General features: G+C 63.0%; 104 protein-coding genes and 1 pseudogene (2 of these 105 running past the window's edge). 39 read left to right on the top strand and 66 right to left on the bottom strand.

Annotation, left to right across the window (positions count from 1 at the left end):
* Together WS68_RS22570 and WS68_RS22565 are read left to right on the top strand one after the other, a co-directional pair.
* Positions 1–126 carry the 3' portion of an SDR family NAD(P)-dependent oxidoreductase gene (locus WS68_RS22570; RefSeq protein WP_059573122.1) on the top strand. The gene continues 624 nt to the left of window position 1, outside the view, so 126 of the gene's 750 nt are visible here — the last part of the coding sequence; the start codon falls outside the window, past its left edge; its stop codon occupies positions 124–126.
* A 242-nt stretch (positions 127–368) separates the two neighbouring features.
* Positions 369–1241 (top strand): MOSC domain-containing protein, encoded by an 873-nt coding sequence (locus WS68_RS22565; protein ID WP_059572848.1) that lies wholly within the window; start codon positions 369–371, stop codon positions 1239–1241.
* Positions 1242–1341: 100 nt separating this feature from the next.
* Here the strand turns inward: WS68_RS22565 and hpaI are convergent, their stop codons facing one another.
* The 7 genes from hpaI to WS68_RS22530 all read right to left on the bottom strand — a co-directional run bounded on the left by hpaI (position 1342) and on the right by WS68_RS22530 (position 7284).
* Positions 1342–2139, bottom strand: a complete 798-nt coding sequence (gene hpaI, locus WS68_RS22560; RefSeq protein ID WP_059572847.1) for a 4-hydroxy-2-oxoheptanedioate aldolase — start codon at positions 2137–2139, stop codon at positions 1342–1344.
* A 9-nt stretch (positions 2140–2148) separates the two neighbouring features.
* Positions 2149–2952, bottom strand: coding sequence for a 2-oxo-hept-4-ene-1,7-dioate hydratase (gene hpaH / locus WS68_RS22555; protein ID WP_059572846.1), 804 nt, complete (start codon positions 2950–2952; stop codon positions 2149–2151).
* Positions 2953–2976: 24 nt separating this feature from the next.
* Positions 2977–3369, bottom strand: coding sequence for a 5-carboxymethyl-2-hydroxymuconate Delta-isomerase (locus WS68_RS22550; protein WP_059572845.1), 393 nt, complete (start codon positions 3367–3369; stop codon positions 2977–2979).
* Positions 3370–3427: 58 nt separating this feature from the next.
* Positions 3428–4276 carry a 3,4-dihydroxyphenylacetate 2,3-dioxygenase gene (gene hpaD, locus WS68_RS22545; protein ID WP_059572844.1) on the bottom strand — a complete coding sequence of 283 codons (849 nt, stop codon included), beginning with the start codon at positions 4274–4276 and terminating at the stop codon, positions 3428–3430.
* A gap of 67 nt (positions 4277–4343) precedes the next feature.
* The gene (hpaE, locus tag WS68_RS22540) at positions 4344–5810 is read right to left on the bottom strand and encodes a 5-carboxymethyl-2-hydroxymuconate semialdehyde dehydrogenase (protein WP_059572843.1); all 1467 of its coding nucleotides are present in this window, start codon (positions 5808–5810) and stop codon (positions 4344–4346) included.
* A gap of 23 nt (positions 5811–5833) precedes the next feature.
* Entirely contained in the window at positions 5834–6598 is a 765-nt protein-coding gene (locus WS68_RS22535; RefSeq protein ID WP_059572842.1) for a fumarylacetoacetate hydrolase family protein, read from the bottom strand.
* The gene (locus tag WS68_RS22530) at positions 6595–7284 is read right to left on the bottom strand and encodes a fumarylacetoacetate hydrolase family protein (RefSeq protein ID WP_059572841.1); all 690 of its coding nucleotides are present in this window, start codon (positions 7282–7284) and stop codon (positions 6595–6597) included. The genes WS68_RS22535 and WS68_RS22530 overlap by 4 nt, the downstream gene beginning before the upstream one ends.
* A 153-nt stretch (positions 7285–7437) precedes the next feature.
* Between WS68_RS22530 and hpaR the strand changes: the two genes are divergently transcribed.
* Positions 7438–7878 carry a homoprotocatechuate degradation operon regulator HpaR gene (hpaR, locus tag WS68_RS22525; RefSeq protein ID WP_059572840.1) on the top strand — a complete coding sequence of 147 codons (441 nt, stop codon included), beginning with the start codon at positions 7438–7440 and terminating at the stop codon, positions 7876–7878.
* Positions 7879–7903: 25 nt separating this feature from the next.
* Here hpaR and WS68_RS22520 read toward each other — a convergent pair whose 3' ends face one another.
* The gene (locus tag WS68_RS22520) at positions 7904–9094 is read right to left on the bottom strand and encodes an SDR family oxidoreductase (protein ID WP_059572839.1); all 1191 of its coding nucleotides are present in this window, start codon (positions 9092–9094) and stop codon (positions 7904–7906) included.
* Between the two features lie 30 nt (positions 9095–9124).
* Positions 9125–9871 (bottom strand): MipA/OmpV family protein, encoded by a 747-nt coding sequence (locus tag WS68_RS22515; protein ID WP_059572838.1) that lies wholly within the window; start codon positions 9869–9871, stop codon positions 9125–9127.
* A 247-nt stretch (positions 9872–10118) separates the two neighbouring features.
* Here WS68_RS22515 and WS68_RS22510 point away from each other — a divergent pair, with 247 nt between their 5' ends.
* Together WS68_RS22510 and WS68_RS22505 are read left to right on the top strand one after the other, a co-directional pair.
* Positions 10119–10841, top strand: a complete 723-nt coding sequence (locus tag WS68_RS22510) for a response regulator (protein ID WP_059573120.1) — start codon at positions 10119–10121, stop codon at positions 10839–10841.
* Positions 10842–12170, top strand: coding sequence for an ATP-binding protein (locus WS68_RS22505; protein ID WP_059572837.1), 1329 nt, complete (start codon positions 10842–10844; stop codon positions 12168–12170). It begins immediately after the preceding gene.
* Between the two features lie 45 nt (positions 12171–12215).
* Here WS68_RS22505 and WS68_RS22500 read toward each other — a convergent pair whose 3' ends face one another.
* The 6 genes from WS68_RS22500 to WS68_RS29090 form a co-directional block, all read right to left on the bottom strand.
* Entirely contained in the window at positions 12216–13271 is a 1056-nt protein-coding gene (locus tag WS68_RS22500; protein WP_059572836.1) for a substrate-binding domain-containing protein, read from the bottom strand.
* Between the two features lie 167 nt (positions 13272–13438).
* Entirely contained in the window at positions 13439–14824 is a 1386-nt protein-coding gene (locus tag WS68_RS22495) for an LLM class flavin-dependent oxidoreductase (RefSeq protein ID WP_059572835.1), read from the bottom strand.
* A gap of 35 nt (positions 14825–14859) precedes the next feature.
* Complete coding sequence (locus WS68_RS22490) at positions 14860–16080, bottom strand: SfnB family sulfur acquisition oxidoreductase (RefSeq protein ID WP_059573118.1); 1221 nt, start codon at positions 16078–16080, stop codon at positions 14860–14862.
* Between the two features lie 4 nt (positions 16081–16084).
* Complete coding sequence (locus WS68_RS22485; protein ID WP_059572834.1) at positions 16085–17329, bottom strand: SfnB family sulfur acquisition oxidoreductase; 1245 nt, start codon at positions 17327–17329, stop codon at positions 16085–16087.
* Positions 17330–17584: 255 nt separating this feature from the next.
* The gene (locus WS68_RS22480; protein WP_059572833.1) at positions 17585–18649 is read right to left on the bottom strand and encodes an ABC transporter permease; all 1065 of its coding nucleotides are present in this window, start codon (positions 18647–18649) and stop codon (positions 17585–17587) included.
* Positions 18646–20433: a sugar ABC transporter ATP-binding protein gene (locus WS68_RS29090; RefSeq protein ID WP_059572832.1), complete on the bottom strand. Its 1788-nt coding sequence runs from the start codon at positions 20431–20433 to the stop codon at positions 18646–18648. Before WS68_RS29090 ends, WS68_RS22480 begins: the two co-directional genes overlap by 4 nt.
* Before the next feature lie 196 nt (positions 20434–20629).
* On the opposite strand from WS68_RS29090, the gene WS68_RS22470 reads away from it, so the two are divergent.
* Positions 20630–20995, top strand: coding sequence for a DUF3564 family protein (locus WS68_RS22470; RefSeq protein ID WP_059572831.1), 366 nt, complete (start codon positions 20630–20632; stop codon positions 20993–20995).
* Positions 20996–21094: 99 nt separating this feature from the next.
* On the opposite strand, the gene WS68_RS27965 is transcribed toward WS68_RS22470, so the two are convergent.
* Positions 21095–21328 (bottom strand): hypothetical protein, encoded by a 234-nt coding sequence (locus WS68_RS27965; protein ID WP_156429617.1) that lies wholly within the window; start codon positions 21326–21328, stop codon positions 21095–21097.
* 81 nt (positions 21329–21409) lie between these two features.
* Between WS68_RS27965 and WS68_RS22465 the strand changes: the two genes are divergently transcribed.
* Positions 21410–21736 carry a hypothetical protein gene (locus WS68_RS22465; RefSeq protein WP_197419659.1) on the top strand — a complete coding sequence of 109 codons (327 nt, stop codon included), beginning with the start codon at positions 21410–21412 and terminating at the stop codon, positions 21734–21736.
* Complete coding sequence (locus WS68_RS22460) at positions 21733–21960, top strand: hypothetical protein (protein ID WP_059572829.1); 228 nt, start codon at positions 21733–21735, stop codon at positions 21958–21960. Before WS68_RS22465 ends, WS68_RS22460 begins: the two co-directional genes overlap by 4 nt.
* Before the next feature lie 33 nt (positions 21961–21993).
* Here WS68_RS22460 and WS68_RS22455 read toward each other — a convergent pair whose 3' ends face one another.
* Entirely contained in the window at positions 21994–22395 is a 402-nt protein-coding gene (locus tag WS68_RS22455) for a nuclear transport factor 2 family protein (RefSeq protein WP_059572828.1), read from the bottom strand.
* A gap of 7 nt (positions 22396–22402) precedes the next feature.
* The gene (locus tag WS68_RS22450) at positions 22403–23398 is read right to left on the bottom strand and encodes an AraC family transcriptional regulator (RefSeq protein WP_059572827.1); all 996 of its coding nucleotides are present in this window, start codon (positions 23396–23398) and stop codon (positions 22403–22405) included.
* 221 nt (positions 23399–23619) lie between these two features.
* Between WS68_RS22450 and WS68_RS22445 the strand changes: the two genes are divergently transcribed.
* The 4 genes from WS68_RS22445 (at position 23620) to WS68_RS27960 (ending at position 29647) form a co-directional block, all read left to right on the top strand.
* Positions 23620–24081 (top strand): (2Fe-2S)-binding protein, encoded by a 462-nt coding sequence (locus WS68_RS22445; RefSeq protein ID WP_059572826.1) that lies wholly within the window; start codon positions 23620–23622, stop codon positions 24079–24081.
* A 3-nt stretch (positions 24082–24084) separates the two neighbouring features.
* Positions 24085–26307 carry a xanthine dehydrogenase family protein molybdopterin-binding subunit gene (locus WS68_RS22440; RefSeq protein WP_059572825.1) on the top strand — a complete coding sequence of 741 codons (2223 nt, stop codon included), beginning with the start codon at positions 24085–24087 and terminating at the stop codon, positions 26305–26307.
* A 721-nt stretch (positions 26308–27028) separates the two neighbouring features.
* Positions 27029–28711 (top strand): M4 family metallopeptidase, encoded by a 1683-nt coding sequence (locus WS68_RS22435; RefSeq protein WP_059572824.1) that lies wholly within the window; start codon positions 27029–27031, stop codon positions 28709–28711.
* A 417-nt stretch (positions 28712–29128) separates the two neighbouring features.
* Complete coding sequence (locus WS68_RS27960) at positions 29129–29647, top strand: winged helix-turn-helix domain-containing protein (protein WP_231753086.1); 519 nt, start codon at positions 29129–29131, stop codon at positions 29645–29647.
* A gap of 190 nt (positions 29648–29837) precedes the next feature.
* Here the strand turns inward: WS68_RS27960 and WS68_RS27955 are convergent, their stop codons facing one another.
* The 4 genes from WS68_RS27955 to WS68_RS27950 form a co-directional block, all read right to left on the bottom strand.
* Positions 29838–30353 carry a hypothetical protein gene (locus WS68_RS27955; RefSeq protein ID WP_156429616.1) on the bottom strand — a complete coding sequence of 172 codons (516 nt, stop codon included), beginning with the start codon at positions 30351–30353 and terminating at the stop codon, positions 29838–29840.
* Positions 30354–30776: 423 nt separating this feature from the next.
* The gene (asnB, locus tag WS68_RS22425; protein ID WP_059573116.1) at positions 30777–32729 is read right to left on the bottom strand and encodes an asparagine synthase (glutamine-hydrolyzing); all 1953 of its coding nucleotides are present in this window, start codon (positions 32727–32729) and stop codon (positions 30777–30779) included.
* A gap of 328 nt (positions 32730–33057) precedes the next feature.
* The gene (gene treA / locus WS68_RS22420) at positions 33058–34743 is read right to left on the bottom strand and encodes an alpha,alpha-trehalase TreA (protein WP_059572823.1); all 1686 of its coding nucleotides are present in this window, start codon (positions 34741–34743) and stop codon (positions 33058–33060) included.
* 236 nt (positions 34744–34979) lie between these two features.
* Positions 34980–35174, bottom strand: coding sequence for a hypothetical protein (locus WS68_RS27950; RefSeq protein WP_197419670.1), 195 nt, complete (start codon positions 35172–35174; stop codon positions 34980–34982).
* Here WS68_RS27950 and WS68_RS22410 point away from each other — a divergent pair.
* A complete protein-coding gene (locus WS68_RS22410; RefSeq protein ID WP_059572821.1) occupies positions 35116–36513 on the top strand; it encodes an MFS transporter in 1398 nt (465 codons plus the stop codon). The two genes, WS68_RS27950 and WS68_RS22410, sit on opposite strands and share 59 nt — an antisense overlap.
* Positions 36514–36973: 460 nt before the next feature.
* The gene (locus tag WS68_RS22405) at positions 36974–38188 is read left to right on the top strand and encodes a winged helix-turn-helix domain-containing protein (RefSeq protein WP_059572820.1); all 1215 of its coding nucleotides are present in this window, start codon (positions 36974–36976) and stop codon (positions 38186–38188) included.
* A gap of 306 nt (positions 38189–38494) precedes the next feature.
* On the opposite strand, the gene WS68_RS22400 is transcribed toward WS68_RS22405, so the two are convergent.
* The 5 genes from WS68_RS22400 to ftrA all read right to left on the bottom strand — a co-directional run bounded on the left by WS68_RS22400 (position 38495) and on the right by ftrA (position 42801).
* Positions 38495–38713 carry a DUF1653 domain-containing protein gene (locus WS68_RS22400; protein ID WP_059573114.1) on the bottom strand — a complete coding sequence of 73 codons (219 nt, stop codon included), beginning with the start codon at positions 38711–38713 and terminating at the stop codon, positions 38495–38497.
* A 431-nt stretch (positions 38714–39144) separates the two neighbouring features.
* A complete protein-coding gene (locus tag WS68_RS22395) occupies positions 39145–39723 on the bottom strand; it encodes an NnrU family protein (RefSeq protein ID WP_059572819.1) in 579 nt (192 codons plus the stop codon).
* Positions 39724–39837: 114 nt separating this feature from the next.
* Positions 39838–40218, bottom strand: coding sequence for a TfoX/Sxy family protein (locus WS68_RS22390; protein WP_059572818.1), 381 nt, complete (start codon positions 40216–40218; stop codon positions 39838–39840).
* Positions 40219–40228: 10 nt separating this feature from the next.
* Positions 40229–41680 (bottom strand): M20 family metallopeptidase, encoded by a 1452-nt coding sequence (locus tag WS68_RS22385; RefSeq protein WP_059572817.1) that lies wholly within the window; start codon positions 41678–41680, stop codon positions 40229–40231.
* 164 nt (positions 41681–41844) lie between these two features.
* Positions 41845–42801 (bottom strand): transcriptional regulator FtrA, encoded by a 957-nt coding sequence (gene ftrA / locus WS68_RS22380; protein ID WP_059572816.1) that lies wholly within the window; start codon positions 42799–42801, stop codon positions 41845–41847.
* A 111-nt stretch (positions 42802–42912) separates the two neighbouring features.
* On the opposite strand from ftrA, the gene WS68_RS22375 reads away from it, so the two are divergent.
* On the top strand, positions 42913–43338 hold the full coding sequence (locus WS68_RS22375) for a rhodanese-like domain-containing protein (protein WP_059573112.1): 426 nt from the start codon (positions 42913–42915) through the stop codon (positions 43336–43338).
* Between the two features lie 122 nt (positions 43339–43460).
* Entirely contained in the window at positions 43461–43763 is a 303-nt protein-coding gene (locus WS68_RS22370; RefSeq protein ID WP_059572815.1) for a superinfection immunity protein, read from the top strand.
* A gap of 78 nt (positions 43764–43841) precedes the next feature.
* Here WS68_RS22370 and WS68_RS22365 read toward each other — a convergent pair whose 3' ends face one another.
* On the bottom strand, positions 43842–44111 hold the full coding sequence (locus WS68_RS22365; RefSeq protein ID WP_082710251.1) for a YodC family protein: 270 nt from the start codon (positions 44109–44111) through the stop codon (positions 43842–43844).
* A gap of 847 nt (positions 44112–44958) precedes the next feature.
* Here WS68_RS22365 and WS68_RS22355 point away from each other — a divergent pair.
* Together WS68_RS22355 and WS68_RS22350 are read left to right on the top strand one after the other, a co-directional pair.
* Complete coding sequence (locus tag WS68_RS22355; protein WP_059572813.1) at positions 44959–45621, top strand: response regulator; 663 nt, start codon at positions 44959–44961, stop codon at positions 45619–45621.
* Positions 45618–47001, top strand: a pseudogene (locus WS68_RS22350) (sensor histidine kinase). Before WS68_RS22355 ends, WS68_RS22350 begins: the two are co-directional and overlap by 4 nt.
* Before the next feature lie 238 nt (positions 47002–47239).
* On the opposite strand, the gene WS68_RS22345 reads toward WS68_RS22350, so the two are convergent.
* From WS68_RS22345 to WS68_RS22325, 7 genes are all read right to left on the bottom strand, one after another.
* Complete coding sequence (locus WS68_RS22345) at positions 47240–47524, bottom strand: hypothetical protein (protein WP_059572812.1); 285 nt, start codon at positions 47522–47524, stop codon at positions 47240–47242.
* 503 nt (positions 47525–48027) lie between these two features.
* Entirely contained in the window at positions 48028–48318 is a 291-nt protein-coding gene (locus WS68_RS27945; protein WP_156429614.1) for a hypothetical protein, read from the bottom strand.
* 156 nt (positions 48319–48474) lie between these two features.
* Positions 48475–48639 carry a hypothetical protein gene (locus tag WS68_RS27940; RefSeq protein ID WP_156429613.1) on the bottom strand — a complete coding sequence of 55 codons (165 nt, stop codon included), beginning with the start codon at positions 48637–48639 and terminating at the stop codon, positions 48475–48477.
* 74 nt (positions 48640–48713) lie between these two features.
* Entirely contained in the window at positions 48714–49193 is a 480-nt protein-coding gene (locus tag WS68_RS22340; RefSeq protein ID WP_059572811.1) for a VOC family protein, read from the bottom strand.
* Between the two features lie 618 nt (positions 49194–49811).
* Positions 49812–50075 (bottom strand): hypothetical protein, encoded by a 264-nt coding sequence (locus WS68_RS22335; RefSeq protein ID WP_059572810.1) that lies wholly within the window; start codon positions 50073–50075, stop codon positions 49812–49814.
* Between the two features lie 278 nt (positions 50076–50353).
* Positions 50354–52609: an amylo-alpha-1,6-glucosidase gene (locus WS68_RS22330; protein ID WP_059573108.1), complete on the bottom strand. Its 2256-nt coding sequence runs from the start codon at positions 52607–52609 to the stop codon at positions 50354–50356.
* 353 nt (positions 52610–52962) lie between these two features.
* A complete protein-coding gene (locus WS68_RS22325; RefSeq protein ID WP_059572809.1) occupies positions 52963–54060 on the bottom strand; it encodes a rod shape-determining protein in 1098 nt (365 codons plus the stop codon).
* A 257-nt stretch (positions 54061–54317) separates the two neighbouring features.
* On the opposite strand from WS68_RS22325, the gene WS68_RS22320 reads away from it, so the two are divergent.
* On the top strand, positions 54318–56813 hold the full coding sequence (locus tag WS68_RS22320) for a patatin-like phospholipase family protein (RefSeq protein WP_059572808.1): 2496 nt from the start codon (positions 54318–54320) through the stop codon (positions 56811–56813).
* 184 nt (positions 56814–56997) lie between these two features.
* Here WS68_RS22320 and WS68_RS22315 read toward each other — a convergent pair whose 3' ends face one another.
* Both WS68_RS22315 and WS68_RS22310 read right to left on the bottom strand, forming a co-directional pair.
* Positions 56998–58119, bottom strand: coding sequence for an ATP-binding protein (locus tag WS68_RS22315; protein WP_059572807.1), 1122 nt, complete (start codon positions 58117–58119; stop codon positions 56998–57000).
* Between the two features lie 20 nt (positions 58120–58139).
* On the bottom strand, positions 58140–58847 hold the full coding sequence (locus tag WS68_RS22310; protein ID WP_059572806.1) for a response regulator: 708 nt from the start codon (positions 58845–58847) through the stop codon (positions 58140–58142).
* An 852-nt stretch (positions 58848–59699) separates the two neighbouring features.
* On the opposite strand from WS68_RS22310, the gene WS68_RS22305 reads away from it, so the two are divergent.
* Both WS68_RS22305 and WS68_RS22300 read left to right on the top strand, forming a co-directional pair.
* The gene (locus WS68_RS22305) at positions 59700–61553 is read left to right on the top strand and encodes a DUF3857 domain-containing transglutaminase family protein (RefSeq protein ID WP_197419658.1); all 1854 of its coding nucleotides are present in this window, start codon (positions 59700–59702) and stop codon (positions 61551–61553) included.
* 476 nt (positions 61554–62029) lie between these two features.
* Entirely contained in the window at positions 62030–62944 is a 915-nt protein-coding gene (locus WS68_RS22300) for a glutaminase (protein WP_059573106.1), read from the top strand.
* Positions 62945–63015: 71 nt separating this feature from the next.
* Here WS68_RS22300 and WS68_RS22295 read toward each other — a convergent pair whose 3' ends face one another.
* From WS68_RS22295 to WS68_RS29085, 3 genes are all read right to left on the bottom strand, one after another.
* Positions 63016–63741 carry a ribonuclease T2 gene (locus WS68_RS22295; RefSeq protein ID WP_059572804.1) on the bottom strand — a complete coding sequence of 242 codons (726 nt, stop codon included), beginning with the start codon at positions 63739–63741 and terminating at the stop codon, positions 63016–63018.
* A 230-nt stretch (positions 63742–63971) separates the two neighbouring features.
* Positions 63972–65066, bottom strand: a complete 1095-nt coding sequence (sfnG, locus tag WS68_RS22290) for a dimethylsulfone monooxygenase SfnG (RefSeq protein WP_059572803.1) — start codon at positions 65064–65066, stop codon at positions 63972–63974.
* A 636-nt stretch (positions 65067–65702) separates the two neighbouring features.
* On the bottom strand, positions 65703–65864 hold the full coding sequence (locus WS68_RS29085; protein WP_156429611.1) for a hypothetical protein: 162 nt from the start codon (positions 65862–65864) through the stop codon (positions 65703–65705).
* Positions 65865–65911: 47 nt separating this feature from the next.
* Here WS68_RS29085 and macA point away from each other — a divergent pair, with 47 nt between their 5' ends.
* From macA to WS68_RS22270, 3 genes are read left to right on the top strand one after another with little or no spacing between them, the layout of a single operon-like run.
* Positions 65912–67111 carry a macrolide transporter subunit MacA gene (gene macA / locus WS68_RS22280; protein ID WP_059572801.1) on the top strand — a complete coding sequence of 400 codons (1200 nt, stop codon included), beginning with the start codon at positions 65912–65914 and terminating at the stop codon, positions 67109–67111.
* Between the two features lie 2 nt (positions 67112–67113).
* Positions 67114–69075, top strand: a complete 1962-nt coding sequence (gene macB, locus WS68_RS22275) for a macrolide ABC transporter ATP-binding protein/permease MacB (protein WP_059572800.1) — start codon at positions 67114–67116, stop codon at positions 69073–69075.
* Between the two features lie 19 nt (positions 69076–69094).
* On the top strand, positions 69095–70717 hold the full coding sequence (locus tag WS68_RS22270; RefSeq protein ID WP_231753085.1) for an efflux transporter outer membrane subunit: 1623 nt from the start codon (positions 69095–69097) through the stop codon (positions 70715–70717).
* 130 nt (positions 70718–70847) lie between these two features.
* On the opposite strand, the gene WS68_RS22265 is transcribed toward WS68_RS22270, so the two are convergent.
* Positions 70848–72419, bottom strand: a complete 1572-nt coding sequence (locus tag WS68_RS22265; protein WP_059573102.1) for an MFS transporter — start codon at positions 72417–72419, stop codon at positions 70848–70850.
* Positions 72420–72612: 193 nt separating this feature from the next.
* On the opposite strand from WS68_RS22265, the gene WS68_RS22260 reads away from it, so the two are divergent.
* The 4 genes from WS68_RS22260 (at position 72613) to WS68_RS22240 (ending at position 77194) form a co-directional block, all read left to right on the top strand.
* Positions 72613–73518 (top strand): LysR substrate-binding domain-containing protein, encoded by a 906-nt coding sequence (locus WS68_RS22260; RefSeq protein WP_059573100.1) that lies wholly within the window; start codon positions 72613–72615, stop codon positions 73516–73518.
* Between the two features lie 280 nt (positions 73519–73798).
* Positions 73799–74356, top strand: a complete 558-nt coding sequence (locus WS68_RS22250) for a TetR/AcrR family transcriptional regulator (protein WP_197419657.1) — start codon at positions 73799–73801, stop codon at positions 74354–74356.
* A gap of 43 nt (positions 74357–74399) precedes the next feature.
* On the top strand, positions 74400–75434 hold the full coding sequence (locus WS68_RS22245) for an oxygenase MpaB family protein (RefSeq protein WP_059572798.1): 1035 nt from the start codon (positions 74400–74402) through the stop codon (positions 75432–75434).
* Positions 75435–75520: 86 nt separating this feature from the next.
* Positions 75521–77194, top strand: coding sequence for a long-chain fatty acid--CoA ligase (locus WS68_RS22240; protein WP_059572797.1), 1674 nt, complete (start codon positions 75521–75523; stop codon positions 77192–77194).
* 84 nt (positions 77195–77278) lie between these two features.
* Here the strand turns inward: WS68_RS22240 and WS68_RS22235 are convergent, their stop codons facing one another.
* From WS68_RS22235 to WS68_RS22210, 6 genes are all read right to left on the bottom strand, one after another.
* Entirely contained in the window at positions 77279–78442 is a 1164-nt protein-coding gene (locus WS68_RS22235; protein ID WP_059573096.1) for an enoyl-CoA hydratase/isomerase family protein, read from the bottom strand.
* Entirely contained in the window at positions 78439–79233 is a 795-nt protein-coding gene (locus tag WS68_RS22230) for an enoyl-CoA hydratase (protein ID WP_059572796.1), read from the bottom strand. The genes WS68_RS22235 and WS68_RS22230 overlap by 4 nt, the downstream gene beginning before the upstream one ends.
* Positions 79233–80132 carry a 3-hydroxyisobutyrate dehydrogenase gene (gene mmsB, locus WS68_RS22225; RefSeq protein ID WP_059572795.1) on the bottom strand — a complete coding sequence of 300 codons (900 nt, stop codon included), beginning with the start codon at positions 80130–80132 and terminating at the stop codon, positions 79233–79235. Before mmsB ends, WS68_RS22230 begins: the two co-directional genes overlap by 1 nt.
* 19 nt (positions 80133–80151) lie before the next feature.
* Complete coding sequence (locus WS68_RS22220) at positions 80152–81681, bottom strand: CoA-acylating methylmalonate-semialdehyde dehydrogenase (RefSeq protein WP_059573095.1); 1530 nt, start codon at positions 81679–81681, stop codon at positions 80152–80154.
* A 102-nt stretch (positions 81682–81783) separates the two neighbouring features.
* Positions 81784–83487, bottom strand: coding sequence for an AMP-binding protein (locus WS68_RS22215; RefSeq protein WP_059572794.1), 1704 nt, complete (start codon positions 83485–83487; stop codon positions 81784–81786).
* A gap of 280 nt (positions 83488–83767) precedes the next feature.
* Positions 83768–84901 carry an acyl-CoA dehydrogenase family protein gene (locus WS68_RS22210; RefSeq protein ID WP_059572793.1) on the bottom strand — a complete coding sequence of 378 codons (1134 nt, stop codon included), beginning with the start codon at positions 84899–84901 and terminating at the stop codon, positions 83768–83770.
* Between the two features lie 159 nt (positions 84902–85060).
* Between WS68_RS22210 and WS68_RS22205 the strand changes: the two genes are divergently transcribed.
* From WS68_RS22205 to WS68_RS22185, 5 genes are all read left to right on the top strand, one after another.
* Positions 85061–86140, top strand: a complete 1080-nt coding sequence (locus WS68_RS22205; protein WP_059572792.1) for an AraC family transcriptional regulator — start codon at positions 85061–85063, stop codon at positions 86138–86140.
* Positions 86141–86214: 74 nt separating this feature from the next.
* Complete coding sequence (locus WS68_RS22200) at positions 86215–86418, top strand: hypothetical protein (protein WP_059572791.1); 204 nt, start codon at positions 86215–86217, stop codon at positions 86416–86418.
* A 317-nt stretch (positions 86419–86735) separates the two neighbouring features.
* Positions 86736–87626, top strand: a complete 891-nt coding sequence (locus WS68_RS22195) for a M24 family metallopeptidase (RefSeq protein WP_059572790.1) — start codon at positions 86736–86738, stop codon at positions 87624–87626.
* A gap of 112 nt (positions 87627–87738) precedes the next feature.
* Positions 87739–89526, top strand: coding sequence for an SDR family oxidoreductase (locus WS68_RS22190; RefSeq protein ID WP_059573093.1), 1788 nt, complete (start codon positions 87739–87741; stop codon positions 89524–89526).
* Positions 89527–89558: 32 nt separating this feature from the next.
* Complete coding sequence (locus tag WS68_RS22185; protein ID WP_059572789.1) at positions 89559–90470, top strand: metal-dependent hydrolase; 912 nt, start codon at positions 89559–89561, stop codon at positions 90468–90470.
* A gap of 363 nt (positions 90471–90833) precedes the next feature.
* Here WS68_RS22185 and WS68_RS22180 read toward each other — a convergent pair whose 3' ends face one another.
* From WS68_RS22180 to WS68_RS22170, 3 genes are all read right to left on the bottom strand, one after another.
* Positions 90834–91130 carry a hypothetical protein gene (locus WS68_RS22180; RefSeq protein ID WP_059572788.1) on the bottom strand — a complete coding sequence of 99 codons (297 nt, stop codon included), beginning with the start codon at positions 91128–91130 and terminating at the stop codon, positions 90834–90836.
* Positions 91131–91284: 154 nt separating this feature from the next.
* The gene (locus tag WS68_RS27930; RefSeq protein ID WP_156429610.1) at positions 91285–91569 is read right to left on the bottom strand and encodes a hypothetical protein; all 285 of its coding nucleotides are present in this window, start codon (positions 91567–91569) and stop codon (positions 91285–91287) included.
* Positions 91566–92099, bottom strand: coding sequence for an NlpC/P60 family protein (locus WS68_RS22170; RefSeq protein ID WP_082710216.1), 534 nt, complete (start codon positions 92097–92099; stop codon positions 91566–91568). The genes WS68_RS27930 and WS68_RS22170 overlap by 4 nt, the downstream gene beginning before the upstream one ends.
* 295 nt (positions 92100–92394) lie before the next feature.
* Between WS68_RS22170 and WS68_RS22165 the strand changes: the two genes are divergently transcribed.
* Positions 92395–93696 carry an NCS2 family permease gene (locus WS68_RS22165; RefSeq protein WP_059572786.1) on the top strand — a complete coding sequence of 434 codons (1302 nt, stop codon included), beginning with the start codon at positions 92395–92397 and terminating at the stop codon, positions 93694–93696.
* A 247-nt stretch (positions 93697–93943) separates the two neighbouring features.
* Here WS68_RS22165 and WS68_RS22155 read toward each other — a convergent pair whose 3' ends face one another.
* Both WS68_RS22155 and WS68_RS22150 read right to left on the bottom strand, forming a co-directional pair.
* Positions 93944–94231 carry a DUF1488 domain-containing protein gene (locus tag WS68_RS22155; RefSeq protein ID WP_059573089.1) on the bottom strand — a complete coding sequence of 96 codons (288 nt, stop codon included), beginning with the start codon at positions 94229–94231 and terminating at the stop codon, positions 93944–93946.
* 310 nt (positions 94232–94541) lie between these two features.
* Positions 94542–94736, bottom strand: a complete 195-nt coding sequence (locus WS68_RS22150) for a DUF2964 domain-containing protein (RefSeq protein ID WP_059572784.1) — start codon at positions 94734–94736, stop codon at positions 94542–94544.
* 319 nt (positions 94737–95055) lie between these two features.
* Here WS68_RS22150 and WS68_RS22145 point away from each other — a divergent pair, with 319 nt between their 5' ends.
* A complete protein-coding gene (locus WS68_RS22145) occupies positions 95056–96966 on the top strand; it encodes a sigma-54-dependent Fis family transcriptional regulator (protein WP_059572783.1) in 1911 nt (636 codons plus the stop codon).
* 105 nt (positions 96967–97071) lie between these two features.
* Positions 97072–97374 (top strand): 2Fe-2S iron-sulfur cluster-binding protein, encoded by a 303-nt coding sequence (locus WS68_RS22140; protein WP_059572782.1) that lies wholly within the window; start codon positions 97072–97074, stop codon positions 97372–97374.
* A gap of 139 nt (positions 97375–97513) precedes the next feature.
* On the opposite strand, the gene WS68_RS22135 is transcribed toward WS68_RS22140, so the two are convergent.
* The 5 genes from WS68_RS22135 to WS68_RS22115 form a co-directional block, all read right to left on the bottom strand.
* Positions 97514–98215: an ABC transporter ATP-binding protein gene (locus WS68_RS22135; RefSeq protein WP_059572781.1), complete on the bottom strand. Its 702-nt coding sequence runs from the start codon at positions 98213–98215 to the stop codon at positions 97514–97516.
* Complete coding sequence (gene livG / locus WS68_RS22130) at positions 98215–98988, bottom strand: high-affinity branched-chain amino acid ABC transporter ATP-binding protein LivG (RefSeq protein WP_059572780.1); 774 nt, start codon at positions 98986–98988, stop codon at positions 98215–98217. The genes WS68_RS22135 and livG overlap by 1 nt, the downstream gene beginning before the upstream one ends.
* Positions 98985–100253, bottom strand: coding sequence for a high-affinity branched-chain amino acid ABC transporter permease LivM (locus WS68_RS22125; protein WP_059572779.1), 1269 nt, complete (start codon positions 100251–100253; stop codon positions 98985–98987). The genes livG and WS68_RS22125 overlap by 4 nt, the downstream gene beginning before the upstream one ends.
* An 8-nt stretch (positions 100254–100261) precedes the next feature.
* On the bottom strand, positions 100262–101188 hold the full coding sequence (gene livH, locus WS68_RS22120) for a high-affinity branched-chain amino acid ABC transporter permease LivH (RefSeq protein WP_059514802.1): 927 nt from the start codon (positions 101186–101188) through the stop codon (positions 100262–100264).
* Positions 101189–101395: 207 nt separating this feature from the next.
* Entirely contained in the window at positions 101396–102511 is a 1116-nt protein-coding gene (locus tag WS68_RS22115; RefSeq protein WP_059572778.1) for a branched-chain amino acid ABC transporter substrate-binding protein, read from the bottom strand.
* A gap of 534 nt (positions 102512–103045) precedes the next feature.
* On the opposite strand from WS68_RS22115, the gene WS68_RS22110 reads away from it, so the two are divergent.
* The 3 genes from WS68_RS22110 to WS68_RS26700 all read left to right on the top strand — a co-directional run bounded on the left by WS68_RS22110 (position 103046) and on the right by WS68_RS26700 (position 105019).
* Positions 103046–103336: a DUF3331 domain-containing protein gene (locus WS68_RS22110; RefSeq protein ID WP_059572777.1), complete on the top strand. Its 291-nt coding sequence runs from the start codon at positions 103046–103048 to the stop codon at positions 103334–103336.
* A gap of 204 nt (positions 103337–103540) precedes the next feature.
* Complete coding sequence (locus WS68_RS22105) at positions 103541–104527, top strand: oxidoreductase (RefSeq protein ID WP_059572776.1); 987 nt, start codon at positions 103541–103543, stop codon at positions 104525–104527.
* A gap of 189 nt (positions 104528–104716) precedes the next feature.
* Positions 104717–105019: a DUF4148 domain-containing protein gene (locus WS68_RS26700; RefSeq protein ID WP_082710215.1), complete on the top strand. Its 303-nt coding sequence runs from the start codon at positions 104717–104719 to the stop codon at positions 105017–105019.
* Between the two features lie 364 nt (positions 105020–105383).
* Here WS68_RS26700 and WS68_RS22100 read toward each other — a convergent pair whose 3' ends face one another.
* The 9 genes from WS68_RS22100 to WS68_RS22070 form a co-directional block, all read right to left on the bottom strand.
* Positions 105384–105932 carry a chorismate--pyruvate lyase family protein gene (locus WS68_RS22100; RefSeq protein ID WP_059572775.1) on the bottom strand — a complete coding sequence of 183 codons (549 nt, stop codon included), beginning with the start codon at positions 105930–105932 and terminating at the stop codon, positions 105384–105386.
* A gap of 63 nt (positions 105933–105995) precedes the next feature.
* Positions 105996–106346 (bottom strand): ArsR/SmtB family transcription factor, encoded by a 351-nt coding sequence (locus WS68_RS26695; RefSeq protein ID WP_082710213.1) that lies wholly within the window; start codon positions 106344–106346, stop codon positions 105996–105998.
* Positions 106347–106524: 178 nt separating this feature from the next.
* Complete coding sequence (locus WS68_RS22095; protein ID WP_059572774.1) at positions 106525–107952, bottom strand: efflux transporter outer membrane subunit; 1428 nt, start codon at positions 107950–107952, stop codon at positions 106525–106527.
* Between the two features lie 17 nt (positions 107953–107969).
* A complete protein-coding gene (locus tag WS68_RS22090) occupies positions 107970–111038 on the bottom strand; it encodes a MexW/MexI family multidrug efflux RND transporter permease subunit (protein WP_059572773.1) in 3069 nt (1022 codons plus the stop codon).
* Positions 111035–112144: an efflux RND transporter periplasmic adaptor subunit gene (locus tag WS68_RS22085; protein WP_082710212.1), complete on the bottom strand. Its 1110-nt coding sequence runs from the start codon at positions 112142–112144 to the stop codon at positions 111035–111037. Before WS68_RS22085 ends, WS68_RS22090 begins: the two co-directional genes overlap by 4 nt.
* Positions 112145–112203: 59 nt before the next feature.
* A complete protein-coding gene (locus WS68_RS22080; protein ID WP_059572771.1) occupies positions 112204–113343 on the bottom strand; it encodes an acyl-CoA dehydrogenase family protein in 1140 nt (379 codons plus the stop codon).
* A gap of 515 nt (positions 113344–113858) precedes the next feature.
* Positions 113859–114155: a helix-turn-helix domain-containing protein gene (locus WS68_RS26690; protein WP_082710211.1), complete on the bottom strand. Its 297-nt coding sequence runs from the start codon at positions 114153–114155 to the stop codon at positions 113859–113861.
* Between the two features lie 535 nt (positions 114156–114690).
* A complete protein-coding gene (locus WS68_RS22075; protein ID WP_059572770.1) occupies positions 114691–115143 on the bottom strand; it encodes a hypothetical protein in 453 nt (150 codons plus the stop codon).
* A 37-nt stretch (positions 115144–115180) separates the two neighbouring features.
* Positions 115181–115343 carry the final stretch of an NAD(P)-dependent oxidoreductase gene (locus WS68_RS22070; RefSeq protein WP_059572769.1) on the bottom strand. It continues 713 nt past the right edge of the window, so the window shows 163 of its 876 coding nt (coding positions 714–876); its start codon lies beyond the right edge, outside the window; its stop codon occupies positions 115181–115183.

The raw sequence follows: 115343 nt of genomic DNA, 5'->3' as shown, positions 1-115343 counted from the left end.
GTGCCAGCGAAGCGCGCCGGCACGACCGACGAGGTCGTCGAAACCATCCTGTTCCTCGCGAGCGACCGCGCGCGTTATCTGACCGGGCAGAGCATCGTCGTCGACGGCGGATATACCGCGCAATAAACCGGCTTCGCCAAACGAAGTTCGGCGCCGCGACGCCCGTGTCGATTGCCGACGCGCTCACACGATGCCCGTCTAAAGCGCGATCGCCGGATTGCTGATCAGCAATCCGGCAGCCGCTCGGGCCGCGAAACAAACCGCGAAAATTCGCAGCGAGTAGGCAGCGCAGCCGTTCAGCCAATACAATATCCGCCATTACTCCAATTACGGCCGAGCCCGCCCACTCCGTTCGTTTTCCCCGCCCCATGCCAGTCATCAGCGATCTTCTCGTCTATCCGATCAAATCCTGCCGCGGCATCGCCGTCAAGCGTGCGCGCCTGCTCGACACCGGCCTCGAATACGATCGGAACTGGATGGTGACGGACCCGGCAGGCGCAATGCTCACGCAGCGCACTCACCCGAAGCTCGCGCTCGTGCACACCGCGATCGCAGAGCACGATCTCGTGCTCTGCGCGCCGGGAATGCCCGAACTGCGTATACCGCTCGCCGCTGCGGCGCTCCAGCCGCACGCCACGGCGATCGCGGCGACGGTTTGGCGCGATACCGTCCATGCGTTCGACACCGGCAAGCATACCGCTCGCTGGTTCTCCGAATTCCTGCAAACTCCAGCGTGCCTCGTGCGCTTCGCGCCCGGCGCGCGCCGCGTGGTCGATTCGAAATGGACGGGGGAACAAGTAGCGCATACGCATTTCGCGGACGGCTTCCCGCTGCTCGTCATTGGCCAGGCATCGCTCGACGAACTGAACAAGCGCCTGCGCGACAAGGGCGCGCCCGAAGTACCGATGGACCGCTTCCGGCCGAACCTCGTGCTGACAGGGCTCGACGCCCATGAAGAAGACTATGTCGATTCGCTCGACGTGGAAACCGAAAGCGCCAGCGTGCGCATCAATCTTGTGAAGCTATGCACGCGCTGCCCGGTGCCGACGATCGATCAGCGCACCGGTATGCCGGCCCCCGAGTGGCCGCACGAACCGCTCGACACAATGAGCGCTTATCGCAGCAATGCCCGGTTCAACGGCGCGCTCACGTTCGGCAAGAACGGCATCGTCGTCAACGGCGCCGGTGCATCGCTCGCGCTTGGGCAAGCAGTCGAAGCAGAGATCGGCTTCGGCGATTGAGCAAGCCGACTTGGTCTCGTTTGGCCTGATTCCGGCCGCTGGGCGCGCAGGCGGCGCTCGTGCGCGGCATTGCGCACGAGCACCTGCTCGAATTCGACAATCAGTACGCCGGCGCGCGCACGTGCGCCCCGCGGCCAAAGTGCGCGGCAAGCTGCTCGGCACCGCGTGCGAGCAGCATCGTATCGACGCCAACCGCCACGAATGTCGCGCCCGCATCGAGATAGCGGCGCGCGGCGGCCGGATCGGCGGAAAGAATGCCGGCCGCCTTGCCCGTCGCGACGATCGCCGCAATCGCGTGATCGATCGCGGCTTGCACGTCCGGATGCCCGGGATTGCCGAGATGCCCGAGGTCAGCGGCCAGATCGGCCGGGCCGATGAACACGCCGTCGACGCCGTCGACACGCGCGATCGCATCGATCTCGTCCACCGCCGCGCGCGTCTCGGCTTGCACGAGCAGCGCGATCCCATCGTTCGCGCGCTGCAAATAGTCGTCGATGCGATTCCAGCGCGACGTGCGCGCTAGCGCGCTGCCGACGCCGCGCACGCCGTGCGGCGGATAACGGATAGCCGCAACGGCAGCGCTCGCTTGCGCGGCGCTCTGCACCATCGGCACGAGCAGCGTCTGCGCGCCGAGATCCAACACCTGCTTGATGACGACCGCGTCGTTCCATGGCACGCGCACGACGGGATGCGACGGATACGGCGCAATCGCCTGCAATTGCGCAAGTATCGTCGGCACCGTGTTCGGCGCGTGCTCACCGTCGATCAGCAGCCAATCGAATCCGGCGCCCGCGACAAGCTCCGCGCTATAGGGATTCGCAAGCCCGAGCCATAGCCCGATCTGCGCGGTGCCTCGCGCGAGCGCCGCCTTGAACGAATTATCAGATGTGCATATCATCGCGTTGCATTATTCGAAATAACAATGAACCGCACCGAGCGGGCCGTAATCGACACTGAATGTATCGCCGCTTTTCGCCGCGCACGGCCGCGTAAACGAACCGCCAAGAATGACCTCGCCTTCATCGAGCGTCACGCCGAAGCGCGCCAGCCGATTCGCGAGCCACACAACGCCATTTGCCGGATGATTCAGCACGCCGGCCGCGACGCCCGTTTCCTCGACCACTCCGTTGCGCGACATGATCGCCGCGACCCAACGCAAATCGACGTCCGTCGGCCGCACCGGCCGGCCGCCGAGCACCACGCCCGCGTTCGCCGCGTTGTCGGCGATCGTGTCGAACACCTTGCGCGGGCGCTTGGTATCCGGGTCGATCGATTGGCTGCGCGCGTCGATGATCTCAAGCGCCGGCACCACGTAATCGACGGCATCGTAGACATCCAGCAGCGTGCAGCCAGGCCCCCTAAGCGGCTTGCCGAGCACGAACGCAAGTTCCACTTCGACACGCGGCACGATGAAGCGCTGCGTTGGAATCATCGCGCCGTCGTCGAAAAACATGTCGTCGAGGAGCGTGCCGAAATCCGGCTCGTCGATCTGCGACGACGCCTGCATTGCCTTCGACGTCAAGCCGATCTTATGCCCTTTCAGAACACGGCCCTCGGCAAGCTTGATGTCGACCCACGTGCGTTGAATCGCATACGCGTCATCGATCGTGATATCCGGATGATCGAGCGAAATCTGGCGAATTTGCTTGCGCTCGCGTTCCGCCGTATGCAGCTTGCGTGCGAGAAGATCGATGGTAGTGAAATCCAGCATGGTCGTCATGATCGCCGATGACCGTCACGCACCGCGCTTATAGCGTGCATGAATGTTGTTGTGCTTGTAGGTGCCCGCTTCGCTGAACTCGTTCGCTTCCATCGACAGTGCCAGCGGGCGGCTTGCGTACAGCTGCGCAAAATGGGCCTTGATTGCGTCGAACAGCGCGTCGCAAGCGCGCTTCTTCGTCGCCTCGTCGCGGCCGGAGCCGAATTTGAACGTCACATGGACGAACGCGTCGTCGGCGGCGCCGTCGGCGATGCAGTAATCCTGCAACTCGATCGCGCGCGAACGGATACCGCCGATCGGGAACACGCCGTCCTGCGCGATCAGCGTATCGTTGATCATCTTGAGCAGCACCGGAATCCGGGCGGCTTCGCGAATGTTCGCGGTATATTCGACGATGATGTGCGGCATGAAAATTCTCCGTATTCCGAACGGTCTTGTCGTTGTAGAGGCGAGAGCGCAGCCCGTGTCATGGCAGCGGGAAAATCGCGTTGATCTGGCCCGTGCCGGAACTTGCGAAATAATCAGTGACGGTTTCGATCGGCTTGTCGTAACGGTCCCAGCCAAGCAAACCGAGCAGCATCGCGGTATCGTGCATGCCGCCTTCGCCGTGGCAGTGCTCGTTGTATTCGGGCAGCATCTTGCAGAACGTGGCGAAATCGCCCCGCTTCCATAGTTCGACCACACGTAGATCGACTTGCCGAAAAAACTCCCGGCTGATTTCGTCAATCGAATCTTCCGGGCTGCCGTTGTCGTTGAACCGGTGCGACAGCGAGCCGCTTGCGAAGAACGCGACATTCGCATCGCTGGCCTCGATCGCCTCCTTCAGCGCCACGCCGAAACGGCGGCTCTCGTCGAGCGAGTGCCACATGCACCAGCCGGCAATCGACACGACCTTGAAATGCTGATCGGCGTTCATGTAACGCATCGGTACGAGCGTGCCGTATTCGAGTTCGAGACTATCGATTTCATGTGCGCGCGCGTGAATCCCATGCGCGTTCGCGACCTCGGCGATCAAATGCCCGAGCGCCGGATTGCCCGGATACGCATAACGCATGTCCCGAATGAAGTGCGGCAGTTCGTTGCTCGTGTAAATGCCCGAGAAATACCGGTTACAGTTGACGTGATAACCGGCATTGACCAGCCAATGCGTGTCGGCGACGACGATCGTATCGACGCCGAGCGCGCGGCAGCGCTCGCCAATCACCTGATGCCCGCGAATCGCCTCCGCACGGCAGCCATGATGCTTACCCGGCAGCTCGGACAAATACATCGACGGCACGTGAGTGATCTTCGCGGCAAGAGACAATTTTCCCATCGTGGGTCTCCAGCCGCACGTCGGCGCTTCCAGCACCGGCGCGCGGCGTAATCTTGATCGCCAGGCGTCATACGCCCCAGCGGGGAATATGATGACCGCCCATCGAAATGCAGACATTCTTGATTTCGGCGAACACTTCGAAGCTGTATTCGCCGCCTTCGCGGCCGATGCCCGACTCCTTCACACCGCCGAACGGCTGGCGCAGATCGCGAACGTTCTGGCTGTTGACGAACACCATTCCCGCCTCGATCCCGCGCGCGAGCCGATGCACGCGGCTGACGTCCTGCGTCCACAGATACGAAGCAAGGCCGTAATTCGTATCGTTCGCCAGACGCAGCCCGTCCTCGTCATTATCGAACGGAATCAGGCAGGCGACCGGCCCGAAGATCTCCTCCTGCGCGATGCGCATCCGGTTGTCGACATCGGCAAACACGGTCGGCCGAACGAAATTTCCGTTCGTCAAATGCTCGGGCAAATGATTGGGCTTGTCCGCACCGCCGGCGACAAGGCGCGCGCCCTCCTCTTCGCCAAGCCGGATGTAGCTCGTCACTTTTTCCCAGTGCGCGCGCGTGATCATCGAGCCGAGCTGCGTGCGCTCGTCGGCGGGATCACCGACGAGCAGGTTACTCGCGCGACGCGCGAATTCGGCAACGAACTTGTCGTAAATCGTTCGCTGTACGAAAATCCGCGATCCCGCCGTGCAACGCTCGCCATTGATCGAAAATATCGTGAACAACGATGCGTCGAGCGCACGCTCGAAATCGGCATCGTCAAAAATCAGCACGGGCGACTTGCCGCCGAGTTCCATCGAATATTTCTTCAATCCCGCGTTCGCCATGATCCGCTTGCCGGTGACGGTTCCGCCGGTAAACGAGATCGCGCGCACGTCCGGGTGCTTGACGAGCGCGCCGCCCGCCGTCGCGCCGTAACCCTGCACGACGTTCAGCACGCCGGGCGGAATACCGGCTTCGAGCGCCAGACGCCCGAGCTGATCCGCGGTCAACGGCGAAAGCTCCGACATCTTCAGCACCGCGGTATTGCCGAGCGCGAGACATGGCGCGGTCTTCCACGTCGCCGTCATGAACGGCACGTTCCAAGGCGAGATCAGCGCGCACACGCCAACTGGCCGATACAGCGTGTAGTTCAGCATCTGGTCGTCGACCGGATAACTGCGGCCGTTCATCTGCGCGCACACTTCGGCGAAAAAATGGAAATTCTCCGATGCACGCGGAATCAACTGCTTCTTCGTCTGCGAGATCGGCAACCCCGTATCTTGCGTTTCCAATTCGGCAAGCGGCGCAACGTTGCGCTCGATCAGCTCGCCGAGCCGGCGCATCAGCTTCGCGCGCTCCTTGACCGGCGTGTTCGCCCACTTTGGAAACGCCTCCTTCGCGGCACGCACGGCCGCGTCGATTTCCTGTGCGCCGCCCGATGCGATATCGGCAATCGGCTCGCCCGTGGCCGGGTTGAACGTTGTAAACGTCTCGCGGCTTTCCACTTCTTTGCCGTCGATCCAATGCTTGATGAGGGTCATGCAGCTCTCCTGGTGCGGCGCCGTCAGCCCGCACGGTAATAATCGTCTTCGCTCACGATCGTATTGACGAGCCGGCCGATGCCTTCGATCTCGGTCACGACCTCGTCGCCCGGCTTCGTATCGGCAAGCCCGTGCGGCGTGCCGGTCAGGATCAGGTCACCGGGCGCGAGCGTCAGAAAGCCGCTCAGGTATTCGATCAATGATGCAACGTCGAAAATCATGTCGCGCGTGTTGCCGCGCTGCGTTTCACGGCCATTGACCGTCGTGCGCAACGTGAGATTCGACGGATCACCGATCTCGTCGCGACTCACGAGCCACGGCCCAAGCGGCGTGCAGGTGTCGCGATTCTTCACGCGCAGGTTCGGCCGATAGTAATTCTCGAGATAGTCGCGAATTGCGTAATCGTTCGCAACCGTATAGCCAAGCACATAATCGAGCGCCTGCGCGCGCTTCACGTTGCGCGCGGCACGGCCGATCACCACCGCAAGCTCGCACTCGTAATGCATGTGCGTCGCATCAGCGGGACGCACGGTCAGCGCGCGATGACCGACAAACGTGTTGGGCCCTTTCAGGAAGACAAGCGGCTCGCTCGGTGCGTTGAACGCGAGTTCCTTCGCGTGATCGGCATAATTCAGCCCAAGCGCGAACGTTGTGCGTGGCACCAGCGGCGGCAACCATGCGACGTCCGTCTCATCAAGCATGCGACCGATATCGAGCGTCACACCCCCTTCGCCTGCCGGCTCGGCTGTATGCAACGCGCCATTGAACACCACTCGCGCGGTTTTCATATCGTATCCTCCGCAATCAGCGAGTGACGCAGCACGCCCAGGCCCGGCGCGGCGATTTCGATCGTGCTGCCGGCCGGTGCGCGCGGCAGTTTCGGCCCGACGCCGACCAGTAGCACATCGCCCGCGTCGAACGACATGAACGACGACACTTCGGCGATCAATTGCGCCACCGGCCGGATCAGGTTCGCGGTGCTCGCGGCATAGCGCGGCACGCCATCGACGCGCACGGTCACCTCGAGCCCGTCCGGATCAGCAATGCTTGCGCGCGCAATGATCGCCGGGCCGAGCGGACAAAATCCGTCGCGGCATTTGAAACGCACTGCAGGCCGGTAGTAATCGGGAGACGGTACCGATATGTCGCTCGCGAGCGTGTAGCCGAGCACATAATCGAGCGCCCGCTCGCGTGTCACCCGGGTAGCTCGGCGCGCGAACACGGCGCCGAGCGTCGCGCCGATTTCGAGCGCATCGACGCCCGCCGGCACCGCAACGGCAGCCCGGTCGGCCGCATGCGTGTTCGCGGGCTTCACATACAGCACGGGCGCGGCCGGCGGCTTGCCGTAAGGCGGCGCATGCACCGCGTCGCCCAACGCGGCGAGCGCGCCGCGATCGTTCAGCAAAGCGCCGTACACGGTGCCCACGCGGACCGTCCCCGCCGCCTCGCCATCGACGACAAAAGGCAACTCCATCCGTTTCTTCCTTTGCCGCGTCGTGCGGCCAAACTTAAGTTGTTAATATATTAAATAAATGACGGCACACACACAACTACAATAACCCTGATTGGTCGCCTCGGCGATTTCGTCCTGTTAAGATTGTCGGATCAATCGCTTTCCGGACACTTCATGAATCGAACGGTCGATCACCGCAACCTGGCCATGCTGCTGCTTGAAGCTCGTGAAACGCTGATGGGACGGTTCCGGCCGATTCTCAAGGAATTCGCGTTGACGGAGCAGCAATGGCGGATCATCCGCTTGCTGGACGGGGCTCCGAACCAGGAACTCGACGCCGGGCAGATCGCGAAGCGCTGCAGCATTTTAAGCCCGAGCCTCACGGGCGTGCTCGAAAGAATGGAGCGCGACGGCCTGATTCGTCGAATGCGCGCGCCCGAAGATCAGCGCCGGCTGATGGTCAGCTTGACCCTGCAAAGCCGCCAGCTCGTCAAACAGATCGGCCCACGCATCGATGAACAATACCGGCTCATCGAAGAACGTTTCGGGGTCGATGCATTAAGCGAAATGTACGCGGCGCTCGACAAATTAATCGAGGTCGGCGGCCTGCAATAACCGGCGGCCGCCGCCACGCACGCCGTCAGCGGCCCGTTTTCGGCATCTGCGCGAACACGTCGATGCCGCGCGACGTGCGCATGCATTCGTGTATGTAATCAACGAACGGCAGCGGCTCGAAGTCGATCTCCGCACGGATGCGTGCGTTGTCGAACACGCAGTCGAGATCGGCAAACGCCGCGTAGGACTGCAAGGCCCGCTCGATCACCCGCTCGCGCGCCGGATCGCGGCGGCCGAGCACGTCACGCGCGATCGTGGAAAGCTCGGCGTTCGAGCACAGTGCGTAACGCGATTGGCCTTCGATGCCGGCCGCTTCGTCCATCGCCCGCACGATCTGCGTGACGCTCGGCGCTTCGCCGCCTGCCGAAACATGATATGCGTCGTAAGCAAGCACCGGTTTCAGCGCAAGCAGCATCAGCGCGCGTGCGCAGTCGTCGACTGCGATCACATCGACGCGCGCCATCGGCCGCGCGGTGAAGCGGCGCACCGCGTGTACGATCCGGAACATCCAGAACGTGCTTGCCGACGGCTGCGTGCCAAGCAGCGTATGGCCGACGATGCAGGACGGCCGCGCGACGACGAGCGGCAGCCCCAGCGCGCGCAGGCCCGTTTCCGCATCGCGCTTGCCACGCGCATACGGCATCGCGTCGATGCCCCGATCGCACGATGCAGACGCGGCGGAGTCCTCACGAATCGCGCCACGCTCGCGCACGCCGGTTGCAAACGCCGCACCCACATGCACGAAGCGCTTCAGCCGCCGGCTGCCGACGAAGCGGCTCGCGAAGCGCAACGTCGCGTCACGGTTCGTCGCATTGACGACGGGTGCCGCGGAGAACGACGCAATCCCCGCGCAATGAATCACGTGCGTAGCCGCCGACAAACGCGCCGCGTCATCATCGTCGAACTCGCCTTCGAGCGCGCCTGCAATCACGTTCGCCTCGATCAGGCGCTCGGCCCAGTACGGCGCGAGGCCGCTTCTGAGCGCCGCCGCGCGCAGCCGCGTCAGCGCATGCGCGCGATTGCAGGCGCGAACCACGCAGACCACCCGGTCGATCAACCCGGCATTGACCAGCGCAACCAGCACCGAGCCGCCAATGAACCCTGTCGCCCCCGTCAGCACGAGACGCTCGATATGCGCGGCCGCGGCAGGCACGCTTGCGGGCGACATGAGGCCGGTCTGCCAAGTAAACGATAAGGCCCGTTTCCAGATCAACACGATAGTCTCCGTTTTTCCGCGAATTCAGCATCAAAAGCGATAGCTCACCGACGACAGCCCGAAGTAATTGCTCTTGGCCTGCACGATCGGGCTGTTGCCGTAGCTGCCCAGCAGACGCGATACGCCAAGCGTCGTCTCCACGGACCAATGGCGGGAGAACGTATAGGTCCAGGCGAGCGCCATCGACGCACTGTCGATACCGCCTTTCGTCGAGTACGGCCGAAAGCGGCTGGCCGCCGACTGCGCCGCGGTCACGCCATAAAACGCCTGCATATAGCGGCCGGATCCCGCATGCACGGACCCGGTCACGACGACTGCGTGACGCCCGGCGCTAAACACTGGCACGGCGAGATCGACATGCCCGGACAAGCCGCGCGCCGTATGAGTGACCGGCGTATCGAGCGTCATGCTCAACACGCTATTGCCATACAATTTCACGCCCGCCTGCACCGCGATGATCACCGAGCCCGGCACGCTTCCCATGCCCTTCAGATAGTCCGATCCCGAACGGCCGAAGCGGTTTTCGTCCGCTCGGCCCTCGTCATAGCTGAGCGCCGCGGCAACAAATGTGTCGCCGGGCAGATTCAGCCTGTAGCCGATGCCGTCGAGCGGGCCGATGAACCAGCCGTTGTCGAACGTCGCGGAAAACGACGGCGCGAACACGCTGCGGTATTGGTTGCTGCCCGCATAGCGCGGCGCAAAACCGCCGCCGAGCGAAACCGTATAGACATTTTCCGCATGAGAAGCCGCAGCGGATGTCAAGCCGATGAACGGCACGCAATACCGGAAAGACCGTAGGGACTGGAAGAACAAGCGCACGATATTGGCACGAGAGTCAAGAAGCCCGCAGTCTAGGGGCATGCGTCTGACGATTCTGTCCCGAATGTTTCGGGAATATGTGCGTATTTGTGTTCGATTGTTGGTAATTGTGATGCCCCCGCTGCGGGGGTATATGCACGGCTAGAATTCGCGTGTCCCGCATATGCCGGCCGGGCGCATGCGGCGCAAATACAACGAGGAGATCATGAAAGACGTGCCGCTCAGATATCGCGTGCTGCTGGTCGAGGATGATGACAGGCTCGCGCAACTGATCCGCGAATACCTTGACAGCTACGAGTTCTCCGTGACAGTCGTCCGGCGCGGCGATCTTGCCGTTGCCACCGCGCGCGAGCATCAGCCCGCGCTCGTGATTCTCGACCTGATGCTACCGCATCTCGACGGCATGGAAGTGTGCCGTCGCATCCGCGCGTTCTCGAACGTGCCGGTGCTGATCCTGACCGCGCGCGCGGATGCATATGACCAGATCGCCGGCCTCGAAACCGGCGCCGACGACTACGTGACGAAACCGATCGAACCGCGCGTGCTCGTCGCACGCGCCCGCGCGCTGCTGCGCCGCGCGCAGCCCGGCTCCGTCGCCGAAGTGCAGACGAGCCAGACGCTATCGTTCGGTCAACTGACCATCTCCCCGCCGAACCGCACTGTCGCGTGGCGCGGCGAGCTCGTCGATCTGAAAACGGCCGAATTCAACCTGCTGCTGATCCTCGCGCGCGCCGCAGGCACCGTGCTCAGCCGCGACGACATCCTGAAGCAATTGCGCGGCATCGAGTTCGACGGCCTCGACCGCTCGGTCGACTCGGGCATCTCGAAGCTACGGCGCCGCTTCGAGGACGATTCGTCAGAACCGCATCGGATCAAGACTATCTGGGGGCGCGGCTACCTGTTCAGCCCTTCGGCATGGGACGATTGAATGCTGCGCTCGCTGATCAAACTGTACCTGTTCGTGATCGCATGCTTCGCCGCATCGGTCGTGTTCATCAACACGTCTTTCGACCGCTTTTTCTACGAACGGCTCGCAACCGCGCAACGCGCGTCGCTGACGACCTACGCGTTCGTGCTCAACGATTATCTCGAACGTCATCCGGGCGCGCAGCGCGAACTCGCGCTGCGCGAGCTTGCGTTGCACGGCAACGAAGGATTCAATTTCATTTCGATGGATGAGGCCCGCCGCGCGCTGTACGGCGCGCCGTTGTACGATCTCGAACGCGGCGACATCGCAATCAGCTACGACGGCCAGGATTACTACATGCCGCTCGCCGACGGCTCCGTATTGCATGCGCGGCCGGTCCAACCGGCAAATCTCGACATCCAAATCTACGCATACCTGACCGTTTCGTTCGCGATGCTGCTCGCGATCGTGCTATGGGTGCACTATCACTGGCGCGACCTGCGCAAGCTGCAAGCGGCCGCGCGCGCATTCGGCAGAGGGCGGCTGGCGACGCGCGTGCGCTTGTCGCGCAAATCGAACATCTACGAGCTGTCGCAGCAGTTCAACGACATGGCGCAACGTATCGAAACGTCGATTCAGCAGCAACGCGAGATGATGCATAGCATCTCGCATGAGCTGAAAACGCCGCTCGCGAGGCTCGAATTCGGCCTTGCGCTGCTCGCCGCACCAGATGCGCCCGCTCGCATGCGTGAGCGACAGGAGGCGCTGCGCCGCGACGTGCGCGAGTTGGACGATCTCGTCACGGAATTACTGACGATCGGCCGGCTGGAACAACACGAAGCGCATCTCGCGCTGATGCGGGTGACGGTGGCCGAGCTGATCGATAGCGTCGCGGCCAACGTCGCGAACGATATCGCCGATCGCCGGCTCACGCTCGATGTCTCGACGCACGGCGCGCGCGCGAGCCATATCTGCGATCCGAAACTCGTCGCGCGTGCACTGCTGAATCTGATCCGCAACGGCATGCGCTATGCAGCAACGACAATCTCGCTAAATGCGTCGCACAATGAAGCAGGAGCACTCGTGCTGGCGGTTGCAGACGACGGCCCCGGCATCGCGCCCGCCGATCGCGACCGTGTGTTCGAGCCGTTCTACCGGCTAGACTCAAGCCGAGACCGGCAGACGGGCGGATTCGGGCTTGGCCTGACGATTGTACGGCACGTCGCGCTAGCCCATGGCGGCGACGCGCGGCTCGACGACGCGCCAGCAGCCGGCGCCCGCTTCGTCATCACGCTGCCGGTGCTCGAATTGGCGGCTCGCGGCCGAGACACGCCAAGCATGGCGGCCTGATGCGCACGAAATTTTCCGCCGCCTGCCGGCGGCGAACAATCGCGCTCAATCCGCTTTTGGGATCCACTTCGCCTTTGCCGCATCGCTGTCACGAAATGCCGGGAATTTCGCGCTCAGTTCGCCGACCGTGCGGATACCATTGCGAATCAAGTCGTCTCGCGTGATCAACGTCGGCTTCACGACAATATGCCGCCCAGGATCTTGTCCCGCGACGAGCAGCGCCGCTGCCCGCACCGACACCGCGCCAACCACGGCCGGATTCGTTGCCGCGGTCGCAACCCATGCACTGCCAGGCGCACGGATCGCCTCGATATCGGCCGTGGAGATGTCCGCGCTGTAGATCTTCACTCGCGAGCCGAGCTTCGCTTCGTTCGCGGCAATCAGTGCGCCACGCGCAAACTCATCATATGGTGCGAATACCACCCGGATATCCGGATGCGCACGATACGCGGCGGCCGCCTGGTTCGCGACCGACTGCGCAATCGGAGCATCGACCGTCCCCCAGCGCGCCTTCTGCTGGATGCCGGGCCGGGTACGCTTGAACTCGCGCCATACCGCATCGCGACGATCGAGCGGAGCAAAGCCCGCAACGTACACATAACCCGCCGCAAATGACGGCCCATTATCCTTTACCGCCTGCTCCAGCACGAGCGTCGCGAGATCGCGGTCGCTCTGCTCGATCTGTGGCACTTTCGGATGATTCAGATCGACGTCGAACGCGACGACCTTTATGCCTTTGTCGAGCGCGCGCTGCACGACGTCCGTCAACGCTTCCGGCAGCCCATGATTGACGATGATCGCCGCGACACCAAGGCTAATCGCCTGTTGAATCTGCTCGCGCTGCTCGGCCGCGTCCTGCCGGCCTTCGTAGATGCGCAGATCCACGCCGAGCGCCCTAGCCTGCTTCTGTGCGCCGGCCTCGTATGCTTGAAAGAAATCGCCAGTCGACAAGTAGTTGACGAGCGCGATCTTCACACCGGCCTTGTCGAACGGCGGCGGCGCGTCCTTAAGCGGCGCGGCACATGCGCTCGAGACCGGCAATATCAAGGATAACGAAACGGCACACGCGATCCGGCACAGCCCTCGCAGCGGCACTCGCATGGCAACTCCTATCGGTATAAGTAGGTGGATGGGTTTCGCGTCGATTCGGCAAACGAGCGATGCGCAATCGGTACACCGGCCGATGAATCGGCCAAATGGTGAGCCAGGCAATCATCGCGCGGCGAGCAGCGTGCATTGCACCGCCCGGCCGGCCGCCCATTTCGCCATCAGCGCGTAGGCGCGTGCTCGGTCGGCACGCGATAGCGTGCCCCGGGATGCGGCACTGCAAGACGCGGCCCCACACCGTGCAATTTTTCGCGTAGCGTGCCCGGCGCGTACTCGGTCTTGTAGACGCCTCGCCGTTGCAGCTCCGGCACGACAAGCTCGACAACGTCAATGAACGTTTCCGGCGTCACCGCATAAGCAAGGTTGAAACCGTCGACGTCGGTCTCATCGACCCAGGACTGCAAATCGTCGGCAATCTCGCGCGGATCGCCGACCGACACTGGACCGAGCCCGCCAATGCCTCCCCACTTCGCAATTTCGCGAACCGTCCATACGCGTGTCGGGTCAGCGCTCGACAGTGCCTCGACGGCCGACTGGATCGCGTTGCTCTCGACGTGCGCGAGCGGCTCATCGAGCCCGTGCTTCGACAGATCGATGCCGGTCCACCCAGACATTAGCGCAAGCGCCCCCTCGTCACTCGCATAGCGCCGGTAATCGGCGTGCTTCGCGTGCGCGTCCGCCGACGTGCGGCCGGTTATCACCGTATGTAGATTGAAAATCAGCACGTCACGCGGATTCCGACCGTACTTGCGCACGCGCTCGCGAATGTCCGCGACGAACGCCTTCAAGATCGTGCGCGACGGCGCCGCGACGAAAATGCATTCCGCATGCTGCGCGGCGAAATCCTTGCCGCGCTTGGACGCACCGGCTTGATACAGTACCGGCGTGCGCTGCGGCGACGGCTCACACAGATGGATGCCCGGCACATCGAAATGCCTGCCGTGATGGCCGATTGCGTGCACTTTCGACGGCTCCGCGAATACATGCCGAGCCGCATCGCGCACCACCGCATCATCCTCCCACGAGCCTTCCCACAGTTTGTAGCAGACTTCGAGATACTCGTCGGCAAGCGCGTAGCGGTCGTCGTGATCGGTCTGGCGTGGCAGGCCCAGATTGCGCGCGGCGCTGTCGAGATACGACGTGACGACATTCCAGCCAACGCGCCCGTTCGTCAGATGATCGAGCGTCGACATCCGACGTGCGAACGGATACGGATGTTCATACGACAGCGAGCACGTGATACCGAAACCGAGGTGCTGCGTGACGGCGGCCATCGCGGACACGAGCAGGATCGGATCATTCACGGGCACCTGCGCGCCTTGCCTGATCGCGGCTTCACCGCTGTGTTGATAAACGTCGTAGATACCGAGCACGTCGGCAATAAACAGGCCGTCGAACTTGCCGCGCTCGAGCAACTGCGCAAGCTCGGTCCAGTAACTGATCTGACGGTAACGCCACGATTCGTCGCGCGGATGCGCCCACAATCCAGGCGATTGGTGTCCGACGCAATTCATGTCGAAGGCATTGAAACGGATTGGACGAGTCATGACGGCTAAGCACTCCGGACAGCAAAATAACAGGCTTACAGCGCGCCGTGCCGCGGCGGCAGTGTGTCGTTGACGAGATAGTCGGCGATCGCGATGTATTTCCAGCGCACCGGATCGTGCAGCGTATGCGTCCGTGCATTGCGCCAATGCCGATCGAGCGCGTGCTCGGCAAGCACGCCCGACGTGCCGGCAAGTTCCAGCAGCCGAGACGACGCCGCAAGCGCAATCCCGGTTGTCGCGGCGCGCGCCTTCGCAACCGCGATCGATGCGGCCGCAACCGTGCGCTCGTTCGGATCGTCAATCGATGCATCCACACGCGGACCGGCGCGCTCGATCAACGCTTCGGCCGCATCGAGTTCGACTGCGAGCTTGCCGAAGATTTCGAGCGTCAGCGGATCATTGCTCGCCCGTTCGACATGCGCATCCACCCATGGCCGCGCATGCTCGCGCACGAAGCGGCGCGCATCGTCAAACGCCGCACGCGCGATACCAAGATCGACAGCCGCGTGAATCAATTGACCAAGCGGACCGACAGCCGTCGGTTTGTCAAACGCCGCGCCGTATGGCACGACTGCCGACGCGTCGACATACACGTTGTCGATCCGCGTCGAGCCGCTGCCCGTCGTGCGCTGACCGAAGCCGCTCCAGTCATCGTCGACCGACAGCCCCGGCGCGTTCGCCGACACAAATGCGACATACAGCACGCCGTTGCGGTCCTTCGCGACGATCGGAATCCAGTGAGCGAACAGTGCCCCCGTCGAATAGAATTTTTGTCCGTTGAGTCTGAAGCCAGGGCCGTCGGGCTCGATCGTCGTCCGATAATCACGCACGGTCTTCGTGCCGCGTTCGGACAGCGCGTTGCCGAAACGCTCGCCTGCCAACGCGCGTTCGAAATAGAAGCGTTGCTGCTCACGCGTGCCGTTCACGCGCAGCACTTCGAGCATGTAGAAGTGATTTTGTGGAATCTGACCGATCGCCGGATCGGCGGCCGACACGATCGCGGTCACTTCTGCGAGCGTGGCCGCGGATACTGCCGCGCCGCCGAATTCGCGCGGCACGGCTATCCCCCAGAGCCCCGTCGCCGAATAGGCATCGAGTTCGTCGTAAGGCAGCCGGCGCGTGCGATCGCGCTCCGCAGCCCCTTCGGCGATTCGCGCCGCATACTCGTGCGCGACGTCGAGCGCCTGCCGGTCGTCGGCAATGCGGCGCGCGGCCGCTGAGGCCAGCCCACCGCTAGGTTGGACAATCGCGTTCATCAAATCAATTCCAGGGATGGCGTGCAGGCTTGACGCCGTTCAAGTAGTAATTGCCGACCAGGTGATATTTCCAGCGCACCGGATCGTGCAGCGTATGGGTGCGCGCATTACGCCAGTGGCGGTCGAGACCATGCTCCGCAAGCGTCGCGGCCGTGCCGGCCAGTTCGAGCAGCTTCTCGCTCGCGAGCAGCGCGATCTCGGTGGTCAGCACCTTCGCCTCGCCAACCGCGACCGACGCGCGCGCAACGTCGTCATCGGTTATCGCGGGCTGCGCCGAAATGGCGTCGAGCGTGCGTGCCGCGCGTTCCAGCAACGCATCGGCCGCATGAAGCTGGATCACGAGCCGCCCGGTTTCCCGCACCGTCAACGGATCGTCGCTCGCGCGCTCGACACCGCTGTCGATCCACGGACGCGAGCGCTCGCGAACGAAGCGCAGCGTATCGTCGAGCGCCGCATGCGCGATACCCGCGTCGATTGCCGCCTGGATGATTTGCGAAACCGGGCCATTCAACGTCGGCAGATCCGATACGCGATGTGCCGGAAATACATGCAACGCGGGCACGCTCACATCGTCGAGCCGAACAGTGCCACTTGCCGTCGTGCGCTGGCCGAATCCGGACCAGTCGTCGATCACGGAAAGCCCCGGCGTGCCCTTCGGAATATAGGCGAGCCAGCCCTTACGGTTCTCGTCGAGTGCGAGCACGGGCACATAGTGAGCGAACAGCGCACCCGTCGAATAGAATTTCGTGCCGCTCACGCGATAGCGGTCGCCGTCGCGCGTGATCCTCGTCTTCAAGTCGAGCACGTGCTTGGTGCCTTTCTCCGAGAAGCCGTTGCCGAAACGTTTTCCCTTCAGGATCTCGCCGAAGAACAAGCGCTTTTGCTCGTCGGTGCCCGTCAGGGCGATCACGTCGACAAGGCCGAAATGGTTCTGCGGCAATTGGCCAAGCGACGGGTCCGCCGCCGAGATGATTTTCACTACTTCGGTGAGCGTCACATACGATGCACCCGCGCCGCCATAGGCTTTCGGCACCGTGATGCCCCATAGGCCCGCTTGCGAGAACCAGTCGATTTCCTCATACGGCAGCCGGCGGTCACGATCGCGCTCGATCGCGCCCTCGGCAAGCCGTTGCGCGAGTTCGCGCGCAACCTCGAGCGCTTGCGCATCGCTCGCGATGACACGTGCAACGCCAAGTTGATCCGATGCGGCGTCCCGCACATCGTCGGGCGTCTCCAATGTTGCTGACATCTGGCTTCTCCATTGTCTGGAACAATGGATCAATCTAACAACGCAGCGCCTCGGCACAAACCGATGGTTTCTGGAAACGATATTCCCGCGTCTGCAAAATGCGCTGCGCATCCGCGCGAACAGATCGACATCACGCCGCCCCGCCGTCGCGAATCGGCCCTGCCTCCGGATTCGGCGTGCCGCACGCGATGTCCGCAGCTGCAATGCATGCCCCCGCGTGCACGCGTCACGCTCGACGAACCCGATACTCCGACACTAACGCGTAGGCGGCATACTGCCGATCCGAAACGTGAACGCGAGCGCGCACACGAGCAGCCCGCCTTTAATAAAGTCCTGCATATAGTATGGCGCGTTCAGCATCGTAAGTCCGTTCAACAGCACGCCGACGAACACCGCGCCGAGCACAGTGCCCGCGACGTTCGGGCGTTTCGCGCCCCACACCGCATAGCCGATCAGCGATGCCGCCACCGCATCGAGCAGCAACGAATGGCCGGCGCTCGCGTCGCCCCGGCCGACCCGTGCGGCAATCAACACGCCGCCGAGCGATGCGATCGCTCCCGACGCCGCATAGGCGGCAATCCGATAACGCGCGGTCGGCGCACCCGCCAGCCGTGCGGCTGTCTCGTTGCCGCCGATCGCATACAGCACGCGGCCAAACCGCGTCGCCTCCATCACGACGCATGCAACGAGCGTGACGACAGCCACCACGATCACCGGCAACGGCACGACGTCGAGCACGCGCAGCCGTCCGAGCGCGACAAACGTCTGCGGAAAGCTGCCCGTCGCCTCGGTGCCGTCAGGCAGGACCGCGCCCGTTGCGAGCGAACGGCCGCCCGTCGGAATCAATTGCAGCCCCGCGAGCAAAAACAGCGTGCCGAGCGTCGCAAGCTGATCCGGTACGCGCAAGCGCGTGATCAGAAGTCCGTTGAACACGCCCGCGCAGACGCCGAGCGCGACGCACGCGGCAACCGCTGCCGCAGCGCCGCCGTGCCAGACGATCAGTACATAGCTCGCCGCCATCTGTGCGCATGCGGCGACACTACCGACCGACAGATCGAAGCCGCCTGCGGCCAGCGTGATCGTCACGCCGATGCCGAGCAACGCGACGATCGATACGGCCTGCAAGATGCTGAACAGATTGTCGATCGCGACAAAAGCTGGCTCGCGCGCCGCGAAGCCGGCCACGAGCGCGACGAGCACGAGCACGATGCCAATGCGCTCGATGTGCCCGCGCGCGACGGCGATCCAGGGTTGGGCACGCTCTGCCGCCGATCGCTGCGCGGGTGCCGCCGCAACCTCGGCGGGCGTCGAGTTTTTCATGCTGACGAAGTCTCCGGCTCAGCGAATCGGGAGTGAATATCGAGCGTGCCGCGATCGAACGGCAGCACACGATCGGCAATGGCATAGGCGTCGTCGAGATCGCTGACGAACACGAGCGTCGCGCGTGCAACCGCTTCATTGCGCAACAGCGCAATCAGCCCGGCGCGCGCGCCGACGTCGATGCCCTGGAACGGTTCGTCGAGCAACAGCAGACGCGCCGGCGCGAGATGCCAGCGCGCGATCACGGCCTTCTGCTGATTGCCGCCCGACAAATGCGTCAAGCGGTCGTCAGGGCCTATGCAACGAATGCCGAAGCGCGCGATCGCATCGCGCGCAGCCTGCCGCTCGCGCGCCGCGCTCACGAAGCCGAATGGAAACCAGCGGGACAGAAACGGCAACGACAATGTGCCCGCGAGCGTCGCGAACGGCACGCTGTCCGGAAACAGTGACGTGCGCCAGCGATCCTCGGCCACGAGAAACACATTCGCACGAATCGCGTGCATGGGCGAACGTGGACGCCACGGCACACCGTCCAACATCATCGAACCGGCCGCGAGCCGCTCGGCACCGAAAACTGCGCGCGCGAAACGCGATTTTCCGCCGCCGACCGGCCCGGTAATCGCAACGATCTCGCCACGCCGTATATCGAGATCGAACGGCTCGCTGTCAGCCGAAAGCCGAATGCCGCGCGCGCTGAAACACTGCTTGGCCGGATTCGAACAGGCGCCGCCTGTCATTGCAGCCGGGAATGAAACGCTACCGGCGTGGCGTGTAAGCAGCGGTGCCGAATCGGAATATGCAGCGGATAACGCGGTAACCGTTACAGCATCAACAGATTCGACACCGGCAAAAAAGACAGCATCTGCCGGATCTATCCGAACAAACGACGCCTCGTTCGAAGCCGCCATCGATCCGGTGGAACGCGCATCGATTGCAGTCGATGCGGATGCAAGCTCAGGGGCGGCGCCTTCGGCCGCAACCACATGCACATGATCCGCACCCGAGGCCACCGCTGCGCTCGCCGCGCGCGAACTGCCCGCCATTGGCCGCCCGATCATTGCTTCGTGTGCCGAATCAAAATCGAATGGCGCAGCCAGCGTCGATACGATACGGCCGTCTCGCAGAATAACGATGCGATCGGCGATACGCCGCAAATCGCCAGTGCGATGTGACACGAGCAGAATTGCAACGCCATCGGCGCGCAGCGCGTCAACGAGCGTAAGCAAACGCTCGGCATCCGCCGCATCGAGGCTTGCAGTCGGTTCGTCGAGAATCAACAGCGCAGGCTGCGCCGCAAGCGCACGGGCGATCACGACAAGTTGCTGGGCGGCTAGCGAAAGCGTACCGAGCGGCGCGCGCAGGTCCATGCGATCGATGTGCAGGCCGACCCGGCGCGCCAGCGGCAGCGCGGCCGCGATACGGGACGCGGGCGTCGCGAGCCAGCGCGACTTGGAATCGCACAACGTATCGAGCAACAAATTGTCGGCAATCGACAGCGACGGCGCGACCGCGTCGGTAACCGATTGATGAACCGTGGCGATGCCCGCGCGCTTGGCCGCATATGGCGAAGCCGGCGCGTAGCGCGCGCCGCGCAGCGTAAGCGTGCCGGCGTCGGGCGCGAACACGCCGCTGGCGATCTTCACGAGCGTCGATTTGCCCGCGCCGTTTGCGCCCATCAGCGCAACCGCCTCGCCCGCGCTCAGCGACAAATCGACGCAATCGAGCGCGGCAGTCGCGCCGAAGCGCTTCGCGACCCCACGTGCGGCGAAAACGGTTTCGGACATTGTTGAGTGTTGTGTGGCAAGCTTTATCGGATCAAGCCGCGATCGTAGCGAGCAAGCGCGCATTCGAGAACCAAGGGTTCGTCATATCGATAGTCGAAGGAACGGACATAAACTGTTGCACGTCACACGCTTGTGTTCCGCCCCGATCCATCTAGACTGGATAGCTGACCGAACAAATTTCGAAAGGAGACGAAATATGCGCCTCACCATTCGAATCAGCGGCAACAGTGCTACTTCTGCGCAACCGTCTTTCGCGGTTCTGTGGCTCGATACCGACGAGCATCTGTGGTCGCGCGAGGCACATCAGGGTATCGATCTGCCGACATGGGGCAAGGTGACGGATGTCGCAGGTGCAGTTGCGCTGTGCTCCGCCGACAGCGGCGAAGCGCTATGCCGGCTGCAAGGGCTGTCGCTCACCGGCCTGCAGTTGTCGACGCAGGAGCAGGAACACGGCGCCGCATTGCTCGACAAACAATCGCTTCACGGCGCATGGCGATTGCAAGCGGTCGATACGGAGCCCATTCATCCGGAAAACCGGGAGTTCACCGTCGTCACCCGCTGAGAGCCTGCGGCAATCTCGACGGCACGGCAATACAGACGGCCTCGAGACAGACGAAATCCGGCTGTAGGACGCCGAAATAATCGAAGCCGGACACAGCCTTCATCGCCAAAGCTGCGCGCCACACATGCCCGTGCGCCCGGCACCACGGCCAATACGCCGCCCTCCCGGCATGAACGGCTGCATAGCGGCAATTCCTGTCGGCGTTACGACATTCACAAATACAACCTGCCGCTCCACGCCTACCTCACCAGATCGGTCGCCCAGAACCCAAGGAAGCCAGAAGATCTGAATGTTTTCCGGCACCACCGATACGTTAATCAAGCAGCCGGTCATGAATGCACTTCAGGTCTACCATCAATCTTCGTCGACGAGAAAAACGTCGAATACATCAGGAGCATGCCCGCCGAACACGCGATGCCGACGAACTCCTACGGCAACGCCCGCGGATTCCTCGGCAGCCCGTACATCAGCAATTGCCAGTTCGATGCGGCCGGAGCATTACTCCAATGGATTTACGGTCCGCTGAACTCGGAGAAAACTCAGCCGCTCGATGAAGGGCGCTTCATCGAATTCGATCAAGCGAGTGCATATCCCATCCGCTTCAACACAGCACGGCGAACACTGGTTGGGTGTACGTGCCAGCTGATTGCGAAAACGTTCACGCATGCCGATTGCACGTCATCTTTCACGGCTGCAAGCAGTATCCCGCTTCCTCTTCGGGAAAAAGCCCTTATGACATGACCTTCGTGAAAAACGCCGGCTACAACCCGTGGGCCGAGGCGAACAACACTATCGTGCTCTATCCGCAACTGTATGGAGGCGCCGAAAATACCGAGGCCCCGAGCAACCTGCTGGGATGCCGGGATTGGTGGGAGTACAACAGCATGAAATATGCAACGCACGCAGGCAATCAAATGAAAGCCGTCAAGGCAATCGTCGACAGAATTTCTGGTGGAGCAAAGTAACGCGGCGACGCGGGCCGGTGCCAGCCGGTACGCTTACGTAATTGGCTTGGCGAGATGCGAGCGGTCGTATGGCGGATCATAAGAATCGGGCCAAAATTCGACGATGCGCGCAATCTTCGCATGCTCGATCGTAAAGAACGAGATTGCCCGGGCACGCTGAACGCCATCGATTACGGACACGTCGGACACCGCTTCACGCGCGTCGCCGATCGCGCGATTAAGCGTGAACTTCCACGGGCCATACGCGGGATATTCGCGATTCAATGTTGCGAAATCCGCCGTACCGCGAATGCGCTCGTTCGATTGCGGCCACTCGAGCACGAAATCGTCGGCCAGCACAGCTGCGACCGAGCCGAAATCGGTCGTCTGCATCAAACGCCAAAATGCGCACACGAGACTCACCGCCAACCGTTCGGCGTCCCGATCAGTGCTCATCTGCGAGTCACCCAGTGATTCCAACGCCATTGCGCCGTCGCAATTGACCGACATCGCGCAGTGGCGGCGCGCCAAACAGCCTGCTGTATTCCCGGCTGAACTGCGACGGGCTCTCGTACCCGACCCGCAACGCGATCGAGCCGACATCGCCGCCCTGCGCGAGCAACAACCGCCGCGCTTCATGCAGCCGCAGTTGCTTCTGATATTGCAACGGGCTGAGCGTCGTCACATGCTTGAAATGATGGTGCAGCGACGACACGCTCATGTTCACCTGCTGCGCCAGTGCCTCGATCCGAAGCGGCTGCGCATAATGGGTTCGAATCCATTCGATCGCGCGCGCGATCCGATACGTCTGGCTACCGGCGATCGCGATATGCCGCAGTCGTACGCCCAATTCGCTGGTCAGCAGCCGGTAAAGCAATTCCTTTTCGATCAGCGGCGCGAGAATCGGGATATCGCCCGGAGTATCGAGCAATCGGACGAGCCTGAGGGCCGCGTCGAAAAGAGGCTCGGATAATGCGCCGACGACGATCCCCTCACCGGCCGGCAACGCATCCGGCGCGGGCATCCGCATCTCGGCCGCCAACTCGGCGATGCGCTGCAAATCGAGTGCGACCGACACGCACAGATATGGCGCGTCGACAGATGCGCGCGTAACCTGCGACAGCATAGGCAAATCGACTGACGTAACGAGGCAATGCTGCGGATCATATTCGTACACATGTCCGGCGACCGTCACCCGCTTTGCCCCCTGCGCGGCGAACACGAACGAAGCACGCGGCACGCTGCAGCCGAGATCGACGGGCGACGAGAAGCGATGGAACGACAGTGCGGAAATCGCCGTCTGATGCCCGCCGTCCACTGGCGCGAAGCGCGCGACGCGCGCTGCCAACTCGCGGCGCGCGTCGTGCGACGCCGACCGTCGCGCTAACGCGGGGTCGCCATGCGGCGCACCAGAGGCGATGCGTGAAGGCGCTTCAACCGTATCGAGCCGCGAATTCATCGTCAATACACCTTCACAATGAGACAGCACAGGAAGCATTCAGGCCTCCGATCGTAACAGGCGAAGACTCAAACCGCGCAGCGCCTTCGCGCCGAGCCGGCAATTTGCAGGATTGTTCAATATTTTTGCAGAATCGTATATACACGCGCCAGCAGCCCATCCGTCACACTGCCGGTTATTACCCGGCGCCAAGTCCGGGGATGCCCCCACGGAGAAAGTTCATGTCTACGACGTTTGTGCTGAACGGCAAGAATCTAACGCTGGACGCCGATCCCGCGATGCCGCTGCTCTGGGCGATACGCGAGCGCGCCGGCCTCACCGGCACGAAATTCGGCTGCGGCGCCGCACAATGCGGCGCCTGCACGGTTCACCTCGAAGGCCAAGCGGCACGCTCGTGTGTGCTGCCGCTTGCCGCTGTCGCCGGCAAACGGGTGACGACGATCGAAGGGCTGTCGGGCAAACCCGCGCAAGCCGTCCAGGCAGCGTGGATCAAGTTGCAAGTGCCGCAGTGCGGCTACTGCCAGTCGGGGCAAATCATGTCGGCGACGGCGCTCCTCGAGCAGAATGCCGCGCCGACCGATGCCGACATCGACGCCGCGATGAACGGCAACCTCTGCCGCTGCGCAACCTATACGCGCATTCGCGCCGCCATTCACGAAGCCGCGTCCGCGCTGAAGGCCTGAACGATGACGAACCATCTCGACCTACCCGAACCGGACGCGGTGCGCGCGTCCCGCCGCACGTTTCTGAAAGCCGCTGGCGCGATAGCGGCCGCTGGCCTTACGATCGGCTTCGAATGGCACGACGCGAGCCGCGCGGCACAAGCCGCCCCACCGTCCGGCGCCGGCGCATTCACGCCAAATGCATTTCTGCGCATCGCACCGGACAACAGCGTCACCGTGATCGCCAAGCACGTCGAAATGGGCCAAGGCGCGTACACCGGCATCGCGACGATCGTCGCCGAGGAACTCGATGCGAACTGGCGCGACGTGCGCGTCGAAAGCGCGCCAGCCGATGCCGAGCGTTACGCGAACTTGCAGTGGGGCAAGTTGCAAGGCACGGGCGGCAGTTCCGCGATGGCGAATTCGTGGATGCAACTGCGCGAAGCAGGCGCCAAGGCACGCGCGATGCTCATGACGGCGGCTGCCGCGCAGTGGCGTGTACCGGTTGCCGAGCTGAGCACGCGCGACGGCGTGGTCAGCCACACCGTAAGCGGACGCAGCGCGACTTACGGCGCACTCGCGAACGCCGCAGCCGAGCTGCCGGTACCGGACAAGGTCACACTGAAATCACCGGCCGATTTCCGCTTGATCGGCAAACCGGTGCCCCGCGTCGATGCCGCCGCGAAATCCAACGGCACTGCACAATTCACGATCGACGTCGCGCAGCCGGGCATGTTGGTCGCACTACTGCAGCGCCCGCCGCTATTCGGCGCGACCGTGAAGTCATTCGATGCGTCGGCGGCAAAGGCCGTGCCGGGCGTCATGTCGGTCGTTCAGGTGCCGCGCGGCGTCGCCGTCGTCGCGACAGGCTTCTGGGCCGCCAAACAAGGCCGCGACGCGCTGAAAATCGAATGGGACGACGTACACGCCGAAAAACGCAGTTCCGACGCAATCATGCGTGAATACCGGCAACTGGCGGAGCACGCAGGCGCCTCCGCGCGCCGTGACGGTGACGTGGACGCGGCGCTTGCAGGGGCGGCAAAGCGAATTTCGGCATCCTACGAATTCCCGTTTCTCGCCCATGCACCGATGGAGCCGCTCGACGCGGTCGTCAAGCTGACAGCCGATCGCTGCGAAATCTGGGCGGGCGATCAGTTCCAGACGATCGATCAGGAAAACGCCGCACGCGCGGCAGGGCTCGCCCCGAAGCAGGTGTTCATCCACACGCTGTACGCCGGCGGCAGCTTTGGACGGCGCGCGAACCCGGCGTCCGACTACATTGTCGAGGCGGTGTCGATTGCAAAAGCACTTGGTGCGAACGGCACGCCCATCAAGCTGCAATGGACCCGCGAGGACGACCTCCATGGCGGACGCTACCGGCCGATGTACTTTCACAAGCTCGACGCGGGTTTGAGCGCGCACGGCAAACTCGTCGGCTGGCGGCATCGGATCGTCGGTCAATCGATCCTCGCCAGCACGCCTTTCGCCGCGGGCTTGGTGAAAAACGGCATCGATACGACCTCGGTGGAGGGCGCGTCGAACCTGCCATATGCCATTCCAAACATATCAGTGGAACTGACAACCACGCAAACGGGCGTGCCGGTGCTATGGTGGCGCGTCGTCGGCAGCTCGCACACCGCATACGCGGTCGAAGCGTTCATTGATGAGGCCGCGCAGGCGGCGGGCAAGGATCCATACCAGTTCCGGCGCGATATGCTCGCGCACGAGCCGCGAATGCGCGCGGTGCTCGATCTCGCCGCGGAAAAAGCCGGCTGGGATTCGACCACGCCACTGCCAAAGGGACGCGGGCGTGGAATCGCGGTCGCCGAGGCGTTTCAGAGCTACGTCGCACAGATCGCCGAGGTGTCGGTCGACGAGCAAGGCGCGGTGAAGGTCGAGCGGATCGTTTGCGCAGTCGATTGCGGAACCGCGATCAATCCGGACGTGATCGCGGCACAGATGGAAGGCGGCATCGGCTTCGGGCTCGGCGCGGTGTTGAAAGGCGCGATCACGCTAAAGGACGGCAAGGTCGAACAGAATAACTTCGACGGCTATCAGGTGCTGAGGATCGCCGAGATGCCGAAAGTCGAAGTGCATATCGTGCCGTCGGGCGAAGCACCGACCGGCGTCGGCGAACCTGGCGTCGCGCCGGTCGGGCCAGCCGTCGCGAATGCGATCTTCGCGGCGACCGGCAAGCGAACGTACACGCTGCCGCTGTCGGCTGCGGACCCGCACGGCAGCGTATAAACCGCAAACGCGCTCCCGCATCGCGGGCCTGACCGCTCCCTCGCCGCCGCGCTCACCCCCGGGCACGGCGGACATCCGCGCGTTTTCGTCCTCCAAGCCGGCCCCATTTGAGCTCCAGTGGCTGCCTCGCCATACGGTTGCCCCGAGAAAAACCGCACATTGCAACCGTTCTTCTATCCGATCCGAGCCGCCTGCCCTGCTGCGGCCTGAGGATTTCGCCTCAAATCCAACTTTTTTAAGTGCCATAAAAAAAAGTTTGACGCGCGCTTTTTGCAGAACTAACGTACCGAAAGGAAGACGCAATGAACCTTGGACTCATGCGTCATGTTCATTACACCCAAGAAACGACCGAGGGCCGATCGAGCGTTTCAAATAAAGGAGCAAAAACAAACTCCCGATTTCACGACGTGTCTTCGCGATTACCCGCACGGATTCCCCAAGTAGATTGACGCCAGCCCGACAGGCCAGGTTCGATCTTTTCTTCTATTAATTAGTAAGCCTAATTAATAGAAGACGTGGAACTATCTGTCGCCAGCTTGACGTTCACTCGACGGTCCGGCACGCGCCAATGCCGGGACGACGTGCAGGCCATTACGCGCGCCGAATCAATATGCCGGCCGAGCACATAAATTCCGAAGTGCCGACTGACATATCCAGTTGCATCACATCGCAGGTGAAGCCCGAATCGCTCATGCGATTCGCTCTTTTCTCAGGAGGCAATATGAAGAAGCTGTATCGCATTGCTTGTGCATCAATCATTGCAACAGCCTGTGCCAGCGCATTTGCCCAAGCTGCCGACAAACAGGCCGCCGTCGACCGCGCGCTTGCGCTGATTCAAGCCAATCCATCGATTTTCCAATTGGCGCCAAGCCGAGTGGCACGGACGGCAAAAGCGCTCGATATCAACGCCGCAAGCAGCGCTGACACGATTCCCGGTGCAGCCGCGGATCAATTCAAAGTCCGTAACGTCATCGTGGATCAAAACGGAACGGAGCACGTTCGATTCGACCGGTTTTACGGTGGATTGCCTGTGATCGGCGCAGACGTCGTCGTGCATTCGAAGCAAGGTCAATTGCAGCAGCCGAGCACGACGCTAAACGCCCCAATAAACCTGGCTAATCTAGCTCCCAATCAAAAAACGTTTTCGAGCACATCGGACATCGGTGCCGCCAGCGCGGAAAAAATTGCGGCAGCCCAGTTCGCGACGCACGTCGATCATACCGGCAACCCCGTCAAAATTATCTATGCCCGCAATACCTCACCCGTTCTTGCCTATCAGGTAGACGTGTATGGCCCTTCCACGCGCGAGCATTCGTCGGTGATGCGTTATTCGATAGATGCGCGCACCGGTCGCGTGCTGGAATCCGAAAGCCTGATACAGCAAAGCGCCGCAACAGGTATCGGGCGGTCGTATTATTACGGTGACGTCACGTTGACGACCGATCAGACCTCCGCTAATGGCTATCGGATGCTGGACCCCAAGCGCGGCAACGGGTCCGTGCATGACGGCGCCGATCTTCAGGATTATGTCGTCGTGTCCCAGGCAGACAGTCTTCCAATCTACACCAACACCACCAATACATGGGGAACCTACAGTACGAGCAATCGCCAAACGGTGGCCGCCGATATCGATTATGGTTTGGCAATTACTTGGGACTACTATAAAAATACTCATGGCCGCTCCGGAGTTGCGAATGATGGAAATGGTGTGAGAAGCTATGCTCACGTGCTGTTCGGCGACGATGGAGCCAATGCATCATGGTATTCAGGCGTCATGCTGTACGGAGACGGCGGCCCGTCACTCGGCAACCAGCCGGTGGTGACGCTCGACGTGGCGGGACATGAAATGACCCACGGCGTCACCCAAAACACCGCAAGGCTTTCATACAACTACCGCGATTCCGGCGGACTCAATGAATCGACTTCCGATATCTTCGGAACGTTGGTTAAGTTCTATGCAAACAATCCGAACGATCCGGGAAATTACGTCATAGGCGCGTCTTTAATGCCGGGCGGCTTGCGTAAGATGTACAAGCAGGATTTGGATAATCGCTCGTCCAGTTGTTATCCGAGCGGCGGGTTCTCCAACACGAATCCGCACCTGTCTTCGGGAGTCGGCAATCGATTCTTCTATCTGCTTGCCGAAGGAGCGACGGTTCCGGCCACCGATCCGTCGCTATCCAAGAGTCAGCTCGTATGCAACGGCGATACATCACTTACCGGAATTGGACGCGATAAGGCGGGGAAAATCTGGTATCGAACACTGTCGGTTTATCTGACATCCGGTTCGACCTATCCCAACGCCCGGACCGCATCGATTCGAGCGGCGAGCGATTTGTACGGGGCTGCTTCCATTGAAGCGCAGACCGTGGCGAGAGCATGGGATGCAGTCAACGTCCGGTAATTCGGGCGGCAGGTTTTGACGCCTTATGCGCCGGGCTGCGTCGAGCGGCCCGGTTCGCGTCACACGGCCTTTCCGATGAACGCTGCCCTACATGGCGCCCAAACTGCGCCACACCTCGTCGATCAACGCCCCCCATTGTTCCGAACCGATCGCGGCCCATGTTACGGCGACACCCGAGCAAACGTAACACCAACGTTCCCGTGCTACGTAACACACCTTCAACCCACTTCAAATTGTGACGCCGCCCGTGCCATCGCACACGGCTTATCCGCACAAAAAACACTTTATATTCAATCAACTACATCGTCACACCATTTCTTTCAAAGAGTTTGCTTGATGCGTTGAGCAAGCTGGCCCGCCAATTGCAGTAATCCCCTCAGCCATTCGCCTACTCAACCGCGAATTACGAGGACCATCATGGACTGCAAGCACCTGCACATCGACAACATCAAGATCAACTTTGTCCGGCGCAACATCGAGATCGGCGGTGAGCCGATCAACATGACCCCGCGCGAATTCGACGTCGTCGAATTTCTACTCGACAATATGAACAAGGTCGTGTCACGCCAGGCGATTCAGGAAGCTGTGTGGGGGCGGGAACTCGCCGTATCGTCGCGCACGCTAGACACGCACATCTCACGCATCCGCTCGAAGCTCGGTCTCGATCATGATAAGAACATGCGCATCATCCCGATTTATTCGATCGGCTACCGGCTCGTACTGTTCGGGGCGGCGACGACTTACGTCGAACCGCACGACGAACCGCCCGTATCCGAGTTGTCCGCTTTGCCGCCGGCATCGAGTGTGCAGGACTTGTCCGGCACGTCGGGCGTGGCCGGTTTGGCATCGCTATCTCGCCTGCCTGCGCCCCCGAGCCCACCGGCAGTGCGAAGCAGCACGATAGACTCCCGCGATTACACCGTCGAGTTACGCTGACGCATTATCGCGTCACACACACGCGCGCAAGCGGCGCGGCTAGAAGCCGCGCTGCGGGATTTCCCGCAAAATGCTTCATCGAATGAGCAATACCGCGTGATGTGGCATCACCTATTCCGCAACCGGTGAACTTGCATCACCCCCTGCGCTCTCACCGACGAGTCTTTCATGGATTTATGGCGCCCATAATTCAATCTCTAGGAATGATCTGCAAAGGATATGCGCCGCCAGCACCGGCAAGGAGTGCAATCACGCCATATCCTTCGGGAACAGCATCATATAATTGCCAAGTCAATATATCGCCATAATAAAAGATGTTCCCTGGATAATTAGGATGAGGACCAATTTTAAACGTTGAATCGACTGTCGGCACCGTATCTAATGGTTTGAGGCCCCATGGAGTGTTGCTGTCACGGTTAAACACGGTCAAATATGTTCCATATTTCACCGACCTCACTGACTTCATTAGGGACGACCCTTCCTGAGTCTCTACCTCCCACCAGTAGGCGGAATTGTCGAGACCGGTCAATTTACCAATCATTTCCGGCGACGTCGCCATCAGCACTCCAGGGTCGCTATTGCTAACGCCGGTGCCGAGATACCATCCGTTAACCGATCCGGCCAAATACACCACGCCATGCGGCTCGCTAGCAGCGGTTGTCGTTCTAACCGGCGCTATATTTTGATCATTACCGCCTGTGCTCATGGAAACCTCGCGAAGGCAAAAGAGTGGGTTCGCCTGCGTTATGCCGGAATATTCGACATGCATCCAGAGCATACACGCCACAAATTCACCAGCGTACCTCCTACTGTTTCGGGGTAACGAACAAAATATCCGGCAGCACGATATTACTGCGACACGTTGCGATATTCGCCCTATGGCGCCTGCTTGCAAGCAACAAGCCGAATCGGGCGCCAGATGCCAGTAACCCACACCACGAGATTCTGCCAACTACGCAGCAACGTTGCTCAGCAAATCCAGGACACGCCGAACCTGATAAACCGTTTGCATATCGAATTATGCTCAGCAAACACTTTTCAATACATCACAGGAATCACGGCTCGCCACAATCCGAACTTAATGTGCCGCGCCGGACATTTCTTCAGATTCCCGGCAAGCGCTCCACTGTCAACGCCCCTGCGCATCGAGCCAAGCCTGAAACATCAGCACCGCCCACAGTGGATGCTGGCAATTCATCCGCCCAGCGAGATGCTGCTGCCACTGGCGCTCGATGTGCGCCGCATCAAAGAAACCTTCCGCACGCAGCCGCACCGGTTCAAGAAGCGCTGCGGCCCAATCGCGCAACTCGCCGCGCAGCCAGTCGCCGACCGGTGCACAAAAGCCCTGCTTGGGCCGGTCGATCAGCTGGCGCGGCACGTACCGGTACAACAAACGGCGCAATAACCACTTCTGTTGCCCGTCCGGCACCTTCAGCACGGCCGGCACACGCCACGCGAACTCCACCACGCGATGGTCAAGATACGGCATGCGCGTCTCGAGGCTCATCGCCATCGCGGCACGGTCGACTTTTGCGAGAATATCGGTCGGCAAATATGTAAGCGCATCGACCATCATCGCCTGCTCGGCAAACGTGAGGCCGGCAGGCCATGCGTCAGGCGCATCAAGCAGCGTGTGCGGCTCACGGCCCGTCAGCACGAGCCGCTCGGGGTGATGCACAACCGACATCAGTAGCCGGTAGAGCCCCGCTCGGCTATTCGCCGTCATCACGTTGGCAAGCTTGTGCAACCGATCTCCGACGCGCGGCGTGGCAGAACACCAGGCACACAGCACGAACGCGGCGATTTGGTCCGCGTGATTGGGCCGCAGCGCATGCAGCGCGGCTGCGATTTGCGCGCGCATCGCCGTCGGTACACGCCTTAGCCTTTTCCAAAGGCACGGCGTCAGGAAATAGCGGGGATAGCCGCCGAACAGTTCGTCGCCACCGTCGCCGGACAGACTCACCTTGACATGCCGCCGAGTCATCTCGGAGACGAGCAGCGTCGGGATCTGCGATGCGTCCGCAAACGGCTCGTCATAGACGTCGGGCAGCTTCGGCACGAGATCGAGTGCGTGGACGGGCGTCACGTACAACTCGGTATGGTCGGTACCGAGATGATGCGCGACAGCCTTCGCATAGCCAGCCTCGTCGTAGCCAGCCTCGTGAAAGCCGACCGTGAACGTGCGCACCGGCCGCGCAGATTGCGCCTGCATCAGCGCGACGACTGCCGACGAATCGACGCCACCCGACAAGAACGCGCCGAGCGGCACGTCGGCCTCCATCTGCTGCGCGACCGCGAGGCGCAGCACCGCATCGAGCTGATCGACGACCGCGTCGGCATCGCCTTCGACCAAGTTCATCTGGCCTGCGCTGACCGCCTGCTCGAGAGACCAATAGCGCCGCGCAACCGGCTCCTGCACTGCATCTTCGAACTGCACGTAGGTGCCAGGCGGCAGCTTACGAATCGCCGTGTAGATCGTATGCGGCGCGGGTACGCTCGCGTAGCGCAAATATAAACACAATGCGTCGCGATCGATCGCTCGCGTGTCGAAGCCCGGATAGCGGCGCAGCGCCTTGAGTTCCGAGCCGAACACCAACGCACCGGCGATGCGGCCGTAATAGAGTGGCTTCTCGCCGATCCGATCACGCGCTAACGTCAGCACGCCGGCATCACGGTTCCAGAGCGCGATCGCAAACATGCCAGCCACCTTTTTCAGCGTGCGGTCGATCCCCCAGGCTTCGAATGCGGCAAGCAATACTTCGCTATCCGAATTACCACGCCAGTTTGGCGCATGAGCGGATGCATCGAGTTCGCGACGCAATTCGCGAAAGTTGTAGATCTCGCCGTTGAAGGTCATCACGTAGCGGCCGCAAGCCGACACCATTGGCTGATGGCCGTGCGATGTCAGATCAACGATCGACAGCCGCCGATGCCCGAGCGCAACACCGGCCGCTGCATCGAACCATGCGCCCGCATCGTCGGGACCGCGATGAGCAAGGCTGTCTGTCATTCGGGCGAGCACCTCGCCCGCTGTCTGCCGGCTGCATGCCGTTGGACGCCAAAAACCCGTGATTCCACACATGGCGAGCATCCCCGTTTGAGGTCGATCGGCGACGCCGCGCAACGGGACGCAGCGCCGTGCGTCCACAAATTATTACGGAGAAAATATTCGTGAATTATTCGTGCTTGTATGCCGAATTATTTTTTTTGGAAGAAAAAAATTCGAAAAGAGCGCCGGTTTGCCCGGCGCCTTTTCATCGATTGTGGGGATTGCCAATCGATACGAGTCGATATCCGCCATTGTTCGATTTTCTGCTATCGGCGAACGATATGTATCGCATCCGCGCGACCGCGCCAGCGCTCATCTCGCAAGCAAGCAAGCGAGCGCCGGAACCGCTCGATACCTGGCATCACCCGCCGTACAGATCGAGCAGCTTGAGCGTCACGCCGTTGGTCCAGCCGAATCCGTCCTGCAGCGGATATTCGCCGCCGCCACCACCGCCCGAGCCCGCTCCTTCGACGATGTATTTCTCGACGAGCTTGCCTTGCGACGCATAGACGCTTTTCACGTCAGCAAGAAAACGCGTGCCGATATCGTTCGCGAGCGCAGTCTCGCCATAACGCTTGAGGCCAACGAGCGCGATCCAATGCAACGGCGCCCAACCGTTCGGCGCGTCCCACTGCTGAGCCGTGTTATAAGCCGTCGTCGCGAGGCCGCCTGGCTGCAGCAGCGTCTTTTTGATATTGCTGGCGGTCCGCTTCGCGCGATCAGGCCATGCGACACCCGCGAACAGCGGATACAGCGCCGCGGCCGACAAGTTGTCGCGCGGCTTGCCGAGCTTCCAGTCATAGTCGCCGTAATAGCCTTTATCGTTCCACAGATAACGGTTGATCGCGAGCGCACGCTTCGTCGCGCGGCCGGTGAACTCGACGACGCAGCGCATGTCGCGCGCCACTGCACAGCCTTTGATGATGGTCGTCTCCAGATTGAACATCAGGCTGTTCAGATCGACCGGCACAATCGCTGTCGTGCGAATCGTCGCAAGCGTCTTGCTGTCTGCAAACCAGCGCGAGCTGAAATCCCAACCGCTTTCGGCCGCCGCGCGCAGGTCGCGCCACACTTCAGCCGCGGGCCGCCCGCTCGCCTGCTGCGCGGTCTGCACATCCTCGAGATACGATTCGTCGCGGGGCGTATCCCGCTCGTCCCAATAGCGGTTCAGCACCGAACCGTCCGGCATCTTGACGACGTTGCGCGTGGCCGAACCGCGTGCCGTCGAGCGCTCGCCCTGCATCCAGTACGCATATTCCTTGCGCAGCGCCGGCAGGTACTTCTGATAGACGCGCTCACCCCCGACCTTTGCCGCAAGCGCCACCATGTATGCGAAGAAAGGCGGCTGCGAGCGGCTCACGTAATACGTGCGATTGCCGTTCGGCACATGGCCGACGGTATCGATCAAATAGGCGAAGTTGTCGAGCATGTCGTCGACGAGATCTTCGTGGCCAGACTCCTGCAAGCCAAGCATCGTGAAATAGGTGTCCCAATAGTAACCTTCGCGGAAACGCCCGCCCGGCACCACATAAGGTTTTGGCAGCGCAATCAGCGAACTGTATTGCGGTACGGTCCCCGTCGTGCGCGTGAGTTTCGGCCATAACCAATCGATATGCTCGCGCAGCGTCTGGTTTGCCGGCGGCGTCACCGACTGATCGGTCGGCGGCGTGAAATATTTCGAAACGAACGCTTGCAGCGAGAAGCCCGGTGTGCCCTTTTGCTGCTGGTAAAGTTGGACGATCGTCGCGGGATCGGTGTTCGGCGTCGAATCGACGAAGGTCTTCTGGTCCGGGAAGATTTGCGCGGTTTGCACCGCAACAAAAAGATCGCCATACAGCACGCTCGGCGGCGGCAGAATCGGCGCGGCCGGAGCCGATGCGGTGAGCGCGGCAGCGGATGCCGGCGCGGACAGCGAATCGGCATGCGCGAGCGTGCCCGTGCAACCAATGCCGGCTGACGCAACGAGCGCAGCCCACACGGGCGCGCTCAACAAGCGGCGATACAGCGGATTTTCGACATGAAGCGGAAAACGCCGTGATGTGACCATGTCTGCTCCTATTCTGATAATGGACGGCGATATGGTCTCCTATCCCGCAGCCCCCCTGCAGGCGCGGCTGTTTATCTATCAGATGCCGCGGCGCGCAGCTTCGCATGAAAATCCGCGGTCTAGCAAGCAGATCCGTCGATGCGGCGCGCAAACGGCCATGTAGCGCACATAGCGCGCATAGCGCCGCATATGCGTCTTTTCGAGATCGCAGCTACCATCCCGGCGGGTTCGGAAATTCACAGGCGCGAAGCGGTCTGGAACGGCGCGCCCCCTTTTGCCGATTTGCCGCGGTACGCGCCGAAGAGTCGTTGTGCGCGCAAGCATGACGGATTAATCGATGCAATAATGGAATCTTTATCGCGCATCGTTCCCATGCCGCTTGCCATTCGCGCTTTCATTGCACCGCTGATCGTTGCTTGCGCGTTGTTCATGGAAAGCGTGGATGCCAACATCATCGTCACGGCACTGCCCGCGATGGCGCGCGACTTTGGTCACAATCCCGTCACACTGAACATTGCGATCACGACGTACGTCGTCGGCCTCGGCGTGTTCATTCCGATCTGCGGCTGGCTCGCGGACCGTTTCGGCGCGCGCGCCGTATTCCGTACCGCGATCTGCATCTTTGTCGTCGGTTCGTTGATGTGCGCGGCTTCGTTCAATCTGGAGTTGTTCACATTCGCACGCTTCGTACAAGGCGTAGGCGGCGCGATGATGGTGCCCGTCGGGCGCATCATCATCTTTCGCGCGATACCACGCTCGGAACTCGTGCGCGCGATGAACTATCTGAGCGTGCCCGCGCTGTTCGGGCCTGTCGCCGGCCCATTGCTCGGCGGGTTCATCACGACCTACCTGCACTGGCGGCTGATCTTCTTCATCAACGTGCCGGTCGGACTCATCGGCATCTATCTTGCGAACAAGCATATCGCCAACACTCATGAGCCGGACCCCGGCCCGCTCGATTGGCCGGGCTTCCTGCTGTCCGCCTCAGGTGCCGCGCTGCTGCTGATGGGCCTCACGCTCATCGACGGCGCGCTCACGTCGCGCGGCGCCGCGCTCGCGATGAGCGCGGCGGGCGCGGCGTTGCTGGGTCTTTACGTGCTGTATGCGCGGCACGCCAAACGCCCACTTCTCGATCTGCGCTTTCTGCGCATTCCTACCTATCACGCTAGCGTCGTCGGCGGCTCGCTGTTCCGGATCGGGCTCGGTGCCGTGCCGTTCCTGCTGCCGCTCGCGCTACAGGAAGGGCTCGGAATGAGCGCATTTCATTCAGGCGCGATCACGTGCGCATCGGCGGTGGGCGGTGCGTTCACGCGAGTCATCGCGCCACGCACACTCAAACGCTTCGGATTCCGCACCGTATTGATGTATAACGCAGCGCTCTCGGGCCTTGCGATCGCCGCATACGGAACGTTCCACCCTGGCATGCCGGTGTGGGCAATCTGGCTCGTCGTGCTGATCGGCGGGCTGTTCCCCGCGCTGCAGTTCACGAGCCTCAATTCGATGATTTACGCGGAAATCCCGTCGCGCGATGCTGCTCGCGCGACGAGCCTCGGCAGTGTCGTCCAGCAAATGTCGCTCGGCCTCGGCGTAACCGTCGCGGGACTCGTGCTACATGCATCACATTGGATACAAGGCCATGAGACGATCGTCTGGTCTGATTTCTGGCCAGCGTTCGTGGTGGTTGGCCTCTGCTCGTTCGCATCGATTCCGATCACCCGCCGGCTCGCATCGAATGCCGGAGATGAAGTCGCGCGCGGCAAACGGAGTTGACGTCGGCCTTTGCGAATGTTCGCGACGGTTAGTCCACGGTATGAAGCAGGACACGCGCCGTGCGCGCATCGGCAGATCGCGCCGACAGTGCTCGCGCGCTCAGAATTTCGTCAGACTGAATGAAGTAAAAGACCGTTGACACCACCAAAAAAATCAGCGGACATCCACTCGGGGCCGGCTTTAAGCCGCATGGATGTCCGCTTCAACGGCTCCGGACGTCTCGACGGGGGTTGAGACATCCGGACTTGCTCCCTGCGTGCCATAGAAATATCGTGCGTCGGAAGCAAATACGTACTAGTCCAAACTATAAGGAAACTTTGGACGAGCTTTTGTCAACGATTGTCAGACGTATGCATGCTATCCAACTTTTGCATTCTATTGAAGTGTTGTTTCACTCCATTCAGTATCCCACATTGATTCGCGCTAAAGTGACATATCCCATTTCCCGCTCGCTCCGCCCGTGCCCCTAACGCTTTCGCTTACTTGCGCCCGCGCATTGCATCTTGCCGCGCAGGGCCTGCTGACCCCGCCTCGCCGCAAAGCGACCAAATCCGACGTGCTCACCGCGATCCGCCAGATGGCCCAGTTGCAGATCGACACGATCCACGTCGTCGCACGCAGCCCGTATCTGGTACTGTTCAGCCGCGTCGGCCCCTATGCGCCGCAATGGTTAGACGAGCATCTCGCGGAAGCGAAGCTATTCGAATACTGGTCACATGAAGCGTGCTTTTTGCCGATCGAGGATTTCGGGCTGATGCGTCATACGATGCTCAATCCGGTTGGCATGGGCTGGAAATATCCGGCCGACTGGCACGCGCAGCATCGCGACGAGATCGATAAACTGCTTGCCCACGTGCGAATCAACGGGCCAGTACGCTCGGCCGATTTCGTGCGCAACGACGGTCATACTAGCAGCGGCTGGTGGAACCGCAAGCCCGAAAAGAAGCATCTCGAAGTTTTGTTTTCGCTAGGACGCCTGATGGTTGCCGAGCGACGCAACTTCCAGCGCGTATATGACGTTGCCGAACGTGTGCTGCCAGGCTGGGATGACGCACGCGACCTGCCGCCGCGCGATGCGGTGCTGCCGCGCCTCATCGACAACACGTGCCGCGCACTCGGCGTCGTGCGTGCCGACTGGATCGCCGACTACTACCGGCTGCCGAAGCGCTCATATCACGATACATTGCATGCGCTTGCGGATGCGGGGGACCTGCTGCCTGCGACAATCGAAGACTGGAAGGAACAGGTACTCGTGCACCGCGATCTCGCACCGCTCGTCGACGCCGCAAGCCGCGACACGCTGCGCTCGACCGTCACGACGCTGCTGTCGCCATTCGATCCGGTGGTCTGGGACCGGCGCCGCGCATCGGCGCTGTTCGATTTCGATTACACGATCGAGTGCTACACGCCCGCGCACAAACGCCGCTACGGCTACTTCTGCCTGCCGATCCTGCACCGCGGCCGACTGATCGGCCGCGTCGACGCGAAAGCGCATCGCGCACAGCACATCTTCGAGCTGAAGTCGGTGCATATCGAGCCGGGTGTGCGGCTTGGCGCGGGGCTGCTGGCCGATGTCGGCCGCGCGGTGCGCAAGCTCGCCGATTGGCACGACACGCCGGTCGTCAAGGTCGGCAATGCGCCAAAGGAAATCGCGAACGCGTTCGACGCGCGCTGAACGCCACCACAATGCGATCAACACCGCACGCCAAGAAAACGGCACAGTGCGTTCAGCCGGCATGGGCGGTGTCGATCCGCGGATCGACGGCCGTGAATAGCGCGTGCGTCCTTTTTGCGGTTCCAGCGTCCGCTCCCGGCGAGCAGTTCGCGGCGGCGACAACGAAACAGCAGATCTTCCGCCGCACAAACCTGCCGATATCTCGCGCCGCTGATGAACGGCCGGAGTTTAGCCACTCCCGCTCACCGGCCCATTACCGGCAAGCGGCACGAATCCTAGCCAACCGCGCCATCCATGCATGGCCCGTCAATCACTCAATTGACGAAAGCGCGGCGTACCATCGGCGAGCGTCTCGTTGAACATCGCTTCGGGCCGCACCCACAGGCTGCGCGCTTTCGGCCACAACTGCTCGTAGACGACAACGGATTCTTCCGTCTCCGAATGTCGTGCGACACCGATCACGCGATACAGCCCACCCTTGTAGTGGCGGTGAGTTGCAATTCGTTCGGCCTCCTGCTCAGTCATCGCATGCCCCATAAAAATCGACGAGCGCGTATTGTATGCGCGCGAGCCACCGCGCGCGACGACAGCAGCTCAGCCGCGTTCAATCGGTCTCATCGGTCGAAAAACATAGGGTTGCAGGCTGCCGGACAAGCACGGCAAAGCTTCAGCGCAGGAACGAGTAATGGCGGAAACGGCAACGCAGGCAAGCGTAGCGCTAGCGTGAATCGGCGCGATCGGCGCCCGTGGCCGCCGTTGCGTCGCGATACCGGCCACGCCCGGCGCCGGCTTGTTCATGCCGGGCTGACTGACCTCACGCGCCATAGACGTCAAACGCTCGTACACCCATGCCGATGGCCCGTTCGATCTTTCGTCATCCCAAGATCCTGCGCACTTGCGCCGGATCGTCGAGCATTGACGCTCATCCGAGCCGCTTGCATTTGAACGAACGATGACTACGCCAACGGCCGCACGCCGATTAGCAAACCGTGCAGCACGAGTGCGAATAATGCCCACGCGGCGAGTCCCGCGCCGACCGCGACACCGTCACGCATGAGCGACCCGGCCGGATAGCGCTTGCCGTCGCGCTGATCGCGAGCACGCGACACAATGAAATCGGTGAGCGCCCACACTAGGAACGCGCCGAATAGCAGCTCCGCATGGAGCGTGCCGTTCGCAAGCAGATGCGCAATCGCCCATGCCATCACGCCGGCGAGCATCGGATGGCCGACCAGCGCCTTGATTCGCGTGCCGGGCACATAGGCGGCAGCGAACAGCACGAACGCCATCGCCGTCAGCAGTCCCGCCAGATGCCGGATGCCGACCGGCGGCAGCCATAACAGCGTGGCGTTCTCGCGGGCAAGCGCATAACCCCAAACGATCAGTGCGAAGCCCGATGCCGATACCAGCGAATAAAGGCCCTTCCAGCGACGCTCGCCAAGGCTCGCGATCCGTGCGGCGCGCCAATCGTCGGCGAAGATCCGAATCGAATGCACGCCCAGGAAGATCAACAAACCGAGAATCAGGACGACCATGCGCGTGTCTCCAGATGGGGAATTTTGTTATCGACTCAATCGGCATGTGATGCGCCGAGCATCGTACACGCACGCGCCGCCGTCCGCCACCCGCAACGCGAGCGCGCTGCCGCGCTATGGGGTGCGCTTCGCGCGGCGCGCGCTCGTTTTCATACCCGCCCCCGCGCGCACGGCGGCGCGGTACGCGTCGCGGCACCAATCGCGCAACGCGCCAATATCCTCGAGCACGTCGGCGGGGGCTTCGTAATAACCGCCAATGACCACGGCGCGCGAGCGCGCGTGATACGAGAACGGCCCCATGCCGCAGCGCTCGAATGCTGGGCGGTTGACCTCGTCCACGCGCAGGAACAGCGAGCCGCGTATGACAAAACCGAACAGCACGCCGTCGAGCCTGAGCGCCGCGCCGCTGAAAAAGCGCGTGACGGCGATCCGGCCGAGATCCGCAAGCTGCTCGGCGAATTCGTCGGCGCGCCGCTTTTCGGTTTGCCAGCTCACCGGGCCGGCGTCAACGCGCGACGGCGATCACGTCGGCGACCGCCGCCGTCAGCTTCTTTGCATACGGCACATGCAGGAACTCGTTCGGCCCATGCGCATTCGATTTCGGGCCCAGCACGCCGCACACCATGAACTGCGCCGCGGGAAAACCCGCCTGCAGTACGTTCATCAATGGAATCGTGCCACCGAGCCCCATGTACGCGCAGTCCGCGCCGAAGTGCCGGCGCGACGCGTCGTCGAGCGCGGTTGCGAGCCACGGCGCGAGATCCGGCGCGTTCCAGCCGGTCGCCGCGCCCGCGTCGGGCTTGAACGTGACTTTCGCGTTGTACGGCGGATCGAGTTCCAGCAGCGCCTTCAACTGCTGAACAGCCTGCGCGGCGTCGACGAGCGGTGGCAGCCGCAGCGAAAGCTTGAACGCGGTGCGCGGCCGCAGCACGTTGCCCGCGTTCTCCAGCGCGGGCAAGCCTTGCGCGCCCGTGACCGACAGCGACGGCCGCCACGTCGAATTGAGAAGCGCCTCGCGCGGATCGGTCGTCGTGGGCAGCACCGGCTTGCCGTCCTGCCCGCAGGCCCATGGCATCGCCTTCCAGACGGCGTCGCCGAGAATCGATGCGGCCGCCTCGGTTTCACGCAGGCGGCCTGCCGGCACTTCGCAATGGAACGACGCGGGCAGCAGGTTGCCGGTCGCCGCATCCTCCAGCCGCTCGAACAATTGCCGCATCACGCGGAAGCTCGACGGCGCGATGCCGCCGTACACGCCCGAATGCACGCCCTCCTCGAGCACCTCGACTTGCAAGTCGCCCGACACGAGCCCGCGCAGCGACGTCGTCAGCCAAAGCTGATCGTAATTGCCCGCGCCCGAATCGAGGCACACGACGAGACTTACGTCGCCCAGCCGCGTGCGCAGTACGTCGACGTAAGGCAGCAGATCGTAGCTGCCCGATTCCTCGCACGTCTCGATGAGGCCAACGCAGCGCGGCCGCTCGATTCCTTGCGCGTCGAGCGCGGCAAGCGCGGTGAGGCTCGCGTAGATCGCATAGCCGTCGTCGGCACCGCCACGGCCGTACAGCTTGCCGTTCTCGAGCTTCGGCGTCCACGGACCGAGATCGGCGCGCCAGCCGTCGAATTCGGGCTGCTTGTCGAGGTGGCCGTACAGCACGATCGTCTCGGTGCTCCCCGTGCGTGTCGCGGGCGTCTCGAAGAAAATCACCGGCGTGCGGCCGGCAAGCCGCACGATCTCGACCTTCAGCCCTTTGACGGGCTGCCGCTCTGCCCACTGCGCGGCATCGGCGACGACGCGCTCGATATAACCGTGCTTCGCCCAGTCGGGATCGAACGCGGGGCTTTTCGCGGGCACCGCGATGTAGTCGGTCAGCGCATGCAGAATCTCGTCGTTCCATTTGCGTTCGATGAAGTCGGCGAGGCGGTCGTGGTCAATGACGCAGGCAGTGGCGGTAGTCATGGCAATGGACAGCTCAAGCTGTATGGCGAGATGAAGTGGCGATGATAGCGCCGATACGCCCGCTTTGACATGCGCGTCGCAAGCCCGTTGGCCGCGCGTTCGACCGCTGCGCACGCGCATGCCGGCTCGGGCCGCAAGCCGCTTGCCTGCGGCGCGAATGCACGCTAACGCGCATCGAAATTGCGGCGATACACCGCAGGGCTCGTCGCCGCGATGCGCCTGAAGTGACGTCGCAACGATTCTTCCGAACCGAATCCCGCCAGCGTGGCGACCCGAGCAACGCTCAGCGCCGGATCGCGCTCGATCAACTCCTTGGCCAGCCCGACACGCTCGCGTATCAGCCATTCGTAAGGCCCGAGCCCCGTCGCGTCGCGGAACAGCCGTTGCAGCGTGCGCGGGCTCATCGCCGCACGCGCGGCCAGCGACGCAAGTGTATGCGGCTGTGCAGCATGCGCGCGCATCCAGTCGATCAGTTTCGCGAGCCGGTCGCCGCCGACACGGGGTAACGGACGCGGCACGAACTGCGCCTGGCCACCGTCGCGATGCGGCGGCAGGACGAGCCGCTGCGCGACGCGATTGGCGATTGCACTGCCGTAATCGCGACGCACCACGTGCATCAACATGTCGAGGCCCGCGGCTGAGCCCGCCGACGTAACGATCTGCCCCGCATCGACATACAACGCATCGGGATTCACGCGCAGCGACGGATAACGCGCCTGCAGACGCTGTGCATAACGCCAATGCGTGGTCACGGTGACGCCGTCGAGAATGCCAGCGGCAGCGAGCACGAAAACGCCCGAGCAGATCGAGCAAAGGCGCGCACCGCGACGGTGTGCGGCGCGAATCTTCTTCAGCAGCGGCTCGGGCGGCGTTTCGTCGGGATCGCGCCAGCCGGGAATCACGATCGTCTGCGCGCGGTCCATCAGCGCGAGCCGGTGCGGCGCGGCAACCGTGATGCCGCCCGCCGCGCGCACGGGCCCCGGCTCGCTCGCGCAAACCGCGAAGCGATACCAGTCGACACCCAGTTCCGGCCGCGGCAACGCGAACAGCTCGACCACACAGCCGAATTCGAAGGTACAAAGCCGATCGTAGGCAAGCGTGACGACGAGATGATTGCGCATGGCGCAATGTTACCGGAAGTTGTCGATCGCGCCACTGTCACGCCGGGCGTGCGTTACGGATACTTGACACACATGTTCATCGCCGCCTCGCCAAAAACAGGAGCCCTCGGCATGTCCTTCGTCACTGACATTCCCCCCGCCGACAGCACCGCCGCCATCGCCCATTTCGAAGCGTCGCTCGGCTTCGAAACCGACTGCTCGGACGTGCACGATGCGTTGACGTCCGGCGCGCCCGATTTCGTGCTGCTCGACGTGCGCAGCCCCGAACGCTATGCCGCCGGACACGTGCCCGGCGCGCACAACCTGCCGCATCGAAAGATCATCGAAAGCAAGTTATCGGCATTTCCGCGCGGCATCTGTTTCGTCGTCTATTGCGCGGGCCCGCATTGCAACGGCGCGGCGCGCGCGGCGCTCCGGCTTGCCCGCCTCGGGCGGCCAGTGAAACTGATGGCGGGCGGCCTCACGGGCTGGCTGGCCGAAGGATTCGCGCTCGCGCGGACGGCGGCCGCGCCGCTGCCCGCGGCCGTCGATCAATGACAAAACCGCAACAATGAGTTGCCGGCAAAACCACGCGAAACGCGCGACAATCGGCTCCATTGCAGGTTCAGCGTCAAGTCGAACGACCATGCCGTTGCACCGACGCACGACGGAGCAGCACCATGCAGACAAGCATTCTGGTTCAGATCGCCGGCTCGGCCGCCGCCGCCGCGCTCTACTTCCTGCCGGCGATCGTCGCCGATCGCCGGCGCCGGCATGACAAGTTGACGATCGCGCTGTTCAACGCGCTGCTCGGCTGGACAATCATCGGCTGGCTGCTGACGCTCACGTGGGCAATGCAACCGAACCCGCCCGGCGATATCGCGAGCGAGGTTCGGCTCAAGCGCCGCGCGCTCAGCATGAAGGCTTTCTCGACCGGCCTTGTCGAGCGCGTGCAGAGGCGCATTGCCACTCAGCAAAGGTAGCCGCGGCACGGAGCAAGCGCATCGCGCCCATGCCCCGCCGGCTTGGCCCAGCCAGTGAACTACCCCGTGCGCCGCGCATCAAGCTTGCGCGGGGCCGCGAGCCGCCAGCGAACGCATCCGCACGAGCCCCGCAGAAACCGTGCGCGGCTCGCCCACGACGGCGTGGTTCGGAAACATCTCCTGCCGGAATTCGCCGTGCTCGTCGAACCACTGACAGATCACCCATTCACCTTGATCGAACACGACGGGGCCGACGTGGGTTACGGTCATGCGCGGACCGCCCGTCCTGAGCGTCACGACATCGCCAATTCGAAACGATGGAGTATCCTTATCACGGTAAGTCATCATCATGGTGGCCCTTCTCGAAGTCATTTATTTATTCATTTTCTCGATATCTGCGGTCCTGCCATTCCGCATCACCCAGAGATTAGCAATCGTCAAAATAACCGGCAAGTGCTCTTCAGAGATTTTTTCTGACTTGAGTTAATAACTGATGACATTGCGCAACTACGTGGGCACCTACCTCACATGCCCGCCCGACTTGCCCGAGCGCCGGCAAACCGATTTCACCACGGGATACGATCGTCTCACTGCCGGCTCCCTCAAATCATCCTCGGAAAACACCTTCCATTCTCCAAATTTTTCCAATCAGAATATACAAAAAATTAATTTTTGATTTTGCAAAACCATCTACATCAGACTATTTAATCGGATATTGCGGCATTGCCGCAATATCCGAGCGGGCCCACATTCGCCCGGCGCGCGCGGATTTCAGCCGGATGGGCGCGGTAAGCCGTATCGCCAAACATATCCGGGCGGCAAATCGGCCTCGTCCCCTGCGGCCCGGCGCGATCGTGCATCGCAACACGCCGGACGCGCGCACACCGGCCATGCTCACCGCGCGGGCGCGCATCCGGCGCTTCCGGCGCTTCCGGCGCTTCCGGCGCTTCCGGCGCTTCCGCGCGCCTGGCCGCTCGGCCAGCCGATCATTGCGCTGGCGCCTCGCATCACCGGCTTCCGCGCGCTGTCCGGCATGACCCGGCGCACCAATCAAGCACGCCCGGCCAGCGCCGCCCGGCCGTTCAGTCCGCCCGCCCTCGCCGCGGCTTTAAGCCGAAGCTAAGGTTGCAGCGCTTATCATGCGTGCAGGGGTGCCCGCGAGCGAGCGTGCGCCGGACTCGAATGGATGATCCCCATGCGCGTATTGCTCGTCGAAGACGACCCGCTGATCGGCAGCGGGCTCGAACAGGGCCTCAGGCACGAAGGCTTCGCGGTCGACTGGGTACAAAACGGCGAGGCTGCGGCGCTCGCGCTGCGCACCACGCCATACGGCCTGCTGCTGCTCGATCTCGGCTTGCCGGATAAGGACGGCCTCACGGTGCTCGCCGCGCTGCGCCGCCGCGACGATGCGCTGCCCGCGATCGTGATCACCGCGCGCGACGCGCTGCCCGAGCGCATCGCCGGCCTCGATTGCGGCGCCGACGATTATCTGGTCAAGCCATTCGCGCTCGAGGAACTGCTCGCGCGCATTTGCGCGGTGAATCGCCGTCAGGCGGGCCGCGCGCAGACGATGCTCACGGCCGGCGCGCTGCGCCTCGATCCGGCGCGCCACCAGGTCTGGCGCGACGACGAGGAGATCACGCTGTCGCCCAAGGAGTTCGTGCTGCTGCACGAGCTGATGCGCGAGCCCGGCGTGGTGATCTCGCGCGAGCAGTTCGAGGAGCGGCTGTATAGCTGGGGCGACGAAATCGAGAGCAACGCCGTGCAAGTGCATATTCATAATCTGCGCAAGAAGCTTGGCCACGAAGCAATCCTGACCGTGCGCGGCGTTGGCTACCGGATCGGAGACGGCGCATGAACGGCAAGCAGCGCCGCCTCGCGCGCCTGCCGGCGTCGCTGCGCGGCCGGCTGCTGGCATGGCTGCTGCCCGCCGCGTGCGTGATCGGCGTGCTGGCGAGCGCGGGCACCTACTGGGGCGCGCTGCGCGAACTCGACGATCTGCTCGACGACCAAATGCGCAGCCTGTCGAAGCAAATTCAAGTCGATGCCACCGGCAAGCTGTCGATCGCGAGCCGCGACAAGAGCAGCACGCACCATTCGCTCGACTACGATCCCGACGACGTGCTGTTGCAAGTCTGGCGCGACGGCAGGCTCGAATTCACGACTGATCCCGCGACGCATCTGCCGCCCCCCGAGCGAACCGGCTTCGTGCAACTCGACACGTCCGGCCAGCGTTGGCACACCTTCACGCGCGAAAGCGCGGGCACGGCGATCCGCGTCGCCCAACAGCGCCAAGCGCGCTGGGAGGCGATTGCGGGCATCGCCGTACATCTGCTGTGGCCGGTATTGTCGCTGCTGCCGCTGCTCGCGCTTGGGCTGTGGTTCGGCATCGGCTACGGGCTGCGGCCGCTCGGCGCAATCGCGGCCGGCCTGAAGCGCCGCCACGCCACCCACCTCGAACAGCTCGACATCACGACCGTACCGGCGGAAGCCAAGCCGCTCGCCGCCGCCATCAACGATCTGCTCGCGCGGCTCGACCGCTCGTTCACGCTGCAGCGGCACTTCATCGCGGACGCGGCGCACGAGTTGCGCACGCCGATCATGGGCCTGTCGATTCAGACACAGCTTCTCGGCCGCGCGGCGAGCGCCGACGAACACGCGCGCATCGCCGCGCAGATCCAGGCGGGCGTGTCCCGGCTCGCACACCTGGCCGAGCAATTGCTGACGCTCGCGCGGCTCGAGCCCGAGGCGCCGGCCGCGTCGTTCGCCGATGTCGATCTCGTCGCGCTGGGCCGCTCGGTCGTCGCCGAGCGCGCGCGCGGCGAGCGCGCAGCGCGTCGACCTCGGCATGGTCGGCGGCGCGGCGCCCGTGCATGTGCCAGGCAACGCCGACACGCTGCGGGTGCTACTCAACAATCTCGTCGACAACGCAATCCGCTACGCGGGCGCCGGCGCGCGCGTCGATGTCGACGCGTATGCCGACGCCGGCTCAGGCGGCGCCGCGCTCGAAGTGCGCGACAACGGCCCCGGCATTGCCGAAGCGGATCGGCTGCGAGTCTGGGAGCGCTTCTATCGGGGCGACGGCGCGCAGCTCGTCTCGACGTCGGGCAGCGGACTCGGGCTGTCGATCGTCAAGCGCATCGCCGAACAGCACGGTGCGGCGGTATCGCTCGAAAGCGGCGCGAACGGACGCGGATTGACGGTCAGGGTACGGTTTCCGGCCCTGCAAACGTACTAACCGCGCTCGGCGATACATGCACGCGGCAATTTCGCCATCTATTTTGGCTGCAATGATCGGCTCGGCAGAAACCCGGCAGGCATTTTCCGATAAATAAGAACGGGAAAGGCGCAGAAGCCAGGCATTTACACAAAAAATTCACGCGCGACGTCTTTTCCCCATCTCTCACAAAATCTCGGCAGTAAAAAAATCGGGCAGCCAGTAAGCCGCCCGATTATTTTTTATTTTAACGCCGCGATTACAAGCCTGGGCTGATCAAACCGCCGATAAGCCCGTTGACGGTCCCGGCAAGCCCGCCTACCACCACACCGGTAGGGTAGCCCAGCACGCCGCCGATCAGCGACGTCACCGGGGCCAGGACGCCGGCGCCGCCGTCCTGGCCGGCAATCCAGCCGCCCTGCTGGGCAAGCGTCAGTCCGCCTCCCCACGCGCCATTGACTAAACCGCTGAGAGCACCGAAGACCCCACCGAGGAGACCCGCACCGGAAACAGCCTCCACTTCCTGCATGTTGAGTTCTTGCATGTCAGCATTCCTATAGGGTAATAGTTATGCCAGATATCCCATCTGGCCGGGTTATCGGCCTAGACCTCATCGCCGTCGGCCAATCTCGCAGGCCGCGCATCGGTGAATCAAAATGTGATTACGCGCCTAATGAATTCTGCTTTTTGCTTTTGAAGCGATGGCAACGACAGAAGATATACTCATTATATTCAGAAGATATGAAGAAATTTATTTTTATAAATTTTCAATAATCTTCCAATTAGAAAGGTAGCGGTGGATTTAGCAAAATCCCATTAATCTTATTAATATGGATGAGTGACTTTGCCGAATAAGCCGGGAGTGTCGTCGATAGCGTGACGGCCACGCGGCGGGGCAATCTCCCCTTCGTGGTGTTCATTGACACGCCGGTAAGCGGCCCGCCCGCAACGCAAGCCGTAACGCGTCGTTCAGGCCCGCTTCATTGACGAATCCGCTTTTCCACAATTTTTGTTGGCAAGCTTGTGGACATCCTGAGCATCAATCGATCAACTCCTTGATGCAACAGTAATTTCGGCAATGCGGCAGATAAACGGCACGCAAGCGCTCGACGCCATGATTTCGCCACGGCTCATCCCCGTCTTGTCCACAATTTTTGTGAGCAAACTTGTGGACATCCTGAGCATCCACCACTCAACCCATTGATCTGGCGACATTTTTTCCATCGCGTCAGGAGCGCGGCAGCCAGCACACGCACGCCGGCCGTTTATCACGCCATACGTCGCCCTGCCCGCCGCCCTGCGCTTTTCCACAATTTTTGTTGGCAAGCCTGTGGACATCCTGGGCATGCTCAGGTCAACACGTTGATCGGACTCGCTTTTTCGCAGGACATCAGAAGCGCGGCAGCACATCCGCGCGGGTTATCTCAACGCGCTGCAGGGAACGCTTCGCGCAAACGTCCGAGCGTGCAGCCCAGGCGCATTCTTCATTGCGAATCACGTCGCAGTGCCGCCCATGCAGAGCGTGGCATCGAGACATAGCCGCACGAGCATATCGTTCTGGCCGCTTGGCCGCTGCTCGCGCGGCCGGCCGCGCCCGGTCGGAGCGGCCTCGTCGATACGCGCCTGCAGAAAAAAGCGGCCATAGCACTTCAGGCTCATCGCATTCCTCCTGATGGAAACGGCGCCTGTCCCGCACGCCGCCCGTCCATCATCGGAAAACGAACGCGACGCGCTTACCGCGCAGGCGGCATCGCCTTCTGCATCGCTGCGCGAATCTGCTCCGGCGTCAAATCGTGCTTATGCGTACCCACGGACCAGCGATGGCCGAACGGATCGTCCAGTTGCCCGTAGCGATCGCCCCAGAACATATCGGTGGCCGGCATCGTCAGCTTCGCACCGGCTTCGACCGCACGCGCGATCGTCTCGTCGACGTCGGGCACGTACAGATGGATGAATACCGGCGAGCCTTTCAGCGCGATTGGCCCGAGCGCGCCGCAATTGGCCATTTCATCGACAAGCATCAGCGTCGAATCGCCGATCCTGACCGATGCATGCATCAGCCGGTCAGGATCGTGCGGCGAAGGCAGCCGGCTGAGTTCGACGGCGCCGAACGCCTTCTTGTAGAACTCGATCGCGGCGGCAGCGCCATCACAAATCAGATGGGGGGTCAGCGAGTGCATCCCTTCGGGGATCGGTTTGACTGCGGCGGACATGGTACGGCTCCTGGACTGTGATTGATTAATCAGACGATTCGAGCGCACCGTGCGCGGGCGCTCTATCGCCACGACGAACCGGCTCGTCCGAAATCGACATAGGCCACGACATTTTTGAGCTTCAACGGCCGAAGCAAGAACAATCTGCCTGCCGGTCGCCGCACTATCGCTGCGGCATCCCAACTCGGTGAGCCCTCTGCGCCTGAATGTGGCCCGCGAAGCCATGCGCAACGCCCGGCAACAAGATCGATACGCCGTTCAACGCCGAAACCGCGAGCATCGCACCGATACTTGATGCACGGTAAAGACCCGTTGTCGAAACGGATGCAGGTCCGCATCGAACCTCAGCCCCGATGTTCGGCGCAAAAAAACGCCGCGGCTGAAGAGTGAAGAGCGACGATCCATACGCATTGCCGTGCTTGCCGGGTAGACGGGCCCGCGACGAAACCTGCCCGGCCGGTTTTCCACAGTTTCTGTCGACAAACATGTGGATATCCTGCGCATGCAAGCGCCAAGCCGTTGAAACCACGACGGTTTCCGCGTTGCGGCAATCCGCGGGCAGCACGACGCGCCGGCGATCCCGCGCGCCGCCGCGTATCCGGCATTCGACACGCAGCGTCAATGCTTGTCGAGGTTCGCCCTCAGTTCACTCGCCTTGTTGCGCAACGCTTCATAGCCGGAGCGAGCGTGCTCGGGCAAATCGGGATCGCCGACGAGCGCGCCAAGCGTCTCGATCAGGCTGAACAAGATGCCCTTGGCCGCGCCGAGCGCGATGCTGTGCGATTGGATCGACTCGTGCAGATGATCGACCGCCGCCTCGAGTTGTTCGAGCTTCGGCTGCTCGCCTTGCGAACGCGTGTTGTCGGGATTGTCGTTCGTCATTGTGAATACCTCGCCATACGGTTTGTTGCACTCGACGCGCCTGCGCTTGCACCAGCCAGCGCCGAGCGGGTGAATCGGCGCGCGTCACGCTGCGGTGTTCGATCGCCGGCGCGCAGCGTCGATCAACCCGGCGTTCGAGCGGCAAACCAACGCTGCCCGTCAACATCGCGCATATCAAGCCGCCCGAACTTCGGCACCGCGATCCCATTGTATGGCGCGCGACGCGCGCCGCCTCGATTCAGCGCAATCCGCGTGCATTTCAACGAAATCCCCGCACATCACAGCACCGCAACGACCCGCGCGCCGCCGTCGGCAACCGCGACCACCTGCCCGTCGACGCGCCGGAACGTCAGCGACACGCTATCGTCACCAACGCGCAAGCTGTCTATACGCAGCCAGTCGACGCCCTCCGGCAACGCCGGCCGCTCGATGCGCACCTCGCCGCGCGCCGCGTCGATGCCAATGCCGAGGCACGCCTGCAGCATCATGAACGGCGCACCTGCCGCCCAAGCTTGCGGCAGACATGCAACCGGATACGCGGTCGGCGGCTCGCCGCGCTGGCGCGGGAAACCGCAAAACAGTTCGGGCAGCCGCATGTCGAAACTCACCGCCGCCTCGAAAAGCGCCCGCAGCAGTTCGATCGCCGCGCGCTTGTCGCCGTAGCGCGCAAGACCGCGAGCGGCAAGCGCGTTGTCGTGCGGCCAGACCGAACCGTTGTGATACGCCATCGGATTGAAACGCGGCTGCCCCGCTGCGAGCGTGCGGCCCCCCCAACCGGTCTGGAACAGCGTCGAGTCGAGCACGCGCGCGACCGCTTCGCCGCGGCTTTGCTCGGGCAGCCCGAACGCGAGCAGATGGGCGGCGTTCGACGCAAGCACGCGGCAGAGCTGGCCGTACCCATCGACCGCGATCCCGTAGAAGCCCGCGTCGGGCATCCAGAACAGCGCCTCGACCTGCTCGCGCAACGTCTTCGCGCGCAGCGCGTAGCGCACGGTATCGGCCGCGTGGCCCCGCCGGCGCGAAATCTCGGCCATCGCTTCGAACGCTGCGCACGCATACGCCTGCACCTCGACGAGCGCGATCGGCCCGTCCGGAAACCGGCCGTCCGCGTGAAATACCGAATCGTGGCTGTCCTTCCACCCCTGATTCGCGAGACCGCGCTCCGATGTACGCTGATAATCGAGCAGGCCGCGCGGATTGCGCTCGCATACGTCGATCACCCATTGCGTCGCCCGTTCGAGCGCGGGCCACAGCTCGTCGATCAGCGCATCGTCGCCGGTCTGCTCGACGTAGGCGCCCGCGAGCACAACGAACAGCGGCGTCGTATCGACCCCGCCGTAATACAGCGCGAACGGCACCTCGCCCGTCGCCGCCATCTCGCTTCGGCGAAACTCGTGCATGATCTTGCCGGGTTCGGCATCGCGAAACGCTGACGTCTCGCGCGCCTGGTGTGCGGCAAGAAAGCGCAGCACGCCTCGTGCAAGCGACGGTTGCAGCCACAGCATCTGTAGCGACGTGATCACCGCATCACGGCCGAAGGGCGTCGAGAACCACGGAATGCCCGCATATGGATAGGGACCAGTGTCGAGTTGGGTCGTCAACAGACCGAGATCGGCCAGCGAACGGTCGAGCCACGCGTTGAACAGCGGATTGCTGGTGCGCACCCGCGCCATCGCGCGGCGGCGCTCGCGCATCGCGCGGTGCACGCCGACGAGCGCACCGCGCAGCGCGCCGCGGCCTGTGTCGGGAATCGGCGGCGCGGCGCCGGCGGCTTCGCCCACGCGCGCGTCGACGCTCAGATAGATCGACACGCACGCTTGCGCGGCGATGTTCAGCGCGTAATCGGCGCGGTCGACCGACAAGCGGGCGGGCGCCGGCGACAAACCGATGCAGACCGTGCGCGTCACGCCGTCGAGCCCGTCGTAACGCAATTGGACGCCGCCCGCGTCGATTCGCGGCGGCGCGATCGTCCCGCGCCGCGCACGCGGCGTGCCGCGCACTTCGAACATGTCGAGAAAGTCCGCGCCGAACGATATCGACAGCGGCACTTCGGCATCGGCCGTTCCATAGTTCGTCAGCGTGAGCGCCTCGTGCAGCACATTGCCGGCCAGCACGCGCACCCGCTCGATGTGGATCACGCCTTCAGGCGTCTCGCTGCCGCCGAGCGGCGGCAGCGGCCGGTTTGTCAGATGCGCGGTAAACGACGCGTTGTCCGCGCTCGTTGCCCCCGACAGCAGCGATGGCGCGCGGCCGCCGAAGGTGAGCCGCCACTGCGACAGCACACGCATGTCGTCGACGAAAAAGCCGTCGTCGTGGCCCGTGATGTCGCCGAGCGCGTCGCCGACCACGAACGCGCTGCCCGCCTTCAGCACGTGCTGGCTGCCGCGCGCGGGTTTGCGCACGTCGGGCTCGGGCGCGACGAACGCCGCGGGGGGCGACGGCGAATCCGTTACTGGTGCGTGTGTCGGCGTGGATGTGAAAGCGGGCGCGGCGGCCGGGCCGCGAACGGAGGAATCATCTGCAGTCATCGACATCGAAACTCCCATGCTGCGTGCAACGCGCGGTGTGCGCGACAGGATTGGCACAGCATAGGGCAGAATACGCGCGGCCGCGCAGCCTCGCGCCGCGCGTTGGCCTATTGGCCTACCGGCCCGCCGCGAGGCTTCGCGGCTGGGCTCGTCGATGACGGGCCGCGCGCGGCCGCATGATCATCCCGGTCGACAGCGGACGGCGAACAGGTTGCATCCGGGCGGCCAACAGGCGCGGCCGCATCCGGCGTTAATGCCGCGGCGCTGTGGCCAAGACAGGGCGCGGCTGGATGACGGGGTTCACGCGACATCCAGCTCCGTCCGGCCATCGCGGGCACGGGGGCTGCATGCCGCCCCGGTCAAATCGATACCCTGCTTCGCCCCAGCAGCCGCATCGAACCCCATCGCACCCTCATCTCCTGCGCGCCGACGTCGAACCCGCTGCGCTCGATCATCGCGATGCCGGCGCCTCGAACCGCGCACGTGAGCGGATCGTCCGCAACCCGCGCGACGAGCCCCGTCTCGTCATACAGCCGCTTGCCGAGATTCGCGAGCAGCGCGCCGCCGCCCGTCAACACGATGCCGCGATCCGCGATATCGGTGACGAGTTCGGGCGGCGCATTCTCGAGCGCGCCCTTCACCGCGCTAACCACCTGATTCAGCGGCATCGCGAGCGCATCGGCGATGTCATGGTTGCTCAACTCGATCTTGCGCGGCAAGCCGTCCCGGACACTGCGCCCAACCGCCTGCATCGATACGCGCGGCACGCGGCCGCTGGCGGCGCCGATCGTTTTTTTCACGTGCTCGGCCGTCTGCTCGCCGAGCAGCACACCGTAGACGTTGCGCACGTGGTTGACGATCGCCGCGTCGAACTGCTCGCCGCCGACGCGGATCGTCTCGCGATAGACGATGCCGCCAAGCGCGATCACCGCAACCTCGGTCGTCCCGCCGCCGATATCGACGACCATCGAGCCGATCGCGGCCGACACCGGCAGCCCCGCGCCGAGCGCGGCCGCAAGCGGCTCGCTGATCACGCTGACCCGCGACGCGCCGGCCGCGAGCGCCGCATCGCGGATCGCGCGCAGCTCAAGCGCCGTCGCATTCGACGGCACGCAGAGCGTGAACGCGACGCGTCGCCCGAACATCGAGCGCGCATTGGACATGTCGACGAACAGACGCATCATCTGCTCAGCCGCGTGGTAGTTCGCGACGACGCCGTGCTGCAGCGGCCGGACCGCCTCGAGATGCTCCGGCGAGCGGCCAAGCAGCGCTTTCGCCTGCTCGCCGACCGCCTCCACGCGCGCCTTCGCACTCGCGCCGCCGCGCTTGCTGAAACAGACGACCGACGGCTGATTGAGCACGACGCCGCGGTTGCGGACATAGATCAACGTGCTCGCCGTGCCCGGATCAACCGCGACTTGGTGCGCAAAGAGCCTTTCGAGAAACGGTGCCGCCATGGTGAAGCCTCTATTCGAATCGGTGAAACGACGATGCGGGCAAACCGCTGGCGCCCCAAGCGCGATCCGCTGCAACGCGCACCATCCATTCAGTCGCTTAGCGGCAGGACGCAAAAATACTTTAGGCAATTTCGCCAATTTTTATCGAATATCTGCGACCGATTAGCGACAGATGGACAAAAGCGGTACTCTCTCGCTTCCGCCGGCCCCGGCCCGGTATTCCGACTATCCCGTTCACTCCCGCGATAGCTAAGACAATGACGGCGCTCACGCCCGCTTCCATCCAGCCCATTCCGGGTTGTACCGGCCTCGTCGCCGCGCTGTTGATCGTCTGCGCCGCGGCGGGATGGCCCGGGCGCGCCCAGGCCGCCGATGCCCCCGGCGCGCCCGCCGATGCAGCCGCCCGTGCAGCCACGCTCGCAGCCGCCCCGGCAATAGCGCAGCCGGCGGCGACGCTTGCCGCGTCTCCTCCGCCAACACCGGCGCCGGCCGCTGCGGCGGCTGCCGCCCGCCGCGCGGGGCCGGCGGCCTGCGCGGCCGATGGCGGCCCCAACGGCCGTCCCGCGATCGGCCTCGTGCTGTCCGGCGGCGGCGCGCGCGGCTATGCGCATCTCGGCGTGCTGAAAGTGCTCGAGGAAAACCGCATTCCGGTCGACTGCATCGCGGCGACCAGCATGGGCGCAGTCGTCGGCGGCCTGTACGCGAGCGGCATGACCGCGGACGAGATGCAGCGGCGGCTGTCGCAGGTCAATCTCTCCGACATCGCATTTGACGTCACCGAGCGCTCGGACCTGCCGCAAAAACGGCGCGAGGACGAGCGGCTGTATATCGATGGCCTGACGCTCGGTTTCAGCAAGAAAGGCTTCAAGGCGCCCGTCGGACTGGTGCAGGGCAACCAGCTGCAAGGGCTGCTATCGACCTGGACGGCGGCCGTGCCGACCAATCAGCCGTTCGATCAACTGCCGATCCCGTTTCGCGCGATCGCGACCGATCTGCGCACGGGCGAGATGGTCGAGCTCGACCATGGATCGCTGCCGCTCGCGATCCGCGCCAGCATGGCGATGCCGGGCCTCTTCTCCCCCGCCGAGATCGACGGCCGCACGCTCGTCGACGGCGGGCTCGTCAGCAACCTGCCGGTCGACACCGTGCGGCAGATGGGCGCAAACGTCGTCATCGCGGTCAACATCGGCTCGCAGCTCAAGCCGCTCGACTCGCTCGCGTCACCAGCCGACGTGATGCAGCAGATGGTCGGCATCCTGATCCGGCAAAACCTCGCCGGACAGCGCAAGCAATTGAGGCCGGGCGACGTGCTGCTCGAGCCGGCGCTCGGCAAGCTCAGCTTCACCGATTTTCAGAACGCGCAGGATGCGATCTCAGCTGGTGAAAAAGCCGCCGCGAACGCACTGCCGAGCCTGAAGCGCTATGCGCTGTCGCCCGAGCAATACGCGGCATACCGCGCCGCGCACACGCAACCGCCGCCGCAACCAATCCGCATCACGGCGATCGACGTCGAAACCAACGGCCCCGTCCCGGCGCGGATCGTGCGCGACGCGCTGCACATCAAGCCTGGCGACACTTACGATCCGAAGCAAGTCAGCCAGGATCTGCTTGCCCTGACGACCAGCGGTAATTTCGACAGCGTCACGCAACAGGTGGTCACCGACGGCGATGAACATCGCCTCGTGATCGACGCGCGCGAGAAATATTGGGGGCCGAACTTCCTGCTGTTCGGGCTCGGCCTGTCGAGCAGTTCGAGCGACGAAGGCGGCTTCCGGCTGCACATCGGTTACCGCCGTCCGTGGCTGACGCCGTCCGGCCTCGAATTCCGCGTCGATACGACGCTCGGCAGCGATCTGCAAACGGCGCATGTCGAACTGCGCCAGCCGCTGCTGAACCGTCCCGGCCTGTATGTCGCGCCCTACGCGGAATACCAGCGGCGCTTCGTGAACATGTACGACGACGACGTCAAGCTCACCCAGTACCGGTTGCAGACGCAGCGCGTCGGCGTCGACGTCGGCTGGCCGATCGGCCACCTCGGCGATTTCCGCATCGGCCTCGCCTATGCGCACGGCACGGGCGCGCCCACCTACAATCTGCCGCTCGACGTCGGGGACATTTTCCCGTCGAGAGTATTTCTGTTCCCCGGACTCTCCGCTCAGGCGCTCAGCGTGCGGGCGCGGCTCGTGATCGACCAGCTCGACGATCCGCTGTTCCCGCGCAGAGGCTACTTCACGGAATTCCGGGTCGAGCGCTCGCTGTCGACGCGCAGCAGCGATTCGCTGGACGACTTTTTCGACAATGCCACCGACGCGCGGCACACCGAGGTATACGGCAAGGTGATGGTCGCGCAGCAACTCGGCCGCCATAGCGTCAGCGCGACGATCGAGGGCGGCAAGATCTTCGGCGGCAAGAACCTGCTCAACATGTTCAACTTCACGCTCGGCGGGTTCCAGCACCTGTCCGCATACGCGGCGGATCAACTGACGGGCGACGCGCTCGTCTACGGGCAGGTCACCTATATGAATCAGTTGATGACGTTCAATGCGTCGCCCGTCAAGGCGCTTTTCGTCGGCGCGAGCGCGGAACTCGGCAATGTTTGGAATGGCGGCACGCGCATCGGCGGCAGCACGCTGAAGCAGAGCTATACGTTCTTCACCAGCTTGACGACCTCGTTCGGCCCTGTATACATGGGCGTCGCGCTCGCGCCGGGCGGACGGCGCAACTTGTATCTGCAACTCGGGCGAACGTACTGACGGCACGCGGCCCGGCGCCTACGCCGGGCCGCGTGCCGGGCCGGGCCGGGCAAAATGCCTGCGCCGCCGCACGAAACCGCGCGCGACCAGTGCCTGGCCATGCCTGGCACTATGTGCGGCCACCCGTGCGCATCGAAACGATACGCACGGCGGCTCCCCGGCGCTTGCCCCGAAAAACGGCGGCTCAAACCGGCCAACTGATCTCGAAGCGCGCTCCGGACAAAATGACCGGATCGACCACGGCAACACGCCCATTGTGCGCATGCAGCACCTGCTGCGTGATCGCGAGGCCAAGGCCGTAGCCGGCCGTATGGCGATCGAGCCGCACGAACGCATCGAAGATCCGTTCGCGCTCCGCGTCGGGCACGCCCGGCCCGTCGTCCTCGACATAGATCTCGATGTTGCCATGGCGCATCCGCAGCCCGGCCACGATGCGCGCGTGCGCGTACTTGCTCGCGTTGCGCAGCAGGTTGCGCGCCGCATAAGACATCAGCCGCTTATCCATCCTCACGCGCACGTTCCGGCCAAGCTCGATGCGCGATTCGATCACCTTGTCCGGGTACAACAGCGCGGCATCGCCGATCTGCTTGTCGAACCATGCAGCCAGCGCGGTTTGCTCGAGATTGGACTGCAACGAGCTGTATTCGAGCCGTGCGTAGGTGAGGCTCATGTCGATTAATTCGTCGAGTTCGGTCACGTCCTGCTCGATGCTCGCGATCGCGTTCTCGTATTCAGCCGCCGACCCCGGTTCACGCAGGCTTTCGAGCGCGAAACGCACGCGCGCGAGCGGCGTGCGCAATTCGTGCGAAATGCCGTTCGTCAGATCGCGCTGCGCGGCAATCAGGCGCTCCATGCGCATCGCGAGCGCGTTGAGCGTGCGCGCGAGCGGCCCGATGATCACGCTGCGCGATTCGCGCGCCCGCGTGTTGAAGCGCCCGCCCGTGAAATCGATCGCGCGCTCGCGCACCATCACGAGATCCGACCACACCGGCCGCATCCAGCGATAAGCGGCGAGCGCGGGCAGACCCAGCACCGCCGCGATCACCGGCCATTCGCCGCCCGGCAGCGCATCGAACGCATGCCAGAGCGTGCGCGGCGTCAGCGCCGCGCACAGCACCGCGACCGTCACGCCGGCCGTCAGCAGCACGAGGCCGACGAGATGCAGATACGTGCGCAAATACAGGCGCGACCAGCTCGGAATCCGGTCCGCGCGCGTGTCCGTCCACGAGCGGCGGAAATGCAGCCAGCGCCATTTGCAATACCGAAGCGGCGAAAGCCGCGGCGCTGGCGCGTAGTTCGGATTCATCGTCGGATTTCGACGCACGGCTACTCCCACGCGCTCTTGCTGAACTGATAGCCCTTGCCGCGGATCGTCTTGATCCGCTGCGGGTGGCCCGCGTCGTCGTTCAGCTTGCGCCGCAGCTTCGAGATCCGACCGTCGATGGTCCGGTCGAGCCCGTCGAACTCGACGCCGCGCAATTGCAGCATCAAATCGTCGCGGCTCACGACTTCGCCCGCATGGCAGACGAGCACCCACAGCAAATCGAATTCCGCCGACGTCAAATCGGGCGTCGTGCCGTCCGGCAGGCTGGCCGTGCGGCTCGCACGGTCGATGGTGAACTTGCCGAACGCATAGCGTTCCGGCTGGGCACCGCCTTCGGGCAGCCGCGCCGGCGCGCGGCGCAGTTGCGCCTTGATCCGCGCCAGCAGGATACGCGGCTCGACCGGCTTATGCACATAGTCGTCCGCGCCGAATTCGAGGCCGAGCAATTCGTCGAACGGCTCGTCGCGAGCCGTCACCATGATGATGACCCCGCTGTAAAACTCGCGCGCCTCGCGGCAGATCTCGAAACCATCCTTGCCGGGCAGATTCACGTCGAGAATCATAAGATCCGGGCGCGTGCTCAGGATCGCATCGACGGCATCGTTGCCGTTCAGCACGGTGTCGACGACGTAATCGTTTTTACGCAGGTAGCCTGCGATCAGCGTGGACAGACGGTTATCGTCTTCAACGAGAAGAATCCTGAAAGGCATGAGATTTCGTAAGATTCTGAAACAATCCGAATGATACTGCTTACGCGGGCCGCCGAACGGTGGCAATCGGGCAACGCGGAAAGTGATGCCAAGACGTGCGCGGGCCCGGTACGGCTGCGCGGCGAAGCACGGTCACCGTTCGAATGGCGTTACGCCAAGCACTGCCTGCGACGGGCTGGAGGACAAGCGCTGTCAAAAACAAAGCATACCCCGTCATCTTTCACGGATATAGCTTGGCAATGAATCAAAATCATATTGACAAGCACCCGATCATCACCGGCATCACACCAAATTTCATTATTATTCTTTTGCAACATGACTCATCAAATCGACTAAACGGACACCGCGACGATTAACCTTAGAACCAATGCGATTCTTATCACCCGGCTCGGCTGCCTGTTACGACCGACCAATTCGCCCGCGGCATCGCACTTCGATTCGCGCCGATACATGGCAGCCTCGGCGGCGCGTCAGCGTCTTTGCCACGTCACGCACTAGGCCGCCGTTGGGCGCGAGTGAAGGCGCCGCCCAGCCGGGATTTTTCGCACATTCAAAACGGCATTCATTATGCCGCGACACCCAGACAAATCCACCACAAAATTTAATTAATTATAAACAAATAACATTACATCAAACATAACAAACCTTATTATCTCGCGCACCATTAATCTCCCAATTCCACGGAACTCACTCTTTCGATTCAAGTCCATCGAATTCCGGGCAGAGAAAAAATCCCCCGTGCCGATTGGCGAATCACATCGCGATTCGCTGCCCAAACACGTTCGCTGGCCAACTTTTCCGCAAACGTCAGGAGATTTCGAATTGACGATATCCCGCTTTCGGCAGGTGCTCATGCGCACCGCCATCGCCATTGCCTGTATGTGCGCGAACGCATCGTTTGCCACGCTGCAACCGATCGACGAAGCGCCGATTGCGCGGCATGTCGACGAAACCTGCCGGATCAACGCCGATACGAGCACCGACTGCACATGCGTCACGCAGCTGACGATCCTGCGGCCGGTCGGCCGCGACCTGCTGTCCCGCCTGGACTTCGACTACCGTGAAAACGACCGCTTCGAACTGAAGGACGCGGCCGTGATCGACCCGCACGGGCATCGCACGCCACTTGCCGCGTCGCAAATCGACACGCGCACGGCGCCGAATCCAGCGGAAGGATTTTTGCGCGACAAGCAAACATCGGTCGCCTTTCCCGACTTGCGCGTCGGCAGCACGATCATGTATACAACGATTCGCCACACCGCCGCCCTCCCGCTCGCGAAGCAATTTCACGAGGTGCTGGCGTTCCCGCCAATGCCCGTGCGCACCGACCATTTTCGCGCCGAATACCAGGCCGATCGGCCTATCGTCTGGCGCAGCGAAGCGGCCGGCGACTTTCGCATCACAACGTCAAACGACGGCAAGCGGCTCGTCATCACCCAAACACAGCCCCGATATCTGAACATCATCAACGAGGAGTACGGCGAGCTGCGCCAGATACCGCGCATCGAATTGGCGAGCAGCCTGAGCGCACAGGCGCATTTCGGCGCGTATGCGAAGCGCTACAACGAGATCGCCGCCGCGCCGCTGCCGCGCGGCGCGGCAGGCGCGGTCAACGCCGCACGGCGCGAGCCGGCGGCGCAACGGGTTGCCGCGCTGATGCAGTATATCGGCGCGCATTATCGCTATCTCGGCGACTGGCGCGCGTGCGATCGCGGCTATATCCCATTCGATCTGGCGCAAATCGAAGCACACGGCTACGGGGATTGCAAGGATCTCGCGGTTTTGCTCGCCGCGATGCTCGACAGAAGCGGAATCGACGCGCGGATCGCATGGGTCCATGCAGGTTCGTTTGCGCCGCCGCTATTGATCCCCGGCACACAGGCGCCGAACCACGCGATCGTGCGCGCAAGCGTGGACGGCCGCACCTGGTGGCTCGACCCGACCCAGCCGAACGCCCTGCCCGGCCGCACGCCAGAGCAGCTACAGGAGCGCTGGGCGCTCGTCGTCGAAAAGAACGGCGACGTGCGCCGCGAATACATCCCGGCCGAAGCGCCGATCGTCGCCGTCGATGCGACGGTAAACCAGCAACTGCGCCCCGACGGCAGCGCCGTTGTGTCAGGGCACGCATATCTGGACGGTAGAGATCTGCTGGATCTCATGCGCACTGATCGCCGCGACGGCGCGCGCGCCGGCGACCAGCAAATCTGCAAACGCTTGCTCAACGAGCAGGAGAAGGGAACGTGCGAAATCGTGCGGCCGCGCAGTGACGAAGCGCGAAATGAGCGTTATCGGGTCGACATGAAGGGCATCGATCTGCGTGCGCTCGAAGCGCCGTCCGGTCAGAATGGCCCGCGCCTATACGACGCCGCGCAAGGCTTGCGCAAGCTATGGGATCGCTTCGCCGGCTATCGGCACGCGGGCGATGCGGGCGATCTGTATTTGAATGACCCGTTCACCTTCAAGCTCCGCGTGCGGCTGACCGGCGCGAAGGCGGTACAACCGTTCGCGGCGTGCGCGGTGCATTCGCCGTGGTACGACCTGGAGGTAACGCCGGAGCCGTCGGACAACGCGATCGCCTACCGTGAACAGATCATCCAGAAGGTTCGTTGGCTCAGCCATGCCGACTTGACCAGCGACGCATTCGGCCGCTTTCTCGACGACGCACGGCGTTGCACGAACACGCTGCGTCAAGCTGTCGAATTCTGACGCGTGCCGCAAGCCGGCAATACCAACGATGCCGGCAAAGGCGCTGCCCGCACGCGCCACATTCGCGCGGTATCGACCGCAAACGCCGTGGGATCATCGCTTGGCCAGGCGCTCGAGCCTGGCGCTTATTTAGCCAGGCACTTAAACGCGCGAAAGAAATCGGCGTGCCCGTCATGCGTGCCGGAGCCGGTGCCGATCGTTCGTGCCGGCACGGCCCGCATCGCATGCACGAACCCTACGGCGGCCAACGTCATGGGCGATACGCGCTATCGTTCCGCTACCAGTGAGCCCCCTGGCGGACTGCGCGCGCGTGAGTGCCGGAATCGGACTGCGCGCTCCCTTGAAAAGCAGGTACGATCACGCTCTTGAAAAGGGGCTGCGCCCCGCATTCACGCGTTGCCCCCCTGCCCCGAGCGTTGCGGGACGGCACGGCGCCGCCTCTGTAACATACGATGTTTTCAGCACGCTACACCGAATTGAATTACCAACCGATACTCGAACGCATCCGCGCCGAACTCGCGCCTTGGATTGGCGCAGGCCGGGTCGCCGACTATATTCCCGAACTCGCGAAGGTGCCCGCCGAGCGCTTCGGAATGGCGGTCGTCACGCTCGCCGGCGATATTTTCACGATCGGCGACGCGCACGAGCGTTTCTCGATCCAGAGCATCTCGAAGCTCTTCGCGTGCACGCTCGCGTTCAAGCTGCTCGGCGACGAACTGTGGCAGCGCGTCGGCCGCGAGCCGTCGGGCACCGCGTTCAATTCGCTCGTGCAACTCGAAAGCGAACGCGGCAAGCCGCGCAATCCGTTCATCAACGCGGGGGCGCTCGTCGTCACCGACGTGCTGTGCCGCCGCTTCGTGCGCGCCGAGACGGCGCTCGTCGAGTTCATCCGGCGCCTGACCGGCATCGCCGATATCGACTACGACGCACGCGTCGCGCTATCCGAGCAGCAGCACGCCGAGCGCAACCGCGCAATGGCGCATTTCATCGCGAGTTTCGGCAACATGCAGATGCCGCCGGACACCGTGATCGACGCGTACTGCCGCCAGTGCGCGATCACGATGAGTTGCGTCGAACTCGCGCAGGCCGCGCTTTTTCTCGCGAACAGCGGCATCGCACCCGCGACGGGCGAGCCGATCCTCGATCCGAGTTCGGCCAAACGCTTGTCGGCACTCATGCTGACATGCGGCACCTACGACGCCGCAGGCGACTTCGTCTATCGCGTCGGCCTGCCGGCGAAAAGCGGCGTGGGCGGCGGAATCGTCGCGGTGCTGCCGGGCGAGATGGCCGTATGCGTGTGGTCGCCAGGGCTCGATCCGAACGGTAACTCACTTGCCGGCGTGCTCGCGCTCGAATGGCTGACGACCTACTCGGGGCGATCGATTTTCTGACGCGGCATGGGCCCTGCCGGCGCAGGCATGTGCCGGCGCCGGCGCGGAGCCAACGTGCGGCCCGGTCCGGTTTATTTCGCGATATAGATGCCGGTCGTCGGACACGTGCCTTGCGTGCCGGCGTCCGTCACAAGCGACGTCGGGCTCGGAAACTGCGTGGTCGCATTGGTTCTCACGGCAATCCAAGCCTCGGTGAAATAGCTGACGTAGTTGGACTTCGTGCACTTCAGCGACACCGCGGCGCGCGCGCCGGTGCCGAACGCGCCATCGAACGCGCTCAACAATTGCTCGCGCGTCACGGTCTTGCCCGCGTTCGTTTGCAGGAACGTGTTGAACGACGTGGTCGCGAGGCGGCTGATCATCCCGCTCGCGTCGTTCCAGTACGTGTCGGCCGACGAATACTGCGCGCAAGTGCCGTGCTTGTACCACTCATGCTTGTCGAGGCACGACGCGACACCCGGCATGTACGTCGACAGCGTGCTCAGCGTCGCCGCGCTGACGGGGTACTTGTCCATGCTGCACCATTGATGCGCGTTGTCGAGATCGATCTCGTTCTGCGGCACGCCGCAATAGAACGGCTGGCTGGTACTGTCGTAGTTGTTCGGCCAAAGGCCGTGCAACGACAGATTCGTCGACGCGTATGAACCCGACAGCGTATTGCACTCGGTGGCGCTGTGCGTTGCGCAAAAGCCCGGCTCCCAGGACGAGGCGAGCAATAGATAGTCATACGCGTGAGCGGGAGTGCAAGTCGATGCGACAGCCAGCGCGCACGCGGCGCGAGCGAACGGACGGAACATGGGCGACCCTCTGGAGAATAAGCGCGACGGCCGCACAACCGGCGCCGCGACGTTGATATTCGTAAGCAACTGCCGGGCCTATTGTGCTCGCACCAATATTTCAACGCGATGACTTTTTGCCGAAAATACGCCAGCCGGCGCGCGCCTGCTGGCGGGCCGGCTGACTGATCGCGGCTCGCCGCCATGCCGGCTGTCGGCCGCACGCAACCGGCGCATGGCGCTGCCGCGCGTCATGCGGGCTGGGCTTCGTGCCGCCGTTCCAGCTCGCGCACGAGCGGCAGCACGCGCTTGCCGAAATACTCGACTTCTTCGAGATAGTGGAGGAACCCGCCCAGCACGAGATCGGCGCCGATCGACTTCAGCGCGACGATCCGTTCGGCGATTTGCTCGGGCGTGCCAATCAAGTTGGTCTTGAAACCGTCGTTGTACTGAACGAGATCGGCGAACTTCGAGTCCGACCACATCCCGCGCCCTTCCGGCGCGGCCTTTCCGGCCTGCTTGACCGCGTGACCGAACGCATTGACCGCATCGACGTCCGCATGACGAACGATCTCGTCCAGCACCTCGCGCGCCTCGAGTTCGGTGTCGCGCGCGATGATGAACGCATTTACGCCGAACTTCACGCGCCTCCCGTGCTCGGCCGCCGCCGCGCGAATCTCGTCGATCTGCTCGCGGTGCCCCTCGAGCGTATTGCCGTTCATGAAATACCAGTCTGACACCGCCGCCGCCATGCGGCGCGCGGCCGCCGAATTGCCACCCTGGAAAATTTCGGGATGCGGCTGCTGCAACGGTTTGGGCTTCAGCGTGTAATCGTTGAAGCGGTAGAAATCACCCTTGAACGTGAAGTGATCTTGCGTCCATATGCCCTTTACCGCGCGGATGAATTCCTCAGAGCGGCGATAGCGCTCGTCATGCTCAAGCCATGGCTCGCCGAGCGCGGTGAATTCACCCTTGAACCAGCCGCTGACGACGTTGATTGCAACGCGCCCTTGGTTCAACTGATCGATCGTCGCGAGCTGCTTCGCGACGACAGCCGGATGCCACGGCCCCGGCAGGATCGCGGCAATCACCTTCAAACGCTCGGTGGCAGCGAGCAGCGCATGGCTGAACGCGACAGATTCATGCTGATACTCTGCGCCGTAGCCGGCGGTAAAACGGATTTGCGACAATGCGTAATCGAAGCCGTTACGCTCGGCAAGCTGCGCCAGGCGGCGGTTGTAATCGATATCCCAACTCGTGCGCTGCTCGATCTTGCTGACGACGAGACCGCCGCTGACGTTAGGCACCCAGTAGGCGAACTTGAGCTGTTGCTGCTCGCGACTCATCGGTTCGTTCCTCTAATCTAATCATGAAATCCAGGACGTCGGCGGCACTCGGCCAGCCGGTCGGAAGGCGCCCTCGCATGCGCTGCTCGTCGCGCAGCGTCTGTCTCGCCGCATCGTAGGGGGACGCTCGCTGATCGGCCAACCAATGATTTGGACTATCGATGCCCGGTGCACGTTGATAAGCAAATGATGAAGCGCCCGCCGCCCGTCATACGGACGTGGGAGAAAGGATGGGGGATTGCCGCTGTCATTTCGGGGGCGGATTGAGATGCCGATCGTGGCGAGCGTTGCCTCGATGCGCGCCGTTTGCCGGCCCGCGCGCCGAATCGCCACGGATCACGGCTGCGGGAAGAACTCGCGAACGGTGCCGTTCTCCAGCCGATAAGCGCGATCCGCGATTTCCAGCCGCGAATGGTGATGCGTAATGACGATGAGCGCCGGCACCCGCTCGCGAATGTGGGCGATTATCCGCGCTCCGCGCGCGACGCCGAGCGACGACGTCGGTTCGCCGAAATTTCCCGCCGCCCAACGGCCCCATCAGAACGACCAGCTCCCGCCGCCCGATCGTCATGTTCACGGCGTATCGCGTGGGATCAAGCAACAAGCAAGCCGCGCCGGCTGAAGCCACGCCGTCAATCATTTCGACGAAATCGACGCGGCCCCAACCGGCAGCGTCACGTTCGACGGCATCATCGACGACGCCCCGTTGTAACAAACTGTCGAAATATTGAGGAAATTTGTCGTCGCATTGAACCGCATCCCGCTTCCCGTATTCCAATGACTGGTTTGCATTTTCATTACAATCGCCTGCCTACCGATCGCCACACGCCAGTTTTCAGTTTCCGATGAAAAAACTCCTACGTCGCCGGGTCGTCGCGGTCACGAGCGTTATCGCGCTCGTCGCGCTTGCCGTGCTTTATCAATACTTTTTCGCCAAAAACCGGGATCCGCAATACCTCACCGCTAAAGTCGCCCGTGCCGATCTCGAGAATGCCGTGCTCGCGACCGGCACGCTGCAGGCATCCAAGCAGGTCGACGTGGGCGCGCAGGTGTCCGGCCAATTGAAATCGCTGAAGGTCAAACTCGGCGACAACGTGAAGAAGGACCAATGGCTTGCCGAGATCGACCCGGTGATTTCGCAAAACGAGCTGCGCCAGGCCGAAGCGAACGTCGACAATCTGAACGCGCAAAAGCGCTCGACCGCCGCGCAGCTAAGGCAAGCCGAACTCGCATTCAAGCGCCAGCAGCAGATGCTGTCCGACGATGCGACGGCGCGCCAGGATTACGAGGCCGCGGTGGCGACGCTCGACGTACAGCGTGCGAACCTGGCCGCGTTCGACGCGCAGATTCGCGAGGCACGGATCAAGATCGAGACCGCGCGCGCGAACCTCGGCTATACGCGGATCGTCGCGCCGATCGACGGCGAAGTGGTCGCGATCGTCACCCAGGAAGGCCAGACCGTGATCGCGCAACAGCAGGCGCCCGTGATTCTGAAGCTCGCTGAACTCGACACGATGACCGTCAAGGCACAGGTGTCGGAAGCGGACGTGATCCGCATCCATGCGGGCCAAACTGCTTACTTTACGATCCTCGGCGAGCCCGACAAGCGCTACTACGGCAAGCTGCGCGCGATCGAGCCCGCCCCGCAGAATTTCCTCGACATGCAAGGCAGCGCGGGCGGCACGGGCGGCGGATCGTCGAAGCCGAACACCGCCGTGTTCTACAACGCGCTGTTCGACGTGCCGAATCCCGGCCATCGGCTGCGGATCTCGATGACCGCGCAGGTCAACATTCTGCTCGGCACCGCGGCCAACGCGCTCTACATCCCGGTCGCGGCGCTCGGCGCGAAGGACAAGGACGGCACATACGCGGTGCGCGTGCTCGGCGCCGACAGCAAGGTCGCGACACGCAAGATCCGCGCCGGCATCAACAACAACGTCAAGGTCGAAGTGCTCGCGGGCCTGCGCGAAGGCGAGCGCGTGATTCTTGGCGACGCGAACGAACTGGCAGGCGCGGCCTCGGCGGCCTCAGGCGCGGAGCATTGACGATGGGCGAACCGCTATTGCAGCTCACGCGCGTCACGCGCAGCTTTCCCGCCGGCGACAAGGACGTCGTCGTGCTCGACGACGTCAATCTCACGATCGATGCGGGCGAGATCGTCGCGATCGTCGGCGCGTCGGGTTCGGGCAAATCGACGCTGATGAACATTCTCGGCTGCCTCGACCATCCGGGCTCGGGCAGTTATCGGGTGCGCGGGCGCGAGACGCGCGAACTCGAAAGCGACGAGCTTGCGCGCCTGCGCCGCGAGCACTTCGGCTTCATTTTCCAGCGCTATCATCTGCTGCCGCATCTGAGCGCCGCGGAAAACGTCGAGATGCCCGCCGTCTACGCGGGCAGCGCGCATGCCGAGCGGCGCGAGCGCGCGCAAAAGCTGCTTGCGCGGCTGGGCCTGTCGGAGCGTGCCGAACATCGGCCGAGCCAGTTGTCGGGCGGCCAACAGCAGCGCGTGAGCATTGCGCGCGCGCTGATGAACGGCGGCGAAGTGATCCTCGCCGACGAGCCCACCGGCGCGCTCGATTCGAAAAGCGGCCAGGAAGTCATTCGCATCCTGCTCGAACTCAACGCACTCGGCCACACGGTCATCATCGTCACGCACGACGAGCATGTTGCCGCGCATGCGCGGCGCATCATCGAAATCAGCGACGGCCGGATCGTCGGCGACCGGCTCAATCCGCGCACACACGGCGCCGGCGTCGAGCGCGGCGAGAACGGCGCCGCCGCGCTGCCGCACACGCGCCGCCTGTCGGCGAACGTCGGCCGTTTCGCGGAAGCGTTCCGGATGGCGTGGATCGCGCTCGTGTCGCATCGGCTGCGCACGCTTCTGACGATGCTCGGGATCATCATCGGCATCACGTCGGTCGTGTCGATCGTCGCGATCGGCGAAGGCGCGAAGCGCCACATGCTCGACGAAATCGGCAGCATCGGCACGAATACGATCAACATCTATCCGGGCAACGACTGGGGCGACAGCCGCGCGGACACGATCCAGACGCTCGTGCCGGCCGACGCCGCCGCGCTCGCCGAGCAGATCTACGTGGACAGCGCGACGCCCGAAACGGCGCGCAACCTGCTGCTGCGCTACCGGAACATCGATGCGACCGCGCTCGTGAGCGGCGTCGGCGAACGTTTCTTTCAAGTGCGCGGAATGAAGATGGCGCAAGGCATCGCGTTCGGGCCGCACGAGGTGCGCCGCCAGGCACAGGTCGTCGTGATCGACGAGAATACGCGGCGCAAGCTGTTCGGCGCGAATCCGAACCCGCTTGGCGAAGTGATCCTGATCGATAATCTGCCGTGCGTCGTGATCGGCGTGACCGCGGAAAAAAAGAGCGCGTTCAGCGACATGAAAAACCTCAACGTGTGGGTGCCGTATACGACCGCGGCCGGCCGCCTGTTTGGCCAGCGCTATCTCGATACCATCACGGTGCGCGTGCGCGACGGCCAGCCAAGCGACGCGGCCGAGCAAAGCCTGACGAAACTGATGACGCAACGGCACGGCCGCAAGGATTTCTTCACATACAACATGGACAGCGTCGTCAAGACCGTCGAGAAGACCGGGCAATCGCTGACGCTGCTGCTATCGCTGATCGCGGTGATCTCGCTCGTCGTCGGCGGCATCGGCGTGATGAACATCATGCTGGTATCGGTGACCGAGCGCACGCGCGAAATCGGCATTCGGATGGCAGTGGGCGCGCGGCAGGCCGATATCATGCAGCAGTTTCTCGTCGAGGCCGTGACCGTCTGCCTGATGGGCGGCGTGATCGGAATCGTGCTGTCGTTCGGGATGAGCTTCGTGTTCTCGCTGTTCGTCGATCAATGGAAGATGGTGTTCTCGGCCGGCTCAATCGTGTCGGCCTTCGTCTGCTCGACGCTGATCGGCGTCGTGTTCGGCTTCATGCCCGCGCGCAACGCGTCGCGGCTGAATCCAATCGATGCGCTCGCGCGCGACTGACAGACGAGGTAACGACACGATGACCCGATTCCCCGCTTCCCGGCTCTGCACACTCGCATGCGCCGCCGCGCTGTCGGCCGGCTGCACCGCGACGCGCCATGGGCCGTTGCCCGCCGTTGCGGTGCCGGCGCATTGGGCTTCGCCGGAGGCTTCCGGGGCGCCTAGCGCTCACGGCACTGAAGCCCCGCTCACGCCACCTATTCCGGCTCGCTCCGCTGCCCCGGCCGTACCTGCGGCGTCTACTCCGCCCGCCGCGCAGCAAGCTTCGCCCTCGGCCGTTTCGCAAGCCGTTGCCGGACCCGGCGCAGCCGGCGCGCCGGCCATTTCGAACGCCCCCGCGAAGCCCGCCGCCTCGCCGTCGGACGCCCCGCAAACAGCTTCGGCTGCGCCTGCCGCTTCCGCCGCATCAACCGCCACCGCGACGGCGAACTGGTGGCGCAGCTTCGACGATCCGGTGCTCGGGCAACTGATCGACGATGCGCTGCGCACCAACAACGATCTCGCCGCCGCCGCGATCCGCGTCTATCGCGCGCGTCTGCAAGCCGGGCTCGCCGACACGAACCTGACGCCGAACGTGACGCTCGGCGCGACGGGCGGCGTGTCGCGCACGCTCGACACGCATCAAATGGGCCGCTCGAGCGGCCTCGCCGGCACGCTGAACTACGAACTCGACTTGTGGGGCAGGCTTGCCGCGCTGCGCGATGCCGCGCGCTGGGAAGCCGATGCGACAGCAGCCGATCGCGATGCGGCTAAGTTGTCCCTGATCGGCACGACGGCCGCGCTGTACTGGCAGATCGGCTATTTGAACCAGCAGATCGCGTTCGCCGACGCGAACATCGCCTATGCCGAGCGCACGCTCGCGCTCGTGCGCTCGCGTCACGCCGCCGGCGCCGTTTCTGGACTCGACGTCGCGCAGGCGGAACAGAGTTTGTCCGCGCAACGGGCCGCGCAAACACAGCTCATCCAGCAGCGCACCGAAAATCGTCACGCGCTTGCGATCCTGTTCGACCGCCCCCCGCAAGCACCGGCGGCCGAGCCCGCCGCCCTGCCCAACGCCCCCCTGCCCGCGGTCCCGGCCGGCCTGCCGGCCGAGCTGCTCGGCCGGCGCCCCGATCTGCGCGCCGCCGAACTGCGTCTGCGCGAATCGCTCGCGAACGTCGACGCCACGCGCACGAGCTTCTATCCGACATTCACGCTGACAGGCAACGTCGGCACGTCGAGCGCGAGCCTCGAACGGGTGCTCGCGAACCCGATCGCGACACTCGGGCTCGGACTCGCGCTGCCGTTCGTCCAGTGGAACACCATGCAGTTGCAGATCAAGGTATCGCAGACGCAATACGAGGAAGCTGTCGTCAATTTCCGTCAGAAGTTGTACACGGCGTTGAGCGAGGTCGAGAACGCGCTGTCCGCGCGCGTGCAACTCGATCGGCAAGCGCAGCAGCGCACGCTGTCGCTCGCGCAGGCGCAACGGGCGGAAACGCTCGCACGCATACGCTTCGAGGCAGGCGCGACGGGCGTGCAGCCGTGGCTCGACCAACAGCAGCGGCTGCGCGACGCGCAGAGCGCTGCCGCGCTGAATCGGCTGGACCGGCTCAACAATCAGATGAACTTGTACAAGGCGCTCGGCGGCGCAGCGGGTTGAGGCGAGCGATCCGGGCCGGCTCGCAAAGGTGTGGGCCGCCGGCGTCCGATGCCCGATCGCCGCCGTCTGCGGCAAACTCGCCGGCGCCGCGTCGCACGCCCGCCGAAGCCGGCCGCCGGCGGTGAGCGCGTCAATCTCCTCCGCACGCTCCTTGGCTGCCCGGCACGCCGACGCCCGCCGCCCGCCACCGCACCGGCGCGAACACCGCAAGACTCGCCACCGCGAGTATCGCGGCACACACCGCGCCGTACATCATCACCCAGCCAAACCCATGCGCAAGCGCCGCATGCAACGCGAGGCCCGACGGATCGACCGCGGCAAGCGCCGGCACGACGTCGCCCGCCGCGCCGCCGTGGCCCGACGCAATCTGCTGCGCGACACGCCGCAACGCCGCCGCGTCGAGTTCGCCCGGCAGACGCGCCGACAAGCCCGACACGATGCCCGCGACAAGCACGAACCCCATGATCGCGATGTTCAGCGCAAGCGAGATCATCCGCGCGCTCATATCGATCGCCGAAGCCATGCCGGCACGCTCGCTCGATACTGCTCCCGTCGCCATATTCGTGACCGGCGTGTTGGTGACGCCCAGCCCGATGCCCGCGATCATGCAGCCAGGCAGCATCGTCAGCCAGTCCGGATGCGCCGCCGCGCTGCCCAAGCGCATCAACGCGAAACCGGCGGCAATCGTCAGCAAGCCGCCCGGAATCACGACGCCCGGCCCATAGCGCAATGCCAGCCGCTCGCCGAGCGGCGGCACGACGAGCGTGGGCAGCGTGTAGGCGAGCAACGCGCAACCGGCCGTCACGCTGCCGTAACCGAGCCCGATCTGGAAATAGATCGGCAGATAAATCATGAAAGGCCAGAAGCTGAAGTTCATTCCCATCGATCCGAACAGCGCGCCCGAGAACGTGCGGCTGCGGAACACCGAGAAATCGAACATCGGCCGCGCACTCACGCGCTCGGCGACGACGAACGCCACAAGCGCAACCATCGTCGCGGCGAGCACGCCGAGCCCGGCCAGGCTCGTTGCGCCAAGCTCGCCGCTTTGCGTGATGTAGTAGGCCAGGCCGAACACCGCGAGCGACAATGTGACGATGCCCGCAACGTCGAGCCGGCCGGCATGCGGATCGCGCGACTCCCGCACCGCGCCGAAAATCAGCACGAGCGCGACGACCGCAAGCGGCGCGTGAACGAGAAACACCCACTGCCAACTCGACAGCGCGACGATCGCCCCGCCAATGATCGGCCCGAAGCCAAGCCCAATACCGAAAACGCACCCCCAGATGCCGAACGCGCGGCTGCGCTCGCGCCCGTCCTGAAATTGATGCGACAGCACCGCGATCTGGCAGATCAGCATCGCGCCGCCGCTCGCGCCTTGCAGCAAGCGGCCGGCGATCAGCACCGGCACGCTTTGCGCCACGCCGCAAACGAGCGACGTCGCGCCGAACAGCACCGTGCCGATGACGTAGACCCGCTTGCGGCCGAACCGGTCGGCGAGCGTGCCGGTCGCCATCAATACGGTCGTGCAGGCGATCGTGTACGCGTTCATGATCCATTGCATGCCGTTGAAATCGCCATGCAGCACACGCTCGAGCACCGGCAGAATCACCGGCACGCTCGAAATCTCAAGGCCGAACATCAACGATGTAAGGCAAACGGCCGCCAATGCGACCGCGTTTCGGGACAAATGGGACAGGGGCATCGATATCGCGACGGCGCCCGGCACGCGAACGCCGTCGAACCTCCAGATTCGGAATCGGAAAAATGCGCCGCACGCGACACCACAGGCGGGCACCAGGAGTCGGTAATATAAGAGGAATATTTATCCCTATTGATTCGTTTTATTCACCTTAATGGGGCCTCAAAAGAACCAATAAAGGACAACCGACATCATGATCACGGACAAGCTCGACGGCATCGCGACCTTCGTGCAAGTCGTCGAATCCGGCAGCTTCGCGCAAGCGGCCGAGCGGCTGCACATCACGCGCTCGGCGGTCGGCAAGACGATCGCCCGCCTCGAAAAGCGGCTCGGCGTGAGACTGTTGCACCGCACGACGCGCAGCCAGAGCCTGACCGACGACGGTCACGCGTATTACGACCGCTGCATGCGCGCGCTCGCCGAACTCGAAGCGGCGCAGAACGATCTCGACAGCGGCCGGCGTGAACCGCGCGGGCGCCTGCGCGTGAGCGCGCCGCTCGCGTTCGGCCATCACTGCGTCGCGCCCGTGCTGCTGGAGCTGGCGCGCGCACATGCGCAGTTGCAGATCGATCTGTCGATCTCAGACCGCCCTGTCGATCTGGTCGAAGAAGGCTTCGACCTCGCGGTCCGGATCGGCCGGCTGCGCGACAGCACGAGCCTCGTCGCTCGACGCCTCGGCACCCAATACGGCAGCCTCGGCGCCGCGCCGTCGTATGTTGCGCGCTACGGGCGGCCCGAGAACATCGACGCGCTGTCCGGGCATCAGACGATCGCCTATTCGCGCGGCGGCGTGCCGATGCCGTGGGATCTGCGCGACGTGAACGGCAGCGTGGTGCGCGTCGAGACCCGGCATCAATTGAGTTTCGACGACGTGCCGGCGATCGCGGCGGCCGCCGTCGCCGGTTTCGGGATTGCGTGGCTGCCGAGCTGGTTGCTCGCGGATTACGTCAAGCGTGGCGAGTTGATCGCGCTGATGGACCGTTGCTTCGTGCCCGAGCAAGAAATTCACGTGATCTGGCAACAAACGCGTTACCTGCCGCTCAAGATGCGCTGCGCGATCGACGCGCTCGCCGCTGCGATTCCGGCGATGCTCGGCGAATGATGCGTGAATGCCGCGCGGAAGGCCGGCGGGCGGGCAAGCGCCGTGTGGCCGCCGGACGCGCCGCCGCTCGCCAGCCGCGGATCGCGGCCGATTCCGCCGCCCGTCGTCCCGAGCGGCGCTGTTGCCGCAGCGGCGATCCGGCAGTCGAGGGAGTCGTCGAAGAATTCGCTTGGCAAGATCCTACACCCTCGAATATATTTTCCTACGCCCTTGAAGGAATATCATGCTGGAACGAACCCGAGCCGCCCATTTGGGGCCACATCGCAGGCGTCCGCAAGTATTGGACGCCGCATTGCGCATCGCGCTCAGCCGGGGGCTGGCGAACGTGTCGATGGAAGCAGTCGCGCAGGCACTCGGCGTCACCCGCCCGGTGGTTTATGCGTGCTACCCGTCGCGGGAAGACTTAATCCGCGCGTTGCTCGAGCGCGAAGAAAAGCGTCTGTTCGACGGCGTGTTGTCGGCGTTGCCGCGTGAGCCGCAATTCGGCGAACCAAAGCAATGGATGACGGCCGGATTCCAGGCGCTGCTGAAAGTCGTGGCCGAGCACGGCGATTCATGGCGGCTCGTGCTCGCCGCGGATAGCGACTGTGACGCCATTGCCCGCTACGGCCAGGCACGCCAACGCGTCGCGCAGCACGTGGGCGCGTTGATGGGCCCAATGCTGAAGCAGGCCGGCGTCGAACAGGTTGATAAGAAACTACCGGTTTTGGTGGAGCTGTTCATGTCGCTCGGAGACGGCGCTGTGCGCGCGATGCTCCAGAACGAACAGCAATGGACGGCCGAGGCGCTCGGCGAATATGTGGGCCGGGTCGTCCTGGGCGGATTCATGAAAGCTTGATATCCGCTTTGGATGTCGATTTCGAGATCGATGGGAGCATTCGATGAAATTATTTAAGAATACTAATCATAATGGCGAACTTCGGCACGAAGACTACGGATTCTTCGGTCCGGATTCTCCGACTTGGCGCGTTTGGGCCTACCCCACCGCGCTAACCATCGGCTTTCAGCGCTCCGTCGTGGTCGAGGAACTCGATCCGTTTCTGCTGGCGGCGGTCAATTCGCGGCGCGGCATCTATACGAACCCCAAACTACGCTACGATCGGACCATCCGGTATTTTGCGACGGTCGCGCTCGGCGACACCCGCAGCGCACTCGACGCATCGGAAATGCTGGTCAAGGTGCATGCGAAAGCCGTCGGCATCGAGCCCGTCAGCGGCAAGCGGTTCGATGCGAACGACCCGGATTCGCAACTCTGGATACTGCTCACCGGTTGGCATTCCGTATTGATCGCCTATGAGCGTTTCGGTCCCGGCAAATTGTCCGCGGCCGACGAAGCGCGCTATTGGGAGGAATGCGCGATCGCGGCCGAATTGCAGACGTGTTCGCCTTGTGCGGTGCCGCGCACGCGTGAAGGCATTCGCCACTACTTTGCTGCGATGCGCCCGCGGCTCGCCGCCTCCGAACTCACGCAATCGACGATGCGGTATCTGCTCGACGGCAGCCGCATCACGATCAACGCCGATACGCCGCGCATCGCGCGCCCGCTGCTCAAACTCGCCGCCTGGGGCATGCGTGCCGCAACGCTATCGACGATGCCCACCTACATGCGCGAGCTTGCAGGCATTCGCCAGCCTCGCTGGGTCGGCCCCGTCATCACGCCGGCCGTGCGGCTTGCGATGAAGCTGCTGTCGTTGCGGCGTGCGGCGCTCGCGCTCGTCGACGCGATCACGCCATCCACCCGCCCAGTCATCGAGCCGGTGTTACGCGGCATCCCGCCTGTACGCGCTGAAACATTGACGCCGGCACAGGCACGTGCCCGGGATGGCCGGATCAGCCCGACGCAAATGTATCGGCAAATTCTGCAGCGCCAGATGAACGATAGCCCCGGGAACCATGCGGCGCCGGCGCCCAGGTAGTACACCGTACAGACAAAACGCGGCGAAAGGTTAGATTGGGTTAAATAAGATTCCGCTCATGACGAAAACCAAGGAGACATACCTGCATGGAGAGAGTCTGGCTGAAATCGTATCCGCCCGGCGTGCCGGCCGACGTGGATCTTTCCCGCTATGCATCGCTCGTCGAGCTGCTCGAGACGAGCTTTCACGACTATCGCGAACGCAACGCATTCGTCTGCCTCGGTAAGGCGATCACCTATGGCGAGCTAGACGCGCTGTCGCGCAAGCTCGGCGCATGGTTTCAATCGCGCGGTCTCGCGCCGGGCGCGCGGGTGGCGATCATGATGCCGAACGTGCTGCAATATCCGGTGACGATCGCGGCCGCATTGCGCGCTGGATATATAGTCGTCAACGTCAATCCGCTCTATACGCCGCGCGAGCTGGAACACCAGCTCAAGGACAGCGGTGCGCAAGCGATCGTGATTCTCGAGAACTTCGCGGCCACGCTGCAAGCGGTGATCGCCAGAACATCGGTCGCGCACGTCGTCGTCGCGGCGATGGGTGACCTACTGGGCGCGAAGGGTATGCTCGTCAATTACGCGGTGCGTCGCGTGAAGAAAATGGTGCCGGCGTGGCACTTGCCTTCGTTCACGCGCTTCAACACGGCGCTCGCCGAAGGCGCCAGACGCAGCCTCAAGCCGGCTCAGCCGAAGCTGGACGACGTCGCGTTCCTGCAATACACGGGCGGCACGACTGGCGTATCGAAAGGCGCGACGCTGCTGCACCGGAACATCGTCGCCAACGTATTGCAGTCCGAAGCATGGCGCGAGCCGATCGCGGGGAAATGGCCGAAGGAAGAAGCGCCGATTACCGCGGTGGCGCTGCCGCTCTATCACATCTTCGCACTGACTGTATGCGGCTTCCTGTCGATTCACGTGGGCGGAACCGGTATCCTGATTCCGAATCCGCGCGACATCGCGGGCATGATTCGCGCCCTGAAGGGCTATCCGATCACCGCGTTTCCGGCGGTCAACACGCTCTATAACGCCATGCTTCATCACCCGGATTTCGGTCAGCTCGATTTATCGAAACTGCAAATCGCAAACGGCGGCGGCATGGCCATTCAGGAAAGCGTCGCGAAGCACTGGAAGGAAAAAACGCGCGTGCCGATCATCGAGGGCTACGGGCTGTCGGAGACGTCGCCTACCGCTACTTGCAATCCGGTCACGGCAACCGAATACAGCGGCACGGTCGGCCTGCCGTTGCCGTCGACCGAAATCGCGATTCGCGACGATTCAGGTGCCGACGTCGCGCTCGGCCAGCCCGGTGAAATCTGCATCCGCGGCCCGCAGGTGATGGCAGGTTACTGGAATCGTCCGGACGAAACCGCGCAGGTGATGACGCCGGACGGCTTCTTCAAGACGGGCGACATCGGTGTGATGGACGAGCGCGGCTACGTGAAGATCGTCGACCGAAAGAAGGACATGATTCTCGTATCGGGCTTCAACGTTTATCCGAACGAGGTTGAGGATGTGGTCGCGTCGCATCCGGGCGTGTTCGAGGTGGCGGCCGTCGGCGTGCCCGACGAGCATTCGGGCGAGGCGGTGAAGCTGTTCGTCGTGAAAAAGGACCCGGCGCTCACGGACAAGGAAATTCTCGCTTACTGCAAGGAGCGCCTGACCGGCTACAAGCGGCCCAAATACGTCGAATTCCGCACCGAGCTGCCCAAAAGCAACGTCGGCAAGATTCTGCGCCGCGAACTCCGCAGCACCGCGCACTGACCCGCATGGCGCAGCCCTGCGCAGACAAAGTCGTATCGTGCGAACCGGAGCCGGCAGCGCGCGGCGCCGCTGGCCCGGTTCGGATCACGCGCGCCCGAGATCCGCGAGCGGATGCGCGTCGCATTTCCATGGCGACGTCAGGAAATACCGGACCCGCTCGTCCTGCACCTCGACGAGCGACATCGGCGCCCAGCGCGGCCGGCGATCCTTGTCGACGAGATGTGCACGCACGCCTTCGCGAAAATCGCCGTCCTCGATCGCGCGCACGACGATCCCCAGCTCCATGCGGAACGATTCGGCCAGCGTCATCTGCCGGCCGCGCAGCAGCGCGCCGCGCGTGACTTCGAGCATCGTCGGCGAATGCGACAAGAGCGCATCGAGCGTTGCCTGAAGCCACTGGCGTTGCTCACGCGGCAAGTCGTCGCGCGCGAGATCCTGGCGCAGCGTCGCGACGATCCGCTCGACGCGCGAGCGCCGGTCGAAATGGCGGACGATCCACGGCATCTGACTGTCGAGCGCCGCGTGCGGCACGATGTTGCATGGCGGCTCGAACACGGCGCGCAGCGCGCGCGGCACGCCGTCCGCCCAGTCCGCGCGTTCGAGCCGCGCCTCGAACGTATCGAGCCACGACGACGGCACACAGAGATCGGCAAGCCGCGCCGACAACGCGTCCGCCCCGGACAGCACCGCGCCCGTCAGCCCAATGTACAACGCCAGCTCGACCGGCAGTTTCGCCAGGAAATGCGTCGCGCCGACGTCCGGCACGAAGCCGATGCGCGTCTCGGGCATCGCGATCCGGCTGCGCTCGGTCGACACGCGCAGCGCGGCGCCCTGCGCGAGCCCCATGCCGCCGCCCATCGTCACGCCGTCCATCAGCGCGACGACGGGCTTCGCAAACGTATGCAGCGCATGGTCGAGCCGATACTCGTCGACGAAGAACGGCCGCCAATCACGACCGCCCGAGCCCGATGCGTGATACAGCGCACGCACGTCGCCGCCCGCGCAAAAACCTTTATCGCCCGCACCGCGCAGCACGATCGCGACGATCTCTTGATCGTCGCGGCATCGCTCGATCAGCGCGGCAAGCGCGCGCACCATCTCGTGCGACAACGCATTGAGCGCGGCCGGCCGGTTCAGCGTGATCAGCGCGACCCGGTTCACGACGCGCATCAGCACGTCGCGCTCGGCATCAACGCCAACCTGCTGCACGGCGCGCGCGCCCTCCCGATTCGTCGGCAACGTGCTCATCGCGCCTCGCCTGCCGCGTGCGGCTGCCATTGCGGCGGCCGTTTGCCGACGAACGCCGCGACGCCTTCTCGCGGCTCGTCGCCGTCGAACAGCGCGACGAAGCGCTCGCGCTCGACCGCAAGCGCCGCACTGCGCGGCACGCCTTGCCGCGCAAGACCGATCAGCGATTTCGCCGCGCCCACTGCGGCCGGGCCGAGCGCGGCAACGCGGCGGGCGAGCGCGAGCGCGGCGTCGCGCGCGCCGCCGGTCTCGACGATTTCCTCGACGAGCCCGATGCGCAACGCGGTATCGGCATCGACGCGCACGCCCGCGAGAATCATCCGTTTCGCCCAGCCTTCACCGACGAGCCAGGGCAGCGTCTGCGTGCCGAGCCCGCACGGCGTCAGGCCGACCGACGGCTCGGGCAGCGCCATCTGCGCATGCCGCTCGGCGATGCGCATGTCGCACGCAAGCGCGCATTCGAGGCCGCCGCCCATCGCATAGCCGTTGATCGCGGCGATCGTCGCGAAGCGCGCGTCGGCCAGCGTCTCGAACGCCGCGCCGAAACGCGCGGCCATTGTGCGCGCGGCGTCGTGACCGCCGCCGGCGAACGTGTTCAGATCCGCGCCCGCGCTAAAGAACTTCGGGCCGTCGCCCGTCACGACGAGCGCACGCACGCGCGCATCGGCCTGCAGCCGTTCAAGCGTGCGTTGTAGTTGCAGGAGCCCGTGCGCGTCGAACGTGTTCGCGGACGGACGTTTGAGCGTGACAAGCGCGATCGCGCCGTCGTCGGTCAGATCAAGCTCGATCATCAGGCATCCTTCGTTTGTGCGGGTTGATACAAGCGAATCACCGCCGAGAAATCCAGCTTGCCGTCGCCGCGGCTGCTCATCGTCTGATAAAGCTGCTGCGCGAGCGCACCCAGATAGACCGGCTGCCTGACTTGGCGCGCCGCGTCGTTGGCCAAGCCGAGATCCTTCAGCATCAGGTCCGTGCCGAAGCCGCCCGTGTAGCCGCGCGACGACGGCGCGGCGTCGATCACGCCCGGATACGGGTTGTACGTGTCCGAACTCCAGCAGCGCCCGGTCGACGTGTTGATGATCCCGGCCAGCACCTTCGGATCGATGCCGAGCGCCGCACCGAGCGCCATCGCCTCGGACACGCCCGCCATCGTGATCCCCAGCACGAGGTTGTTGCAGACCTTCGCGACCTGCCCCATGCCGGTCGCGCCGCAATGGACGATGTTCTTGCCCATCGCGGCAAGCACCGGTTTCGCGCGTTCGTAATCGGCGGCGTCGCCGCCGACCATGAACGTCAGCGTGCCGGCCGCCGCGCCGCCCGTGCCGCCCGACACCGGCGCGTCGACGAACGCGCCGCCCGCCTCATCGACGAGTGCGCCGAACGCTTGCGCGCTCGCCGGATCGATGGTGCTCGAATCGATCACCATCGCGCCCGCGCCAAGGCCCGCGAGCACGCCGTCCGGCTGCGTGAGCACGGCGCGCACGTGCGCGGCCGCCGGCAACATCGTGACGACGAACGCCGCGCCCGCGGCCGCGTCGCGAGGCGAGCCCGCGACTTGCGCGCCGCCGTCCTTGACGAGCCGCAGCGCGTCGTCGCTCAGGTCAAAAGCGTGCACGTCATGGCCCGCCTTGAGCAGATTGAGCGCCATCGGCGCGCCCATGTGGCCCAGGCCAATAAAGCCGATTTTCATGATCGTCTCTCCGAAGCGCTCAATGCAGACGGATAGTCGTGTTGACCGCGGGCACGCTCGCGTCGTCGTCGAACCAGCGCGCGGTCACCGTTTTCGTCTGCGTGTAGAACTGCACGACCTGCTTGCCATACGGGCCGAGGTCACCAAGCTTCGAGCCGCGCGAGCCCGTGAAGCTGAAGAACGGCACCGGCACCGGAATCGGTATATTGATACCGACCTGACCGATATCGATCTCGCTCTGGAATTTGCGCGCCGCCGCGCCGCTTTGCGTGAACAGGCCCACGCCGTTGCCGAACGGATTTGCGTTGACGAGCGCGATCGCGTCATCCAGCGTGTCGGCCGTCATCACGCACAGCACCGGGCCGAAGATCTCGTTCGTATAGATCGACATCTGCGGCGTCACGTCAGCGAATACCGTCGGGCCGATAAAGTTGCCGTGCTCATAGCCCGGCACGCTGACGCCGCGGCCGTCGAGCGCGAGCGTCGCGCCTTCTTTCACGCCCGCGTCGATGAAGCCGAGAATGCGCTCCTTCGCCGCGCGCGACACGACCGGGCCGACGTCGGTGCCGGCCTCGGCTCCGGCGTTCACCTTCAGCGCCTTCGCTTTCGCGACGATATCCGGCAGCCAATCGCGCGCGCTGCCCACGAGCACCGCCACCGACGTCGCCATGCAGCGCTGCCCCGCCGCGCCGAACGCCGCGCCAACGAGCGCATTGACGGTTTGCTCGCGGTTCGCATCGGGCAGCACCACCGCATGGTTCTTCGCGCCCATCATCGCCTGCACGCGCTTGCCGTGCTCACTGCCGAGCCGGTAGACATGCGTGCCGACGGCCGTCGAGCCGACGAACGACACCGCCTTCACGAGCGGATGCGCGCACAGCGCATCGACGACATCCTTACCGCCGTGCACGACGTTCAGCACGCCGGCCGGCACGCCGGCCTCGATCGCGAGTTCGACCAGCAGCATCGTCGACAGCGGGTCCTGCTCGGACGGCTTCAACACGAACGTATTGCCGCAGACGATCGCCATCGGGAACATCCACAGCGGAATCATCGCCGGGAAATTGAACGGCGTGATGCCAACGCAAACGCCGAGTGGCTGACGCAGCGTATATGTATCGACGCCGCCCGCGACGTTCTCCGCGAATTCGCCGAGCTGCAGCGTGCCGACCGAGCACGCATGCTCGACGACTTCGAGCCCGCGAAACACGTCTCCCTCGGCATCGGGCAGCGTCTTGCCCTGCTCTGCCGTCAGCGTCTTCGCGATGCGCGGCAGGTGCTCGCGCACCAGCGCCTGGAATTTCAGCATGATGCGCATGCGCGCCGAAATCGGCGTGTTCTTCCACGACGCGAATGCACGCTGCGCGGCGTCGATCGCCGCGCCAACCTCGGCGCGCGTCGCGAACGGCACGCGAGCGAGCAGTTCCTGCGTCGCCGGATTGACGACGTCGCGCCATTCGGTGGCGTGCGACTCGACGAATTCACCGCCGACCAGCAGCTTGACGGTCGGCACGTGGTGCCCTTTCTGGGGCGACGGGGTTGCGTTCATCTCGAGATTCTCCTGTCCTGATATGCGCTGGTTTTCAGCGTAGCGATGGCCGCGGCGCGCATCGCGCGCGCGGGCCGGGTGATGCATCGGCGCGGCAGCCGCTCACTGGCCGTGCGCCGCGAAATCCTCTTCCCGGTATTCGCCGCTGATCCGGTTCGCCGCGTCGCCGCCGCGCTCCAGCTCACGGCGGCGCAGCTCGACGCGGCGGATCTTGCCGGAGATCGTCTTCGGCAATTCGGCGAATTCCAGCCGCCGGATCCGCTTGTATGGCGCGAGCTTTTCGCGCGAAAAACGGAAGATGTCGCGCGCGAGCGCATCGCTCGGCTCGTAGCCCGCGCGCAGCGAGACGAACGCCTTCGCCACCGACAGCCTCACCGGGTCCGGGCTCGGCACGACGGCCGCCTCGGCAATCGCCTCGTGCTCGATCAGCACGCTTTCGAGTTCGAACGGGCTCAGCCGGTAATCGGACGATTTGAATACGTCATCCGCACGGCCGACGTAGACGTAATAGCCGTCGTTGCGGCGCAATGCGATATCGGAGGTGCGGTAATGACCGTCGCGCATCGCATGCGCGGTCGCCTCCGGATGATTCGCGTAGCCCTTCATCAGGCCGACCGGGCGCTCGGCGTCCGGTCCGAGCGGCAGCGCGATCTCGCCTTCGTTCGCGCTCGCGCCATCCGCATCGAGCAGCGCGAGCACGTAACCCGGCATCGGGCGGCCCATCGAGCCCGGCACCACCGGCTGGCCCGGCGAATTGCCGATCAGGCAAGTCGTCTCGGTCTGCCCGTAACCGTCGCGGATCGTCACGCCCCAGGCGTGCTTCACCCGCTCGATGATCTCGGGATTGAGCGGCTCGCCCGCGCCGACGATCTCGCGCAGCTTCACCGGATACGACGCAAGCGGCTGCTGAACCAGCATGCGCCAGACAGTGGGCGGCGCGCACATCGTCGTCACCTGGTAACGGACGAGCGCATCGAGCACGACCTTCGGCTCGAAGCGGGCGTAATTGAACGCGAACACGCAGGCCTGCGCATTCCACGGCGCATAGAAGCAGCTCCACGCATGCTTCGCCCAGCCGGGCGAGCTGATGTTCCAGTGAACGTCGCCGGGTTGCAGGCCGACCCAGTACATCGTCGACAAACTGCCGACCGGATAGGTGCGGTGCGTATGCTCGACGAGCTTCGGCTTGGACGTCGTGCCCGACGTGAAGTACAGCAGCATCGGATCGTTCGCTTGCGTCGCGCCGTCGGGTTCGAATTCGGCGCTCGCCGCGTAGCCGTCCGCGAGCGGCAGCCATCCGTCGCGCGGCGCACCGGCAACGATCTTCGTTACGTCCAGCTCCGGCTGCTCGAATTTCGCCGCCTCGTTTTCGTCGGCGATCACGTAGCGCGCGCCACCGATCTGCACGCGATCGCGCACGTCGTCGGCCGACAGTTGCGTCGTCGCGGGCAGTACGACCGCGCCCAGCTTCATCGCGGCGAGCATGACGTCCCACAGCTCGACGCGGTTCGGCAGCATCAGCAGCAGCCGCTCACCGCGCCTGACGCCGATGCCGCGCAGCCAATTCGCGATCCGCGCCGAGCGCGCCGACATCTGCGCGAACGAGTACTGCGCGCCTTCGCCGGTTGCCGCATCGACGATCCATAGCGCCGGCCGGTCGTTGCCGCGCGCGATCGCGTCGAAATAGTCGAGCGCCCAATTGAACGTGTCGAGCGCGGGCCATCTGAAATCGCGATAGGCGGTGTCGTAATCGGTGCGGTGGCGCAGCAGGAAATCGCGCGCTTCGACGAACGGCTGAGCTGTCATTGTGGTGTCTCCTGTATCGGCGGGAGCGAGTGCGTCGCTCTTACTGCCGTCCCATGCCTGGGTTGACCGGGATGAACGCTCCCGCGCGTCTGCCGGCCAAGTTTAGTGATGGAGTGTTGGCTCCGGTGCGGTGCGCAGCGGGCCGGGATCGGCCGGCGAGCGCATGGCCGATCGCGCTTCAGCCACGCCGGGGCGCCCCGGCACCACCCGGCGTCGCGCAGTGCCAACCGCGACATCGCCCCGCCACGCACCGATCGCGTCGTTGTTCGCGCGACGCTCGTCACAACTGCCTGGCGATCACCATCCGCTGCACTTCACTCGTTCCTTCATAAATCTGCGTGATCCGTGCATCGCGATAATGCCGCTCGACGTCGTAATCGACGAGAAATCCATACCCGCCATGAATCTGAATCGCATCCGAGCACACCGCCTCGGCCATCTCAGACGCAAACAGCTTCGCCTGCGACGCCTCCGACAAGCACGGCAAGCCCGCCGTTCGCAGCCGCGCCGCGTGATGCGTGAGCAATCGAGCGGCGTTGATCTGCGTGGCCATGTTCGCGAGCTTTTCGGCGATCGCCTGATGATCGGCGAGCGGCTTGCCGAACTGGATGCGCTCGCGCGCGTAGCGGCGCGCCTTGTCGAACGCCGCGCGCGCGATGCCAACCGCCTGCGCGGCGATACCGATACGCCCGCCCTCGAGGTTCGACAACGCGATCTTCAGCCCCTCGCCGCGCGCGCCGAGCAGATTTTCCTGTGGAATCGCGCAGTGTTCGAGCGTGATCGGGCATGTATCCGATGCGCGGATTCCCATCTTTCTCTCGGGTTTGCCGACGATGAAGCCGGGCGTATCGGTCGGCACGAGAAACGCGGACAACCCGCGCTTGCCCTGCTCCGGATCGGTCATGGCAAAAACGATCGCAAGACCCGCGCGCGCGCCGTTCGTGACGAACTGCTTGCTGCCGTTCAGCACCCATTGGCCGTCGCGCAACTGCGCGCGCGTGCGCAGGTTGTGCGCCTCGGAGCCGGCTTGCGGCTCGGTGAGGCTGAACGCGGCAATGATCCTGCCCGTCGCGAGATCGCGCAGCCAGCGCTCCTGTTGCGCCGGCGTGCCATAGGCGAGCAACGGTCCGCAGCCGACCGAGTTGTGCACGCTCATCAGCGTCGCGCACGACGCGCAACCCGCCGCCACCTCCTCGAGCGCAAGCGCATAGGCGACATAGTCGGTATACGCGCCGCCCCAGTCGGACGGCACGATCATCCCCAGCAAGCCAAGCTCGCCCATCTGCGCGACGACCGCATCGGGCAGATGCCCGTCGCGGTCCCATTGCGCGGCGTTCGGCGCGAGCACCTCGGCCGAAAACGCGCGCGCGGCGTCGAGAATCATCCGCTGATCGTCGGTGTAGAAATCGCCCATCGCTCGTGTGTCTCCTTGACGGGCCGCGTCGGACGCAGCCCGCAGCATGCGTTTTGTATCGATGAATCAAGTGTAGGCAACGCACGGGCTCTGTTCGATGCTCGCAGCGCTCAATTACACTGAGCGTTTTTGCCATACCGCGCCTCGCGCGCCCCTCCGATGAAGCACGCGCAGAAAGGCACCGTTTCGATCGAACTCGTCAACACCAGCCTTGCGCTCGCACGGCGCCGCGGCGTTGCCGATGCGCCGCTGCTCGCGCACGCCGGCATTGCCGCCGCGCTGCTCGCGTCGCCGCACGCGCGCGTGTCCGCGCGGCAATACGGCGCGCTGTGGAACGCGATCGCGCAGGCGCTCGACGACGAATTCTTCGGCCAGGACACGCACCCGATGCGCTGCGGCAGCTTCATTGCCATGAGCCAGGCCGCGCTCGGCGCGCGCAACGGCCTGCGCGCGCTCGCGCGCGCGGTCAACTTCATGCACTGCGTGCTCGACGATCTGCACGCGGTGATCGATGCGACCCCCGAACGCGTGCGGCTGCATTTTGTGCATCGCACCGCGCCGAACGCGAGCGAGCCGCCGCCGATGTTCACTTATGCGACCTACTTCGTGATCGTCTACGGCCTCACCTGCTGGCTGATCGGACGGCGCATCCCGCTGTCGCACGCGAGCTTCCGGTGCGACGAACCACCCGCGGTCGACGAATACCGGCTGATGTTCTGCGACGACCTGCGCTTTCGCCAGCCCGAGTCATACGTCGACTTCGATCCAGTCTTCGCGGCGCTGCCCGTCGTGCAGACCACGAAAACGCTCAAGCCGTTCCTGCGCGACGCGCCTGCGAGCTTCATCGTCAAGTACCGCAATCCGCATGCGCTCGGCGAGCGCGTGCGCGCGGTGCTGCGCACGCTGCCGCCCGCGGCATGGCCGACCGCGCGCGCGCTCGCGGCGCGGCTGAACGTCGCCGAGGCGACGCTGCGGCGCAAACTGGCGCACGAAGGCCATTCGTATCAATCGATCAAGGATGCGTTGCGCCGTGAGCTTGCCTATACGGCGCTCGCCGATCCGCGCCGCACGATCGCGGACATCGCCGCGACAGCGGGTTTCGCCGAGCCCAGCGCGTTTTATCGCGCATTTCGCAAATGGAGCGGCATGAGCCCGGCCGATTACCGCAGCAAGACCCACGGCAAGGCCGCCGCGGCACGCGGCGCTTCCCGCTTTCGCCGGAAAACGCCTACTCTTTAAGCACTGGGCGCACGCCCTTTCGACGGCGGGCGGCGGCCCACCGTGCTGCCGCGCCACCGCCCGCCGATACCGCCATGCACACGCCCCGTTTTTTGCCGCGCCCGCCGGCGCGGCCTGGCACGCGGCCCGCACGGATCGCCCGCGCGGTCGTATTCGTCGGCCTGCTGCTCGCATGCGCGGCCGCCGCCGCGTCAGACAAGCGCACCGGCGAGCCAAGCCCCGCTATTTCCCGCGCGGCGGCTGCCGCATCCGACGCGCCCGTCAACGCGGCGCAGTGAGCGCGGCGACATATTTCCGCGCCGCCGATCCGGCGAGGTATCGGCAGCCGCGGCGATCGCGCCCGCTGCGGCCGACTGGCAGTGTGCCGGGCCCGAACACTTCGGTCAGCGCGCCGCTGTCCCAGCCGGCATGATGCGACCCCGCTTTACCCACGTGCGCGCACGAGATTGTGCCGGCGGATTAGTAAAAGTCCTCATCAGAAACTCCTCCCGTTCGCCGCGTGTTCATATAATATTCTTACATCGTTCAATGTGACATTATTCAAGGTGGAGCGGCCAGCCGCTCCACCCGAACTCAAAGAATGGGAGACGACGTCATGGCCGAGCATACGCTGCCGGAAGTGCACCTCGAAGAACTCGAGCAATTCCGCTCCGTTCAACAGCTGGCGTATCGCTGCGTCGAAACCGTCGGCCAGATGCTGCGCCCCGGCATCACCGAGAAGGAAGCTGTGCGGCTGATGATCGAATGGGCACACGATCATGGCGTGCATGACTGGCTGCACAAGCCGTTCGCATGGTTCGGCGATCGCACCGCATTCGCCGAAGGCTTTTCCGGCGTGCGACATCTCGGCGGCTTCAACCTCGCGTTCTTTCCCAGCGACCGTCAGCTCGAAGCCGACATGCCGGTGATTCTCGACGTCGCGCCCGTGGTTGACGGCATCGTCGCCGACGTCGGTTACGCGACCTGCATCGGCCACAACCCGATCCTCGAACAATTGCAGGACGACCTGAACGCGCATCGCGAACTGATCGTGCGCCTCGTGAAAGAGCGCCATACGCTGGCCGACGTCGCGCGCGAAGTCGACGCGCTGTGCCGCAAGCAGGGCGTCGAGCCGCGCCACAAGGCATATCCGTTCAAGGTGCTTGCGCACCGTGTCGCGAAACTGCGCCATCTGTCGAAGCCGCGCTTCGTCGCGCGCTTCGGCCTCAATTCGACGCGCAATCTGATGCTCGAGCAAACGCGCCAAGGCAAGGCGCAAGGCTGGTCGCCGCTATGGTCGATCGACGAGCGCTCCAATCACGCGCCGACGCCCGGCCTGTGGGCAGTCGAGCCGCATCTGGGCTTCGCCGGCGTCGGCGCGAAATTCGAGGAACTGCTGGTGATCACCGGGGATGACGCGTACTGGCTCGACGACGACCTGCCGCACGTGCGCCGCTGGAACGCACGCCAGGCAAACAATGCGCTCGCACATGACGCGGCGGCATAACGCAGGCGCGGCGAGCGCGCGGCGCCGCCGCGCCGAGCCCGCTTTGAGCCCGGCTTCGCACCACGCGCCCAGCCGCTTACCGCCCGATCCGACACCCGAACCAGACACGATCATGCAGCCCCTTTCCAACGAAGCGCCGCGCGCGTTGTTCGACGCGGCCCATACCGAAACGTCCGTGCCGGCCGGCGACGTCACACTTGCCGCCAAGACCTGGGGCGACGCGTCGCGCCCGGCCGTCGTGCTGGTGCACGGCTATCCGGACAACAGCAGCGTCTGGCACGACGTCGCGTCGATCCTCGCGCAGTCGTACTACGTGATCGCGTATGACGTGCGCGGCGCGGGGCTGTCGAGCGCGCCGCAACGCACGGCCGACTACCGGCTCGACAAGCTCGTCGACGATTTCGCCGCGGTCATCGACGCGCTCGCGCCGAACCGCGCCGTGCACGTGATCGGTCACGACTGGGGCTCGATCCAGGGCTGGGAATTCGTCACCGAGCCGCGGCTCGCCGGCCGCATCCTGTCGTATACGTCGTGCTCCGGGCCTAACCTCGATCACGTCGGCTACTGGATGCGGCATCAGCTCACGCATCCGTCGCCCGCATCGCTCGCGCGGATCGGCAACCAGCTCATGCGTTCGTGGTACGTCTACCTGTTTCACCTGCCGTTGCTGCCCGAACTGAGCTGGCGGCTGTGGCTCGCCCGCGCATGGCCGGCGCTGCTGCGCAGAATCGAGCGCACCACGATCGAGCCGCGCCCCACCCAGGCAGACGACGGCGCGCGCGGCGTGCGCCTGTATCGCGCGAATTTCATCCGGCGCCTGTTCGCGCCGCGCGAGCGCTATGCGCACGCGCCCGTGCAAGTGATCGTGCCGCTGCGCGACAAATACGTGAGTCCGGCGCTGTCCGCCGATCTCGCGCGCTGGGTGCCGCACTATTACCGCCGCGAAGTCGCCGAGCGGCACTGGATGCCGGTCGACCATCCCGAGCGTTTCGCGAAGATCGCACAAGAGCTGATCGAGGCCGTCGAAACCGGCACCGAGCCGCCCGCGCTCGCGCACGCGCGCCGCCGTAACGGCACGGGGTCCTTCTCCGGCAAGCTGGTCGTGATCACCGGCGCGGGCAGCGGCATCGGGCGCAGCGCGGCCGTCGAATTCGCGAAACAGGGCGCGTCGATCGTCGCCGTCGATATCGACGAGCAAGCGGCCGAGCGCACCGTGCATCTCGTGCAACTGCTGGGCGCCGACGCGCACGCTCGGCGCGTCGACGTCGGCTCTCCCGACGAAATGGAAGCGCTCGCCAACTGGGTCGAAAGCACGCTCGGCGGCGCGGATATCGTCGTCAACAACGCGGGCATCGGCATGGCGGGCGGCATCCTCGATACGTCCGCCGCGCATTGGGAGCGCATCCTGCGCGTGAACCTGTGGGGCGTGATTCACGGCTCGCGCCTGTTCGCGAAGCAGATGGCCGCGCGCGGCGCGGGCGGGCACATCGTCAACACCGCGTCGGCGGCTGCGTTCGGGCCGTCGCGCGACCTGCCCGCCTACGCGACGACGAAAGCCGCCGTGCTGATGCTCTCTGAATGCATGCGCGCCGAGCTAGCCGACCACGGCATCGGCGTGAGTGCCGTATGCCCCGGCTTCGCCGAAACGGGCATCATGGCCGCGACCCAATACGCGGGCGCGAGCGAGGCGGACGAAGCAAAGTTGCGCAAACGCGCGACCAAGCTGTACCAGATGCGCGGCCTGAAGCCGGAGACCGTCGCCAAGGCAATGACCGCCGCGGTGCTGCAAAACAAGCCCGTTGTCGCGATCGGCGCGGAGGCGCACGCGATGCGCTTCGTCGGCCGTTACGCGCCGTGGCTCGGCCGGATGATCGCGCGCGTGAGCATGGCATCGCATTAACGGCAATGGCCTGATCAACGGAGGAGACATCGATGAATGCCCCGGAAAACCACTATCTGATCAAAGCACGCCACGTCAAATTCGACTTCAGCAACACGCCGATCCAATGGATCAAGGGCGATCCCGAAAGCACGCACATCATCAACACGCTGAACCTGCTGTTCCCGGAAGGCGAGCTGTGGTTCTGCCGCGTGTACAACAAGGCGCTGCCGCTCATCACCGATCCGGCGCTGCGAGCCGACGCCGAAGGTTTCCTGCGTCAGGAAGCCGTGCACTCGCGCTCGCACAACGGCGTGCTCAAGCACTATTACGAACGGCACGGCATCGATACGCAGCCGTTCACGCAGCGCGTGAACCGGCTGTTCACGAAACTGCTCGGCGAAGAGCCATTCGGCCTGAAGATCGGCCATACACGCTTCTGGCTGCGGCAACAGCTGTCGGTCATCGCGGCGCTCGAGCACTTCTTCGGCTATCTCGGCAACTGGATTCTGCACGCGCGCGGGCTCGACGACGGCTCGGCCGATCCGGCGATAGTCGATCTGCTGCGCTGGCACGGCGCGGAAGAGGTCGAGCACCGGACCGTCGCATTCGACATCTACAGCCATCTCGGCGGCAACTACGTCGAGCGGTCGATTCACATGACGATCGTGATCGGAGTACTGTTGTACTTCATCGTCACAGGCTCGCGATTCATGTACAAGCGCGATCCGTCAGCGGGCTTCTATCCGGGTTTCGCACTCGCGTGGTGGCTCGGCAAGCGGCGCAATCATCTGCCGTCGTTCCTGAAGACGATCGCCGCCGCGCTGCGCTATTACCGGCCGAGCTACACGCCGCACAACGAAGGCTCGACCGAGGAAGCGCTCGCGTATCTCGCGCGCTCTCCCGCCGCCCAGGCCGCCGCGCATGGCGGTAATTGGGGTACGCAAAAACCAGCGGCATCGTAACGGCATGCGGCGTCACGCGGATAACAAGAACGCGCCCGCGTGATGCCCCTGCTCGACAAGAACTTGGCGGCCCGGCCGCATTTCGCCGGCGCGCCGCCTGCGTGCGCTAACGCGCCCAGCCAGGAAAGAAGTGAAGAAAACAGGTAGACGCCGCCGCGAGTGCGCAGCGTGCGTGTATCGGGTGGCAATGGAGCGGCGTTACGCGCGATCGTCAGGATCGCTATCGATGCGGCGCAGGCGCGTCGCCGCGCAGAATACCGGCGCGATGAGCACACATACGGAAAGGGAACGGCAGCACGCCCGTCAAAGCGGCGCGCGCGGCGAACCAGCTCGCGCCGTCCGCCGCAAATCGCGCCCACGGCATCACGTGCTCGCCGCCAGCCGCGGGCCCGGCGCCGCGCCACGCACGGCCGGCGGCTGCTCGTCGCCGGCCTTTTGCAGCTGCGGCGGCTGCGTGCTCACCCAAGGATTGATGCCTTCCTTCTGCACTTCCTCGAGAAACGAAACGCGCGTGCGCCAATAGTCGGCTTGCAGCTTGGCATCGATGACCCGCTGTTCAGCCGCGAACAATTCCATCCTTGCGGTCACGAGCATCGATGCGGCGGTCTTCTCTGGCGTGGGGGCGTGACGCAATGCCCATCGGCTTATCCAATTCAACATGCTTGCCTCCGTATGACGAACGAAATCGCTTTCGAGCGCAGGCGCACTGCCCGCACCATTGCGGTGCTTCCCGCTTTGCCATGACGATGGAAGGCACCGGCTTTCGCATCGCACCCCGTATTGGTGACCCCCCGATGCGAGCACTTTCTCTATCCTAGTGAGTGAATCGGGATAATGCGATGACACCTTGCAATTTTTTACATAGCGAAGCCATTTTATATAACTTTTTGATATCCATATCGCATTGAAAAATAAAGGAAATTTTCATTTCAATGACAATACCGCAACCAATGTCAATGAAGTTCATATCTCGAAAATATAAGCGCGACATCAGCATTTGAAAATGCCCGCGCACCATCCGGTTTTGCCCCTGCGCGGATGCCGTGCCTGCCTTGCAGCGGCCCGGTTCACCCGCTTGCCGGGCGGCTCGCTGTGTCATCGGCCGGCGCGCGGCCCGGCCGCCAAATCGTCCGGCCATCGATAGGCAAGCAGGCGCGAACGCGCATAAGCCAGCTCCCGCACCGCTCCTCGCTGGTTGCCGCCGAACAAGTACAAAGAGTCGTCGTCTTGCCGCAGATAAAAGCCGACATGCCCTTTCCAGCTTGTCGGACGATCGCGCATCAGCACGACGATGCAGCCGTAGACTGGCTCGGCGAGCGGCTGCCCCCATGCGAGCCACGAGCGGGCGAGCGCCGATCCGGTTCCCGCCACGCCAACACTCGCCAAGCACCAATTGATGAACGACGAGCACCATGAAATCTTGTCGTCATAGCCGGCCAGATTCGTGCAACCGTTGTATTCGACGATGCGCGGGTTGGACGCGCCACGGCCAAAACGGCGCACGCCCGCCTCACCGAGCGCAACCGGCATCCATGCGGGATGATCCGCGCCAGTCTGCCCGTCATGCGGGCGCTGCGCCGCGATGCGCTCCGGCTGCACCTGCTGCTGCGGCTGTCGAGTCATGGGCATGAAGTGCTTCCCCCCAATACGGATGAACGATTATCCGGCAAGCCGCCGCTGCATCGACGATTCACGGCCGCGCAAGCGATGCCGTGCTTGCGCCGGCGCGCTGCGCAAAACGCCATGCCGGTAACGATGCGCCGCGCACGAACCTCCTTGCCGGCACTATATCGTCCGGCCTATCTCAGCTATTACAATCCGCCGTTGGCCGGCCAATAGTGGCTGGTTACAGTACGCCCCACCGCACGGCCAACGACCACTCGCTTTCATTCAGCACACGACATCACGACCGGAGAACGCCTCCATGGAATCGATCAAACGGTATTTCGGCTTCGCGCAAGCCGGCACCGACCTACGCACCGAAATACTTGCGGGCGTCACCACCTTCCTGACGATGGCCTACATCATCTTCGTCAACCCGGCGATCCTCGGCGATGCAGGCATGCCGAAGGAATCCGTGTTCGTCGCAACCTGCCTCGTCGCCGCGATCGCCTCGGCGATCATGGGCCTGTATGCAAACTACCCGATCGCGTGCGCGCCCGGCATGGGCCTCAACGCATATTTCGCATACGCCGTCGTCAAGGGCATGGGCTTCACTTGGCAAGCCGCGCTCGGCGCAGTGTTCGTCTCAGGCTGCCTGTTTCTGGTCGTCACGCTGTTCCGCGTGCGCGAAGTGATCATCAAGGGTATTCCGAAATCGCTGCGAATCTCGATCAGCGCGGGGATCGGCCTTTTCCTCGGAATCATCTCACTGAAAACCGCGGGGATTATCGTCGGCAGCCCGGCAACGCTCGTCACGCTCGGCGACCTGCACAAGTCCACCACGATCCTCGCGATCATCGGCTTTTTCGTCATCGTCACGCTCGACTATCTGCGCGTGCGCGGCGCCATCCTGATCGGCATCATCAGCGTGACCGTGTTGTCGTTCTTCTTCGGCGGCAACCAGTTCCACGGCATCTTCTCGGCGCCGCCGTCAATCGACGCGACGCTCTTCAAGCTCGACATCGGCGCCGCGCTGTCGACCGGCATTGTCAACGTGATCCTCGTGTTCTTCCTGGTCGAGCTGTTCGATGCGACCGGCACGCTCATGGGCGTGGCCAACCGCGCGGGCTTGCTCGTCGAAGGCAAGATGGACCGGCTCAACAAGGCGCTTCTCGCCGATAGCACCGCGATCGTCGCGGGCTCGCTGCTCGGCACGTCGTCGACGACCGCGTACATCGAAAGCGCCTCTGGCGTGCAGGCGGGCGGGCGCACCGGCGTCACCGCGCTGACGGTTGCCGCGCTATTCATCGCCTGTCTGTTCATCGCGCCGCTCGCCGGCGTCGTACCCGGCTACGCCACGGCGCCAGCGCTGCTGTACGTGTCGTGCCTGATGCTGCGCGACATGGTCGACGTGCCCTGGGACGATGCGACGGAAGCGGTGCCCGCCGCGCTCACCGCGCTGCTGATGCCGTTCACTTACTCGATCGCGAACGGCATCGCATTCGGCTTCATTGCTTACGCCAGCCTCAAGCTGCTGACGGGTCAGGCCAAGCAGGTGAAACTGATCGTCTGGATCATCGCCGCGGTCTTTCTGTTCCGTTATTTCTATCTCGCGGCCGAATAAGCCGCGGCTTCGGCGCGGCGCCGGGGCTTCTGCGCAATCGCGGGCGCCAGCTCCGGCCGCAAGCGGCGCCCCGGCAAAAAACGCCCGCCGCCGTGCCAAGCCCGCGCCACGCGCACCGCGCCCGCCGCCCGCACGCGTTGCGGTGCGCGCGCCACACCGGTATTCCAAACACGCGCCACCACCGCACCGCACCAACGAAAAGCGCCGCTCGCGGCGGCGCTTCTTGCCTGCATCGGCGCAATCCGATCTAGCCCCGGTTCGCCTCGTAAAACCGCACATACCCGCTTCGCAGCACCACGCACTGCGCACGCGTCTCGGATAGCAGGCGCCGCGCCGCCGCCTCGATACGCTGCCGGTGTGCGTCGAACGCGCCGACCATGTCTTCGAAACGCGGCGAAGCCGCGCCGAAATGATCCTCCATCGCCTCGGCAGTGATGTGGCATTGAACCGGCTCGCCGTCGACCATCGCCTTGAACGCGAGCGTCAATTCGCGTCCCGAATATTCGGGGGCATCGTTCATGAACTGGATTTGCATCGGAACCGCCTCTGCGTTAGCGTGAAGAGCCAACATCCGCTTGCCGTCGAACCTGCTCGAACTGCATGCGGGCCGACCGAAGCATACGGTGCGCGACAAGCCGCGCACACCAAGCGGCTTCGGTTGAATCCACTTTAGACGCTTTCCGGCGCGACACAAAATTTCGTCAAAAAAACCCTGCGCCCCCGCAAACGACGGCTCATTCGTCGGCGGATTGAACGGCTGGTGGCTTGACTTGAAACCGAACCCGCGTGCGGCCGCACCGCCTGGCGGCCGAAACGCTTCGTCATGCGAATCAGGCATCGCCCCCCTATTGCTTTTCGTCCTTCGGCCACACGTTCAGCACGACCGCGCACGCGGTTACCCCGAGCGCGATCGCCGCCGCACCGTAGTGCAATGCGGAGTCCTGATTGAACAACATTCCGTGGATCGCCACGGCGATGCCGGCCAACGCGACGAACGTCGCGATTGCCGCCAGCACCACTCTGAGTTCCGTCCGAACCATGTTGCCTCCCCGAACGGATGCATGTCGCGGCACATGCGGGATGGCGGGATCGGGCGCGCTCGCGGGCCTTCGGATGCCGGGCGGCAGGCCGATCCGGGCAGGGCGCGACGCGTGCGTGCCCTGCTTTCATCATTGCAGGCCAGTAGGCAAAAGCAAGAAATATCCGCTTGATTGCGCCCCGCGCCGCAGCAAACGGTCAAATGGTCGCGTATCGCGCGCCACGCTTGTATGATGACGCGTGCCCGTACCGCACCGCTCACCGCAGCAGCAGCCGAGCGGGGAAAACCAACCCCGTCCGCGGGCTTCATGGAGACAAGCCATGCGTCAATCTTCCGTGCTGCCCACCGTGGCAAGCCGCGTCGATCTCCTCGCGCAAGCGCACGCGCGCTCGATGTCGACCGGCCTGCGCGCGTCCGATCTGCCGGATTTTTCGCCGTTGTCTCGCGTCGCGCTACGTGGGCGGATCGACGCCAGTCAGTCGCTATACGCGCATGCGCGCCCTGCGATGGATGCGCTGCATACGCAGATCGCCGATACGCAAAGCCTTGTGCTCCTGACCGATTGCGACGGCGTGATCCTTCACAGCGTCGGCGACGCCGATTTCGTCGCGAAGGCCAAGCGCGTGGCGTTGTGCCCCGGCGTTTCATGGGCCGAAGGCGAGCGGGGCACCAACGCGATCGGCACCGCGCTTGCCGCAGGGCAGGCGCTCGCCGTCCACGGCAACGAGCATTTTCTGCAAGCCAATCACGTGCTCACCTGCTCGTGTGCGCCGATCGTCGATCCGTTCGGCCACATTCTCGGCGCGCTCGACGTCAGCGGCGATCCCCGCGGCTTCAGTCCGCATACGCTCGCGCTCGTGAAGATGTCCGCGCAGTTGATCGAAAATCAGTTGTTCGCGAACCAATGCGCCGATGTGTTGCGCGTGCGTTTTCATGCGCACGGCGAATTTGTCGATTCGTTGTTCACGGGCCTCGTCGCGATCGATCCTAGCGGTGCGCTGATCGCGGCAAACCGCAGTGCGCAATTCCAGCTTGGCGCGAGCCTTCCCGCACTGCAGCAACGCAATTGCGAAGCGTTGTTCGGTGCGGCGTTCGCGACGCTCGTGCAGCACGCGCACGAGCCGCTCACATGCGTCACGCTGACGCTCGCAAGCGGCGTGCGCGTGCATGCGCGCTGCGAGTTTGCGCAAGCGCGGCGCACGGCCGTGACCGTGCCGCCCCCTGCCGCGCTGCCAGCTGGCGCCGCCGATGCCGATTCCGACGCGATCACGCTGGCAACGCTCGACACCGGCGACCCGCAAGTGGCCGCCGTGCTGCAGCGCATCAGCAAGGTGCGCGGCCGCGACCTGCCGGTACTCGTGCTCGGCGAGACAGGCACCGGCAAGGAATGGCTCGCGCGTGCGCTGCACCATGCGTCGCCGCGCAGTGACGGGCCGTTCGTCGCCGTCAACTGCGCGGCGCTGCCCGACACGCTGATCGAGGCGGAGCTGTTCGGTTACGAGGACGGCGCGTTCACCGGCGCACGCAAGCGCGGCAGCACCGGCAAGATCGCGCAAGCCGACGGCGGCACGCTGTTTCTCGACGAGATCGGCGACATGCCGCTCGCGCAGCAGGTGCGGCTCGTGCGCGTGCTGCAGGAGCGCGCGGTGGTGCCGCTGGGCGGCACGCGGGCGCTGCCGGTCGATTTGCGCATCGTTTGCGCGACACACCGTGATCTGCGTGCGATGGTCGCGGAAGGCACGTTCCGCGAGGATCTGTTCTACCGGATCAACGGGCTTGCGGTGACGCTGCCGCCGTTGGCCGCGCGCACCGACCTGGAAACGCTCGTGGCACGCGTGCTGGCCCGGCTGGCTCGCCGCGAACCGATGCCCACGCGCATCTCGCCCGCGGCGCTCGCCGCGCTCGCGCGCTGCCGCTGGCCCGGCAATCTGCGCCAGTTGACGAACGTGCTGCGCACCGCCGGCATGTTCGCCGACGAAGCCGCGCAAATCGACGTCGAACACCTGCCCGACGATTTCTGGCTCGATTGCTCCTCGCCCATGCCACGGCAAACAACAGCACGACATCCAGACGAATCCGCCGCCACGCTGACGCTGCAAGATCATCAAGCGGCGTTGATCGATGGCGCGCTCGCGCGGCATCGCGGCAACGTTTCGGCGGCCGCGCGCGAGCTTGGGCTGGCACGCAATACGGTTTACCGGCATCTACGCAGACAGCGGCCAGGCAGTTGAGCGTTGGGTCCGCGAGGCAGGCGTGCCGCCCCACCCATGCGCGGCGGCATCGGTTATCCTTGCGGCTTGTCCGCCCACCGAGCGCGCCACGCGCGCCCCACTGGCATGAGCGCATTGGAAGAACGCCGGCACCGGGTGCGCGTCGAGCCGCTCGGCGCCGATTTCGAAGCGCCCGAATCGCTGTCGCTGCTGGAAGCCGCCGGTTTTGCCGGCATATCGTTGCCACGCTCATGCCGCAACGGCACGTGCCGCACCTGCTTGTGCAGGCTGCGCGACGGAGCGATCAGCTATCGGATCGAATGGCCCGGCGTTAGCGCCGATGAAAAAGCGCAAGGATTGATCCTGCCCTGTGTGGCGATCGCCCGCTCCGATCTCGTCATCGAAGTGCCGGAAGCCGAGTGGCGATGAGCGGCGGCGCCTTGCCGGTCGGAAGCTTCGCCATTGCCGGCGCGCTGTCGGCACCGCAACGCCGCGCCAGCCGCTGCACGGGCACCGCCGTCAGACGCCGCAGCGAACCCCGGTCTGCAAGGCCCGCCCGGCGCCGCGCTCACCCGCCGAGATACGCGCGCCTGATCTGATCGTTCGCGAGCAGATTCGCGCCGGTGTCCGCAAGCACCACCCGCCCCGTCTCCAGCACATAACCGCGATCGGCCACCTGCAGCGCCTTGTTCGCATTCTGCTCGACGAGAAACACCGTCACGCCCTCGTCGCGGATCGTGCGGATGATGTCGAAGATCTGCGCGATCACGAGCGGCGCGAGGCCGAGCGTCGGCTCGTCGAGCAACAGCAGACGCGGCCGGCTCATCAGCGCGCGGCCGATCGCGAGCATCTGCTGCTCGCCGCCCGACATCGTGCCCGCCCGTTGCCCCGAACGCTCCTTCAGCCGCGGAAACAGCCGGTAGACGTGCTCGATGCCCGTCTCGATCTCATCCCGGCTTGCAAAAAAACCGCCCATCTTCAGATTTTCGAGCACCGTAAGGCTCGGAAACACGCGCCGGCCCTCCGGCGAGATCGCGAGCCCCAGCCGCATGATTTCGTGCGTAGGCCGCCCGGTAATCTCCTCGCCTTCGAACAGCACACGCCCGCTCGACGCGCGCGGCGTGCCGCACACCGTCATCATCAGCGTCGTCTTGCCCGCGCCATTGCTGCCGATCAGCGTCACGATCTCGCCCTTGTTCACTTCGATCGACACGCCCGACAGCGCCTCGACCGCGCCGTAATGCGTGTGGACCTGCTCCAGCTTCAGCATCACTCCTCTCCCAGATAGGCCTTGATCACGCGCGGATCGTTGCGCACTTCATCGGGCTTGCCGATCATGATCGGCCGGCCGTGCTCCATCACCAGAATGCGATCGGAGACGCCCATCACGAGGCTCATGTCATGCTCGATCAACAACACCGCGACGCCGAACTCGCGACGCAGCCGGTCGATCAATTGCTGAAGCTCGACCTTCTCCTGCGGATTCAACCCGGCGGCCGGCTCGTCGAGCATCAGCAGGCGTGGGTTCGTGATCATGCAGCGCGCGATTTCCAGGCGGCGCTGATGGCCATACGACAACGTGCCCGCGGGCCGGTTCGCGACCGCCGTCAATTGCATCCGCTCGAGCCACGTCGCCGCCTGCGCCAACGCGTCGCGCTCCGCGCGCCGGTAGGCCGGCGTCGCGAACAATCCATGCAACAGCCCCGACTTCACTTGCCGATGCTGCGCGACGAGCAGGTTCTCGACGACCGTCAGCGACTTGAACAGACGAATGTTCTGGAACGTCCGTACAAGCCCCTTGCGCGCGACCTGATGGCTCGGCAAGCCGCCGATCGCCTGGCCGTCGAGCACCACGCTGCCGCCCGTCGGCCGATAAAACCCGCCGATGCAATTGAACACCGTCGTCTTGCCCGCGCCGTTCGGTCCGATGATTGCAAACACCTCGTCGCGGAACACGTCGAAACCGACGCCGTCCACCGCGAGCAGGCCGCCGAAACGCATCTGCAGCCCGGATACCTTCAACATCTCGGTCGTCACGTTCATTGCGGCAACTCCACATGCGGACGGCTCGCCGGCAACAAACCTTGAGGACGCCACATCATCATCAACACCATCACGAGGCCGAACATCAGCATCCGGTATTCGGCGAACCCGCGCGCGGCCTCCGGCAGCACGGTCAACAGGATTGCGGCCAGGATCACGCCGAGTTGCGAGCCCATCCCGCCCAGCACGACGATCGCGAGAATCAGTGCGGATTCGATGAACGTGAACGACTCGGGGTTCACAAGCCCCTGACGCGCCGCGAAGAATGCGCCGCCGATGCCCGCGAACGACGCGCCGAGCGTGAACGCCGACAGCTTGATACGCGTGGGGTTGAGTCCAAGCGAGCGGCATGCGATCTCGTCGTCGCGCAACGCTTCCCACGCACGGCCCATCGGCATGCGGATCAGCCGGCTCGTCACGAACAGCGTGAAGCAGACGAGCACGAGCGCAAGCAGATACATGAAGATCACGACGTGCTCGCTGCTGTATTCGAGCCCAAGCAGCTCATGGAACGTTCTCGCGCCATCGACGCTCGCGGTGCGCGCCATCTCGAAGCCGAACACCGTCGGCTTTGGGATATCGGAGATACCGTCCGGGCCGCCCGTGATGCTCGTCAGATTGTTCGCGAGCAACCGGATGATCTCGCCGAAGCCGAGCGTGACGATCGCCAGGTAGTCGCCGCGCAGCCGCAGCACCGGGAAGCCCAGCAGAAAACCGAACGTTGCCGACGCGAGCGCCGCGAGCGGCAGGCATTGCCAGAACGTAAAGCCGAAGTAATGGTTGAGGAGCGCATACGTATAGCCGCCGACCGCATAGAAGCCGACGTAGCCGAGATCGAGCAGCCCCGCGAAGCCGACGACGATGTTCAGCCCGAGACCGAGAATCACGTAGATGAGCGCGAGCGTCGCGACATCGATCGCGCCGCGCGAGCCAAAAAACGGCCACACGAAACCGAGCGCGATGAGTGCCCAGATGACGAAGCGCTGCTGCTGCGCGCCCAGCGGCGGCAGCGCGGGCACGCGCACCGCGGCCTTCGCGCGCGCGAAGGCCGGCTGGAACAACTGGAACAGGAACACGGCGCCGACCGCGATCCAGACCGGCCGCCAGTGCGCATTGAGCACAACCTGATAGCCGTCGAGCTTCAATTGCAGGCCGAGGATCGGCACCGTGAGGATCGCCGTCAGCACGGCGGCGAACACAGCATGCTTGAGCGTCTGGCCCGGCGCGCCGGCGCCCGGGCGGCGAAGAGTAGTCGCTTGATTCATGGACAATCTCAAACCTTTTCGATGTCCGACTTGCCGAGCAGGCCAGTCGGGCGGAACAGCAGGATCAGCACGAGGAGGCCGAAGGCGACCACGTCCTTATACTCGGCGGGCATGTAGCCCGACGCGAAAGTCTCTGCAAGGCCGAGCAGCACGCCGCCCAGCATCGCGCCGGGAATACTGCCGATGCCGCCCAGCACGGCCGCCGTAAATGCCTTGATCCCCGCGACGAAGCCGATATAAGGATTGAGCTTGCCGATCGTCAGCCCGATCAGCACGCCGCCGACCGCGGCGAGCATCGCGCCGAGCACGAACGTAAACGAGATCACGCGGTTCGTGTCGATGCCGAGCAGGTTCGCCATTCGCATATCCTCGGCGCATGCGCGGCACGCGCGCCCCATGCGCGAATGCGCGATGAACAGCGTGAGCGCGATCATCAGCACGACCGTCACGCAGACGATCAGCAAACGCGCGTATGGCACCGTGACGTCGAAATTGCCGCCCAGATGGATATCGAACGCGCCGGAGATCAGCACCGGCACCGAAACGTCGCGCGCGCCCTGGCCGATCTGGATATAGTTCTGAAGAAAGATCGACATGCCGATCGCCGAGATCAGCGGAACGAGGCGCGGGCCGCCGCGCAACGGCCGATAGGCGACGCGCTCGACCGCGAATCCGTAAGCGCCCGTCACGATGACCGATACGACGAGCGCCGCGCCAAGCACGAGCGGCAGCGGGTAACCGGCGGACGTGCCGATCGCCGTGAGCGTCACGAGGCCCACGTATGCGCCGATCATATAGATCTCGCCGTGCGCGAAATTGATCATGCCGATGATCCCGTAGACCATCGAGTAGCCGATCGCGATCAATGCATAGATCGCGCCCAGCGTCAGGCCGTTGACGAGCTGCTGGGCAAACTGCGGAAAGAATTCATTCATGCGGGAAGTCCCGGTTCGCGCCGGCGCGCCGCTGCGTCGCCGCTCATGAAGCGACGCCGCCCGCGGCGCACGAACGCCCGATCTCGACACACCCGCCGCGGCGGCCGCCGCTCACGCGATGGCGCCGTCGGGCCACGGCCAATGCGCATCGCCCCGCGCGAACTTCCGGCGGGGCGGACCTAGGCCCGGGCGGGCAGATACTTCGTTTTAATTGACGGCCGTCTTGGTCGCGTCTTTATGCCATTTGTAGACCACGAACTTGAACGCTTTCAGGTCGCCCTGCGCGTCGTACGACACCTTGCCGATCGGCGTGTCGAAGTTGTGCTGGTGGATATATGCGGCGACCTTCGTCGGGTCCGTCGATTTGGCGCCGATGATCGCATCGGCAATGATCTTGACTCCCGAGTACGCCGGCATCTGGAACGGGCCGTTCGGATCGCGCTTCTTGTCGGCGAACGCCTTCACGATCGCCGCGTTGGCCGGATCGGCGGAGAAATCAGCCGGCAGCGTGACGAGCATCCCTTCAGACGCCGGCCCGGCGATCGCGGTCACGTCCTTGTTGCCGACGCCCTCCGGCCCCATGAACTGCGCGTTCACGCCCTGCTCGCGCGCCTGGCGCATCAACAGGCCCATCTCCGGGTGATAGCCGCCGAAGTATACGAAATCAACGCCCTGCGATTTCAGTTTCGTGACGATCGCCGAGTAGTCCGAATCACCCGCGTTGATCCCCTCGAAGAGCACGACCGGAATCTTCGCGGCTTCGAGGTCACGCTTCACCGACGTCGCGATGCCCTGACCATACGATTGCTTGTCGTGCAGCACCGCCACCTTCTTCGGCTTGGTCTTGGCGATGATGTACTGCGCGGCGGCCGGCCCCTGCTGATCGTCACGGCCGATCGTGCGGAAGATGAACTTGCGCTTCTTGCCTTCGGTGAGCTGCGGCGCGGTTGCCGACGGCGTGATCATCACGATCCCTTCGTTCTCGTAGATATCGGACGCGGGAATCGTCGAACCCGAGCACACGTGGCCAATCACATACTTGATCTTCTGGCTGACGATCTTGTTCGCCACTGCCACCGCCTGCTTCGGCTCGCACGCGTCGTCGATCAGCACGGCCTCGAACTTATTGCCGCCCGCGCCGCCCGCCGCGTTGATTTGCTCGATCGCCGTGAGCGCGCCGGCCTTGACCATGTCGCCGTACTGCGCGACCGAGCCGCTGAGCGGACCGGCGATGGCGATTTTCACGGTTTCCGCATGAGCGGCCGCGCCGGCGGCAACGAGCATCGCGGCGACGGAAAGGGTCGAAAGACGGAACAAAGTCATCAGGAGCTCCTCGATTGGTTTAGTCATACGGGCAAGGCAGCATGACTTGCGCAATCGAACAACACCCGTGGACGAGACGGCTGAAACGTCCAAGCGGAAAGACGGACCTGCAGAAGGAAAGTGCTCGCGGGGCCCGGCTGTGTCGATCTTCCGCAATGGAAGACCTTGGTTCGGAAAGACAACGTGATGCGTCTTGTATTGCGCAAGCGTTTCGCCTGCCCCGCTTACCAGGCCGCACGCCGGACGGATACGCCGGCGGCCGCAGGTAAGGCAGGCGAGATTATAGGATCGTTTCTGCCCCGTCAGATCAGATTCGCCGGCGAATCAGGGAAAATACGCAGCCACCCGGCACCCGCAATCACAGCCGATTGTTTCCGAATCGACAAAAAGTAATTTGACCTAAGCAGGATGTTTTTTCCCGGCGAGCCCGCTTACATTTACCGCAATCACTCATGGAAATCGCTACGGAATCGACGCAACGCGGTTGCAATGACTGCCTAGGCCGATACCGCACGAGCTTTAGGAAACGGCAATATGAAGCCCTCCCACTCCCTGCCTGTGCTCGATCCCGTCGACGTTCACGTCGAAATTCTCGAACGTTCTGAAACGTTGCTCGTCGTCCGCTGGGTCGAGCCCGGCCGCTGTCACTATGGCGAGCAGCGCTGGCGCCGCCGCTTCGCGCAACGCACCGGCACCTGTGCGCTGTCGCGCCAAGTCATCCATCGCGGCGACGAGGTGTTTCGTCCCGCCGAGCGCCCGGCCCCAACCAATGCGGGCGCGATGATCTCCGCCGCCGAAGTGCTCGGCCATTCGGGCAACAAGTAACAAGTCATTCGGCCGGTTCGCCCGTGTATGCCGCGGCGCTTGTAGAACTGCGTCTCTAGCCCGTCCCTTGTTTTCTTTGATAGCCGACACTACTGTAACATTTATCAATGTAACGGTTGGTGTGCGCAGGCCGCCGGAAATGCCGGGGCATCAATATGCCGAATCCGACGCGCTGCAGTCCAGCACTCATCGACGGAGACCAAGGTGCATCAATGGAGCGAACAGCATGTGCCGCCCCAACGCGGCAAAGTCGCCGTCGTGACGGGAGCTAACAGCGGCCTCGGCTGGCAAATCGCGGAAACGCTCGCTGCCAAAGGTGCCCAAATCGTGATGGGATGCCGGGATAGCGGAAAGGGCGAACACGCCGCGCATGCAATCCGTCATAAACATGCCCGCGCGCTCGTCGAGGTCATGCCGCTCGACCTCGCGGATCTCTCGTCGGTCCGCCGCTTTGCCGATACCGTCATCGATAGCCACGGCCGCGTCGACATTCTCTGCAACAACGCAGGCGTAATGTTCCTGCCCCTGCGCCATACACACGACGGCTTCGAAATGCAGATGGGAACCAACCATCTCGGCCATTTCGCACTGACGGGCCTGTTGCTGCCCGCGCTGCGCAAGTCAGCCCGCGCGCGCATCGTGACGATGTCAAGTGGCTTCAGCCGGTTCGGCAAGATTCGTCTGGACAACATGCTTGCCGAGCAAGGCTACAATAAGTACCGCGCCTACTGCGATAGCAAGCTCGCCAACTTGATGTTTTCGCTCGAACTGCAGCGCCGCCTCGAACTGGCGGGGCTGCCGATACTGAGTGCCGCAGCGCATCCGGGTTATGCCGCGACCAATCTGCAATTCGCAGGACCGGCAATGGAAAACTCCCCGCTCGGCACACTCGCGATGCGCGTATCAAACCGGTTCGCCGCCCAGCCCGCCGACGTGGGCGCACTGCCCGCGATCCACGCGGCAACCTCGCCGCATCTCGGTGCAGGCGCATACGTCGGTCCCGCGCGTATGTGCGAAACACGCGGCTACCCGGCTGCCGCGCGCATTCCCCATCAAGCACGCGACACGGCGATAAGTGCGCGCCTCTGGGAAAAATCGGAGCAATTGACCGGCGTGCAGTATTTGGATGCGCCTGAGTCGGACCTGCACGGCAGCGCATCGAGCGGAGAATCGGCAGCTTACGTCCGTTGAAAGCGCAACTACGCAACACAATTCCCTGCGCTTTGCACATCACCTCCGCCCGCTCCATTTTTTCCGTTCCCGCAAAGATCTTTCGCGCAACCGAGCGTTTACCCGTAGGACCCCGATGACTACGATGTAACCAATCGCTTAAGCGAACCCGCCGAAAGCGAAGTGAAGACAAAATATTCGGAGGTTTTTATGAAAACGCTTATTTACGCTATTACTGCCGCTTGCGCCGTTGGCGCTTCGTTCAGTGCAATTGCGCAATCCAACGAGCCCGTGACCCGCGCCCAGGTCCGCGCGGAGTTGGTTCAGCTCGAGAAAGCTGGTTACCATCCGGGTGTATCGAGCCCGTACTATCCGGCCGACATCCAGGCTGCACAAGCACGCGTACAAGGTTCTGCCGATACGAGCGGCTACGGCGCACAAGCCGCCCCTGTCGCACATGCCGGCGCGCCGGTCGGCAGTTCGCCACGTCAATCGATCTATTTTGGACAGTAAGCAAGAATCACGCGGCTACGCAGTTCAGTAGCCGCGCATGATGATTTGTGCGGCAAGCAAGTTATTCGGCTCGCTGCCTTTGTTATCGACATCGGGCCCCTAACCTCCGCCGCTCCGTTTGGAGTGGCTTAGCCTGGGCGCCTGGCGCCCAGGCGCTTTTTCCGCCGAGGCGCACTCCGTAAGCAATGCGAACCGAGGAACGAAAGAAGGGTGGATCCGCGTCATGCCCTTTGCAAGGTTCACCCTTTCCCAAATTCCCTTTGTCTCGTTGCTTCCGATTGACGCCCGCCCCGCTCGATGCCGCCTCAATTCCGAATTCCCGATCGGCAAGCAATCTCCCGGCGATGCCTCGATCGATGACGGGTCAGCCCGCACATTCCGCCTCCAGTACCTGAGGCGCCGCGAACGACCAGAAATCCGGCAAAAAGCACTCCGAAACCTGGATAGGAATCTCTGACTTAAAAAAGCGGGAACGCCGCGCCAAGCGACGGCCGGAAATACGTCCGAATCGCAATGAAAGATCCGCCAAAGGCGAACGGCCTTCGACTACCGAGTATTCGAAACAGGTTCGAGTGATGGACGGGTGATAAAGAAGATGACCCAACGGGACGTTGCCCAATTTACGAACGTCCTGCCAATCGCTATCGATTCCGCTGGTGGGAACCAAGGTCCGGGCACACACGCAAGGCACCCCGTCCAGTGACATGACAACCTCGCGAATCCAGCAATCCTGCGCGCCGAAGCCCTCAAGCCCCGCCATTTCATCGGCATGAGGAAATGCGCGGTGCTCGGAGACGACGGACAGCGAGTATTCTCCCAACGCCTGCAGCCTACGCGTCAACGAGCCGCCGGCTTGCAGCCAGCAAGCTTCGACAGGCAATACATCAATGTCGATCGAATCTACCCAATGCATTTGAGGCCCCATTTACATGCATTCAATAAGTTGGGAGGCCATAAACGCCGTAACGGGTTTCGATCAAACAGTTACCTCGTTCATGGCCACCATCTCACGCGTCAATGGATCATGACGCACCGCGGACAGCAGACTGTCGATCAATCCAGGGAAACGATCGTCCAAATCCTCTTTCCGTAACGACAACAGATTTTCCCGGCCATACGGACGTTGCCAAATGACGCCAGCATCGCGCAAAACACGCCAATGATGGGTCATGGTAGATTTAGTCGCCCCTTTAAGAATGCTTCCACAGTTATGTTCAGCTCCATCAGCAAGAACTTTAAAAACCGTTAATCTCAAAGGGTTCCCAAGAGCAGTTAGAACATTTTCAATTCGAATCTGCTCTTTCGTTGGATGATTAGCAGTTAACATGGGCCACCAAGGTACAATTCGCAATCAATCTATTGACATTTAGCCAATACGATTGTTTTCGTACTGTACACCAAAGCACCCCGGATTGAAATCCCGACAATCCCTTAGGAGGATTGCCCCTCCCCAACCAAGGCACCCAAGCGATCTGGGTACCATAGTCTTGGGGTCGAAACACGAGTCAATGCGCGGTGCGAAATCCTCCTCCCAAGGCAACCAGCAGCGAAATTGAAGCATCGACTTGCTTACTGCGAAGCAATGCCAATTGAGTTTCATCTGAAATCAATTGTCGCTCAGCATTAAGATAATCAAGGAAACTATCTTGACCTACGTTATAACGGTCATGCGCAAGCGTAAAAGATTCAAAAGTACTGGCTCGAGCCTTTTCTTGTTCCGATACTTGGCCGGCAAGCGAGTGGATTTGCGTGGCAGAAGCACCGACATCGTGAAAAGCAGTATTCAATGTCTTATTATATTGAGCAATTGCGACATCCAAATCCGCATTGCTCGCTCTGAGAGTCGAGCGCAATCTCCCGGCATCGAATATAGGCAAAGTAACTGCCGGCGCTATCCGCCAGAATTTACTCACGCTATCAAAAAAACCATCACCGATTAACGAGTGAACGCCAACGGATGCCACCAAATTGATATTTGGATAAAAATCCGCCTTCACGGCATCGGTATTTTTCAATTCGGCCTCGACCCGCAAGCGGGCCGCGACAATGTCAGGCCGGCGCCCCAATAGCTCGGCCGGAATGTTGCTTGGCAGTCCATCGACGTACGGTTTCATCCTCTGCGGTCTTTGGATGCTGAGCGCTCTATCCAACCCCTTGCCGCTCAGGGTCGCCAACTGAAGCTTCGAAATTTCAATATCGTTTCTCCCCTCGATGGCTTGCGCACTGGCGCGATTCCTGAGTCCCTCGACAAGCTTGAGTTGAGACTGATTATCCAAGCCGAGTTTGAACCGTTGCTTGGAAAGCGTGAGCATCTTTTCCAGGCGATCCAAATCCCGCTCGGACAAATCGAGCAACTCCCACGAAAACGCGAGCTGGTTGTAGGCCTTCGCCACGCTCGCCGCCAGGTTGAGACGAGCCGACTGCACATCCACCTCAGCCGCGGTCGCGCGATTGAGCGCGGATTCCCAAGCAGCGCGCTTTCCACCCCATAGATCGAAGGTGTACCCGAATTGGACATCCAGCGATCTGAGCGTGATATACCGATTGCCCAATCCTGCATAGTCGTCGCTTCGGGCTAGCCGGCTCCTGGAAATCCCGGCCCCTGCATCGACGCTCGGATACCGATCGGCATTCGCATAATCCATGAAGGCCGTCGCACGATCCATACGGGCCTGAACTTCCGCGATATCGGGATTACTTGCCAGCGCATCCTGGATCAACCGATTGAGTTGCGGATCCTCGAATTTTTCCCACCACTTGTCTTGCGGCCAATTCACCGCCGCGGGAGCATGCACGTCCAATACCGTTTCGGATGGAATGTCCTGCGGTGTATTCAGCTTTCCCTTCGCATGAATGCCGGCATAGTTGACACAACCGGCCAGAACCGCAACGGAAATCGCAGACAATGCGAGCTTAAACTGCGTCGACAACATAGCAATAGTTCCCGGTGTTATGACGCTTCCGCCGCGGTCTCCAGCGGAGCCACGTGCGACACGTGTTTCTTCGAACCCAATACCGTATAGAACGTCGGCAAAATGAACAGCGTAAAAGTCGTTCCGATCAGCATGCCGACTACGATCACGAGTCCGAGCCCAAATCGGCTGTTCGCTCCCGCGCCGCTGGCGAAAATAAGCGGTGCAAGGCCGACGACCATGGCCGCCGTGGTCATCAAGATCGGGCGCAAACGCACCTGAGCGGCCTTGTGAATGGCCTCCAGTCTTCCGATATTTTCCGAAGCCTGAAGCTCGTTCGCGAATGCGACCATCAGGATCCCGTGCTTGCTGATCAGCCCAATTAGCGTAATCAAGCCGATCTGCGTATAGATATTCAACGACGTGTATCCCAATGCCAAAGGCAGCAACGCACCGCAAATGGACAACGGAACGCTGATCAGGATAATGAGCGGGTCGCGGAAGCTTTCGTACTGGACGGACAAAACCAGGTAAATGACGATCATCGCGAAGACAAAGGTCAACACCAGCTTGCTCCCCTCCTGAATATACTGGCGTGCGTCGGATTGCCAGTCATAAGAAAAGCCGACTGGCAAATTGGCCGCTTCGCGTTCAAGAAAGGCAACGGCATCGCCCAATGCCACTCCCGGTGCGGGAACAGCCTGGAACGTAGCCGAATTGAGCTGATTGAACTGCGTCAAAGCATTCGGCTCCACTTTCATGCGGATGCGCGCAACCTCGGATAACGGAATCTGACGGCCGTTCCGATCCAGGACATAGTAATTCTTGAGCCCATCAGGAGTAAGACGCTGCGACGCAACCGACATCGGAATAACGTCATACGCCCGTCCGTAGTACGAGAATCGGTTAACGTAATTCTCGCCAATCAAGCCGTTCAAAGCTTGCCCGATGTCGCTCATGCGAATACCGAGAGAACCCGCCTTCTCCCGATCCACTTCGACTTGGGTAACGGGATTGTTGTAGTCGAGATCGCTGTCGACGACCGCAAACAAACCGCTATCGCGCGCCTTCTTCTTCAGGTTGTTCATCGCGTCATAGATCGCGGAGTACCCCTGATCACTTCTGATGACCATCTGCACCGGAAGGCCTCCGGTCGATCCCGGCAAAGGCGGCATCTGGAAAACGAAGAGATTGGTGCCCTCGATCTGGCCAACTCGATTCTGCAGATCGGCCTGGATCGCATTGGCGTCCCTCTTCCGATCCTGCCATTTCACGAGATTGAGACCGCCCACGCTGTTGGCAAAACCGTCCGTACCGTTGGCGATCCAGGTCGAATAACTCTCGGGAATTCCTTTACCTACCTCATGGAACTTGCGCGCGAATGCCTCCAGGTAATGCAGGTTTGCGTGCTGCGGCGCTTTGATCGCTGTCAGAAGAATGTTCTGATCTTCGATCGGAGCCAATTCTGATTGGGCCGATTTATATAGAATTGGCAAACTAACGAATATCACGACCGCGACGGTCAACGTGATCCACCGATGATGCAGCGATTTGCCGAGCAGCTTTCCATAGCGCACGGCCAAATATTCGAAAAACTTCTCGGCCTTGACCGCCATGTAGCCTTCGCTCGTCTTTTCGCTCAGCAGTTTAGTGCTCATGATCGGCGAAAGCGTGAGCGCAACGACACCGGAAATCACGACCGATCCGGCAAGAGACAGGGCAAATTCCTTGAACAGCGTGCCGGTCAGTCCGCCCATAAAGCCGATCGGCGCATATACCGCAGCAAGCGTCAGCGTCATCGCGATAACCGGGCCTGCAACTTCTCGTGCGCCGATCAATGCCGCATCAAACGGCGTGCGCCCTTCCTCGATATGCCGGTGGACGTTTTCCACCACGACAATCGCATCGTCGACCACTAGCCCAATTGCCAATACCATCGCCAGCAAAGTCAGCAAATTCAGGCTGAACCCAAAAACGTGCATGAGCATCGCTGCGCCGAACATCGACAACGGAATCGTGACAAGCGGAATCAGCACCGTCCTGAAGGTTCCCAGGCACAGATAGATCACCAAAATAACGATCGCCAACGCCTCGAGCAACGTATGCGCAACCTCGTCGATCGAAGCCTGGATGAAGGTGGCGACTTCGAACGGAATTTGAACCGTCACGCCTGGGGGAAGCGTCTTTTCGATTTCGGGAATCAACTCGCGAACACGTTTTACGATGACGAGCGGATTGCCAGTAGGGGCGGCGTCCAATCCCAGGAACATCGCAGGAACATCGCTCATGCTGCCGCTGGTATTCGTGGACGATGCGCTCAATTCCACGGTGCCGACATCCCGGACTCGAATGATCGCGCCGTTGACATTCTTGAGCACCAGATTCTTGAATCCTTCGATATTCTTGAGGTCGGTATTGACTCGCAAATCGCTCACGACATACAGCCCCTTCACCTGCCCTGGGGCAGCCTGGAAGTTGTTGTCGCGAATGGCCGCGGCGACATCCTCGCCGGTAATGCCATAAGCAGCAAGGCGTTGAGGATCGAGCCATAGCCGCATAGCGAGACTCTGCCCACCGAGCACCTGAATTTTGGCAACGCCTTCGATACCGGCAAACATCGGTTCGACCACACGGGAGATGTAGTCCGCGACTTGCGGGATCGGAAGCTGTTTGCTCGAGAACGCGACGTACACCACGCTCGTAAAGCCGCCCGACGTCCGCTCGATAACCGGATCATAGGCCCCTTCCGGCAGCCGGTATTTGACCTGATTCACCTTGGCCATCACCTCCGTCAATGCAGCGATCGAATTGCTATTCAATTGCATGCGGACCGTGACGACACTGCGCCCCTGCGTGGACGTCGACGACAGGTAATCGATCCCTTCGACGGACGCGACGGCCTGGCTGATCGGCTGGGTCACGAAACCCTGCATTAGATCCGACGACGCGCCAGGATATTGAGTCGTAATCGTAATCGTGGAGGTTTCCAGCATCGGATATTGCCGTATCGGCAAATTCAATACCGAAATCACACCTGCCATGAGTATCAGCGTGCTCACCACCAACGCAAGCACCGGCCTGCGCAGAAAAATATCGGTAAATTTCATTTCACTGTACCGCCCGACTTGTTCAGAGCGAGCGAATCGTCGCCTCGTTGCACCAATACTCCATCGGTCAGCTTCACCTGCCCCGACGTCACAACTTCATCGCCGTCCTTCAAACCGGCTGCGACAACCACGTAACCATCCCTACGCTCACCGACCTTTACATTCACCCGGCGCACACGGCTGCGCTTGTGATCGTCCTTATAAACCTGAAATACGGTTTCCCCATAGGCGTTGTAGGTAATCGCCGATTCAGGTATGACCAGTTCGTTACGCTGCTCAGCCGCCACCCGGACTCGCGCATACATACCGGGCCTCAACAGCTTTTCCTTGTCGACGAGATCGGCTTGAACGCTGACGATATGCGAATCGTTCAACTGAGGATCGATCGCATTGATCTTCCCCTCGAAAACTTTGTCAGGATAACTATCTGTTACGATCGTCACTGATTGACCAGGCCGGAGCTTCGAGTTATCGCTTTCCGACACATTGAAATCCACTCTGATGCCATTCGGATTCGTCAAAGTCGTAATTGGATTACCGGCCTGCAGATACTGTCCGAGATGGACCTGCCGTATTCCCAGCATTCCGTCAAAGGGAGCCCGAATCGTTTTCTGGTTGATGTTGGCCAGAATTTTTTCGAGCCCCCCTCGCGCGGCGTCGTATTGCGCTTTTGCATCATCGTATGCCCGACGGCTCTCCGCACCGGTCTTCTGCAGCTCCTGCACCCGATCCAATTGAGCCTTGGCCGTCGCCAATTCGCCCCTCAAACGAATCAACTCGGCTTGTTCCGGTTCGTCATTGATGCGGACCAATACGTCGCCGACCTTCACCACCTTTCCGGAATCGAAATTGATGGATGCGACCCGGCCGCCCACCTCCGCCGATAGCAAAGTCTGCTGTCTTGCTTCGAGCTTTCCTATGTTTTCCACATAGTAGACATACGGCGCAGACGCCACTTTTGCCATTGCAACCAGGGTGGCGGGCCCGCCGTTTTGACTGCCCTCCTGCGCTTGGGCGGCTGAGTGCTGAAGCGTCATGTACATACCGCCGGCAGCAATGGCAGATATGAGCACAAAACCAAAAATATAACTTCCTCGCTTCTTCATTTTCCGACCTCGAAGATTTTTATATATCGCGCATCAAGGGCACGCATCCACATTCCGACTTACTGCCTTTCAAGAAAAGCGTTTCCGATGCTGTAGAAATTCAACGGCGAAAGGGTAAAGTGCTTGGAGCCGGTATGAATGTCCCGGAAGCAATGCTCAAGGTAGTTCCGTTTATAGACCGCACCGGCACCAGCCAGGGTATATATTTGGTTGAGCGCAGCAACCGAATTCTCGGTCATCGTCGCAGCCGCCACCGCTACTCGCGGATGTGTGCCGACCACGCTCCCGTCATTGGGAACCGCCGCTTGCTCGACAGCGTCGTCCAAAAGCAATCTTGCGGAATAAAGCAGCGACAACGAACGCCCGACTTTCTCGTCGATCACTGGACCGACATTCGGATCAAGCGGTTTCTTTCGGTTGTCACGGAAGAATTCGAGCGCCGATTTGGCAATCCCATAAACGGTTGCCATTGCGGCGATAGTGCCGAAATCGTAGTAACCCGTGAAATAGGCTAGCGTTGAACGCTCCTTCGGACGATATTTCAGAAGACCCGCGTCAACGCTCAGTTTTTTGTCGACCCACACGTCTTTGCACGTGAAATCATTGCTGCCCGTGCCTCGCATACCCAGCGTATCCCAGGTATCCAATATCTGGCATTTGCTCGCCGGAACGAAGAACATCCGTGTTTCAGGCGTGGCGGTTGCATCGTCATTCTGGACGACCGCGGTACATACCAACCAATCCGCATGCGGAGAGCCGCTCGCAAATGTCCATTGACCGCTCAATCGGTAGCCATCTTTTTCAGGAACCGCTGTGCCGCCCGAGTGAATGGCGCCGATGACAAACCGGCGGGTATCGCTATAAATCTCGTGTGCGGCCTCTTCAGGCAAGTAGTCAGCCAAGCGCCCCATCGCAACCTGAACCGCGACCTGCCATGAAACCGAGGCGTCGTATTTGGACAAGGTTTGCAGAATTTCCGCGATCGTCGCCAAAGGAACCTGGCGCCCGCCAAAAGCCCTTGGAATCGACAATTTTCCCAAGCCGGCCTTAAAAAGTTCATCCATCACCTCTGGATGAGTTGCCTTTTTTTTCTCGGAATACTCTCGATGTCCGGCGAGCATCTCCCCCAGTGCATCTATTTTGTTGATCCAGCTACCGGCATCTTCGGAAAGGTTCTTCCGCAGCATCAGCGTGTTCATTACCAGCTCCTTATAGCTAACGAAAAACGGGTTCTTGCGAGAAGCAGTGACCTCGCCCTCTGACGCAAGTCTGGCCAGAGGCCGGAGCGTGGTAGCAGCGGGTCGTTGTCATTCAATTGTACGAAAACAATAGTACAGTCGCAAGCAACTATTGCACTGTGCGACAGTCAAGCAGACATCCTCTCTATCGCCGTACCAAACAAGCGGAAAGGAGACCGCGCATGATCATTCGGTTGGTTTATGAAATTTATTTTTTAATTAGATATTTTTTTGATGCAAAAAAACTATGAAAAATCCAAAGCATTGGAACCCAGTCCCATCTGAGTTATTTGCGGCGAAATAAGCAGATATCGTCATTCGTTGCTTCGTCCATTGCACATCACGAAGAAACCCATGTCGATTCGCTGGAACAAGCCATTTTTACCGAAAGCGAACCCATCCGGCATCTAAGGACGGAGTGTGCAATAACCAGCCTCTGCACATCCGGCACGCGAAAAACGATATGACAAGCAGATCTAAGACGTTGCCCGATTGTTCTTTAGCACAGACGCCAATTCGCACTGAACTTGCAACAACAATTGATCTGTCTGGTTAATGCTGCCATCCGCATAAGCCAGTATCAACAGAGTCAGTGGATGAATGTCCAGAACTTCGCAGAGTTCCGCCAACTTATTTAGAGTTGGGCACTTGAGATCTCGCTCTAACGAGCTCAGATACGTACGACTGGACACATTTGAAAATGCCTCCTGGCTCAGCCCCCTGGCCTTCCGGAATATTCTCAACGATGCTGCCAGTGAATGTTTTGCCACCATTCAAAGGATCCCCGAAATTCAAAATTACAACTGATTGCGACACGCATGGCCGCAACTCACCGCACGTCCCCCTCCTGCCTTGTCTCCGCCATTTGACATATGGCCACTGAAAAAAAAGCTTTTCAGATCGAGCTGGCATTTACCGCATGCGTTGCCGGATCACGTCAGCAGGCCAAACGCACGCCATCAAAGCGCCCTCAGTGGATACCAGAGTGCGTGGACGTGTTGACTTAGACTGGCCGAGAACCCGATAGTCATCGCGGTGCCGGGCACACGACACCCACGCCATTCGAATATCTCAGACGAAATACGGCCGCCACCGATATCGCACAATGATCGAAAAATGTGCGCATCGCAGCTAAACAAACTGCAAAAACAAGAAACAGGCATGGCGACGTTACAAACGCCACTGCCAATCAATTGACTAGCAAAAAGCCGACCTCAAACCTGGGCAGTAAGTGCAATCGCTACCGGGGGCACTACCGGCATGACGCATCATATGCCTATATCGGCACCATCACATCAAAACTGCAAATTACTTAGAAAATGCACCAGCGTGCAGACGCTTTCCGAGGTCCATGTAATCGTACGTTGCATACACCTCGGTCCTAAACCCTCCCCAAGCCGACTCTTCCAATACCCTATTGACTTCCCGTAATTTCCCCACCGGTACCTTTAGAGTAATCACTTGGCCGACCCCCATCCATACGTACCAAGATACCACTTCGACACCTTTAGGGGGAAAATTATCGTAGAACCCTTGTTTTTTGACTTGATTAATAATATCCGGTAAAGGCTTGCTCTGGTCATGCTTGAGAACGACGGTCAACAATATCGGCTGACTCGCACGCCCGGCATCTTCACTTTTATTCAAGCTGGATTGGCCTGTCGAATCGATTCCGGCAGCCATCGTTTGAGCGCCACAGGAATACGAAAGCGCCAATAAAATCAGCAACACCCCTTTACGGAAAATCGGAAAAATATCCATGCTTCCTCCAATGAATTCAATCTCGAAAGGCGCCGCATCAATCCAGCGCCGCCCGCCGTCTTGCCACCTCAAACAGGGAAGCCCAATCGTGTTCGCCTTGCTCATGGGCCAGGCCATCGAGCAAGTTTTCTCTTAAAACGCCCGCAAAGGGCAATGGAACTCGTGCCGCTTCGCCCGCCTGCAAAGCAAGCCGGATATCT

It is taken from the genome of Burkholderia sp. TSV86 (assembly GCF_001522865.1).
Classification (GTDB): domain Bacteria; phylum Pseudomonadota; class Gammaproteobacteria; order Burkholderiales; family Burkholderiaceae; genus Burkholderia.
This window is presented reverse-complemented; position numbering and strand designations above follow the sequence as displayed.

Excerpts from the sequence above, each read along its gene's own strand:
- WS68_RS22565 (WP_059572848.1), top strand. The coding sequence starts at position 369 with ATGCCAGTCATCAGCGATCTTCTCGTCTATCCGATCAAATCCTGCCGC.
- hpaI (WP_059572847.1), bottom strand. The coding sequence starts at position 2,139 with ATGATATGCACATCTGATAATTCGTTCAAGGCGGCGCTCGCGCGAGGC.
- hpaH (WP_059572846.1), bottom strand. The coding sequence starts at position 2,952 with ATGCTGGATTTCACTACCATCGATCTTCTCGCACGCAAGCTGCATACG.
- WS68_RS22550 (WP_059572845.1), bottom strand. The coding sequence starts at position 3,369 with ATGCCGCACATCATCGTCGAATATACCGCGAACATTCGCGAAGCCGCC.
- hpaD (WP_059572844.1), bottom strand. The coding sequence starts at position 4,276 with ATGGGAAAATTGTCTCTTGCCGCGAAGATCACTCACGTGCCGTCGATG.
- hpaE (WP_059572843.1), bottom strand. The coding sequence starts at position 5,810 with ATGACCCTCATCAAGCATTGGATCGACGGCAAAGAAGTGGAAAGCCGC.
- WS68_RS22535 (WP_059572842.1), bottom strand. The coding sequence starts at position 6,598 with ATGAAAACCGCGCGAGTGGTGTTCAATGGCGCGTTGCATACAGCCGAG.
- WS68_RS22530 (WP_059572841.1), bottom strand. The coding sequence starts at position 7,284 with ATGGAGTTGCCTTTTGTCGTCGATGGCGAGGCGGCGGGGACGGTCCGC.
- hpaR (WP_059572840.1), top strand. The coding sequence starts at position 7,438 with ATGAATCGAACGGTCGATCACCGCAACCTGGCCATGCTGCTGCTTGAA.
- WS68_RS22510 (WP_059573120.1), top strand. The coding sequence starts at position 10,119 with ATGAAAGACGTGCCGCTCAGATATCGCGTGCTGCTGGTCGAGGATGAT.
- WS68_RS22505 (WP_059572837.1), top strand. The coding sequence starts at position 10,842 with ATGCTGCGCTCGCTGATCAAACTGTACCTGTTCGTGATCGCATGCTTC.
- WS68_RS22500 (WP_059572836.1), bottom strand. The coding sequence starts at position 13,271 with ATGCGAGTGCCGCTGCGAGGGCTGTGCCGGATCGCGTGTGCCGTTTCG.
- WS68_RS22495 (WP_059572835.1), bottom strand. The coding sequence starts at position 14,824 with ATGACTCGTCCAATCCGTTTCAATGCCTTCGACATGAATTGCGTCGGA.
- WS68_RS22490 (WP_059573118.1), bottom strand. The coding sequence starts at position 16,080 with ATGAACGCGATTGTCCAACCTAGCGGTGGGCTGGCCTCAGCGGCCGCG.
- WS68_RS22485 (WP_059572834.1), bottom strand. The coding sequence starts at position 17,329 with ATGTCAGCAACATTGGAGACGCCCGACGATGTGCGGGACGCCGCATCG.
- WS68_RS22480 (WP_059572833.1), bottom strand. The coding sequence starts at position 18,649 with ATGAAAAACTCGACGCCCGCCGAGGTTGCGGCGGCACCCGCGCAGCGA.
- WS68_RS29090 (WP_059572832.1), bottom strand. The coding sequence starts at position 20,433 with ATGTCCGAAACCGTTTTCGCCGCACGTGGGGTCGCGAAGCGCTTCGGC.
- WS68_RS22470 (WP_059572831.1), top strand. The coding sequence starts at position 20,630 with ATGCGCCTCACCATTCGAATCAGCGGCAACAGTGCTACTTCTGCGCAA.
- WS68_RS27965 (WP_156429617.1), bottom strand. The coding sequence starts at position 21,328 with ATGACCGGCTGCTTGATTAACGTATCGGTGGTGCCGGAAAACATTCAG.
- WS68_RS22465 (WP_197419659.1), top strand. The coding sequence starts at position 21,410 with ATGCCGACGAACTCCTACGGCAACGCCCGCGGATTCCTCGGCAGCCCG.
- WS68_RS22460 (WP_059572829.1), top strand. The coding sequence starts at position 21,733 with ATGACCTTCGTGAAAAACGCCGGCTACAACCCGTGGGCCGAGGCGAAC.
- WS68_RS22455 (WP_059572828.1), bottom strand. The coding sequence starts at position 22,395 with ATGAGCACTGATCGGGACGCCGAACGGTTGGCGGTGAGTCTCGTGTGC.
- WS68_RS22450 (WP_059572827.1), bottom strand. The coding sequence starts at position 23,398 with ATGAATTCGCGGCTCGATACGGTTGAAGCGCCTTCACGCATCGCCTCT.
- WS68_RS22445 (WP_059572826.1), top strand. The coding sequence starts at position 23,620 with ATGTCTACGACGTTTGTGCTGAACGGCAAGAATCTAACGCTGGACGCC.
- WS68_RS22440 (WP_059572825.1), top strand. The coding sequence starts at position 24,085 with ATGACGAACCATCTCGACCTACCCGAACCGGACGCGGTGCGCGCGTCC.
- WS68_RS22435 (WP_059572824.1), top strand. The coding sequence starts at position 27,029 with ATGAAGAAGCTGTATCGCATTGCTTGTGCATCAATCATTGCAACAGCC.
- WS68_RS27960 (WP_231753086.1), top strand. The coding sequence starts at position 29,129 with ATGGACTGCAAGCACCTGCACATCGACAACATCAAGATCAACTTTGTC.
- WS68_RS27955 (WP_156429616.1), bottom strand. The coding sequence starts at position 30,353 with ATGAGCACAGGCGGTAATGATCAAAATATAGCGCCGGTTAGAACGACA.
- asnB (WP_059573116.1), bottom strand. The coding sequence starts at position 32,729 with ATGTGTGGAATCACGGGTTTTTGGCGTCCAACGGCATGCAGCCGGCAG.
- treA (WP_059572823.1), bottom strand. The coding sequence starts at position 34,743 with ATGGTCACATCACGGCGTTTTCCGCTTCATGTCGAAAATCCGCTGTAT.
- WS68_RS22410 (WP_059572821.1), top strand. The coding sequence starts at position 35,116 with ATGCCGCTTGCCATTCGCGCTTTCATTGCACCGCTGATCGTTGCTTGC.
- WS68_RS27950 (WP_197419670.1), bottom strand. The coding sequence starts at position 35,174 with ATGAACAACGCGCAAGCAACGATCAGCGGTGCAATGAAAGCGCGAATG.
- WS68_RS22400 (WP_059573114.1), bottom strand. The coding sequence starts at position 38,713 with ATGACTGAGCAGGAGGCCGAACGAATTGCAACTCACCGCCACTACAAG.
- WS68_RS22395 (WP_059572819.1), bottom strand. The coding sequence starts at position 39,723 with ATGGTCGTCCTGATTCTCGGTTTGTTGATCTTCCTGGGCGTGCATTCG.
- WS68_RS22385 (WP_059572817.1), bottom strand. The coding sequence starts at position 41,680 with ATGACTACCGCCACTGCCTGCGTCATTGACCACGACCGCCTCGCCGAC.
- ftrA (WP_059572816.1), bottom strand. The coding sequence starts at position 42,801 with ATGCGCAATCATCTCGTCGTCACGCTTGCCTACGATCGGCTTTGTACC.
- WS68_RS22375 (WP_059573112.1), top strand. The coding sequence starts at position 42,913 with ATGTCCTTCGTCACTGACATTCCCCCCGCCGACAGCACCGCCGCCATC.
- WS68_RS22370 (WP_059572815.1), top strand. The coding sequence starts at position 43,461 with ATGCAGACAAGCATTCTGGTTCAGATCGCCGGCTCGGCCGCCGCCGCC.
- WS68_RS22365 (WP_082710251.1), bottom strand. The coding sequence starts at position 44,111 with ATGATGACTTACCGTGATAAGGATACTCCATCGTTTCGAATTGGCGAT.
- WS68_RS22355 (WP_059572813.1), top strand. The coding sequence starts at position 44,959 with ATGCGCGTATTGCTCGTCGAAGACGACCCGCTGATCGGCAGCGGGCTC.
- WS68_RS22345 (WP_059572812.1), bottom strand. The coding sequence starts at position 47,524 with ATGCAAGAACTCAACATGCAGGAAGTGGAGGCTGTTTCCGGTGCGGGT.
- WS68_RS27945 (WP_156429614.1), bottom strand. The coding sequence starts at position 48,318 with ATGTCCACAGGCTTGCCAACAAAAATTGTGGAAAAGCGCAGGGCGGCG.
- WS68_RS27940 (WP_156429613.1), bottom strand. The coding sequence starts at position 48,639 with ATGAGCCTGAAGTGCTATGGCCGCTTTTTTCTGCAGGCGCGTATCGAC.
- WS68_RS22340 (WP_059572811.1), bottom strand. The coding sequence starts at position 49,193 with ATGTCCGCCGCAGTCAAACCGATCCCCGAAGGGATGCACTCGCTGACC.
- WS68_RS22335 (WP_059572810.1), bottom strand. The coding sequence starts at position 50,075 with ATGACGAACGACAATCCCGACAACACGCGTTCGCAAGGCGAGCAGCCG.
- WS68_RS22330 (WP_059573108.1), bottom strand. The coding sequence starts at position 52,609 with ATGTCGATGACTGCAGATGATTCCTCCGTTCGCGGCCCGGCCGCCGCG.
- WS68_RS22325 (WP_059572809.1), bottom strand. The coding sequence starts at position 54,060 with ATGGCGGCACCGTTTCTCGAAAGGCTCTTTGCGCACCAAGTCGCGGTT.
- WS68_RS22320 (WP_059572808.1), top strand. The coding sequence starts at position 54,318 with ATGACGGCGCTCACGCCCGCTTCCATCCAGCCCATTCCGGGTTGTACC.
- WS68_RS22315 (WP_059572807.1), bottom strand. The coding sequence starts at position 58,119 with ATGAATCCGAACTACGCGCCAGCGCCGCGGCTTTCGCCGCTTCGGTAT.
- WS68_RS22310 (WP_059572806.1), bottom strand. The coding sequence starts at position 58,847 with ATGCCTTTCAGGATTCTTCTCGTTGAAGACGATAACCGTCTGTCCACG.
- WS68_RS22305 (WP_197419658.1), top strand. The coding sequence starts at position 59,700 with ATGCGCACCGCCATCGCCATTGCCTGTATGTGCGCGAACGCATCGTTT.
- WS68_RS22295 (WP_059572804.1), bottom strand. The coding sequence starts at position 63,741 with ATGTTCCGTCCGTTCGCTCGCGCCGCGTGCGCGCTGGCTGTCGCATCG.
- sfnG (WP_059572803.1), bottom strand. The coding sequence starts at position 65,066 with ATGAGTCGCGAGCAGCAACAGCTCAAGTTCGCCTACTGGGTGCCTAAC.
- WS68_RS29085 (WP_156429611.1), bottom strand. The coding sequence starts at position 65,864 with ATGAAAATGCAAACCAGTCATTGGAATACGGGAAGCGGGATGCGGTTC.
- macA (WP_059572801.1), top strand. The coding sequence starts at position 65,912 with ATGAAAAAACTCCTACGTCGCCGGGTCGTCGCGGTCACGAGCGTTATC.
- macB (WP_059572800.1), top strand. The coding sequence starts at position 67,114 with ATGGGCGAACCGCTATTGCAGCTCACGCGCGTCACGCGCAGCTTTCCC.
- WS68_RS22270 (WP_231753085.1), top strand. The coding sequence starts at position 69,095 with ATGACCCGATTCCCCGCTTCCCGGCTCTGCACACTCGCATGCGCCGCC.
- WS68_RS22265 (WP_059573102.1), bottom strand. The coding sequence starts at position 72,419 with ATGCCCCTGTCCCATTTGTCCCGAAACGCGGTCGCATTGGCGGCCGTT.
- WS68_RS22245 (WP_059572798.1), top strand. The coding sequence starts at position 74,400 with ATGAAATTATTTAAGAATACTAATCATAATGGCGAACTTCGGCACGAA.
- WS68_RS22240 (WP_059572797.1), top strand. The coding sequence starts at position 75,521 with ATGGAGAGAGTCTGGCTGAAATCGTATCCGCCCGGCGTGCCGGCCGAC.
- WS68_RS22235 (WP_059573096.1), bottom strand. The coding sequence starts at position 78,442 with ATGAGCACGTTGCCGACGAATCGGGAGGGCGCGCGCGCCGTGCAGCAG.
- WS68_RS22230 (WP_059572796.1), bottom strand. The coding sequence starts at position 79,233 with ATGATCGAGCTTGATCTGACCGACGACGGCGCGATCGCGCTTGTCACG.
- mmsB (WP_059572795.1), bottom strand. The coding sequence starts at position 80,132 with ATGAAAATCGGCTTTATTGGCCTGGGCCACATGGGCGCGCCGATGGCG.
- WS68_RS22220 (WP_059573095.1), bottom strand. The coding sequence starts at position 81,681 with ATGAACGCAACCCCGTCGCCCCAGAAAGGGCACCACGTGCCGACCGTC.
- WS68_RS22215 (WP_059572794.1), bottom strand. The coding sequence starts at position 83,487 with ATGACAGCTCAGCCGTTCGTCGAAGCGCGCGATTTCCTGCTGCGCCAC.
- WS68_RS22210 (WP_059572793.1), bottom strand. The coding sequence starts at position 84,901 with ATGGGCGATTTCTACACCGACGATCAGCGGATGATTCTCGACGCCGCG.
- WS68_RS22205 (WP_059572792.1), top strand. The coding sequence starts at position 85,061 with ATGAAGCACGCGCAGAAAGGCACCGTTTCGATCGAACTCGTCAACACC.
- WS68_RS22200 (WP_059572791.1), top strand. The coding sequence starts at position 86,215 with ATGCACACGCCCCGTTTTTTGCCGCGCCCGCCGGCGCGGCCTGGCACG.
- WS68_RS22195 (WP_059572790.1), top strand. The coding sequence starts at position 86,736 with ATGGCCGAGCATACGCTGCCGGAAGTGCACCTCGAAGAACTCGAGCAA.
- WS68_RS22190 (WP_059573093.1), top strand. The coding sequence starts at position 87,739 with ATGCAGCCCCTTTCCAACGAAGCGCCGCGCGCGTTGTTCGACGCGGCC.
- WS68_RS22185 (WP_059572789.1), top strand. The coding sequence starts at position 89,559 with ATGAATGCCCCGGAAAACCACTATCTGATCAAAGCACGCCACGTCAAA.
- WS68_RS22180 (WP_059572788.1), bottom strand. The coding sequence starts at position 91,130 with ATGTTGAATTGGATAAGCCGATGGGCATTGCGTCACGCCCCCACGCCA.
- WS68_RS27930 (WP_156429610.1), bottom strand. The coding sequence starts at position 91,569 with ATGACACAGCGAGCCGCCCGGCAAGCGGGTGAACCGGGCCGCTGCAAG.
- WS68_RS22170 (WP_082710216.1), bottom strand. The coding sequence starts at position 92,099 with ATGCCCATGACTCGACAGCCGCAGCAGCAGGTGCAGCCGGAGCGCATC.
- WS68_RS22165 (WP_059572786.1), top strand. The coding sequence starts at position 92,395 with ATGGAATCGATCAAACGGTATTTCGGCTTCGCGCAAGCCGGCACCGAC.
- WS68_RS22155 (WP_059573089.1), bottom strand. The coding sequence starts at position 94,231 with ATGCAAATCCAGTTCATGAACGATGCCCCCGAATATTCGGGACGCGAA.
- WS68_RS22150 (WP_059572784.1), bottom strand. The coding sequence starts at position 94,736 with ATGGTTCGGACGGAACTCAGAGTGGTGCTGGCGGCAATCGCGACGTTC.
- WS68_RS22145 (WP_059572783.1), top strand. The coding sequence starts at position 95,056 with ATGCGTCAATCTTCCGTGCTGCCCACCGTGGCAAGCCGCGTCGATCTC.
- WS68_RS22140 (WP_059572782.1), top strand. The coding sequence starts at position 97,072 with ATGAGCGCATTGGAAGAACGCCGGCACCGGGTGCGCGTCGAGCCGCTC.
- WS68_RS22135 (WP_059572781.1), bottom strand. The coding sequence starts at position 98,215 with ATGCTGAAGCTGGAGCAGGTCCACACGCATTACGGCGCGGTCGAGGCG.
- livG (WP_059572780.1), bottom strand. The coding sequence starts at position 98,988 with ATGAACGTGACGACCGAGATGTTGAAGGTATCCGGGCTGCAGATGCGT.
- WS68_RS22125 (WP_059572779.1), bottom strand. The coding sequence starts at position 100,253 with ATGAATCAAGCGACTACTCTTCGCCGCCCGGGCGCCGGCGCGCCGGGC.
- livH (WP_059514802.1), bottom strand. The coding sequence starts at position 101,188 with ATGAATGAATTCTTTCCGCAGTTTGCCCAGCAGCTCGTCAACGGCCTG.
- WS68_RS22115 (WP_059572778.1), bottom strand. The coding sequence starts at position 102,511 with ATGACTTTGTTCCGTCTTTCGACCCTTTCCGTCGCCGCGATGCTCGTT.
- WS68_RS22110 (WP_059572777.1), top strand. The coding sequence starts at position 103,046 with ATGAAGCCCTCCCACTCCCTGCCTGTGCTCGATCCCGTCGACGTTCAC.
- WS68_RS26700 (WP_082710215.1), top strand. The coding sequence starts at position 104,717 with ATGAAAACGCTTATTTACGCTATTACTGCCGCTTGCGCCGTTGGCGCT.
- WS68_RS22100 (WP_059572775.1), bottom strand. The coding sequence starts at position 105,932 with ATGCATTGGGTAGATTCGATCGACATTGATGTATTGCCTGTCGAAGCT.
- WS68_RS26695 (WP_082710213.1), bottom strand. The coding sequence starts at position 106,346 with ATGTTAACTGCTAATCATCCAACGAAAGAGCAGATTCGAATTGAAAAT.
- WS68_RS22095 (WP_059572774.1), bottom strand. The coding sequence starts at position 107,952 with ATGTTGTCGACGCAGTTTAAGCTCGCATTGTCTGCGATTTCCGTTGCG.
- WS68_RS22090 (WP_059572773.1), bottom strand. The coding sequence starts at position 111,038 with ATGAAATTTACCGATATTTTTCTGCGCAGGCCGGTGCTTGCGTTGGTG.
- WS68_RS22085 (WP_082710212.1), bottom strand. The coding sequence starts at position 112,144 with ATGAAGAAGCGAGGAAGTTATATTTTTGGTTTTGTGCTCATATCTGCC.
- WS68_RS22080 (WP_059572771.1), bottom strand. The coding sequence starts at position 113,343 with ATGAACACGCTGATGCTGCGGAAGAACCTTTCCGAAGATGCCGGTAGC.
- WS68_RS26690 (WP_082710211.1), bottom strand. The coding sequence starts at position 114,155 with ATGGTGGCAAAACATTCACTGGCAGCATCGTTGAGAATATTCCGGAAG.
- WS68_RS22075 (WP_059572770.1), bottom strand. The coding sequence starts at position 115,143 with ATGGATATTTTTCCGATTTTCCGTAAAGGGGTGTTGCTGATTTTATTG.